This window comes from Bacillus sp. TH30 (assembly GCF_016650875.1).
Lineage (GTDB): Bacteria > Bacillota > Bacilli > Bacillales > Bacillaceae_G > Bacillus_A > Bacillus_A mycoides.
Genome location: NZ_JAEKEY010000002.1, coordinates 2,189,579 through 2,304,921 on the forward strand (window position 1 = coordinate 2,189,579; position 115,343 = coordinate 2,304,921).

The window sequence follows — 115,343 nt, forward strand, 5'->3', positions numbered from 1 at the left end:
TTTCAAAGTCATTTTTAATTAATGTACGTACTTGTTGTGCTTTTTTGTAATATGCATCATAGTAACCAGAGCTAAGAGCAAATGTACCAAGCATAATACGACGTTTTACTTCATCACCGAAACCTTCGCTACGTGTGTTTTTGTAAAGATCTAATAAGTTATTTACATTATCAGAACGAACACCGTAACGTACGCCATCAAAGCGTGAAAGGTTCGCAGATGCTTCAGAAGAAGATAATAAGTAATACGTTGCTAGAGCGTATTTAGAGTGCGGAAGAGATACTTCCTCCCAAGTTGCGCCCATACCTTCTAACACTTTTAAAGCAGCTAGTACTGACTCACGAGCTTCTTCGCCAACACCTTCGCCTAAGTATTCTTTCGGTACAGCAATACGTAAACCTTTAACATCACCTGTTAAACCAGCTAAGTAGTTTCCTACTTCAACGTTTGCAGAAGTTGCATCCATACGGTCAATACCTGAAATAGCTTGTAATAAGTATGCATTGTCTTCTACTGTACGTGTAATCGGTCCGATTTGGTCAAGTGAAGATGCGAATGCTACTAATCCGTAACGAGATACGCGTCCGTAAGTTGGTTTTAAACCTACAACGCCGCAATATGCAGCTGGCTGACGGATAGAACCACCCGTATCAGAACCTAGAGAGAATAATACTTCTCCTGCTGCTACTGCTGCTGCAGAACCACCACTAGATCCGCCTGGAACGTAATCTAAGTTCCATGGATTTTTTGTAGCGTAGAAGCCTGAGTTTTCATTTGAAGAACCCATTGCGAACTCGTCCATATTTAATTTACCAATTGTAACTGTGTCAGCAGCTTTTAGCTTTTGTACAACTGTCGCATCGTAAATTGGATCGAAGTTTGCTAATATTTTGCTCGCACAAGTTGTACGAAGACCGTTAGTTACAATGTTATCTTTTACACCAATTGGCATACCGAATAATAAACCATTATCCTCAGCACCAATCTTTGCATCTAATTCTTTCGCTTTCGCGCGCGCATTTTCTTCATCTAATGTAAGAAAAGCTTTTACGTTATCTTCAACATCCGAAATACGTTTGTAAGATTCTTCTACTAAATCCGTAACGGAAATTTCTTTGTTGTTTAACTTCTTATGTAACTCTGATACAGAATGATCAAATAATGACATCGAAATTCCCTCCTCTATTCTAATACTGCTGGAACACGGATTTGATTATCTTTGTGATCCGGTGCATTTTTTAATACTTCTTCTACTGGTAAACCTTTTTCTGGCACATCTTCACGCATAACATTTTTCATAGTTAATACATGAGTTGTTGGTTTTACATCAGTTGTATCTAATTCATTTAACTGTTCTGCAAATGTAACAATTGCATCTAGTTGTTTTTGAAATTTTTCTGCTTCTTGATCAGTAATTGCAAGACGTGCTAAATGTGCTACGTGCTTTACATTCTCAACGGAAATTCTTGACACGGCTAGGCCACCTCCATAATATATCGTTCAATCTACAATACTATTGATGATACCAAATTTTCAGTACTTCAAGCAAGTCAACACACGGCACTTACAGCATTTTTACATAAAAAAAGAAAGGCAGATGCCTTTCTTTACAATTTACTCTTTATCTAACGGTTTATTTTTTGGAAATCTTTCATTATCTTCCTCGTTATCACGAATTGTTTTTTGTAATACAAAACAAGACATCGTTAAAAATAATGTCCCAAGTAAATAGTACCCTTTTACACTAAGCGTTTCATCTAACGTATAAATCCCAATTAGCATCCCTGAAAGCGCACAAACAAATGAAGTCCATGCTAAAAACGTGAACGCTTGCGTATTTCGTCTTCTCATCGTTCTCCCCCTCGTTAGCTGTACACCTATTATAGATAAATATATTTATCACAATGGGTTTTTATGTAAAATCACTTTTCTATTTATTAATCTATCACAAAAAATTTCTATTTTGAAGGTATTTTTCTTTCTAATCTGAAAAAACAGTTAAAAACATTGACATTTATTTCAATTCCACATAAAATAAAAACAAATATTACGAACCTCGAAATATACGGGAGTGGAAATAATTGTTGCAATATGAACATTTTTTAGACTTACTGCTAGATAACGCCAAGAAACTTTTCTATCCTGAAGAATGGGTAAGCCTTGATTTAACACTTTCCAAGACAGAAGTATTTTGTTTACTTTGGATGGAGCGAAATACGGATATTACAATGACAAAAATTGCTGATCTTCTTGATATACCGATGAGTACAACAACGGGCGTTGTAAATCGCCTTGTAAAAAAGGGATATATTGAACGCTACCGGAATGAAAGCGATCGACGCATTGTATTAATTCGTTTAACAGAAAACGGCGTAATGCTCGTTCAAGAAGTAAAACAAAATGCGGCCCATTACTTTAGCCTAGTGACAGATGCATTGTCAGAAGAAGAAAAAGCATTCTTACTACAAATATTCCAAAAGATCATGAATCACATTGCTACGTCACAGCAAAAAACAGAAGAAAAGGTTTCTACACCTAAAATGAAAAACATTCCGATTGAATAAGACCCTAGTTGGGTTTTTATTCAATTAAATATTTCGACACTCGTAATATTCGACATTCGAAACAAAGGGGATATTAATGATGAGAATTATTCTGTATACAGGTAAAGGCGGCGTAGGAAAAACTAGCATTTCAGCAGCAACAGCAATCCAAAGTGCAAAACAAGGATTAAAAACATTAGTAATGAGTACAGATCCTGCTCATAGTTTAGGGGATTCATTTGGCATAAAACTATCTTCTGAGCCACTAGAAATTCGCGAAAACTTGTGGGCACAAGAAATTAACACTATTTATGAAATGGAAAAAGGCTGGGGGAAATTGCAGAAATATATTACACTACTCTTCACTTCCAAAGCAGCCGATGATATTACAACAGAAGAATTAACGATGTTCCCTGGTATGGAAGATTTAATTAGCTTACTTCGAGTACTCGATTATTATAAACACAACACTTACGACGTCATCATTATTGATTGCGCACCGACTGGAGAAACTTTAGCAATGCTTAGCTTTCCAGACATGCTCGGCTGGTGGATGGAAAAACTCTTTCCTATTAAAAGGAAGATTTTAAAAGTTGTTCGTCCTGTAGCTCAACCACTTCTTGGTGTCCCCCTTCCAACTGATGATATTATGGACGAATTAACGAATACGCTTGAACAGCTCGGAGAAATGAGAGATATTTTATCAAACCGAAAAGTAACGAGTATTCGCGTTGTTGTAAATCCTGAAAAAATGGTCATTAAAGAAGCTCAGCGTAGTTTTACTTATTTAAACTTATACGATTATAACGTAGATGCCATTATGATTAACCGCGTCATCCCTAACACTGTTACCGACCCTTACTTTCAGGCATGGAAAGATACACAAAAGAAATATAAGGCGTTAATTAAAGATAGTTTTCAGCCACTTCCTATTTACGAAGCTCCCATGTTTGAACAAGAAGTTGTTGGTTTACCTATGTTAGAGCGTGTAGGAAATGCTTTATTTAAATCAGACCCTTCTCCTACTGAAGTAAAATTTAATGGCCGCACACAATATGTAAAAAAAGATGGCGATGAGTATATTTTCGTTCTGTCCATTCCCTTCTCAAACAAAAGTGAACTTTCATTAAATCAAAAAGGTGATGAACTTATTATTCGAGCCGGCTCTATGAAGCGAAATATCACCTTACCAAAAACATTAACACACCTTTCTATTCAAGGAGCTAAGTTTGAAGATGATGTACTAAACATTCGGTTTGGAGGTGTAGTACATGCATGATGAATTACTAAGAAAGGTAATTCGTACAAAAATAAAAATCGGTATGCGTATATTAGAAGAGCTACCGAATCCGATTCAGCAATCAGCTAAGCACGCACTAAATATTTTGCAAGAGGAGCTCTCCTCTTATGCTGAAGAACAACCGCAACCTGAGAGTAATTTAAAAAGCATCATAATTGAATAACTCTACCCTTGTAGAAAGCCTTTTCTTATAGGCTTTCTATCCCTTTATTGGAGCTGATATAAGTTGATAAAAACATCTTCAACAAGACATTTCACCACTAATACAATTTGGCTAATCCCCCTTCTATTCTTTTTTCATAACCTTGAAGAAGCTTTCCAAATGCCACAATATATCGCTAATCGATTTTCGATCCATTTTATAACTAACAAACAATTTTTCATTGCAATTTCCATATTAACAACCTTCGTCTTACTCATAGTCATTCTATATCAATTAAGCATCATATCTTCTATTTATTTGATCATTTTTATACAGGGCTGTATCTTCTTTAACGCCGTTCAGCATATTATCTTGTATTTCATTTATCGTTCTTATAATCCAGGAGTAATCTCAGCATCTATCATTATCCTATTTTCTCTTTTCTTATTTTCATCAAAGAAACTATTAATCCCTAAAAAGAAATTAGCAAGTACACTCATTTTTAGTTTAATCTCTTACCCAATCATAATTTGGATTTCCTTATTATTAGCCAGCTGCTTTAATTAAAAAAAGACCAGGAAAACTCCTGGTCCATCACTCTACTTAACAAACATTGGATTCTATGTTATACAAAATTAGAAGGTACAGAATTAGGGTTTTGTTTGTTAAGTAGATTATATGTTGAACGAGCTAACAGCGGAGGGGTTCCTACTGTTAGTCGTTAAACTCAATAATTATTTTACGATTTTTTCAAGCTCATCAAGTGAAAGATCTACTGAAATTGAACCATCATTTGTTTCTTTCTTAATTGCATCTGTTACTTCTTTTGAATGGTATAACTCAATTACTTTTTTCAGTGTTGGATCATTTTTATCTTTCGTACGAGCTGCGAAAATATTAATATAGGCCTTTGCATTTTCATTATTTGGATCTTCTAAGAAAATTGGATCCTTCGCTGGGTCTAATCCAGCTTGACCAGCAACACCGTTATTAATAACTGAAGCCGCTACATCTTTTAACACACGAGGTGTTTGCTGTGCGATAACCGGTGTGATTTTTAACTTCTTTGGATTTTCAGCGATACCACTTGGATCCCCAAATAGACCAAAATCTTTCTTAAGCTTTAATAATCCAGCTGCATCAAGAAGTTTTAATGCACGTGCTTGGTTCGTTGGATCATTCGGAATAGCAATTTCCGAACCATCTGGGATTTCATTTGCTTTCTTATATTTTTCAGAGTATAAGCCCATCGGTGCAATTTGCGTTGTACCAACAGCTGTAATATCTAACTTATGCTCCTTTTTAAATTGCTCTAAGAAAGCAATGTGCTGGAATGAGTTTAGTTCAATATCTCCATCAGCTAACGCTTTGTTGGGTGTTGTGTAATCAGAGAACTCAACCAGTTTAATTTTAATCCCTTCTTTTTCAGCTTTTTTCTTTAAAATTTCCCAAACGTCTCCATCTGTTCCAGTTACACCGACGCGAACTACTTTCTCTTTCGCTCCTGCACCTGTGTCTCCACCTGAGCAGCCGCTTAATGCTGTAATTCCTACGATCGCTGATAATGCAAATGCTAAAATTTTCTTCATTTTCTTTTCCCCTCTTCCTTTTTATGATCTGCGTAAAAAGACTTTCGCAAAGTAGTTCCCTAAATTTTGAGCCACCTGTACAAGAATAATAAGTAAAACGACCGTTACAAACATAACTGACGTATCAAAGCGTTGATAACCATATGTCATTGCTAAGTCACCAAGACCGCCACCACCGACAAGTCCTGCGACTGCAGAAAATTCAATTAAACCGACCGTCATAAACGTGACACCTAGGATCAATGGTGCTAAAGCTTCTGGTACGAGGATTTCAAAAACAATTCTAAGTGGTGAAGCGCCCATTGCTTGTGCTGCTTCAATTACTCCTTTCGGAACAGAAACAAGATTGGTTTCAACCATTCTAGCAATACCAATTGATGCAACTAACGTCATTGGGAAGATTGCTGCAGCCGTTCCAATCGTCGTTCCAATAACACTTCTTGTTAGTGGGCTTAAAGCTACTAAAAAGATAATGAATGGAACCGGACGAATTGTATTAATTATGATATTAAGAATAGAAAAGACCCATTTATTTTCCAAAAAATTCCCTTTTCTCGTTACATACAACAGTAAACCTAGAGGTATACCGAGAATTGTAGCGAATATAAGGGTTACAATTACCATTAAGAGGGTATCCCCCGTCGCATCTAATATGCGAGGCCAAAATATACTCCAATCAACTCGCATGAGCTTCTACCTCCTTCAGCTGCACTTGCAGTCTTAGATGTTGTAATGCTTTTTGAATTTCTTTCTGTTCACCTTGTAGTTCTACAAGAAGATTTCCAAATAGCACATTTTGGAGTTCAATAATATTTCCATAAAGAACATTTACATCGACGTTATAGTTTTTCGCAATATATGATAGTACAGGCTGCCCTGTCTCTTCCCCAGTAAAAGTCAGGCGATAAATCTGACCTCCGTTTTGAATTTTCGCTAGAACACTTTCTGGTAAGTGATCATTAATAACAGAGCGTACAAAATTTTGAGTTGTCTTTGTTTTTGGTTGTGTGAAAACGTCAAACAGTTTTCCTTCTTCAATTACTTTTCCTTTTTCCATAACGGCTACACGGTGACAAATTTCTTTCACAACGTGCATTTCATGTGTAATAAGTAGAATCGTTAAATTATACTCTCTATTTACTTTCTTTAATAAATTTAAGATTTCTGTTGTTGTTTCCGGATCTAAAGCTGATGTTGCCTCATCACATATGAGAATATCGGGTGATGTCGCAAGTGCTCTTGCAATCCCAACACGCTGCTTTTGCCCACCTGATAACTGTTCTGGATAATAGTTCGCTTTATCTTCTAAACCAACAAATTTTAGTAGTTCATTCACTCTTTCTTTTATCTCATTCTTCGGCAATTTCGCTAACCTTAATGGATAAGCAATGTTCCCAAACACCGTTCTTGAATTAAATAGATTGAAACTTTGGAAAATCATCCCAATCCTTTGTCTTAGTGTCCGTAATTCTTTCGCCGATAATGATGTAATATCTTTATCATCTATTGAAATTGTTCCTGCAGTTGGTCTTTCTAACATATTTACTAAACGTAATAGCGTACTCTTTCCAGCACCACTAAATCCGATAATGCCAAAAATTTCGCCCTTTTCAACTGACAGCGTTACATCCTCAACCGCATGAACAGATTGCCCACCTGATTCATATACTTTACTTACATTGTTAAAAGAAATCATTTTCTTCCCTCCTATATGCTGTAAAACTTGAAGTAGAGCTTTCGAGGTAAAATAAAAAGTGCTCTCCTTCTTATCAGTAATAAAAGATAAGAAGGAGAGCACTTTTATATGTACTCATTCACATCTTCTCATCTTCCAAGCCTTTATAGGCTTGCTGGAGTTAGCACGGTATTAAAAAACCCGTTGCTGAGGTATCGTAGGGCCAGTCCCTCCACCTCTCTGGATAAGAGTGTATCGATTTAATTGTCGTTTAATTAAGTCTTATTATAGAACTCAGAATAATGAGAGTCAATACGTTTTTCGGAAAAATATTAATTATTTCTCTATTTAAATTTTTAAATAAGAAGTAACAATACAATAGTGATTTTTAAAGTTATGTAAAATCCTCCTCACTCATACTTTTAAAAAGGAGAATCTTCTCTATTCATTGAATAACATTATTTGAATATGAAATCGGAGGAAGATAGATATATGAAAACAGCTCTTTTGCTCGTCGACATTCAAAATGATTATTTTCCAAGCGGAATGATGGAATTACGTAATCCAGTAGAAGCAAGTGAATATGCTAGTCAGCTACTACAACATTTTAGAATAAGAAACGAACCTATTTTTCATATCCAACATGTAGCTATAAAAGATAGCGCTACTTTTTTCCTACCCAATACAGAAGGTGTCCATATTCACGAAAATGTCCGTCCACTTAGAGAGGAAACCGTTATCCTTAAACATTATCCAAATAGCTTCCGAGAAACTGATCTTCTAGAACAATTACAACGTTCAGGAATTGAGCACGTCGTAATATGCGGGATGATGACCCATATGTGTATTGATGCTACAGTAAGAGCTGCTTTTGATTTTGGCCTTCACTGTACCGTAATACACGATGCTTGTGCTACAAAAGATCTTTCATTTAAGAATGCTACTATATCAGCTGTTTATATTCATAATACAATTTTGGCGAGTTTAAATGGAGTATACGCAAATATAATGAGTACAGAAGAGTTTTTAGCGACCTAAAAAAAACACTCCTTTCAGTTAGCAAAGCCGAAAGGAGTGTTCTCTTGTCTAACCATAGATTTTCTTTCAAATTGTATTATACAGGAAATCCTCAAAATGAATACTAAAAAATATGACTAATAAGTCAATTTTTCTCGCTGTTTTGTTTCTATTTTCATGTTTATCCCGATATTAACAGGGTTTAACTAATTCAAAAGAACAAATAGTAATATTTAGAAACCTTTTCTTGATTGAAATTAACTAGCTTCTATTATAGAGAGTTTCTCAAAAGAAAAGATCTTCACAGTCTGTGAAGATCTTTTCTACTATTTCTTATAAAGTTTCAGAAGTAGTTTTTGCTTGCATGTGAAGTGCTAAGTAGTCAGGACCACCAGCTTTAGAGTCTGTACCAGACATGTTAAAGCCACCGAATGGTTGGTAACCTACGATTGCACCAGTACATCCACGGTTGAAGTATAAGTTACCAACGTGGAAGTCTTCACGTGCTTTTTCAATATGGTCACGGTTGTTAGTAACAACTGCTCCTGTTAAACCGTATTCTGTATTGTTTGCAATTGCAAGTGCATGATCAAAGTCTTTTGCTTTACAGAATGCTACTACTGGTCCGAAGATTTCTTCTTTCATTAAGCGAGCATCTTCTGCAACGTCAGCAACGATTGTTGGTTGGATGAACCAGCCTTTAGAATCGTCTCCTTCGCCACCTGATACGATTTTACCTTCTTCTTTACCAATTGCAACATAGCTCATTACTTTATCGAATGCAGCTTGGTCATTAACAGGTCCCATGTTAATATCTTTTGCATCTGGGTTACCTACTGTTAATTCTTTTGTTAATTCAACAGCACGATTTAATACATGATCGTATACATCTTCATGGATTACTGCACGAGAACATGCAGAACATTTTTGTCCTGAGAATCCGAATGCTGATGCAACGATAGATTTAGCTGCTAATTCAAGATCTGCCTCTTTATCAACAACGATTGTATCTTTACCGCCCATTTCAGCGATAACACGTTTTAACCAAATTTGTCCTGGGTTTACTTTTGCTGCACGTTCGTAAATACGAATACCTACATCGCGAGATCCAGTAAAGCTAACGAAACGTGTACGAGGGTGATCTACTAAGTAGTCACCAACTTCAGAGCCATTACCTGGAACGAAGTTTACTACGCCAGCTGGTAAACCAGCTTCTTCTAATACTTCCATAAATTTCGCTGCTACTACAGGAGTTGTACTAGCTGGTTTTAGTAATACTGTATTACCAGAAACTAAAGCAGCTGTTGTCATACCTGCCATAATTGCGAATGGGAAGTTCCAAGGAGAAATGATAACACCTACTCCTAATGGAATGTAAGAGAAACGATTATATTCAATTGGACGGCTTTCTACTGGAATACCGTCTTTTAATTTCAACATTTGACGAGCATAATATTCCATAAAGTCGATTGCTTCTGCTGTATCAGCATCTGCCTCATTCCATGGTTTACCTGCTTCTTTTACAAGAATAGCAGAGAACTCATGTTTTCTACGACGAACGATTGCTGCAGCACGGAATAAAATATCTGCACGCATTTCTGGTTTTGACTTTCTCCAAGTTTGGAATGTTGCATCCGCTACTTGCATTGCTTTTTCAGCTAATTCACGGCTTGCTTTTGAAACACGACCAACAAGTTCCTCTTTATTTGCAGGGTTTACAGAAACAATTTTGTCTTCTGTAGTGATTTTTTCTCCCCCGATAATTAATGGATAGTCTTGTCCAAGATAAGATTCTACTTTCTTTAAACCCTCTTCAAACGCTAATTTGTTAGCCTCTACTGAAAAATCTGTAAATGGCTCATGTTTGTATGCTACTACCATCTTTTTAGCCTCCCCTTAGAAAAACGTTTACATTTTACAACATTATTCTACACGATAATTTAGATTTATTCAAATATTCCTAGACTTATATTTTAAAAATTAATAAATTTTTAAAATATAATAAAAAAAAGAGATTCATGCATACGTATGAATCTACAAAATATGAGTATATTCCAAAACATTTTTCCCGATTAATAAAATAGTAACTAATAAAAATAAAGTCCTTACATATCCAACACCTTTTTGAACCGCAAACTTCGATCCAAAATAAGCACCTAAAATCATTGATAAGCCCATAATTATACCGTATTCAAAATGAATCACATCTAAAAATAAAAAAGTAATTAAAGATACGATATTACTAACGAAGTTCAAAAGTTTTCCAGATGCTGCCGCTTGAATAAAATCCAAACCAATTAATAAAAATGCAAAAATTAAAAAGGATCCTGTCCCTGGTCCAAAAAATCCATCATAAAATCCTATCATTAAAATAACAAAGAAAAATATTAATGTTTTCCCTTTGGTCATCTTTTTATAGGTAGATGCACTTCCCCAATCTTTTTTCGCAATAATATAAATGGCAATAAAAACCAACATTACGAGCACTAGTGGACGCAAAATATCAGGTGGAATAAACTTTACTACTAAAGCCCCTGCGACTGCTCCAATAATAGTTAACGGGATTAACTTTCCTACAATCCGAAAATCCACCTTGCCTGATCGAATAAAATAAATTGTGCTCGTAAGCGTCCCCATCGTTGCAGCTAATTTATTCGTTGCGATTGCCGAAGCTGGTGATAAACCAACAAACATAAGTGCAGGAAGCGAAATTAATCCTCCCCCTCCAACAACCGAATCAATAAAAGCAGCTAAAAATCCGAATGCAATTAATAAAATAATGACTTGAAAGCTTAGTTCTCCCATGACTTTGCCCCTTACCCCTTTATTTGTAACATTTAAAATTATAACAAAATTTTTCAAGAAAAAAAGCTGTTCCTTTATGGAACAGCTCTCATCTTTAATCTAAAATTTTCACAAATGGTTCATCTTGCTTCGCTTCACGTATAATAATTGCTTCTGGACGTTCTACAGATTTAATTGTTACTTGTACTTTCATATAATTCGGGAAGTATTCCATAACAAGTCCAGCTACATATTGTGTAAAACCAATTACTTCAGCTTTCCCATTGAATTGGACAGGAATATCGAGCTTCATTTCTTTTAATTCATCATCTCTATACATTCCAGTACCGATAACAGCTGTATAATCGCCTTGGAAATACTCACTTAACTTCGCTTTAAAGTTTGACACCCTTGCAAGGTCTTCACGTTTATTATCCGCTTTTGCTTGTTCAGACGGGAACAAATAATATTTCTCATTGATTGGTTTCCAATCCTCAACCGTTTCACTACCTTTTTCTACCTTAGCATAAGAAACAAAATTCCCTGGCACAAGTGAAGACTTTGGACTTTGACGATAAATCGCAAATGTAACCGGAATATTTTTTATTTCAGGCTTTTTTTGCTGCATTACTTTCAAGATTTCTTGGGCCATCCTTTTCCCTTCAGCTAACATTTTTACATCTGGAATTGCAGCCTCACGCGGATAACCATGCTCTTCCTCATAATATTGAACAGAATTCATCGCTAATCCAACTACAATGCCACCACGTTCAACATCGTTCTCACCTTTTCTTACATAATAATCATGCTCTAAAATATTTGAGATATACATTGGACTTTTTTTATTCTTTACTTCTAGCGATTCTGATCCTTCACTTAAGGCTGGATTCAACCCTACATTCGGAAATTTAACTGCATCTTTTTTCAACTTGTCCTCTAGCTCTTTTTGTTCAGCGTCTGTACGCTTTCTTTTTACAAGCATTTGAACACTTTGAGTATCTAAAACGTCTCCGCCTTTAAAGAAATAATCTTTCGTGCTAAATGATTCTTTGGCAATACGCATTAATCCTGTTTCAAATTCATCTACATCTAGACGACTATTTAAACCTTGCACAACTAAACCACGTGCAGATCCTGCATTAAATGGAACCGTTGTCTTATAATATTCATCCGAAATGGAGTATTTCGGGATAACTGCTTGTTCTTTCGCTTTCCCCGATTTCTCAACTGCTTTTTCATCTTTATTAGAACCAATGCTACACCCACTTACAAGTAGGCTAAGACTTAATACCGCTAACGCTATTTTTTTCATCGTAAGTTTGCACCTCTTACTTATTCAGCTCTTGTAAGAACCTCTCTTCATTCCAAACTTCAACATTGTGCTTCTCTGCTTGCGCTAATTTCGAACCAGCAGCTTCACCAGCAACAAGTAAATCCGTACTTTTACTAACACTTCCTGTTACTTTTCCACCTAATGCCTCAATTTTCTTCTTCGCTTCACTGCGGCCCATAACTTCTAATTTCCCTGTTAAGACGACAGTTTTTCCTGCGAAGTACGATTCAACATTTTGTAAATCAGCAATTTTTATACCTTTGTATGCCATGTTCACGCCATACTCTTTAAATTGTTGTAATAGCTCTAATACGTCTTCATTATCGAAATACGTTACAACGGATTGAGCCATTTTTTCACCAATCTCATTAATTGTTTTTAATTCTTCTTCCGTCGCTTTCACAAGCTCATCCATCGTTTCGAAATGCTCAGCAAATGTACGTGCCGCTTTCGCACCGACATGACGAATACCAAGACCGAATAATAATCGCTCTAATGAGTTTTCCTTAGAATTCTCAATTGCTTGGACTAAATTTGTTGCTGATTTTTCACCGAAACGTTCTAGTTCTAATAATTGCTCTTTCGTCAATGAATATAAATCAGCAAACGTACGAATATAATCCGCATCAAAGAGTTGTGTAATTACACGTTCTCCAAGTCCATCAATATTCATTGCATTTCTTGAAACGAAATGGATTAATCCTTCACGAATTTGAGCTGGGCAAGTCGGATTTATACATCGAAGTGCTACTTCTTCTTCTAAACGAACAAGTTCACTCTCACATGCTGGACAATGCGTTGGCATATGATATTCTTCTTCCTCACCAGTACGCTTATCAAAAATAACGTTCACAACTTCAGGAATGATATCTCCAGCCTTTTTCACAACAACGTAGTCACCAATTCGAATATCCTTTTCACGAATTAAATCTTCGTTATGTAAAGAAGCACGACGAACGATAGTACCAGCCACTCTAACTGGCTCGAGCTCTGCAGTTGGTGTTACAACTCCTGTGCGGCCGACACTTAATTCAATCCCTGCTAATCTCGTCACAACTTCTTCAGCTGGGAATTTATAAGCTATTGCCCATCTTGGACTCTTTGCTGTAGTTCCTAAGCTTTCTTGAATAGCAACATCGTCTACTTTTATAACGATTCCGTCAATCTCATAATCAAGATGCGGGCGTTTTTCTTGCCACTCTTCTACATAGGCTATTACGTCTTCAATTGTTTCACATGTACGACGATTTGGATTCGTCTTAAATCCAAGCTCACCTAAGAAATCCAGTGATTCACTGTGGGATGGAATTGTTTTTTCTTCTACATTAGCAAGACCATACACAAACATAGATAAGTTACGCTTCGCTGCAATTTTCGGATCAAGTTGGCGTATCGATCCTGCTGCCGCATTACGTGGATTCGCAAATACATCTTCACCATTTTGCTCTTTTTCTTCATTTAATTTAACGAATGAACGCTTCGGCATATAAGCCTCGCCTCGTGCTTCTAACGTTACTTCTTCATTTAAACGCAGCGGGATAGCTTTAATCGTTTTTAAGTTTTGGGTAATATCTTCACCCGTTATACCATCACCACGTGTTGCTCCTTGAATGAAGCGTCCTTTTTCATAATGAAGTGAAACAGCAAGTCCGTCAATTTTTAATTCGCATATATATCTTACATTCGCATCATCAATTCCCTGATGTACTCTTCGATCAAAATCACGCAAATCTCCTTCATTAAACGCGTTTCCTAAACTTAACATTGGTGATTTATGCGTTACCTTTTCAAATATATCAAGAACAGTCCCCCCAACGCGAATGGAGGGAGAGTCTTCACTCATAAACTCCGGGTTCTCTGCTTCTAATTTTATAAGCTCCTGCATATCACGGTCATATTCCGCATCAGAAACAGAAGGATTGTCTAATACGTGATATTGATAGTTAAATGTATTTAACAAATCACGCAGTTCTTCTATACGTTTTTTGGCTATCTCTTTTGACATATCCTCAGTCCTTTCCTATTGTTTCGTCACAGGTGCAAATTTTGCTAATAAACGTTTAATACCAATTGGGCTTGGGAACGCAATATCTAATTCTTTTGAATCTCCTTCACCCTTTACACTTACAACTGTACCGACTCCCCACTTCTGGTGAGCAGCTTTATCGCCTATTCCCCAGCCAATTTGCTCGCCACCTGTCGTCTTAACAGCCGGGCGCGCGAAAGCTGAACGAGAACGTGTTGTAGTTGCGCTTGTCGTTCTTCCTTTTGCACCAAACGAAGTTTCACGCTTCGGTGCTGTTTCGTTTAATGGTTCTACTAATTCTGCCGGAATTTCTGTAATAAATCGAGATGCTGCATTCATACTTGTTCTACCAAATAAAGTACGCATTTGAGCATTGGATAAGTATAGCTCTTCTTCTGCACGAGTAATACCTACATAGGCAAGACGACGCTCTTCTTGCATTTCATCCTCTTCCATAAGAGAGCGAGTATGCGGGAATATCCCTTCCTCTAAGCCAACAATAAAGACAACTGGGAACTCTAATCCTTTTGCTGAGTGCATCGTCATTAAAATAACTTCTTCACCAGCAGTTGGATCTTCATCTACACGATCAATATCCGCAACAAGAGCTAAGTCTGTTAAGAATGCAACAAGGCTCTTATCTTCGCTTTGGGATTCAAATGTTTGTGTAACAGATAAAAACTCGTCTAAGTTTTCTAAACGACCTTCTGCTTCTAAAGAACGCTCATTTTTCAACATATCGCGATAGCCTGTCTTCTCAATAACTTCTTCTACTAATTCTGTAACAGATAAATACTCTTGCATATTTACCCAGTTGTGTAATAAACTTGCGAATTCTTTTACTGCTTTTGTTATTTTTGCACTTACACCAACATGCTCAATCTCATCAAATACAGCAGTTAATGAGATTCCGTTTTGCACACCATAATTAATAATTTTATCGATAGAAGTCGCACCAATCCCGCGCTTTGGCATGTTTATAATACGTCCAAAACTAATCTCATCATCTGGATTCCCAATTAAACGTAAGTACGCCAAAATGTCTTTAATCTCTTTACGGTCGTAGAACTTAGTACCTCCGACAATTTTGTAAGGGATATTAGATTTTAGGAAAATCTCCTCAATCATACGAGACTGGGCATTTGTACGATATAACACTGCAAAATCAGTATATTTTCGGTTCCCCATTTGAATATCATCACGAATTTTTTTCGCAACAAAATACGCTTCGTCCTTTTCGGTTGCAGCACGATAATACGAGATTTTGCTTCCAATTTGATTTTCTGTCCATAATTTCTTCGGTTTACGGTTTGAATTTTTTTCAATTACAGCATTAGCTGCATTTAAAATATTTTGTGATGAACGATAGTTTTGTTCTAACAGAATAACTTGTGCATTCTCATAGTCTTTTTCGAATGACAAAATGTTAGAAATGTCAGCCCCGCGCCAGCGGTAAATAGACTGATCCGAATCACCAACAACACAAAGGTTTTTAAAACGTGATGCCAAATGTTTAACAAGAAGGTACTGAGCTTTGTTCGTATCTTGATACTCATCAACGTGAATATATTGGAATTTACGCTGATAAAACTCTAGTACTTCTGGAACACGTTCAAATAGCTGAATCGTCGTCATAATTAAATCATCAAAGTCTAATGAGTTATTTTTCAAAAGACGTTTTTGATATTCTGTATATACATCGCTCGTTAATTTTTCATATGGATCAGCGGTTGTAATTTTTTTTGCATATTTATCTGCAGATAACAGTTCATTTTTCGCATTGCTAATACCCGCTAAAATAGAGCGCGGCTCAAACTTCTTCGAGTCAATATTGCGCTCCTTCATAATTTTTTTTACTACAGTTAACTGATCACCTGAATCTAAGATTGTAAAGTTACGATTAATACCAATGCGGTCAATATCACGTCGTAAAATACGTACGCACATAGAGTGGAACGTAGAAATCCAAATATCTTCTGCTTCTGGTCCAACAAGTTTATCAATACGCTCACGCATTTCACGAGCAGCTTTATTTGTAAAGGTAATTGCTAGTACATTCCATGGCGCCACACCTTTTTCACCAAGTAAATATGCAATACGGTGTGTTAACACACGTGTTTTCCCACTACCTGCGCCTGCCATTAATAGAAGTGCTCCATTTGTTGTTTGTACTGCTTTTTGTTGCTGCGGATTTAAACCATTTAATAACTTATCTGTCGTACTCATATGTGCCTGCACCTACTCTCCTTTTACTGCTTTAACTGTTTTTAATGCCGATTTTATATCATCATAAATAATATTTCCAACAACTACTGTATCAGCATACTGCGCCATTTCTTTCGCTTGTTCTGCATTAGAAATACCACCGCCATAATATAGCTTAGCTTGTTTCAATTCTGCTTTTACATTTTTAACAAGCTCAATGTCTCCATACGTCCCGCTATATTCTAAATAGAATATCGGTAAATGTAATAGCTTGTCTGCTAAACGCGCATATGCAATAACATCATCTTCTGTTAAATCACATTTTGCATCTGTAAGCTGGGCTACTTTCGCTTCTGGGTTTAAAACACAATACCCTTCCATGTAAATTTCGTCCCAGTCCATAATATCCCCAAATTCTTTCAATGCCTCATGATGAACACCTGTTACCCATTCTACTTTTCGGCTATTTAAAACACTTGGGATGTAATAAAAATCAAATCCTGGTGTAATTGCCTCCACATCAGAAACCTCTAACACACAAGGCACTGCATATCTACGAATGCTAACTAGCATGTGTAATACGTTATCAATTGTCACTCCATCACTTCCGCCTACAATAACAGCATCCGTTCCAGATTCACAAATCATTTCTAAATGTTCGTCACTTAACTCCTTATTTGGATCAAGCTTAAATACATGTTTCCATTTGGAAATATCGTACATGAAAACACCCTTTCTTTTCTCTAGTTATATAATTTCTGTTCAAAATAACAGTTAATTTTTATCAAGATTTTTTACATTCCTTGCTATATCTTTACCAGACTTTTTGAACTTCCTTACTATATTTGTTCAAAAAGGAGGATATAGAGAGCCGAGCAGATCGAGGCGCATTCGCCAGGAGGAACAGAATGTAGTTTTTCCTACATGAGTACCGGACTGGCGTATGTAACGATGAAATGCGACAGCTATCTTTACCGGACTTTTTGAACTTCCCTACTATATTTGTTCAAAAAGGAGGATATAGAGAGCCGAGCAGGTCGAGGCGCATTCGCCAGGAGGAACGGAATGTAGTTTTCCCTACATGAGTACCGGACTGGCGTATGCAACGATGAAATGCGGCAGCTATCTTTACCGGACTTTTTGAACTTCCCTACTATATTTGTTCAAAAAGGAGGATATAGAGAGCCGAGCAGGTCGAGGCGCATTCGCCAGGAGGAACGGAATGTAGTTTTCCCTACATGAGTACCGGACTGGCGTATGCAACGATGAAATGCGGCAGCTATCTTTACCGGACTTTTTGAACTTCCTTTTACGCATTCTTTCATTATAACAAAAAAAGCTACCTACACACACGCCCAATCCAACATCTTTTTCAACGTCAAATGTTGGATTACATATCAAAAAACTTATACGGAATACTAACAAATGAAATAGTATTTTCTATTTCGAAGTTAATTAAAAAGGAGTGTTTTTCTAATGAAGCAAAACATCGGCACAATTAGTGCTCTAATTCGAATTACACTCGGACTCATCCTCTTCGGTTGTAGTACAGCTAAACTCGTACGTAAACCTTGGTGCACTTGGTCTAAAGTTTTGCTATGGATTGGCGCCATGAAAATTGCGGAGGGAATCGTTCGTTTCTGCCCTATTGTTGAAGCCTGTAAGTTTGGAAAATATATGAATATGAGCGCATTTAAAATGCCTAGCATGAATTTCACTGAAAAAGGACATAATAAAGAAGAAGTTAATTCAGCTTCCAGTCATGACAAGCCAAATTCAAAGTCAGATGGAAGTTATGACACTTCTGACAAAGAGATTGAGTCAGCGATTGAAGAATTAATCCTGGCAAAACCGCTTTGAATCATTTGTCACGATGCAAGATGCTCTCAAAGGGACTTAGCTGCTGCAGTGGGCAGCTAAGTCTTCTTTATTTTACCACGAAACAGAACGTACATTCTTGTTTTTACCCTTAAAACGTACATAAAAGATATCAAACAATAAAATTCAGAAAATTAGGTGTAACCCTCTTGCATGTAATGATATAAAAGTGATATCATTTTTATATCAAGGAGGCGATCATATGAAAGAAAAACAAGTATTTTATGTTAATGGATTTCTCGGCGTTATTGGAATTTTAGTTTTAGCCGCTATCGGTGTATTTTGCCTTGTACAAGAAATGTTTGTAATAGCTATTTTAGCTCTCATATTAGCATCTGTTTTAGCTACAGGTATCGGTATCGTTCAACCGAATCAAGCGAAAGTTATTACGTTCTTCGGTAGTTATTTAGGAACAATTCGTCAAAATGGTTTATTTTTAACAATTCCATTCGCGTTTCGTCAAACTGTATCTTTACGTGTTGAAAACTTTAACAGTAAGAAATTAAAAGTAAACGATGTTGAGGGCAATCCAATTGAAATTGCAGCCGTTATCGTATATAAAGTTGTTGATTCCGCAAAAGCAATGTTTGGTGTTGAGCATTACGATCGATTCGTAGAAATTCAAAGCGAAACAGCAATCCGCCACGTTGCTACAAAATATCCTTATGATAATTTCCAAGATGAAACTTGTATCACGTTACGAGGAAATACTGAAGAAATCTCTGAAGAATTAAAGCGTGAGTTAGAAGCACGCCTTGAAATCGCTGGCGTAGAAGTATTAGAAACTCGTTTAACGCATTTAGCTTACGCAACAGAAATTGCCCATGCAATGCTCCAGCGTCAACAAGCAAAAGCAGTATTAGCTGCTAGAAAAGAGATTGTTGAAGGTGCTGTGAAGATGGCGAAAGATTCAATCCATATGTTAGATGAAGAAGGCGTACTGGAACTCGATGACGAGCGTAAAGCAAATATGGTGAACAATTTATTAGTTGCCATCGTTTCAGATAAAGGTGCGCAACCAGTTATTAATACAGGAAGCCTATACTAAAGGTTGTAAGTGATTATGGCCAAAAAGAAAAGCTTTCCATTACGTATTGATCCTGAATTACACGCAGTCATCGAAAAATGGGCGAATGATGAGTTTCGTAGCGTCAATGCACACATCGAGTATTTACTTCGAGAAATGGCAAAGCAAAAAGGGAAATTAAAAAAAGATAAAGATGCATAAAAATCCCGCTGAGAAATCAGCGGGATTTTTTATACATTAGCTTTTCTTCATCTCATGCCCAATTGCACGATATCCTATATCACTTCGGTAAAATAAACCATCACTCTCAATTTTACCGATTTCTTTATAGACCTTATCTTTCGCTTCTTGTAAACTATTCGCCTTACAAGCAACAAATAATACACGGCCACCGTTTGTTACAAAGTCACCATGTTTCATCGCTGTACCCGCATGGAAAACTATTACATCTTGCAGTGCATCTAATCCGTTAATAATTTCACCTTTTTTATATGCTTCTGGATATCCTTTCGAAGCAAGTACGACACCAATAACTGCTTCCTTTGACCATTGTAACGTTAATTCACTTTCATCTAATACAGCGTTACATACATCAACTAAATCATTTTCTAAGCGTGGTAATACAACTTCCGTTTCAGGATCGCCAAAGCGTGCATTGAACTCAATTACCTTTGGACCATCATTCGTTAAAATAAGCCCCGCATATAAAATTCCTGTAAACGAACGATTTTCTTGGATCATCGCTTTAGCAGTTGGATGTAATACTGTTTGAATCGCTTCTTGAACCGCTGACTCCGGAATTTGTGGTACTGGGGAATATGCACCCATTCCGCCTGTATTAGGACCTTTATCACCATCAAAAGCTCGTTTATGATCTTGAGCAATTACCATTGGATACACAGTTGTTCCATTTACAAATGCCATTAATGAAAATTCTTGTCCATCTAAAAACTCTTCAATAACGACCTTCTTGCTTGCTGCGCCGAATTTCACATCTTGTAGCATTTCTTTCACAGCTTGTAATGCCTCTTCAAGCGTCATTGCTACGGTTACACCTTTACCAGCAGCTAACCCATCTGCCTTAATTACGATCGGTGCACCAACTTTCTGAATGTACTTTACTGCCTCTTCATAGTCTGTAAAAGTTTCATATGCCGCAGTTGGAATATCATACTTTTTCATCAATTCTTTTGTAAAAGCTTTACTACCTTCAATAACAGCAGCAGCTTTATTAGGTCCGAATACACGAAGTCCCTCTTCCTTAAAGCGATCAACGATTCCATTCATAAGTGGAATTTCTGGTCCAACGAAAGTTAAGCCTACATTGTTTTCTTTTGCGAATAAGACTAATGCATCAAAATCATTCTCATCAATATCAACTGGTGTTGCAACGTCTCGCATACCTTCATTACCTGGCGCTACATATATTTTTTCTACCTTTTCAGATTGTGCAAACTTCCAAGCTAAAGCATGCTCACGTCCACCACGGCCAATTACTAAAACATTCATATTTCATCCCCCAATAATTAAATAAGTACAAACTAGAAGCTATGCTCCTAGTTTGTTTTCATATCAATAAAAGTTTAAAAAGGAGGATCAAGAGAACCGAGCAGGTCAAGGCGCATTTGCCAGGAGGACACGGAGTGTAGCTTTCCTACATGAGTACCGCACTGGCTATGCAACGACGACATGCGACAGTTATCTTGACCGGACTTTTTAAACAACCGTATCAATAGAAAGTTAAAAAGGAGGATCAAGAGAACCGAGCAGGTCGAGGCGCATTTGCCAGGAGGACACGGAGTGTAGCTTTCCTACATGAGTACCGCACTGGCATTGCAACGACGACATGCGACAGTTATCTTGACCGGACTTTTTTAACATCCTCTATTAGTGTTTGAAATGACGTACGCCAGTGAACACCATAGTAATCCCATACGCATCTGCCATTTTAATAGAATCTTCATCACGAATCGATCCGCCTGGTTGGATGATTGCTGTAATTCCAGCTTTTGCTGCTTCTTCTACTGTATCTGGCATTGGGAAGAAAGCATCAGATGCAAGTGCGCTACCTTGTGCTTTTTCGCCAGCTTGTGTAATTGCGATTTTTGCAGAACCTACACGGTTCATCTGTCCCGCGCCTACACCAACTGTCATGTTATCATTCGCTAAAACAATTGCATTTGATTTCACATGTTTTACAACTTTCCAAGCTAGTTTTAAATCTTTCCATTCTTGCTCTGATGGTTCACGTTTCGTTGGAATTGAAATTGCGTCCTCATCTAATGATAACGTATCTTCTTCTTGAACAAGAAGACCACCTTGTACAGAAGTTAGTTTTTTGCTTGCACTTGTCGCTTTTTCAATATTTACAGTTAGTAAGCGTAAGTTCTTCTTACTTTGCAACACTTCTAAAGCTTCTTGCGAGAACGAAGGAGCGATAACAATTTCTAAGAAAATTTCGTGTAACTTTTCTGCTGTAGCTTTATCAATTTCACGATTTGCTGCAATAATACCGCCGAAGATTGATACTGGATCCGCTTCATAAGCACGAGTATATGCTTCGTGAATATCAGTTCCTACTCCAACACCACATGGATTCATATGTTTTACCGCTACTACTGCTGGTTCTGTAAATTCTTTCACGATGCTAAGTGCTGCATCCGCATCGTTGATATTGTTATAAGATAATTCTTTACCGTGTAATTGTTCTGCGTATGCAACAGAAGAAGTTGCTGCGAATGGCGCTTTATAGAATGTCGCTTTTTGATGTGGATTTTCGCCATAGCGTAAATCTTGTTTTTTCTCAAATGTCACTGTTAATGTTTCTGGGCTTTCTTCGCCCATTTGCTTTGTTAAGTAGTTAGAAATTAACGCATCATATGCCGCTGTATGACGGAATACTTTCGCTGCTAATTTACGTTTCGTTTCCTCTGTTACTTCACCGTTCTCTTTCAGTTCTGCTAATACAACATCATAATCTACTGGATCTACAATTACCGATACAAATTTATGATTTTTCGCAGCAGAGCGAATCATTGTTGGGCCACCGATATCAATATTTTCAATTGCATCAGCAAATGTTACATCAGGCTTAGCGATTGTTTCTTTAAATGGGTATAAGTTAACAACAACAAAATCAATTGGCTCCATACCTAATTCATTCATTTGCGCTACATGCATTTCATTATCACGAACTGCTAATAGACCACCATGAATATTTGGATGTAATGTTTTTACACGACCATCCATAATTTCTGGGAAACCAGTTACTTCAGAAATACCAATTACTTGCAAGCCGTTTTCTTCTAATAATTTTTTCGTACCACCTGTTGAAATAACTTCAATCCCTTGTTCAAGTAAACCTTTAACAAATTCTACTACTCCTGTTTTATCTGAAACACTTACTAATGCACGCTTTTTCATTTATCCTTCACCCCTGGTTGTATGTTAGTTAACAGTTGGTTTTTTCACAGACTGAACAATTTGATTCACTGTATTTACGTATAATTTATGTTCAACTTGTTGAATTTTCTTTTGTAAGCTTTCTCTCGTATCCCCTTCAGAAACAACTACTGCTTCTTGCGCAATAATTGGACCTGTATCCATACCTGCATCTACATAGTGAATCGTTACTCCGGTTACTTTCACACCCGCTTCTAACGCTTGACCAACAGCATCTTTCCCTGGAAAACTCGGTAGTATTGATGGATGAATATTAATAATTTTCCCGCCATACGCTTCTAGTAAAGTCGTTCCAATTAAACGCATATATCCAGCTAAAATAACATAATCAATTTCATACTCTTCTAGCTTTTTTAATATCTCTTTTTCAAATGCTTCTTTTGACTCATATGCTTTCGCTGAAAAGGAAAAACACGGAATATGGTGATAGTGTGCCCGTCCAATAGCGCGTGCCTCTGGTTTATCACATACTAATAAACTAATATCTGCATCCAATATTTTGTCTTCTACCGCATTAATGAGAGATTGAAAGTTAGAGCCGCTCCCAGAAGCAAAAACTGCTAATCTACTCATACTTCTGTTCCCTCAATAAAGGTAACACCAGACCCTTGTACAGTGTGTCCAATAATATGAGCTTTCTCGCCTTGTTCCTCAAGAAGACGAACAATATCTTTTGCCTCTTCTTCCTTTACTGCTACTACCATACCAATACCCATGTTAAAAATATTGAACATTTCTTTCTCTTCTAGTTTTCCAACTTCTTGAAGTAAACTAAAAATCGGTTGAACTTGCCAAGATCCTAATTCAATTTCCGCACCGATTCCTTCTGGCAACATACGTGGAATATTTTCAATGAATCCACCACCTGTAATATGTGCCATACCGTATACTTCATGTTTCTTCAATAGTTCTAAAATAGGTTTGACATAAATTTTCGTTGGTTTTAATAATTCTTCACCAAGAGGTAGTTCTAAGCGTCCGTAAATACGATCTAAAGATAGTTCTCCATCTTCTAGTAGCACTTTTCTTACTAAAGAATAACCGTTACTATGAATACCGCTAGATGCTAAGCCAATTAATACGTGACCAGCTTCAATTTTTTCACCTGTTACAATTTTCTTTTTATCAACAATTCCAACTGTAAAACCAGCTAAATCGTATTCTTCCGTAGAATACATTCCTGGCATTTCAGCTGTTTCTCCACCAATTAATGCACAACCAGCTTGGCGACAGCCCTCTGATATACCTTTGACGATGTTTTCAATTTTACTAGGTTCAGCTTTACCACAAGCAATATAATCAAGGAAGAAAAGCGGCTCTGCTCCTTGGACAACAATATCATTTACACACATTGCTACTGCATCAATACCAATTGTGTCATGTTTATCTGCCATAAAAGCGAGCATCAATTTCGTTCCCACGCCATCTGTTCCAGATACTAATACAGGTTCTTCTAATGCAAATTTTGATAGATCAAACATACCTCCAAAACCGCCTAAACCGCCTAGCACTTCTTTTCTCATTGTTGTTTGTACGTGTTTTTTCATGCGAGATACCGCTTCATATCCAGCTTCAATATCTACTCCTGCTTGCTTATATGCATTCGCCATCGTTATTTACACCTCGTCTTTTAATTTCTCCCCATCCAGGGCGGCCGTTTTAAGAAAGAAGCTAGCTTCTACATCAAAAGAAGTAGAAGCTTTTTTCTTCTTATTTCATACTTTCTAAAAGCTCTTGCTCATAATCATAAAGAGCTGTTGGATAGTCTCCATTGAAGTAAGCCATACATAGACCACCGTATTTCCCTTCATATGGGCGTCCAATTGCATCTACTAATCCATCTTCACTTAAAAATGTTAGTGAATCTGCTCCGATGATTTGACGGATTTCTTCTATTGAATTATTTGCTGCGATTAATTCTTTTCTCGTTTGAATATCAATGCCATAGAAGCATGGATACTTAAGAGGTGGTGAAGCAATTCTTACATGGACTTCTGTCGCTCCAGCCTCGCGAAGCATACGAACAATTCGTTTACTTGTCGTTCCTCTTACGATAGAATCGTCAATCATAACAACTCGTTTTCCTTCAACTACGCCTCTTACTGCTGAAAGCTTCATCTTAACTCCTTGCTCACGCAGTTCTTGAGAAGGTTGAATAAACGTACGTCCAACGTAACGATTTTTAATTAACCCTAACTCATACGGAATTCCTGTCGCCTCCGCATAACCAATTGCTGCTGAAATACTAGAGTCTGGTACACCAGTAACAACATCAGCTTCAATAGGAGCTTCCGCCGCTAAACGTTTCCCCATGTTTTTACGTGCTGCATGAACATTAATACCAGCTATATTAGAATCTGGACGTGCAAAGTAAATGTATTCCATACTGCAAATCGCGTGGTCTACTTCATTTGTAAAACGATCTACGTGAATTCCTTCATCATTGATAATAAGCAATTCACCAGGTTCTACATCACGAATGTATGTTGCACCAACTACATCGAAAGCACATGTTTCCGATGCTACAACGTAAGCATCCCCCATCTTTCCAATTGAAAGAGGACGGAATCCATTTGGATCTAGCGCAACGATCATTTCATTTCCAGTTAGTAAAAGATATGCAAACGCACCTTTCACTTTATTTAGAGCCTCTTTTACACTATCAATTAAAGAATCTTTTGTACTACGCTTAATGAGGTGTAAAAGTACTTCTGTATCTGAACTTGTTTGAAAAATACTTCCCTCTGCCTCTAATTCACGACGAAGCATTTTTGCATTAATTAAATTTCCGTTATGAGCTAACGCCATACTATGATCGGAAAAACGGAATAATAATGGTTGAACGTTAGCAACTTCACTTCCACCAGCTGTTGCATATCGTACGTGTCCAATTGCTGATTTCCCGTTTAATCCCTCTAGCTCACCTCTTGAAAACACTTCTGATATTAAACCTAACCCCTTGTGACCGATGATTTTTTCCCCATTATTTACAACAATGCCTGCGCCCTCTTGCCCACGGTGCTGCAAACTGTGCAATCCGTAGTACGAAACTTGTGCTGCATTTTCATGCCCCCAAATTCCAAAAACGCCACATTCTTCATTTAACCCCTTTATTTCAGCAAGCATGGGATTGCCCCTTTCCAAGCCTTTCTCATTTCATCTACATTTGCTGTAAGTAATACTTCATTTTCTTCATTATGAATTGTTACTTCATTTGTATTTGTCACTTCTCCAACTTGAATTGCTTCAACCACTTTCTCAAATGCTTCTTTATTTTCACGTTTTACGGTTATAACGAAGCGCGATTGTGATTCTGCAAATAATACTGCTGTTGCTTCTCCGTCTAATTTCACAGTAGCACCTAAACCGTTAGCACCAATTGCACTTTCAGTAATTGCAACTGCTAAACCACCTTCTGCAACATCATGTGCAGATTGAACAAGGCCAGCTTGAATTGCTGCTAGTACTTGCTTTTGGCGTTTTAATTCTACATCTAGATCGATGCTTGGTGATTGACCGAAAATTTTTCCGTAGATCATTTTCTGTAATTCACTTCCACCAAACTCAGCTTTCGTCTCTCCAATTACATAAACTAAATCGCCAGCTTGTTTAAATTCTTGTGTTGTTACGTGTTTTAAATCGTGTACAAGTCCAACCATCCCAACAGTTGGTGTTGGATATACAGCTTCACCACTACGCTCGTTATACATTGATACATTCCCGCCGATAACTGGCGTTTGTAACTTGCGGCAAGCTTCACTCATACCGTCTACTGATTTCTCAATTTGCCAGAAGATCTCTGGTTTTTCTGGGTTACCGAAGTTTAAGCAATCTGTAATTGCAAGTGGCTCCCCGCCAGAACATACGATATTACGTGCTGCCTCTGCTACTGCAATTTTACCGCCCACTTCTGGATCTAAATAAATGTAGCGAGAGTTACAATCTGTCGTCATTGCTAATCCTTTTTCTGTGCCGCGTACACGTATAACCGCTGCATCTGAACCTGGTGTAACGATTGTGCTAGTGCGCACTTGATAATCATATTGATCATATACCCACTCTTTACTTGCAATCGTTGGTTGTTGTAATAGAGCTAATAACGTTTCTTTATAATCTTCTACTTTTGGTGTTTCCATTTTCATCTGTTGGAACTCAGCAAAGTATGCTGCTTCTTTTGACGGTTTATGATAAATTGGTGCTTCTTCTGCAAGAGCATCCGCTGGTACTTCAGCTACCATTTCATCTTTATGGAATAATCGAAGCATTTTATCTTCAGTTACTTTCCCCATCGTAACTGCTGCAAGACCATACTTCTCAAATAAATCTACTATTTCTTGCTCTCTACCTTTTTTCACAACGATTAACATACGCTCTTGTGATTCAGATAACATCATTTCATATGGAGTCATTCCAGTTTCACGCTGCGGTACATCATCTAAGTACATTTCAATACCCATACCTGCTTTACTTGCCATTTCTGCAGAAGATGATGTTAAACCAGCAGCTCCCATATCTTGAATTCCAACAAGTGCATCAGACTGAATAAGTTCTAAACATGCTTCAATAAGAAGTTTCTCCATAAATGGATCCCCTACTTGAACTGCCGGACGCTTCGCTTCTGAGCTTTCAGATAACTCTTCAGATGCGAATGTTGCACCGTGAATACCATCACGACCAGTTGATGCTCCTACGTACATTACTGTATTACCAGCACCATGTGCTTGCCCTTTTTTAATATCTTCATGATTAATTAGGCCTACACACATTGCATTTACAAGTGGATTTCCTTCATAACATGGATCAAACTGTACTTCGCCGCCAACAGTAGGAATACCAATGCAGTTACCGTATCCTGCGATTCCCGCTACTACTTCTTCAAATAAATATTTCACGCGTGGTGATTGTAATTCACCGAAACGAAGTGAGTTTAATAGAGCTACCGGACGTGCTCCCATAGAGAATACATCGCGAATAATACCACCGACACCTGTCGCTGCCCCTTGATATGGCTCAATTGCAGAAGGATGGTTATGACTTTCCATTTTAAATACAACCGCTTGATTATCACCGATATCTACAATTCCAGCGCCTTCTCCAGGTCCTTGTAAGACACGCTCACCTGTCGTTGGAAACTTACGAAGAACTGGCTTTGAATTTTTATAACTACAATGTTCAGACCACATAACAGAGAATAGTCCCGTTTCTGTATAATTCGGCAAACGGCCTAAAATCTTTTCAACCATGGTAAACTCTTCGTCTGTTAGCCCCATTTCCGCATATATACGCTCTTCTTTAATTTGTGTTGGATTTGGCTCAAGCATTAACGACATATGTTTCCCTCCACTGTTTTAAGATAGATTGAAAGACTTTTAACCCTTCAGCACCGCCAAGTAATTCATCTACAGCACGCTCTGGGTGTGGCATCATACCAAGAACATTTCCTTTTTCATTTACAATACCTGCAATATCTGAAACGCTTCCATTCGGATTTTCTACGTAACGGAATGCGATTTGATTATTCTCTTCTAATTGTTTAAGAGTTGCTTCATCACAATAGTAATTTCCTTCGCCATGTGCAATTGGAATATTAATTACTTCATCTTTTTCATATTGTGATGTAAACATCGTTTCATTATTTTCAACACGTAACTGAACCGTACGGCACATAAATTTCAAGTTTTCGTTTCTCATTAATGCTCCTGGTAGTAATCCTGATTCAACAAGAATCTGGAATCCATTACACACTCCTAAAATTGGCTTTCCTTGCTCAGCAGCTTTTTGCACTGCTTTCATTGCGTTAGCAAAGCGAGAAATAGCACCACAACGTAAATAGTCACCGTAAGAGAATCCACCTGGTAGTAAAATTGCATCATATTCATCTAAATTCTCTCTATCGTGCCAAACGTAATCTACTTCTTCACCAAGCTCATCTTTAATTGCATGGAACATATCGACATCACAGTTCGAACCTGGGAATACTATGACTGCAAATTTCACTGTGCGACAACCTCCTCAACTTCATAACGGAAGTCTTCCATTACAACGTTTGCTAATAATTTTTCACACATTTCTTTTACCTTGCTATCCAGATCAGATACTGATTTATCAATTGTTAATTCCATATATTTTCCGATTCGAACGTCTTGTACTTCTGTAAATGAAAGACTATGAAGCGCTCCCTTTACCGCAGTTCCTTGTGGATCTAATACACTTTCTCTTAACGTTACATATACCTTAACTTTATACATGTGAAGCTCCCCCTAAACGTTTTAAAATTTCTTCATATGCTTCTGTTAAATTCCCAAGATCACGACGGAATACATCTTTATCAAATTTTTCATTGCTCGTTTCATCCCATAAACGGCAAGTATCTGGTGAAATTTCATCTGCTAATATGATTTCCCCTTCTTCTGTTACGCCAAACTCTAATTTAAAATCTACTAATCTTACACGACAGCTTGCGAAATGCTCAATCAACACTTGATTGATTTGTAGAGCTGCATCTCGTAATACGCTTACTTGCTCTGGTGTTGCAACATTTAACAAACGAATATGATCTTCCGTTACAAGTGGATCTCCTAAATCATCATCTTTGTAGTAAAATTCTACGATTGGTGTTGTAAGAGCAGTTCCTTCTTCCATTCCTAGTCTTTTTGAAAGACTACCTGCAATTACGTTTCTTGTGACAACTTCTAATGGAATAATACTCACCTTTTTGACAAGTTGTTCTGTATCAGATAACTTCTCCACAAAGTGTGTTTTAATTCCGACTTCTTGTAACTTTCTGAACAATAAAGTTGTAATCTCATTGTTCAAACGACCTTTTCCTGTAATTGTCGCTTTTTTCTCCCCATTGAAAGCAGTCGCACTATCTTTGTACTCTACCCAAACCATATCTGCTGCTTCTGTACGATAAATTCTTTTTGCCTTACCTTCATACAGCAATTCTAGCTTTTGCATTTCGCAAGCCCCCTGTAGTTTGAAAAATGTGAATAATATTTTTATAAAGAATGGCACAGAATGACTCTATTCTGTGCCATATGAAATTTTACGCTTCGTTTAATCCAAGGCGTTCAAAGATTGTATCAACGTGTTGCATATGATGTTCATAATTGAAACATTCGTTAATTTCTTCTTGCGTTAACTTACTTGTAATACGCTCGTCAGATTCTACAAGCTCTTTAAATTGTACTTGTGTTTCCCAAGCTTCCATTGCTTTAGGCTGTACGATATCATAAGCTTCTTCACGTACCAGACCTTTGTCAATTAGTGTAAGCATTACGCGCTGAGAGTAAATTAAGCCGTATGTTCTTGTCATATTGCGTTTCATATTCTCTGGGAATACAGTTAAGTTTTTAACGATATTACCAAAGCGATTTAACATGTAATTTAACGCGATTGTAGCATCTGGTAAAATTACGCGTTCTGCAGAAGAGTGAGAGATATCACGCTCATGCCATAACGGAACATTCTCGTAAGCTGTCATCATATAACCGCGGATAACACGAGCTAAACCAGTCATATTTTCAGATCCAATTGGATTACGTTTATGTGGCATTGCAGAAGAACCTTTTTGACCTTTTGCGAAAGCCTCTTCAACTTCACGTGTTTCACTCTTTTGTAAACCACGAATCTCAACTGCCATCTTTTCAACAGATGTTGCGATTAGTGCAAGTGTTGACATGTAATGTGCATGACGATCACGTTGCAATGTTTGTGTTGAAATTGGTGCTGCTTCTAATCCTAAGTTTTCACAAACATACTTTTCTACGAATGGATCAATATTTGCATATGTACCAACCGCACCAGATAATTTACCAACGCGAACTGTATCAGCAGCTTGTTTGAAACGCTCTACGTTACGTTTCATTTCTTCATACCAAAGACCAAGTTTTAAACCAAATGTTGTTGGCTCTGCATGTACACCGTGTGTTCTTCCCATCATGATCGTGTATTTATGCTCTTTCGCTTTATTAGCTAAAATACTAACAAAGTTTTCTAAGTCTTTTAACAAGATTTCATTTGCTTGTTTTAAGATATAAGATAACGCTGTATCTACTACGTCTGTAGATGTTAAACCGTAATGAACCCATTTACGTTCCTCGCCTAATGTTGGTGTTTCTGATACAGCACGAGTGAAAGCAACTACGTCATGACGTGTTTCTTTTTCAATTTCATAAATACGATCAATATCAAATGATGCATGTTCACGAATTTTTTTCACATCTTCTTTTGGAATATCGCCAAGCTCAGCCCATGCTTCACACGCTAAAATCTCAACTTCTAACCACGCTTTAAATTTGTTCTCTTCCGTCCAAATCGCACCCATTTCAGGGCGTGTATAACGATTAATCATCTTTTTCCCTCCAACAGTTGTTCTTGATGGTCCCAAATATGCAAACTCTTCGCTTTTTCTAGAGCGACTTCAATATTATCATTTAAAATATTAACATGCCCCATTTTTCGCTGTGCTTTTGCTTCTTCTTTTCCATACAAGTGTAAATAGCACCCGGTTAGTCTATTCACTTGTCCTAGGACCCCTTCTATATGTTCGCCTAAAATGTTTACCATGACAACTGGTTTTAACAAATTTGTTTCTCCAAGAGGTAAATTACAGATTGCTCGAATATGTTGACCAAATTGACTCGTTTCACATGCATCCTGTGTATAGTGTCCTGAATTGTGAGGTCTTGGTGCTAATTCATTAATGTAAATCTCACCGTCAGCTGTAGCAAACATCTCTACCGCTAGTGTTCCCACAAGTTCTAGTCCATCCGCAAGTACCTTTGCGTAAGCAATTGCTTTTTGAGAAAGTTCTTCTGTAATGCGGGCTGGAACGATAGATTCATGCAAAATGTTATTTACATGAATATTTTCCGCTACCGGAAATACTTTCGTTTCACCACTTACACTACGAATTACAATAACTGATACTTCTTTTTCAAAGGGCACCCATTTTTCTAGAATGCACTCTGCTTTATTAGTAAGTTCTTTTGCTCTCACAACATCAGCTTCACTCTTTAAAACCACTTGCCCTTTACCATCGTATCCACCTGTCGTTGTTTTTAAGACAGAAGGGAAAGATAACTCCTTAATTGCTTCTGTAAGTTGATCTTGATTTTGAACCAATCTATACGATGCTACTGGTAACCCAGCTTTTTCAATTGCATTCTTTTCTGTAAAACGATTTTGCGTTTTATTTAACAACTGACTACCTTGTGGTAAGTAAGCATGTTTTTCAAGCCATTGTAAACATCTATAATCAATATTCTCAAATTCATATGTGACAACGTCGCTTATCTCTGCTAAATGCTGAATTGCTTTTAAATCGTCATATGGTGCAACGACTTCAACATCAGCAACTTGTGCACATGGTGAATGCTTTGTAGGATCTAAAACAGCAATTTTATAACCCATTTCCTTAGCTGCCAACGCCATCATTCTTCCAAGCTGGCCGCCTCCAATAATGCCGATTGTTTTTCCAGGTAAGATGATTCTCGTCATACTAGCTCACTACCTTCACGCACAGTTTTCTCAATAGCTTCTCGTCTCAACTCTAATGCATCATGTATGTCATCATGAAATGATCCAAGTATTTGTGCAGCAAGCAATCCAGCATTTGTTGAACCAGCCTTACCAATTGCAACAGTTGCAACTGGAACCCCTCCTGGCATTTGGACAATGGATAATAATGAATCTAGGCCGTTTAACGCTTTTGATTGAACTGGGACACCGATTACAGGAAGATTTGTCTTCGCTGCAACCATTCCTGGTAAATGCGCTGCTCCACCGGCTCCAGCAATAATAACTTTTAATCCACGTTCACGAGCTGTTTCTGCATATTCAAACATATAATCCGGAGTCCGATGAGCGGATACAACTTTTTTCTCATACGGTATATTTAATTCATCTAAAATGTCACAAGCATATTTCATTGTTTCCCAGTCTGACGTGCTTCCCATTATGACTCCAACTAGTGATTTCATATTAGAATCCCCCCGATTCAAATAAAAAAAGCCTGAAATAGAACAGTTTCTCTTTTACTATGAGAGAAAGTGCTCTACTCAGGCATACGTATCCCTTGTGAATAGAAAAATACCGAGTGACTTTCCCTCATAGTCTAACGAATAACGGTCGTTAGGTAGAGACTTGCAGGCCATATCCCCGCGATTATATGAGGTCTTATATATTATTGTTTCTATGGCTATATTAACAATATTTCATAAACAATGTCAATAAATAATCGAATGTTTTTTTATTAGTCATCGATAACGTTCGTGTTTTAGTTATATTCAAAAGAAGAATTGCAACTATATGCAAGAAGGAAAGGGAATTAGAATATATATTTCTAGAGATCTATTTTACGTATAACTATTTATATAATACTTCAGTATGTTTTAATCAATATGTATACTCTCTTGTGTTCTATACATCGATAGAACCTATATTATAACGATTTAATTTCAAAGGAGGAATAACCGTGAAAAAAAATAACTGTGCTATTATCCTATTTTTTCTCTATCGCAGTAATTGCTGTAATTATTGAATGCTTATTTCTATCATCCCATTTTTTCTACTCTCATTATTATGATAGAAATAATCTTTTCTATTCTTAGGGATTATTTTAGGAGCATTCGAAAAATCCGGAGCACAAAAAATCATTACCATTATTTTAAACTGCCTCTATTTCATTCTTTTTTCGTCTTTAGGATTATTAAATTTATGGATTTTAACCTTCGGTAAATAAAAATAAACACAAAAAAACCTAAGTCGAAACGACTTAGGTTTTTGCTTGGCGACGTCCTACTCTCACAGGGACAAGGTCCCAACTACCATCGGCGCTAGAGAGCTTAACTTCCGTGTTCGGTATGGGAACGGGTGTGACCTCTCTGCCATCATCACCAAACTGATGAAGGTATATTCCTTCAAAACTAGATAACATTGCTTCATATTATATGGTTAAGTCCTCGATCTATTAGTATTCGTCAGCTCCACATGTCACCATGCTTCCACCTCGAACCTATCAACCTGATCATCTTTCAGGGATCTTACTAGCTTACGCTATGGGAAATCTCATCTTGAGGGGGGCTTCATGCTTAGATGCTTTCAGCACTTATCCCTTCCGCACATAGCTACCCAGCTATGCCCTTGGCAGAACAACTGGTACACCAGCGGTGCGTCCATCCCGGTCCTCTCGTACTAAGGACAGCTCCTCTCAAATTTCCTGCGCCCACGACGGATAGGGACCGAACTGTCTCACGACGTTCTGAACCCAGCTCGCGTACCGCTTTAATGGGCGAACAGCCCAACCCTTGGGACCGACTACAGCCCCAGGATGCGATGAGCCGACATCGAGGTGCCAAACCTCCCCGTCGATGTGGACTCTTGGGGGAGATAAGCCTGTTATCCCCGGGGTAGCTTTTATCCGTTGAGCGATGGCCCTTCCATGCGGAACCACCGGATCACTAAGCCCGACTTTCGTCCCTGCTCGACTTGTAGGTCTCGCAGTCAAGCTCCCTTATGCCTTTGCACTCTACGAATGATTTCCAACCATTCTGAGGGAACCTTTGGGCGCCTCCGTTACACTTTAGGAGGCGACCGCCCCAGTCAAACTGCCCACCTGACACTGTCTCCCGGGTCGATGAGACCCGTAGGTTAGAATTTCAATACAGTCAGGGCGGTATCCCACCAGCGCCTCCACCGAAGCTAGCGCTCCGGTTTCAATGGCTCCCGCCTATCCTGTACAAACTGTACCAAAATTCAATATCAGGCTACAGTAAAGCTCCACGGGGTCTTTCCGTCCTGTCGCGGGTAACCTGCATCTTCACAGGTACTATAATTTCACCGAGTCTCTGGTTGAGACAGTGCCCAAATCGTTACACCTTTCGTGCGGGTCGGAACTTACCCGACAAGGAATTTCGCTACCTTAGGACCGTTATAGTTACGGCCGCCGTTTACTGGGGCTTCAGTTCAGAGCTTCGCTTACGCTAACCCCTCTCCTTAACCTTCCAGCACCGGGCAGGTGTCAGCCCCTATACTTCGCCTTACGGCTTCGCAGAGACCTGTGTTTTTGCTAAACAGTCGCTTGGGCCTATTCACTGCGGCTTTCCGTTAAGAAAGCACCCCTTCTCCCGAAGTTACGGGGTCATTTTGCCGAGTTCCTTAACCAGAGTTCTCTCGCACACCTTAGGATTCTCTCCTCGCCTACCTGTGTCGGTTTGCGGTACAGGCACCTTTTATCTCGCTAGAAGCTTTTCTTGGCAGCGGGGAATCAAAGACTTCGCTCCATAAGGAGCTTCCCCATCACAGCTCAGCCTTTACGATAAGCGGATTTGCCTACTTATCAGCCTAACTGCTTGGACGTGCACAACCAATCGCACGCTTCTTCTATCCTTCTGCGTCCCTCCATTGCTCAAACGATAAAGAGGTGGTACAGGAATATCAACCTGTTGTCCATCGCCTACGCCTGTCGGCCTCGGCTTAGGTCCTGACTAACCCTGAGCGGACGAGCCTTCCTCAGGAAACCTTAGGCATTCGGTGGACGGGATTCTCACCCGTCTTTCGCTACTCATACCGGCATTCTCACTTCTAAGCGCTCCACCAGTCCTTCCGGTCTGACTTCACTGCACTTAGAACGCTCCCCTACCACTGATACCATTGGTATCAATTCGCAGCTTCGGTGGTGTATTTAGCCCCGGTACATTTTCGGCGCAGAGTCACTCGACTAGTGAGCTATTACGCACTCTTTAAATGGTGGCTGCTTCTGAGCCAACATCCTAGTTGTCTAAGCAACTCCACATCCTTTTCCACTTAATACACACTTTGGGACCTTAGCTGGCGATCTGGGCTGTTTCCCTCTTGACTACGGATCTTATCACTCGCAGTCTGACTCCTAAGGATAAGTCATTGGCATTCGGAGTTTGACTGAATTCGGTAATCCGATGAGGACCCCTAGTTCAATCAGTGCTCTACCTCCAAGACTCTTACACTTAAGGCTAGCCCTAAAGCTATTTCGGGGAGAACCAGCTATCTCCAGGTTCGATTGGAATTTCTCCGCTACCCACACCTCATCCCCGCACTTTTCAACGTGCGTGGGTTCGGGCCTCCATTCAGTGTTACCTGAACTTCACCCTGGACATGGGTAGATCACCTGGTTTCGGGTCTACGACCACGTACTAAACGCCCTATTCAGACTCGCTTTCGCTGCGGCTCCGCCTCTTCAGCTTAACCTCGCACGGGATCGTAACTCGCCGGTTCATTCTACAAAAGGCACGCCATCACCCATTAACGGGCTCTGACTATTTGTAGGCACACGGTTTCAGGATCTCTTTCACTCCCCTTCCGGGGTGCTTTTCACCTTTCCCTCACGGTACTGGTTCACTATCGATCACTAGGGAGTATTTAGCCTTGGGAGATGGTCCTCCCAGATTCCGACGGAATTTCACGTGTTCCGCCGTACTCAGGATACATTCAAGAGAGAACGAAGTTTCGACTACGGGGTTATTACCCTCTGTGACGGACCTTTCCAGGTCGCTTCGTCTACCTCGTTCCTTTGTAACTCCGTATAGAATGTCCTACAACCCCAAGAGGCAAGCCTCTTGGTTTGGGCTAGATTCCGTTTCGCTCGCCGCTACTCAGGAAATCGCATTTGCTTTCTCTTCCTCCAGGTACTTAGATGTTTCAGTTCCCTGGGTCTGTCTTCCATACCCTATGTATTCAGGTAAGGATACCATACCATTACGTATAGTGGGTTTCCCCATTCGGAAATCTTCGGATCAAAGCTTACTTACAGCTCCCCGAAGCATATCGGCGTTAGTCCCGTCCTTCATCGACTCCTAGTGTCAAGGCATCCACCGTGCGCCCTTTCTAACTTAACCAAACTAAAATTAAAAAAATATGAGCTACACTGTTATCTAGTTTTCAAAGAACATACATTTAAACTTGAGAGATAGTTCTCTCAAAACTGAACGAAACAAAACAAGTCAACGTTTATTGATGAACTGCGTTCATCAATTCTCCATAGAAAGGAGGTGATCCAGCCGCACCTTCCGATACGGCTACCTTGTTACGACTTCACCCCAATCATCTGTCCCACCTTAGGCGGCTGGCTCCATAAAGGTTACCCCACCGACTTCGGGTGTTACAAACTCTCGTGGTGTGACGGGCGGTGTGTACAAGGCCCGGGAACGTATTCACCGCGGCATGCTGATCCGCGATTACTAGCGATTCCAGCTTCATGTAGGCGAGTTGCAGCCTACAATCCGAACTGAGAACGGTTTTATGAGATTAGCTCCACCTCGCGGTCTTGCAGCTCTTTGTACCGTCCATTGTAGCACGTGTGTAGCCCAGGTCATAAGGGGCATGATGATTTGACGTCATCCCCACCTTCCTCCGGTTTGTCACCGGCAGTCACCTTAGAGTGCCCAACTTAATGATGGCAACTAAGATCAAGGGTTGCGCTCGTTGCGGGACTTAACCCAACATCTCACGACACGAGCTGACGACAACCATGCACCACCTGTCACTCTGCTCCCGAAGGAGAAGCTCTATCTCTAGAGTTTTCAGAGGATGTCAAGACCTGGTAAGGTTCTTCGCGTTGCTTCGAATTAAACCACATGCTCCACCGCTTGTGCGGGCCCCCGTCAATTCCTTTGAGTTTCAGCCTTGCGGCCGTACTCCCCAGGCGGAGTGCTTAATGCGTTAACTTCAGCACTAAAGGGCGGAAACCCTCTAACACTTAGCACTCATCGTTTACGGCGTGGACTACCAGGGTATCTAATCCTGTTTGCTCCCCACGCTTTCGCGCCTCAGTGTCAGTTACAGACCAGAAAGTCGCCTTCGCCACTGGTGTTCCTCCATATCTCTACGCATTTCACCGCTACACATGGAATTCCACTTTCCTCTTCTGCACTCAAGTCTCCCAGTTTCCAATGACCCTCCACGGTTGAGCCGTGGGCTTTCACATCAGACTTAAGAAACCACCTGCGCGCGCTTTACGCCCAATAATTCCGGATAACGCTTGCCACCTACGTATTACCGCGGCTGCTGGCACGTAGTTAGCCGTGGCTTTCTGGTTAGGTACCGTCAAGGTGCCAGCTTATTCAACTAGCACTTGTTCTTCCCTAACAACAGAGTTTTACGACCCGAAAGCCTTCATCACTCACGCGGCGTTGCTCCGTCAGACTTTCGTCCATTGCGGAAGATTCCCTACTGCTGCCTCCCGTAGGAGTCTGGGCCGTGTCTCAGTCCCAGTGTGGCCGATCACCCTCTCAGGTCGGCTACGCATCGTCGCCTTGGTGAGCCGTTACCTCACCAACTAGCTAATGCGACGCGGGTCCATCCATAAGTGACAGCCGAAGCCGCCTTTCAATTTCGAACTATGCAGTTCAAAATATTATCCGGTATTAGCCCCGGTTTCCCGGAGTTATCCCAGTCTTATGGGTAGGTTACCCACGTGTTACTCACCCGTCCGCCGCTAACTTCATAAGAGCAAGCTCTTAATCCATTCGCTCGACTTGCATGTATTAGGCACGCCGCCAGCGTTCATCCTGAGCCAGGATCAAACTCTCCAATAAAGTTAGTTTGTCTAGCATCTAAAAATAAAAATTGACGTTCACGTTGTTTGTTTCGTTCAGTTTTCAAAGAACTTGTTTGCCGCTCATTTGCGACTCCCTTATGTTAACATTTTCATATTTCAATGTCAACCAAGTTTTTTTATTTCTTTTGTCGCTTTCTGCGTTGTTGCTATCTGCGACTTGTCTTATATTACACCCCTATATAATAATAGTCAACATTTCTTTTTCATTTTCTACAAAAAAAACTCCACACACTCATACCTCATCTTTATTTTACATATGTATATATAATCAAGATACATGAAAGGAGTGCATCAATTGTTGGATCCTTCCTTATTACACATCATTAGTACTAATGCAAGAAGCCCACACTATCATAGAAACTTTCCTCTCATTCTATTTTGGAGTCAAAAAAGTGGTTGTACTTCCCTTGCTAAGTGGTTTTTTTACCAGATTGATTTATTACAAACAGCTTTAAACTATCACCCCTTCATCCATAATTTCGAATATGAAATATACAAAAGTACACCGGCCTATAATATACGGCTGAGTGTAGCACTACGAGATAAACAAAAGGAAACTTTCAAACTGGTTCGCAATCCGTTTAGAAGAGCAGTCAGTTCTTTCGTGTCCTTAATTGCACCTCCTTATGTAGAAAATGAAGAATGGAAACCCATTCGAAAGTTTTTATATCAAAATGAAAATTCTCCTAAAGGAATCTCATTCAAACAATTTTTATACTACCTATTTACTAAAGGTGCTCATGCAAATGATATTAACGCTCACTTTACACAACAATATATAGCAGGTGAAGAAGAGTATGTAACCAATTATATATACTTAGAAAATTTCGATCAGGAAATGAAAGAATTAGAAAAACGTTTCGAATTAAAACCTGCACCGATAAATGAGTTTTCAACATCATGGCATAATCAAACCCCTGCCATGATTTATAAAGGGAATTTCAGCGATGCCGATATTACTGATCCTTTATTCCCTCGTCACCCGACTTTTGAAAGCTTTTATGATGATGAATGTATACAGCTCGTCAAAACAATATTTCAAAAAGATTTCGATACATATAGATATAACAAAGAATATCCCTACTAATTTAAGTCCATTATCTTCGCTAAATATAAAAAGATACCTTATACATATATATGAGGTATCTTTTTAACATTTAAACTATATAAAACATACAATTTAACAGTCCCTACTATCCATTTTATTACCCTTTAATAGATTACGTAACTTTTGCTTATCCGCCCATCCTACTCCAATTAAAACTAGACTCCCTCCCATTATTATCTTCCATGTCAGAGATTCATTTAATAGGATAATTGAAGTAATGATACTTATTAACGGCAATCCATTTAAGTACAGTCCACTTATTGATGCTGAGACCGTCTCTAGCGCTTTATTCCAGAACCAATACGCTAAAATTGTTGCCCCAATAACAAGGTATACTACACTAAATCCAATCTTCCATGTTTCGATTTTTGGGAAACCGTAGTAAAAAATTTCTATCATTGCAAATGGCAACACAATAGCTGCACCTATCATTAGTGTTACTGTAGTGAAAACTTTATTAGATAAACGTCGTTCTTGTTTTGGCCGTTTTAACAAAACTGTGTAGAACGCAAATAAAAAGGTACTTAATAAAATAAGTATATCTCCTATTAAAGACACCTCTTGATTAGTATCGCTAGATGGAATTGTAATAAAGAGCACTCCTATAGCGCCCAACATAATTCCGATCCAATAATCCATCTGAATTTTCTCTTTCAGAAAGAACGCTGAAAAAAGAATTGTAACTAATGGCAATGCAGCATCAATAATACTAACATGTAATCCACTTGTTAAAGAAATACCATAGGATGTGAACATAAAGTACCCAGCTACACCAGTAAAAGACAGTAAACTCATTCTTTTCCACGGAATATGTTTATGTATAACTGCTTTTTGTAGTTCGTTAAATGAGAAAAGCATACAAATCCCACCCGCAAAGAAAAGACGAATAAATAACAAAGTAAACGGTTGAATGGATTCTAATGCCCATTTCGTTGGTGCAATGGCTGTTCCCCATAATATAACAGCCACTAATAACATGCATATTTCTTTCATAATCCCCCACACCCATCAAAAAATATATGTTAACTACCTTAATTATAGATTTTTTCTTAGGTAAAATCCTTTAAAACCACAAAAAGGTTATGCGAAAAATAGCCATCCAGCTCTTTTTTACATAACCTTTTCATATTAAATCAAAACATTATTGTTCATTCGACAACTAAATTAACATAAAAAGGCAATCCTTACCTTCAATTTATATTTAAACGTATTACTTTATCATTCGAATTTTATTTTATACCGTTTCTATTTCATTCTTTTTTTCATCTTCAGGGTTATTAAATTTATGGATTTTAACCTTCGGTAAATAAAAATAAACACAAAAAAACCTAAGTCGAAACGACTTAGGTTTTTGCTTGGCGACGTCCTACTCTCACAGGGACAAGGTCCCAACTACCATCGGCGCTAGAGAGCTTAACTTCCGTGTTCGGTATGGGAACGGGTGTGACCTCTCTGCCATCATCACCAAACTGATGAAGGTATATTCCTTCAAAACTAGATAACATTAGCTTCATATTATATGGTTAAGTCCTCGATCTATTAGTATTCGTCAGCTCCACATGTCACCATGCTTCCACCTCGAACCTATCAACCTGATCATCTTTCAGGGATCTTACTAGCTTACGCTATGGGAAATCTCATCTTGAGGGGGGCTTCATGCTTAGATGCTTTCAGCACTTATCCCTTCCGCACATAGCTACCCAGCTATGCCCTTGGCAGAACAACTGGTACACCAGCGGTGCGTCCATCCCGGTCCTCTCGTACTAAGGACAGCTCCTCTCAAATTTCCTGCGCCCACGACGGATAGGGACCGAACTGTCTCACGACGTTCTGAACCCAGCTCGCGTACCGCTTTAATGGGCGAACAGCCCAACCCTTGGGACCGACTACAGCCCCAGGATGCGATGAGCCGACATCGAGGTGCCAAACCTCCCCGTCGATGTGGACTCTTGGGGGAGATAAGCCTGTTATCCCCGGGGTAGCTTTTATCCGTTGAGCGATGGCCCTTCCATGCGGAACCACCGGATCACTAAGCCCGACTTTCGTCCCTGCTCGACTTGTAGGTCTCGCAGTCAAGCTCCCTTATGCCTTTGCACTCTACGAATGATTTCCAACCATTCTGAGGGAACCTTTGGGCGCCTCCGTTACACTTTAGGAGGCGACCGCCCCAGTCAAACTGCCCACCTGACACTGTCTCCCGGGTCGATGAGACCCGTAGGTTAGAATTTCAATACAGTCAGGGCGGTATCCCACCAGCGCCTCCACCGAAGCTAGCGCTCCGGTTTCAATGGCTCCCGCCTATCCTGTACAAACTGTACCAAAATTCAATATCAGGCTACAGTAAAGCTCCACGGGGTCTTTCCGTCCTGTCGCGGGTAACCTGCATCTTCACAGGTACTATAATTTCACCGAGTCTCTGGTTGAGACAGTGCCCAAATCGTTACACCTTTCGTGCGGGTCGGAACTTACCCGACAAGGAATTTCGCTACCTTAGGACCGTTATAGTTACGGCCGCCGTTTACTGGGGCTTCAGTTCAGAGCTTCGCTTACGCTAACCCCTCTCCTTAACCTTCCAGCACCGGGCAGGTGTCAGCCCCTATACTTCGCCTTACGGCTTCGCAGAGACCTGTGTTTTTGCTAAACAGTCGCTTGGGCCTATTCACTGCGGCTTTCCGTTAAGAAAGCACCCCTTCTCCCGAAGTTACGGGGTCATTTTGCCGAGTTCCTTAACCAGAGTTCTCTCGCACACCTTAGGATTCTCTCCTCGCCTACCTGTGTCGGTTTGCGGTACAGGCACCTTTTATCTCGCTAGAAGCTTTTCTTGGCAGCGGGGAATCAAAGACTTCGCTCCATAAGGAGCTTCCCCATCACAGCTCAGCCTTCACGATAAGCGGATTTGCCTACTTATCAGCCTAACTGCTTGGACGTGCACAACCAATCGCACGCTTCTTCTATCCTTCTGCGTCCCTCCATTGCTCAAACGATAAAGAGGTGGTACAGGAATATCAACCTGTTGTCCATCGCCTACGCCTGTCGGCCTCGGCTTAGGTCCTGACTAACCCTGAGCGGACGAGCCTTCCTCAGGAAACCTTAGGCATTCGGTGGACGGGATTCTCACCCGTCTTTCGCTACTCATACCGGCATTCTCACTTCTAAGCGCTCCACCAGTCCTTCCGGTCTGACTTCACTGCACTTAGAACGCTCCCCTACCACTGATACCATTGGTATCAATTCGCAGCTTCGGTGGTGTATTTAGCCCCGGTACATTTTCGGCGCAGAGTCACTCGACTAGTGAGCTATTACGCACTCTTTAAATGGTGGCTGCTTCTGAGCCAACATCCTAGTTGTCTAAGCAACTCCACATCCTTTTCCACTTAATACACACTTTGGGACCTTAGCTGGCGATCTGGGCTGTTTCCCTCTTGACTACGGATCTTATCACTCGCAGTCTGACTCCTAAGGATAAGTCATTGGCATTCGGAGTTTGACTGAATTCGGTAATCCGATGAGGACCCCTAGTTCAATCAGTGCTCTACCTCCAAGACTCTTACACTTAAGGCTAGCCCTAAAGCTATTTCGGGGAGAACCAGCTATCTCCAGGTTCGATTGGAATTTCTCCGCTACCCACACCTCATCCCCGCACTTTTCAACGTGCGTGGGTTCGGGCCTCCATTCAGTGTTACCTGAACTTCACCCTGGACATGGGTAGATCACCTGGTTTCGGGTCTACGACCACGTACTAAACGCCCTATTCAGACTCGCTTTCGCTGCGGCTCCGCCTCTTCAGCTTAACCTCGCACGGGATCGTAACTCGCCGGTTCATTCTACAAAAGGCACGCCATCACCCATTAACGGGCTCTGACTATTTGTAGGCACACGGTTTCAGGATCTCTTTCACTCCCCTTCCGGGGTGCTTTTCACCTTTCCCTCACGGTACTGGTTCACTATCGATCACTAGGGAGTATTTAGCCTTGGGAGATGGTCCTCCCAGATTCCGACGGAATTTCACGTGTTCCGCCGTACTCAGGATACATTCAAGAGAGAACGAAGTTTCGACTACGGGGTTATTACCCTCTGTGACGGACCTTTCCAGGTCGCTTCGTCTACCTCGTTCCTTTGTAACTCCGTATAGAATGTCCTACAACCCCAAGAGGCAAGCCTCTTGGTTTGGGCTAGATTCCGTTTCGCTCGCCGCTACTCAGGAAATCGCATTTGCTTTCTCTTCCTCCAGGTACTTAGATGTTTCAGTTCCCTGGGTCTGTCTTCCATACCCTATGTATTCAGGTAAGGATACCATACCATTACGTATAGTGGGTTTCCCCATTCGGAAATCTTCGGATCAAAGCTTACTTACAGCTCCCCGAAGCATATCGGCGTTAGTCCCGTCCTTCATCGACTCCTAGTGTCAAGGCATCCACCGTGCGCCCTTTCTAACTTAACCAAACTAAAATTAAAAAAATATGAGCTACACTGTTATCTAGTTTTCAAAGAACATACATTTAAACTTGAGAGATAGTTCTCTCAAAACTGAACGAAACAAAACAAGTCAACGTTTATTGATGAACTGCGTTCATCAATTCTCCATAGAAAGGAGGTGATCCAGCCGCACCTTCCGATACGGCTACCTTGTTACGACTTCACCCCAATCATCTGTCCCACCTTAGGCGGCTGGCTCCATAAAGGTTACCCCACCGACTTCGGGTGTTACAAACTCTCGTGGTGTGACGGGCGGTGTGTACAAGGCCCGGGAACGTATTCACCGCGGCATGCTGATCCGCGATTACTAGCGATTCCAGCTTCATGTAGGCGAGTTGCAGCCTACAATCCGAACTGAGAACGGTTTTATGAGATTAGCTCCACCTCGCGGTCTTGCAGCTCTTTGTACCGTCCATTGTAGCACGTGTGTAGCCCAGGTCATAAGGGGCATGATGATTTGACGTCATCCCCACCTTCCTCCGGTTTGTCACCGGCAGTCACCTTAGAGTGCCCAACTTAATGATGGCAACTAAGATCAAGGGTTGCGCTCGTTGCGGGACTTAACCCAACATCTCACGACACGAGCTGACGACAACCATGCACCACCTGTCACTCTGCTCCCGAAGGAGAAGCTCTATCTCTAGAGTTTTCAGAGGATGTCAAGACCTGGTAAGGTTCTTCGCGTTGCTTCGAATTAAACCACATGCTCCACCGCTTGTGCGGGCCCCCGTCAATTCCTTTGAGTTTCAGCCTTGCGGCCGTACTCCCCAGGCGGAGTGCTTAATGCGTTAACTTCAGCACTAAAGGGCGGAAACCCTCTAACACTTAGCACTCATCGTTTACGGCGTGGACTACCAGGGTATCTAATCCTGTTTGCTCCCCACGCTTTCGCGCCTCAGTGTCAGTTACAGACCAGAAAGTCGCCTTCGCCACTGGTGTTCCTCCATATCTCTACGCATTTCACCGCTACACATGGAATTCCACTTTCCTCTTCTGCACTCAAGTCTCCCAGTTTCCAATGACCCTCCACGGTTGAGCCGTGGGCTTTCACATCAGACTTAAGAAACCACCTGCGCGCGCTTTACGCCCAATAATTCCGGATAACGCTTGCCACCTACGTATTACCGCGGCTGCTGGCACGTAGTTAGCCGTGGCTTTCTGGTTAGGTACCGTCAAGGTGCCAGCTTATTCAACTAGCACTTGTTCTTCCCTAACAACAGAGTTTTACGACCCGAAAGCCTTCATCACTCACGCGGCGTTGCTCCGTCAGACTTTCGTCCATTGCGGAAGATTCCCTACTGCTGCCTCCCGTAGGAGTCTGGGCCGTGTCTCAGTCCCAGTGTGGCCGATCACCCTCTCAGGTCGGCTACGCATCGTCGCCTTGGTGAGCCGTTACCTCACCAACTAGCTAATGCGACGCGGGTCCATCCATAAGTGACAGCCGAAGCCGCCTTTCAATTTCGAACTATGCAGTTCAAAATATTATCCGGTATTAGCCCCGGTTTCCCGGAGTTATCCCAGTCTTATGGGTAGGTTACCCACGTGTTACTCACCCGTCCGCCGCTAACTTCATAAGAGCAAGCTCTTAATCCATTCGCTCGACTTGCATGTATTAGGCACGCCGCCAGCGTTCATCCTGAGCCAGGATCAAACTCTCCAATAAAGTTAGTTTGTCTAGCATCTAAAAATAAAAATTGACGTTCACGTTGTTTGTTTCGTTCAGTTTTCAAAGAACTTGTCTGCCGCTCATTTGCGACTCCCTTATGTTAACATTTTCATATTTCAATGTCAACTAAGTTTTTCATTTTGTTTTGTCGCTTTCTGCGTTGTTGCTATCGGCGACTTGTCCTATATTACACCTCTATATACTAATCGTCAATACCTTTTTATAAAGAAATTTAATTTAGTACCTTTGCACTCTTTTAACTCTAGATAAGGACCTACAAAGATCTCATTAAAATAGAAACCATCGTCTACTTTTCTTTACCAATCTATCCTTCTAAATACTATTCAATCTAGGCACTTCTCTATTTCAAAGGACTCGCTTCCCCCATCTTACCGAACTCATACAATTGATTCTTTTCAGCTAAACTAGCAACCTTATTTTAACAATTAATAGTATATAATTAGAAAGTTGCTTTATTTTTTATTACCGCTCCCTATCCCCCTTTGTTTATCAAGTTGTAATATCAATAACATTCTATTAGAAACAGGTGACGATATGAAAGATATACGTATTCTTATAGCAGATGACGATAAAGAAATTCGAGACTTATTAAAAAGATATTTAGAACGAGAATTATATATGGTAGATACTGCAATTAATGGAGAAGAAGCGTTGTGCTTATTTAACCAAAATAACTACAACCTCGCTATATTAGATCTTATGATGCCGAAAGTAGATGGTATCGAAGTGTGTAGAAAACTTAGAGATACAACCAACATTCCTATATTAATGCTAACTGCTAAAGATCACGAAGTTGATAAAATTTTGGGCTTAAGCATAGGTGCTGATGATTATATTACGAAACCTTTCAGTATTCACGAAGTGGTTGCAAGAGTAAAAGCTCTTATGCGACGTTTTTTAGTTCTTGGAAGTAACACTAATGTACAAGAGAAAACAACTTTAACATTTAAAGGACTAACTATCGATTTTAAAAAATACACAGTCCATACGAACGGAAAAGAAATCAACTTAACTGGAAAAGAACTTGAACTATTAAAATTCTTCGCTTCAAACCCAGAGCAAGTATTTACGAAAACACAACTCTTTCGGAATGTATGGGACGATAATTATATAGAAGATGATAATACAGTTATGGTGCATATTAGAAAGCTTAGAAAGAAAATAGAAATTGATTCTTCCAATCCAAAATTCATTCAGACTGTATGGGGAATCGGTTATAAGTTTGTAGGTGAAAAGGTTGAAAAATGATAAGATCCTCTTTCTTATTTCATTACAACTTATTATTTGCGGACTTTTAAATATAGATATGGGATACCATGTAAAAATATCTTTATTTATTGCTCTTATCATAATCACAATATATCTTTTCTTTTCAAGAGTTCACTTTATTCAAAGCAACGAATCGATGGTTACTAAATTAAGCCGTGCACTTAAAGGGAATTTACAAACGAGGCTATTCACAAATAACGACCGTTCACTAAATAGTATCGTGTTTTCAATAAACGACTTAATAACTGCATTAGAAAAGGGTCAGATCGAAGCAAGGAAATCCCAAGAAGCTAGAAAACAACTTTTATCTAATATCTCACATGATATCCGGACACCACTTACTTCTATTATTGGATATATTGATGCTTTAAAAGATGATGTCGCTGCTTCTGAAGTAGAAAAGCAAGAATATCTTGAAATACTTTATAAGAAATCGAATGACTTAAAACATCTGGTCGATGAAATCTTTAATATGGCCAAGCTAGATGCTGATGAGTTTCCATTAAAAGAAGAAGAACTCGATTTTTCTGAGGTTACTAGAGAAGTATTAATCGAATTTTTACCCGAGCTATCAAAACATAACATTGAACTACAAGTTCTCATACCAGAATCTACTTCCCCTATTATTGCAGATCACCTTAGCCTTATACGAATTATAGGTAATCTAATAAAAAACGCTATCCATCACGGAAAAGCTGGGAAAATAGTAGGAGTCGAACTACTAGAAACCAATACAGAATATGAGATTCTTATTTGGGACAAGGGACCCGGTATTCCAAAACATGATTTACAAAACGTATTTAAGCGGATGTACCGCAGCGAACAATCAAGAAATCCTTCTTACGGTGGTAGTGGCCTCGGACTTTCTATTTCTAAAGCCCTCGTTGAAAAAAAATGGTGGGCGTATATGGGTTGACAGTATTCCTTGGGAACGAACTACTTTTGGTTTTTCCGTCCCAAAACACACTACTTTTAAGAAATAGTTAAGAAATGATTAATATGCAGTTAAACCTTCCTTTTTATTATGTAATTAAGAACTTATAGAAAGTAGGTGCCTCCTATAAATACAATTATAAAAACGACAAACCTTACTAAAGTTTATGGGAACCAAAAGTCAGTAGATAATCTAAATATAAATGTACAGCAAGGAGAGATTTATGGATTCATAGGGCGTAACGGTGCTGGTAAAACAACTACAATCCGTATGCTGCTTAGTCTTATAAAACCTACAAGTGGAAATATAGAAATATTCGGTGAGGATTTACTTCGGAATCCAAAAGACATTTTAAGAAGAATTGGTTCTATCGTTGAAGTCCCAGGATTTTATGAAAACTTAACTGCAAGAGAGAACTTATTAATTAATGCAAAGATAATTGGAGTTCACAAAAGGAATGCAATTGAAGAAGCATTAGAAATTGTAGGCTTGCAGCACGAAACAAAAAAATTAGTAGGAAAATACTCTTTAGGAATGAAGCAACGCTTAGGAATTGCACGTGCTCTTCTCCATTATCCTGAACTACTCATACTAGATGAACCAACTAACGGACTAGATCCAATCGGTATTAAAGAAATGCGAAAACTCATTAAATCTTTAGCTCAAGACAGAAATATAACGATACTCATTTCTAGTCATATATTAGCTGAGGTGGAACAACTAGTCGATCGTATGGGAATTATTCATGAAGGAAGGTTATTAGAAGAAGTTTCTCTTGATACACTGCGTAGAGCCAATCGTAAGTACATAGAATTCCAGGTAAATAATGATAATAAAGCTGCGATGCTATTAGAAAAGCATTTTCAAATTTTTGATTATGAGGTACATGATGAAGGAAATATTCGCGTTTATTCTCACTTTGGACAGCAAGGACACATTAATAGAACGTTAGTTCGTAATGATGTTGAAGTATTAAAAATTGTGATGAGCGAAGATAGACTAGAAGATTATTTCACCCAACTAGTTGGGGGTGGCGCAATTGGTTAATCTTCTTTATACAGAACTATTAAAATTGAAACGCTCCAATATGTTTTTGATTAGTATTATCGGAGCAGGTGTCGCGCCATTTTTAGTGGTTGTAGCTTCTTATATACACATGAAGACAAAGCAGCCTACTCCAACTATTTTATTTGGTCAACTGTTCACTGAAGTTAACCTATACACTACTTTAATTATAGGATTCCCCTTATATGGAGTTGTAATCGCTTATCTATTTACCCGTGAATACACGGAAGATACATTAAAAAACTTGCTAACTATCCCAGTATCACGTATTAACTTTATTATAAGTAAGTTTATCCTTCTATTCCTTTGGATCATGATGCTAACTTTAGTTGCTTGGGCGCTCACTTTATTATTAGGGCTAGTAGGTAGCTTCCCTGGGTTTAGTATCACCTTACTTTTAGGCTCTCTCGTAAAATTTTTAATATGTGGTGGACTTCTCTTTCTTTTGTCTTCACCTATTGTACTACTAACTCTTGTAATGAAGACCTATGTACCGCCTATTATATTAACAATCATTATTACAATGACTAACCTTATGATCGTAAATTCAAAACATAAAGACCTATTCCCATGGACCGCTACTCTAGATATAGCAAATAACGAATTACAACCAACTTATCCACCAGAGTATTCTTATATCATCATTGCAGTAACAGCTATTTTCGGATTTATTACAACACTATTCTATTTTAAAAGAGTAGATATTCATTAATCTATAGGAGTGAAACTATGAGCGATCTTATCATTGCCTTCATACTTGGCATTGTAGAAGGGTTAGCTGAATTTTTACCCATCTCTTCTACTGGCCATCTTATATTAGTCGGACATTTATTAGGTTTTGAAGGAGAAAGGGCAAAAACGTTTGAAATTGTCATACAGTTAGGGGCAATTTTAGCTATCGCGATTTTATATCACAAACGCCTTGTTTCTTTATGTAATATTAAACCCCTTCTACGGAAAGAGAAAAAATTCAATGCATTACATGTTTTTCTCGGTGTATTCCCAGCAGTAGTTGTTGGCTTATTATTACATGATGTTATTAAAGCATACTTATTCCAGCCGTATACTGTCGTAATCGGACTTGTAGCAGGAGCATTTCTTATGATTTTTGCAGAAGCAAAAAAAGCAGAGTTAACCGCTTTTTCACTAGATGATTTAACATACCGTCAAGCATTAACAATTGGATTATTTCAATGCTTAGCAGTATATCCTGGCTTCTCAAGGGCTGGCTCTACTATTTCTGGAGGTCTATTAGCGAAAGTAAATTATAAGGCTGCATCTGAGTTCTCTTTTCTCATTGCTCTTCCTGTAATGGCCGGAGCTACAGGGTTAGACTTATTAAAAAGTTGGAAGTATTTAAGTGCGGATGATATTCCTATGTTTGCTATAGGATTCATTACCTCTTTTATAGTAGCAATGCTAGCGGTAGTAACCTTCCTGAAGCTTTTAGAAAAGATAGGTTTAAAACCTTTTGCATATTATCGTATTTTGTTAGCCATTGTATTTACACTTTTCGTATTGCTATAGCTTCATATAAGTCACATATTATTAAACCGATATTCAAGGAATATTGGTTTTTATCTATTTCACCTCTAGTATTACTCACTTCAATATGGCATAGTGGATAATAGATCAATATTAATAATCAGAATATTCTTTACATCTAAACAACACTTCATTAAAATATATAACGTTAAAAGCTATATTTGAAATCCGAACCTAGTAATAGCATTTCTTCTTTATACACATATACTGAAGTAAAAATAAGCACCTCAATTGATTGAGTCTACCCATTACACCACGATAGAACTAACGTTCTCACCTCTTTGCTATACATCACTTCTTCCTTGTTTCTATATTTATGGAAGAGAAGTACGTGTAGGTGATCGGGCATTGATCCTAACTTTATTGCAGCCCAAATCACAAATAGACTACATAACAACTATATCCATTACCATACGAAACAATTCGAAAATTAAACATCCCATCTATTAATATGGGCGTCTACGGGGAAAATGGTCATAAATGGACAGAACGAGTTTATAAACCATATTCCTTCAGCGTATTACTTGTATTAATCCGTAATACAACAACCCAGATTTTATATGACTACAAAACTATTACAAATAAGCAAGTTGCTCAAGGCTTATAAAAAAAATGAATTTTAACTAAAGTGAGGTAAATATACAAATGAATCCATTAGCACAATCATATTGGGATACTTATTGGGGAAACAATGAAAAACCAGAATCTGTTACAGCTTGGCAATTTGGTGATTCTCCTGATTATCTCGCTCAATTAGTCATTGATGGTGTGAAAACCGCAACATGCTCCGGCCATATTTTTTATGAATTAGAAAATGAACCACTACCAACAACTAACGATTATAGTATTGTACTCAATAGTCAGGATGAACCTGTAGCTATTATTAAGACAATAGAAGTAACTATAATGCCAATGAATGAAGTGACTGAAGAATTTGCTGTAGCTGAGGGTGAAGGCGATCTTACTTATAATTACTGGAGAGACACCCATATACAGTTCTTTACAAAGGAACTAAGCGAACTTGGTCTTAGTTTTTCTGAAGATATGCTGCTCGTTTGCGAACGTTTTAAGCTTATCGATGTAAAAAACAAAGTGAAGCTATGATAAATAACGATTTTACCGGAAGTCCATACTAGATAAATACATTTATTTTTAAACAAATAAGCTTGTTATCAATGGATTTCTTGAACCATAGATAACAAGCTTATTTCATTAAACACAAAAAAGACGAGTCATTCTGACTCGTCTTAAAGTTGCTTGGCGACGTCCTACTCTCACAGGGACAAGGTCCCAACTACCATCGGCGCTAGAGAGCTTAACTTCCGTGTTCGGTATGGGAACGGGTGTGACCTCTCTGCCATCATCACCAAACTGATGAAGGTATATTCCTTCAAAACTAGATAACATTGCTTCATATTATATGGTTAAGTCCTCGATCTATTAGTATTCGTCAGCTCCACATGTCACCATGCTTCCACCTCGAACCTATCAACCTGATCATCTTTCAGGGATCTTACTAGCTTACGCTATGGGAAATCTCATCTTGAGGGGGGCTTCATGCTTAGATGCTTTCAGCACTTATCCCTTCCGCACATAGCTACCCAGCTATGCCCTTGGCAGAACAACTGGTACACCAGCGGTGCGTCCATCCCGGTCCTCTCGTACTAAGGACAGCTCCTCTCAAATTTCCTGCGCCCACGACGGATAGGGACCGAACTGTCTCACGACGTTCTGAACCCAGCTCGCGTACCGCTTTAATGGGCGAACAGCCCAACCCTTGGGACCGACTACAGCCCCAGGATGCGATGAGCCGACATCGAGGTGCCAAACCTCCCCGTCGATGTGGACTCTTGGGGGAGATAAGCCTGTTATCCCCGGGGTAGCTTTTATCCGTTGAGCGATGGCCCTTCCATGCGGAACCACCGGATCACTAAGCCCGACTTTCGTCCCTGCTCGACTTGTAGGTCTCGCAGTCAAGCTCCCTTATGCCTTTGCACTCTACGAATGATTTCCAACCATTCTGAGGGAACCTTTGGGCGCCTCCGTTACACTTTAGGAGGCGACCGCCCCAGTCAAACTGCCCACCTGACACTGTCTCCCGGGTCGATGAGACCCGTAGGTTAGAATTTCAATACAGTCAGGGCGGTATCCCACCAGCGCCTCCACCGAAGCTAGCGCTCCGGTTTCAATGGCTCCCGCCTATCCTGTACAAACTGTACCAAAATTCAATATCAGGCTACAGTAAAGCTCCACGGGGTCTTTCCGTCCTGTCGCGGGTAACCTGCATCTTCACAGGTACTATAATTTCACCGAGTCTCTGGTTGAGACAGTGCCCAAATCGTTACACCTTTCGTGCGGGTCGGAACTTACCCGACAAGGAATTTCGCTACCTTAGGACCGTTATAGTTACGGCCGCCGTTTACTGGGGCTTCAGTTCAGAGCTTCGCTTACGCTAACCCCTCTCCTTAACCTTCCAGCACCGGGCAGGTGTCAGCCCCTATACTTCGCCTTACGGCTTCGCAGAGACCTGTGTTTTTGCTAAACAGTCGCTTGGGCCTATTCACTGCGGCTTTCCGTTAAGAAAGCACCCCTTCTCCCGAAGTTACGGGGTCATTTTGCCGAGTTCCTTAACCAGAGTTCTCTCGCACACCTTAGGATTCTCTCCTCGCCTACCTGTGTCGGTTTGCGGTACAGGCACCTTTTATCTCGCTAGAAGCTTTTCTTGGCAGCGGGGAATCAAAGACTTCGCTCCATAAGGAGCTTCCCCATCACAGCTCAGCCTTCACGATAAGCGGATTTGCCTACTTATCAGCCTAACTGCTTGGACGTGCACAACCAATCGCACGCTTCTTCTATCCTTCTGCGTCCCTCCATTGCTCAAACGATAAAGAGGTGGTACAGGAATATCAACCTGTTGTCCATCGCCTACGCCTGTCGGCCTCGGCTTAGGTCCTGACTAACCCTGAGCGGACGAGCCTTCCTCAGGAAACCTTAGGCATTCGGTGGACGGGATTCTCACCCGTCTTTCGCTACTCATACCGGCATTCTCACTTCTAAGCGCTCCACCAGTCCTTCCGGTCTGACTTCACTGCACTTAGAACGCTCCCCTACCACTGATACCATTGGTATCAATTCGCAGCTTCGGTGGTGTATTTAGCCCCGGTACATTTTCGGCGCAGAGTCACTCGACTAGTGAGCTATTACGCACTCTTTAAATGGTGGCTGCTTCTGAGCCAACATCCTAGTTGTCTAAGCAACTCCACATCCTTTTCCACTTAATACACACTTTGGGACCTTAGCTGGCGATCTGGGCTGTTTCCCTCTTGACTACGGATCTTATCACTCGCAGTCTGACTCCTAAGGATAAGTCATTGGCATTCGGAGTTTGACTGAATTCGGTAATCCGATGAGGACCCCTAGTTCAATCAGTGCTCTACCTCCAAGACTCTTACACTTAAGGCTAGCCCTAAAGCTATTTCGGGGAGAACCAGCTATCTCCAGGTTCGATTGGAATTTCTCCGCTACCCACACCTCATCCCCGCACTTTTCAACGTGCGTGGGTTCGGGCCTCCATTCAGTGTTACCTGAACTTCACCCTGGACATGGGTAGATCACCTGGTTTCGGGTCTACGACCACGTACTAAACGCCCTATTCAGACTCGCTTTCGCTGCGGCTCCGCCTCTTCAGCTTAACCTCGCACGGGATCGTAACTCGCCGGTTCATTCTACAAAAGGCACGCCATCACCCATTAACGGGCTCTGACTATTTGTAGGCACACGGTTTCAGGATCTCTTTCACTCCCCTTCCGGGGTGCTTTTCACCTTTCCCTCACGGTACTGGTTCACTATCGATCACTAGGGAGTATTTAGCCTTGGGAGATGGTCCTCCCAGATTCCGACGGAATTTCACGTGTTCCGCCGTACTCAGGATACATTCAAGAGAGAACGAAGTTTCGACTACGGGGTTATTACCCTCTGTGACGGACCTTTCCAGGTCGCTTCGTCTACCTCGTTCCTTTGTAACTCCGTATAGAATGTCCTACAACCCCAAGAGGCAAGCCTCTTGGTTTGGGCTAGATTCCGTTTCGCTCGCCGCTACTCAGGAAATCGCATTTGCTTTCTCTTCCTCCAGGTACTTAGATGTTTCAGTTCCCTGGGTCTGTCTTCCATACCCTATGTATTCAGGTAAGGATACCATACCATTACGTATAGTGGGTTTCCCCATTCGGAAATCTTCGGATCAAAGCTTACTTACAGCTCCCCGAAGCATATCGGCGTTAGTCCCGTCCTTCATCGACTCCTAGTGTCAAGGCATCCACCGTGCGCCCTTTCTAACTTAACCAAACTAAAATTAAAAAAATATGAGCTACACTGTTATCTAGTTTTCAAAGAACATACATTTAAACTTGAGAGATAGTTCTCTCAAAACTGAACGAAACAAAACAAGTCAACGTTTATTGATGAACTGCGTTCATCAATTCTCCATAGAAAGGAGGTGATCCAGCCGCACCTTCCGATACGGCTACCTTGTTACGACTTCACCCCAATCATCTGTCCCACCTTAGGCGGCTGGCTCCATAAAGGTTACCCCACCGACTTCGGGTGTTACAAACTCTCGTGGTGTGACGGGCGGTGTGTACAAGGCCCGGGAACGTATTCACCGCGGCATGCTGATCCGCGATTACTAGCGATTCCAGCTTCATGTAGGCGAGTTGCAGCCTACAATCCGAACTGAGAACGGTTTTATGAGATTAGCTCCACCTCGCGGTCTTGCAGCTCTTTGTACCGTCCATTGTAGCACGTGTGTAGCCCAGGTCATAAGGGGCATGATGATTTGACGTCATCCCCACCTTCCTCCGGTTTGTCACCGGCAGTCACCTTAGAGTGCCCAACTTAATGATGGCAACTAAGATCAAGGGTTGCGCTCGTTGCGGGACTTAACCCAACATCTCACGACACGAGCTGACGACAACCATGCACCACCTGTCACTCTGCTCCCGAAGGAGAAGCTCTATCTCTAGAGTTTTCAGAGGATGTCAAGACCTGGTAAGGTTCTTCGCGTTGCTTCGAATTAAACCACATGCTCCACCGCTTGTGCGGGCCCCCGTCAATTCCTTTGAGTTTCAGCCTTGCGGCCGTACTCCCCAGGCGGAGTGCTTAATGCGTTAACTTCAGCACTAAAGGGCGGAAACCCTCTAACACTTAGCACTCATCGTTTACGGCGTGGACTACCAGGGTATCTAATCCTGTTTGCTCCCCACGCTTTCGCGCCTCAGTGTCAGTTACAGACCAGAAAGTCGCCTTCGCCACTGGTGTTCCTCCATATCTCTACGCATTTCACCGCTACACATGGAATTCCACTTTCCTCTTCTGCACTCAAGTCTCCCAGTTTCCAATGACCCTCCACGGTTGAGCCGTGGGCTTTCACATCAGACTTAAGAAACCACCTGCGCGCGCTTTACGCCCAATAATTCCGGATAACGCTTGCCACCTACGTATTACCGCGGCTGCTGGCACGTAGTTAGCCGTGGCTTTCTGGTTAGGTACCGTCAAGGTGCCAGCTTATTCAACTAGCACTTGTTCTTCCCTAACAACAGAGTTTTACGACCCGAAAGCCTTCATCACTCACGCGGCGTTGCTCCGTCAGACTTTCGTCCATTGCGGAAGATTCCCTACTGCTGCCTCCCGTAGGAGTCTGGGCCGTGTCTCAGTCCCAGTGTGGCCGATCACCCTCTCAGGTCGGCTACGCATCGTCGCCTTGGTGAGCCGTTACCTCACCAACTAGCTAATGCGACGCGGGTCCATCCATAAGTGACAGCCGAAGCCGCCTTTCAATTTCGAACTATGCAGTTCAAAATATTATCCGGTATTAGCCCCGGTTTCCCGGAGTTATCCCAGTCTTATGGGTAGGTTACCCACGTGTTACTCACCCGTCCGCCGCTAACTTCATAAGAGCAAGCTCTTAATCCATTCGCTCGACTTGCATGTATTAGGCACGCCGCCAGCGTTCATCCTGAGCCAGGATCAAACTCTCCAATAAAGTTAGTTTGTCTAGCATCTAAAAATAAAAATTGACGTTCACGTTGTTTGTTTCGTTCAGTTTTCAAAGAACTTGTCTGTCGCTCATTTGCGACTTCCTTATGTTAACATCTTCGTTAGTTAATGTCAACTAAGTTTTTCATTTTGTTTGCCGCGTTCTGCGTTATTGCATCGGCGACTTGTTCTATACTACACCTCTATAGGCTAATCGTCAACACCTTTTTATAAAGATATTTAATTTAATATGTTCACACCACTTTATCCCGTTATTTGCGGACAGTAAGACTCCCACCTCAAAGTTCGGCTGAAGCAAAGAAGTTAGTAGTGAGCCTGACGATCCATAAATTCCCGATTAGTAAAGGTTACATAAGAATCCACGAAGACTTTACTAAATAGCAATCATTGTCTACCTCTATCTACTAATCTCCCCTAACAAACCTCTTTATTTCAAGCGGATTATCCCCCGTACATTACTGGGTTCCACAAGAAATTCTTTTCTAGCAACTTCATTTACTCTCCTTCTCTTAATTACAATATCTCTTTCTAACAGTGCATACACTCTTCTTCACTCTCCTGAACCATTCATAATAGAATGAACCGACTATAGACTAGATTCAATTAATATTAAAAATTATGATGAGTAAAGGACCATTCGTAGATTATTTCATAAAACCAGTTGGAAATAGAATAATTGGTTCGTTTACAGATTTCACGATACTTTCATAGAAAAACACTCATTATTTTGATACACGTCAACTATAGACAAGAACAAGACACTAAAACATATGAACATGCAGCTGTCATAGCACCGTGGCTCACGAACCTATACGGTCTATAGTGAGAGTAGTAGTGATCGCACACTACAATCTCGCACGCCAGCGATACCAAAAATGTACTTCGCCTTTGGTAGCAAGAATCACACTAATGTTAATCAGGTTGCCCCTTTAGCAATGGGAGCGTCAATAAATCCAATATTAATAATTGAAATATACTTTACTGAAGAACCACCTCACTAAGGTATGTAAAGTTACAAGCTATACTGGAAATCCGAACATAGTATGGCAGCTCTTCTTTAAACACATATGTCCAATAGAAAATAAGCGCCTCAATTGATTGAGTATGCCCATTACACCATTCGAGAACAAACGTTCTAACCTCTTGTTATACACGACTACTTCCTTGCATTTAAGTAATCACACTATAATTTTTCACTTACACTTATCTTCTATATAGAAGCTCCAAAATTATAAAATTTAAAGAGTTGTTTCCTATATCTATATACAGAAAACAGTAAGCTTTTCCGTTAGAAGAGCAAATAGCATTGCTAACAAAGCATATAGTTTCATTATTTCCAACCAAATTACAAATAGAGTATATAACTACCTGCATTTATTCCCGATGAACCCATTCTTCCTCCAACTTATTTATATCAACGTGATAATAAAGACAAATATGCTGTTCAAATAGCAACCAGTGGCCAACTATACTTTAGTTATCTTATTTATAAGGCTACACAAAAAAAGATTCTTATCCAACTACTAGAGGAAACAAGTAGAACTTATAAAAAAGCTGAACACTATGTACAAGAGCAGTTCAAATATTACTACTCATAACTGATCTTCCCGCCCGAAAATTTTCTTGGGAATTTCGTGTAACAAACTATCCAAACTATAAAAAAGATTATAGAGTCTAAACATTAATCCACACATCTTTATCCAAAATATTATATGCGAAAGTAATACATAAGACTTTCAAGAACTATATTTTGAAATTATCGCCGCTCTTCAAAAGCCAGATTCAGAAAAAAGAACACGCGCTATTATCTTTTTAACTCCACCACTTTCACCATATAACTATTTAAAACAAATAAAGCGAAACTTTAATCAGTGGGGGTTTTGTTGATCCCCCACTGATTATTAGCCTTCACCAATCGGGCATTTACGGGCAGCAGGGCTCCCACCTAACTTCTTTGCTCCAGCTGAATTTTGAGGTGGGAGTTTTACTGCCCAGCGAATAGCGGGATAAATGAAACAAATAGCCTGTTACAATGAACTTTTTTCTTCAAACTTTTTCATGTACCACTATTCGGGTTCACTTCAATTTAACATGTGGTAGCTTCTTTGCTATTCACGAATTAAAGCCATTATCATACGAAACAATTCAGAGATTAAACATCCCATCATTAAAGATGTCTAAGAAAAAGATCCTCATAAATGGAGTGAACTTGTTTAAAAGCCATATTTATTCAGTTTATTATCTTCATTGATCCGTGGATTTCAAATAACTACAAAGCTATTACAAATAAACAATATGCTACTTGCTCATGAACGTTTTGAGCTTATCGATGTAAAAAACAAAGTGAAGCCTATATAAATACACTTACCTTTAAACAAATAAGCTTGTTATCAATAGGTTTCTTGAACCATAGATAACAAGCTTATTTCATTAAACACAAAAAAAAACGAGTCATTCTGACTCGTCTTAAAGTTGCTTGGCGACGTCCTACTCTCACAGGGACAAGGTCCCAACTACCATCGGCGCTAGAGAGCTTAACTTCCGTGTTCGGTATGGGAACGGGTGTGACCTCTCTGCCATCATCACCAAACTGATGAAGGTATATTCCTTCAAAACTAGATAACATTGCTTCATATTATATGGTTAAGTCCTCGATCTATTAGTATTCGTCAGCTCCACATGTCACCATGCTTCCACCTCGAACCTATCAACCTGATCATCTTTCAGGGATCTTACTAGCTTACGCTATGGGAAATCTCATCTTGAGGGGGGCTTCATGCTTAGATGCTTTCAGCACTTATCCCTTCCGCACATAGCTACCCAGCTATGCCCTTGGCAGAACAACTGGTACACCAGCGGTGCGTCCATCCCGGTCCTCTCGTACTAAGGACAGCTCCTCTCAAATTTCCTGCGCCCACGACGGATAGGGACCGAACTGTCTCACGACGTTCTGAACCCAGCTCGCGTACCGCTTTAATGGGCGAACAGCCCAACCCTTGGGACCGACTACAGCCCCAGGATGCGATGAGCCGACATCGAGGTGCCAAACCTCCCCGTCGATGTGGACTCTTGGGGGAGATAAGCCTGTTATCCCCGGGGTAGCTTTTATCCGTTGAGCGATGGCCCTTCCATGCGGAACCACCGGATCACTAAGCCCGACTTTCGTCCCTGCTCGACTTGTAGGTCTCGCAGTCAAGCTCCCTTATGCCTTTGCACTCTACGAATGATTTCCAACCATTCTGAGGGAACCTTTGGGCGCCTCCGTTACACTTTAGGAGGCGACCGCCCCAGTCAAACTGCCCACCTGACACTGTCTCCCGGGTCGATGAGACCCGTAGGTTAGAATTTCAATACAGTCAGGGCGGTATCCCACCAGCGCCTCCACCGAAGCTAGCGCTCCGGTTTCAATGGCTCCCGCCTATCCTGTACAAACTGTACCAAAATTCAATATCAGGCTACAGTAAAGCTCCACGGGGTCTTTCCGTCCTGTCGCGGGTAACCTGCATCTTCACAGGTACTATAATTTCACCGAGTCTCTGGTTGAGACAGTGCCCAAATCGTTACACCTTTCGTGCGGGTCGGAACTTACCCGACAAGGAATTTCGCTACCTTAGGACCGTTATAGTTACGGCCGCCGTTTACTGGGGCTTCAGTTCAGAGCTTCGCTTACGCTAACCCCTCTCCTTAACCTTCCAGCACCGGGCAGGTGTCAGCCCCTATACTTCGCCTTACGGCTTCGCAGAGACCTGTGTTTTTGCTAAACAGTCGCTTGGGCCTATTCACTGCGGCTTTCCGTTAAGAAAGCACCCCTTCTCCCGAAGTTACGGGGTCATTTTGCCGAGTTCCTTAACCAGAGTTCTCTCGCACACCTTAGGATTCTCTCCTCGCCTACCTGTGTCGGTTTGCGGTACAGGCACCTTTTATCTCGCTAGAAGCTTTTCTTGGCAGCGGGGAATCAAAGACTTCGCTCCATAAGGAGCTTCCCCATCACAGCTCAGCCTTCACGATAAGCGGATTTGCCTACTTATCAGCCTAACTGCTTGGACGTGCACAACCAATCGCACGCTTCTTCTATCCTTCTGCGTCCCTCCATTGCTCAAACGATAAAGAGGTGGTACAGGAATATCAACCTGTTGTCCATCGCCTACGCCTGTCGGCCTCGGCTTAGGTCCTGACTAACCCTGAGCGGACGAGCCTTCCTCAGGAAACCTTAGGCATTCGGTGGACGGGATTCTCACCCGTCTTTCGCTACTCATACCGGCATTCTCACTTCTAAGCGCTCCACCAGTCCTTCCGGTCTGACTTCACTGCACTTAGAACGCTCCCCTACCACTGATACCATTGGTATCAATTCGCAGCTTCGGTGGTGTATTTAGCCCCGGTACATTTTCGGCGCAGAGTCACTCGACTAGTGAGCTATTACGCACTCTTTAAATGGTGGCTGCTTCTGAGCCAACATCCTAGTTGTCTAAGCAACTCCACATCCTTTTCCACTTAATACACACTTTGGGACCTTAGCTGGCGATCTGGGCTGTTTCCCTCTTGACTACGGATCTTATCACTCGCAGTCTGACTCCTAAGGATAAGTCATTGGCATTCGGAGTTTGACTGAATTCGGTAATCCGATGAGGACCCCTAGTTCAATCAGTGCTCTACCTCCAAGACTCTTACACTTAAGGCTAGCCCTAAAGCTATTTCGGGGAGAACCAGCTATCTCCAGGTTCGATTGGAATTTCTCCGCTACCCACACCTCATCCCCGCACTTTTCAACGTGCGTGGGTTCGGGCCTCCATTCAGTGTTACCTGAACTTCACCCTGGACATGGGTAGATCACCTGGTTTCGGGTCTACGACCACGTACTAAACGCCCTATTCAGACTCGCTTTCGCTGCGGCTCCGCCTCTTCAGCTTAACCTCGCACGGGATCGTAACTCGCCGGTTCATTCTACAAAAGGCACGCCATCACCCATTAACGGGCTCTGACTATTTGTAGGCACACGGTTTCAGGATCTCTTTCACTCCCCTTCCGGGGTGCTTTTCACCTTTCCCTCACGGTACTGGTTCACTATCGATCACTAGGGAGTATTTAGCCTTGGGAGATGGTCCTCCCAGATTCCGACGGAATTTCACGTGTTCCGCCGTACTCAGGATACATTCAAGAGAGAACGAAGTTTCGACTACGGGGTTATTACCCTCTGTGACGGACCTTTCCAGGTCGCTTCGTCTACCTCGTTCCTTTGTAACTCCGTATAGAATGTCCTACAACCCCAAGAGGCAAGCCTCTTGGTTTGGGCTAGATTCCGTTTCGCTCGCCGCTACTCAGGAAATCGCATTTGCTTTCTCTTCCTCCAGGTACTTAGATGTTTCAGTTCCCTGGGTCTGTCTTCCATACCCTATGTATTCAGGTAAGGATACCATACCATTACGTATAGTGGGTTTCCCCATTCGGAAATCTTCGGATCAAAGCTTACTTACAGCTCCCCGAAGCATATCGGCGTTAGTCCCGTCCTTCATCGACTCCTAGTGTCAAGGCATCCACCGTGCGCCCTTTCTAACTTAACCAAACTAAAATTAAAAAAATATGAGCTACACTGTTATCTAGTTTTCAAAGAACATACATTTAAACTTGAGAGATAGTTCTCTCAAAACTGAACGAAACAAAACAAGTCAACGTTTATTGATGAACTGCGTTCATCAATTCTCCATAGAAAGGAGGTGATCCAGCCGCACCTTCCGATACGGCTACCTTGTTACGACTTCACCCCAATCATCTGTCCCACCTTAGGCGGCTGGCTCCATAAAGGTTACCCCACCGACTTCGGGTGTTACAAACTCTCGTGGTGTGACGGGCGGTGTGTACAAGGCCCGGGAACGTATTCACCGCGGCATGCTGATCCGCGATTACTAGCGATTCCAGCTTCATGTAGGCGAGTTGCAGCCTACAATCCGAACTGAGAACGGTTTTATGAGATTAGCTCCACCTCGCGGTCTTGCAGCTCTTTGTACCGTCCATTGTAGCACGTGTGTAGCCCAGGTCATAAGGGGCATGATGATTTGACGTCATCCCCACCTTCCTCCGGTTTGTCACCGGCAGTCACCTTAGAGTGCCCAACTTAATGATGGCAACTAAGATCAAGGGTTGCGCTCGTTGCGGGACTTAACCCAACATCTCACGACACGAGCTGACGACAACCATGCACCACCTGTCACTCTGCTCCCGAAGGAGAAGCTCTATCTCTAGAGTTTTCAGAGGATGTCAAGACCTGGTAAGGTTCTTCGCGTTGCTTCGAATTAAACCACATGCTCCACCGCTTGTGCGGGCCCCCGTCAATTCCTTTGAGTTTCAGCCTTGCGGCCGTACTCCCCAGGCGGAGTGCTTAATGCGTTAACTTCAGCACTAAAGGGCGGAAACCCTCTAACACTTAGCACTCATCGTTTACGGCGTGGACTACCAGGGTATCTAATCCTGTTTGCTCCCCACGCTTTCGCGCCTCAGTGTCAGTTACAGACCAGAAAGTCGCCTTCGCCACTGGTGTTCCTCCATATCTCTACGCATTTCACCGCTACACATGGAATTCCACTTTCCTCTTCTGCACTCAAGTCTCCCAGTTTCCAATGACCCTCCACGGTTGAGCCGTGGGCTTTCACATCAGACTTAAGAAACCACCTGCGCGCGCTTTACGCCCAATAATTCCGGATAACGCTTGCCACCTACGTATTACCGCGGCTGCTGGCACGTAGTTAGCCGTGGCTTTCTGGTTAGGTACCGTCAAGGTGCCAGCTTATTCAACTAGCACTTGTTCTTCCCTAACAACAGAGTTTTACGACCCGAAAGCCTTCATCACTCACGCGGCGTTGCTCCGTCAGACTTTCGTCCATTGCGGAAGATTCCCTACTGCTGCCTCCCGTAGGAGTCTGGGCCGTGTCTCAGTCCCAGTGTGGCCGATCACCCTCTCAGGTCGGCTACGCATCGTCGCCTTGGTGAGCCGTTACCTCACCAACTAGCTAATGCGACGCGGGTCCATCCATAAGTGACAGCCGAAGCCGCCTTTCAATTTCGAACTATGCAGTTCAAAATATTATCCGGTATTAGCCCCGGTTTCCCGGAGTTATCCCAGTCTTATGGGTAGGTTACCCACGTGTTACTCACCCGTCCGCCGCTAACTTCATAAGAGCAAGCTCTTAATCCATTCGCTCGACTTGCATGTATTAGGCACGCCGCCAGCGTTCATCCTGAGCCAGGATCAAACTCTCCAATAAAGTTAGTTTGTCTAGCATCTAAAAATAAAAATTGACGTTTACGTTGTTTGTTTCGTTCAGTTTTCAAAGAACTTGTTTGTCGCTCATTTGCGACTCCCTTATGTTAACATTTTCATATTTCAATGTCAACCAAGTTTTTTTATTTCTTTTGTCGCTTTCTGCGTTGTTGCTATCGGCGACTTGTTCTATATTACACCTATGTATGTTAATCGTCAATAGTTTTAAATAAGTTTTTTATAAAAATATGAATTAACTATACCAACAAGCCGTTAGCACAATAATCATCTGTTGTACTATTTATTGAAAGATCTTGAAGTTCAGACTTAGGGTTCTCTTCTTCCCACACCTGCTGAAGTGCACCAACAAAGGTTTCAAGTGGTTGTGCACCTGAAATAGCATACTTTTGATTAACAATAAAATAAGGTACCCCTGTAATTTTATATTGTTGGGCAATTGATTCATCAATCCTAACCTCATTGGCATAAGCATTTTTATTATGAATAACATTTAAAGCCTCTTCCCTATCTAGACCGGAAGCTTCAGCAATATTAGCTAGTGTTTCCACATCACTTAAGTTTCTCGATTCAGTGAAATATGCAAAAAGTAGATTTTCTGTAATCTCCTTTTCCTTCCCCTGATCCTTTGCGAATTTCGCCAAACGATGCGCATCAAAAGTATTTGTTGGCTTCATCTCTTCAAAATTGAAACTCAAACCCATACTAGCTGCATGATTGCCTAGTTGTATATTATTACGATCAGCTTCTTCAACACTAATTCCATACTTCGATGCAAGCACTTCATTAATGCTCGTTCCAGAGTAGATCGGAGCATTTTGATCTAATTCAAAACTTTTAAACTCAACTTCAACATCTTTCTTATGTGGAAATTGCTCTAAAGCCATTTCTAATCTACGCTTCCCAATATAGCAAAACGGGCATACAAAATCAGACCAAACTTCAATTTTCATATGAACACCTCATTAACATTTATTTTTCAATCATTGTAGCACTGACGTTACGGAATTCAAAAATTTATGCCTCAAGAAGTTACGACTACTAATCAAAGAAGATTTCATACCCATATATACACTTCAATTGTAAATGAGCCCCTTGTTCAACATGCCTATATCTCACTACATATTTAGCCATAATATAGCTGTTCTCATAATAATTGAAAGCACCTGTATCATTTTCATAGATTATGTACTACTTCCCTATACTTAATAACAAAAAACATTCCTCAAAACGCTACTATTATAAGAATAAAAAATTAAACAAGCCCGTCTATATAAAATGCAATTATATAGACGGGCTTGTTTAATAGATTGAGCAAACTGCAAACTCAAAGGAAGCAATTACACAAATCTATATTATTGAAATTATGAACGGATTTATTTTCAAAAGTATATTAATGAAGAAGATTTAGATGTCCAATCATGAAAAAGAAGTATTTACCGGCAGAAACACCTCTAATGTTTATTAGTTAAGGGATACTGCATACAGGATTTTAAGGGGAAATAGCTATATAATTCATAAACCATTAAATCATTTAGAGTATAGAAACTTCAATTATGCGCCAAATTTTTTAGAAATTAATTATAAAAGAAGAGAGGTTTCCCTCTTATATTGAAAATATGACCAATAATGATCCTATTACGAAATACATATAGTTTAATGAGCGCTTAATAAAAATAGCGAAAATACTTCGCCTTTATCATGATTTCATAAATATTTTTCCATCTGGTATGATTTAGCAATATTTCCACCCTTGTTTCTAACGAAACAAATATACAAAAAAACACAAGTCAAAAGACTTGTGTTTTAGCTTGCTTGGCGACGTCCTACTCTCACAGGGACAAGGTCCCAACTACCATCGGCGCTAGAGAGCTTAACTTCCGTGTTCGGTATGGGAACGGGTGTGACCTCTCTGCCATCATCACCAAACTGATGAAGGTATATTCCTTCAAAACTAGATAACATTGCTTCATATTATATGGTTAAGTCCTCGATCTATTAGTATTCGTCAGCTCCACATGTCACCATGCTTCCACCTCGAACCTATCAACCTGATCATCTTTCAGGGATCTTACTAGCTTACGCTATGGGAAATCTCATCTTGAGGGGGGCTTCATGCTTAGATGCTTTCAGCACTTATCCCTTCCGCACATAGCTACCCAGCTATGCCCTTGGCAGAACAACTGGTACACCAGCGGTGCGTCCATCCCGGTCCTCTCGTACTAAGGACAGCTCCTCTCAAATTTCCTGCGCCCACGACGGATAGGGACCGAACTGTCTCACGACGTTCTGAACCCAGCTCGCGTACCGCTTTAATGGGCGAACAGCCCAACCCTTGGGACCGACTACAGCCCCAGGATGCGATGAGCCGACATCGAGGTGCCAAACCTCCCCGTCGATGTGGACTCTTGGGGGAGATAAGCCTGTTATCCCCGGGGTAGCTTTTATCCGTTGAGCGATGGCCCTTCCATGCGGAACCACCGGATCACTAAGCCCGACTTTCGTCCCTGCTCGACTTGTAGGTCTCGCAGTCAAGCTCCCTTATGCCTTTGCACTCTACGAATGATTTCCAACCATTCTGAGGGAACCTTTGGGCGCCTCCGTTACACTTTAGGAGGCGACCGCCCCAGTCAAACTGCCCACCTGACACTGTCTCCCGGGTCGATGAGACCCGTAGGTTAGAATTTCAATACAGTCAGGGCGGTATCCCACCAGCGCCTCCACCGAAGCTAGCGCTCCGGTTTCAATGGCTCCCGCCTATCCTGTACAAACTGTACCAAAATTCAATATCAGGCTACAGTAAAGCTCCACGGGGTCTTTCCGTCCTGTCGCGGGTAACCTGCATCTTCACAGGTACTATAATTTCACCGAGTCTCTGGTTGAGACAGTGCCCAAATCGTTACACCTTTCGTGCGGGTCGGAACTTACCCGACAAGGAATTTCGCTACCTTAGGACCGTTATAGTTACGGCCGCCGTTTACTGGGGCTTCAGTTCAGAGCTTCGCTTACGCTAACCCCTCTCCTTAACCTTCCAGCACCGGGCAGGTGTCAGCCCCTATACTTCGCCTTACGGCTTCGCAGAGACCTGTGTTTTTGCTAAACAGTCGCTTGGGCCTATTCACTGCGGCTTTCCGTTAAGAAAGCACCCCTTCTCCCGAAGTTACGGGGTCATTTTGCCGAGTTCCTTAACCAGAGTTCTCTCGCACACCTTAGGATTCTCTCCTCGCCTACCTGTGTCGGTTTGCGGTACAGGCACCTTTTATCTCGCTAGAAGCTTTTCTTGGCAGCGGGGAATCAAAGACTTCGCTCCATAAGGAGCTTCCCCATCACAGCTCAGCCTTCACGATAAGCGGATTTGCCTACTTATCAGCCTAACTGCTTGGACGTGCACAACCAATCGCACGCTTCTTCTATCCTTCTGCGTCCCTCCATTGCTCAAACGATAAAGAGGTGGTACAGGAATATCAACCTGTTGTCCATCGCCTACGCCTGTCGGCCTCGGCTTAGGTCCTGACTAACCCTGAGCGGACGAGCCTTCCTCAGGAAACCTTAGGCATTCGGTGGACGGGATTCTCACCCGTCTTTCGCTACTCATACCGGCATTCTCACTTCTAAGCGCTCCACCAGTCCTTCCGGTCTGACTTCACTGCACTTAGAACGCTCCCCTACCACTGATACCATTGGTATCAATTCGCAGCTTCGGTGGTGTATTTAGCCCCGGTACATTTTCGGCGCAGAGTCACTCGACTAGTGAGCTATTACGCACTCTTTAAATGGTGGCTGCTTCTGAGCCAACATCCTAGTTGTCTAAGCAACTCCACATCCTTTTCCACTTAATACACACTTTGGGACCTTAGCTGGCGATCTGGGCTGTTTCCCTCTTGACTACGGATCTTATCACTCGCAGTCTGACTCCTAAGGATAAGTCATTGGCATTCGGAGTTTGACTGAATTCGGTAATCCGATGAGGACCCCTAGTTCAATCAGTGCTCTACCTCCAAGACTCTTACACTTAAGGCTAGCCCTAAAGCTATTTCGGGGAGAACCAGCTATCTCCAGGTTCGATTGGAATTTCTCCGCTACCCACACCTCATCCCCGCACTTTTCAACGTGCGTGGGTTCGGGCCTCCATTCAGTGTTACCTGAACTTCACCCTGGACATGGGTAGATCACCTGGTTTCGGGTCTACGACCACGTACTAAACGCCCTATTCAGACTCGCTTTCGCTGCGGCTCCGCCTCTTCAGCTTAACCTCGCACGGGATCGTAACTCGCCGGTTCATTCTACAAAAGGCACGCCATCACCCATTAACGGGCTCTGACTATTTGTAGGCACACGGTTTCAGGATCTCTTTCACTCCCCTTCCGGGGTGCTTTTCACCTTTCCCTCACGGTACTGGTTCACTATCGATCACTAGGGAGTATTTAGCCTTGGGAGATGGTCCTCCCAGATTCCGACGGAATTTCACGTGTTCCGCCGTACTCAGGATACATTCAAGAGAGAACGAAGTTTCGACTACGGGGTTATTACCCTCTGTGACGGACCTTTCCAGGTCGCTTCGTCTACCTCGTTCCTTTGTAACTCCGTATAGAATGTCCTACAACCCCAAGAGGCAAGCCTCTTGGTTTGGGCTAGATTCCGTTTCGCTCGCCGCTACTCAGGAAATCGCATTTGCTTTCTCTTCCTCCAGGTACTTAGATGTTTCAGTTCCCTGGGTCTGTCTTCCATACCCTATGTATTCAGGTAAGGATACCATACCATTACGTATAGTGGGTTTCCCCATTCGGAAATCTTCGGATCAAAGCTTACTTACAGCTCCCCGAAGCATATCGGCGTTAGTCCCGTCCTTCATCGACTCCTAGTGTCAAGGCATCCACCGTGCGCCCTTTCTAACTTAACCAAACTAAAATTAAAAAAATATGAGCTACACTGTTATCTAGTTTTCAAAGAACATACATTTAAACTTGAGAGATAGTTCTCTCAAAACTGAACGAAACAAAACAAGTCAACGTTTATTGATGAACTGCGTTCATCAATTCTCCATAGAAAGGAGGTGATCCAGCCGCACCTTCCGATACGGCTACCTTGTTACGACTTCACCCCAATCATCTGTCCCACCTTAGGCGGCTGGCTCCATAAAGGTTACCCCACCGACTTCGGGTGTTACAAACTCTCGTGGTGTGACGGGCGGTGTGTACAAGGCCCGGGAACGTATTCACCGCGGCATGCTGATCCGCGATTACTAGCGATTCCAGCTTCATGTAGGCGAGTTGCAGCCTACAATCCGAACTGAGAACGGTTTTATGAGATTAGCTCCACCTCGCGGTCTTGCAGCTCTTTGTACCGTCCATTGTAGCACGTGTGTAGCCCAGGTCATAAGGGGCATGATGATTTGACGTCATCCCCACCTTCCTCCGGTTTGTCACCGGCAGTCACCTTAGAGTGCCCAACTGAATGATGGCAACTAAGATCAAGGGTTGCGCTCGTTGCGGGACTTAACCCAACATCTCACGACACGAGCTGACGACAACCATGCACCACCTGTCACTCTGCTCCCGAAGGAGAAGCTCTATCTCTAGAGTTTTCAGAGGATGTCAAGACCTGGTAAGGTTCTTCGCGTTGCTTCGAATTAAACCACATGCTCCACCGCTTGTGCGGGCCCCCGTCAATTCCTTTGAGTTTCAGCCTTGCGGCCGTACTCCCCAGGCGGAGTGCTTAATGCGTTAACTTCAGCACTAAAGGGCGGAAACCCTCTAACACTTAGCACTCATCGTTTACGGCGTGGACTACCAGGGTATCTAATCCTGTTTGCTCCCCACGCTTTCGCGCCTCAGTGTCAGTTACAGACCAGAAAGTCGCCTTCGCCACTGGTGTTCCTCCATATCTCTACGCATTTCACCGCTACACATGGAATTCCACTTTCCTCTTCTGCACTCAAGTCTCCCAGTTTCCAATGACCCTCCACGGTTGAGCCGTGGGCTTTCACATCAGACTTAAGAAACCACCTGCGCGCGCTTTACGCCCAATAATTCCGGATAACGCTTGCCACCTACGTATTACCGCGGCTGCTGGCACGTAGTTAGCCGTGGCTTTCTGGTTAGGTACCGTCAAGGTGCCAGCTTATTCAACTAGCACTTGTTCTTCCCTAACAACAGAGTTTTACGACCCGAAAGCCTTCATCACTCACGCGGCGTTGCTCCGTCAGACTTTCGTCCATTGCGGAAGATTCCCTACTGCTGCCTCCCGTAGGAGTCTGGGCCGTGTCTCAGTCCCAGTGTGGCCGATCACCCTCTCAGGTCGGCTACGCATCGTCGCCTTGGTGAGCCGTTACCTCACCAACTAGCTAATGCGACGCGGGTCCATCCATAAGTGACAGCCGAAGCCGCCTTTCAATTTCGAACTATGCAGTTCAAAATATTATCCGGTATTAGCCCCGGTTTCCCGGAGTTATCCCAGTCTTATGGGTAGGTTACCCACGTGTTACTCACCCGTCCGCCGCTAACTTCATAAGAGCAAGCTCTTAATCCATTCGCTCGACTTGCATGTATTAGGCACGCCGCCAGCGTTCATCCTGAGCCAGGATCAAACTCTCCAATAAAGTTAGTTTGTCTAGCATCTAAAAATAAAAATTGACGTTCACGTTGTTTGTTTCGTTCAGTTTTCAAAGAACTTGTCTGTCGCTCATTTGCGACTCCCTTATGTTAACATTTTCATATTTCAATGTCAACTAAGTTTTTCATTTTGTTTTGTCGCTTTCTGCGTTGTTGCTATCGGCGACTTGTTTTATATTACACCTCTAAACTCTAATCGTCAATATGTTTTTCTAAAAAAATATAAAAAGGCTTATTCCTTTTAAAATAAGCCTTTTTATCCTATACCATTCTATTCATTTATTATTTTTCTATAATTGGTAATGAAACGATGAACTGAACGATCCCGTCCTCATACTCAGCTCGAATACTACCACCTTGTAACTCAACAATACTTTTCGCAATAGCTAATCCGAGCCCCGAACCTTCTGTTACTCTACTTCTAGATTGATCTTTCTTATAAAACCGTTCAAACAAGTTCCCTAACTCTTCTCTCGTAAACTCTTCACTATGATTCGCAATAACAATTTGTATATTCCTTCGCTGCCTTTGAAGAGAAACTTTTATCTCTCCGTCATCTTTACTATACTTAATTGCATTCATTAGTAAGTTGTCGAATACACGGACCATCTTTTCCGAATCAATCATCGCATATGCACGTTCCTCAGGAAACTTCTTAACAAACATAAGGCCATGCTCTTCCGCTTGTGGTACTAACTCTTCTATTAATTGATCAAGTAACTCATTTACACACACTTCCTGTTTTTCTAATACAACTTGTTCATTCGTTAACTTCGTATACTCAAATAAATCTTCTATTAAATTCTTTAACTGCTCCGACTTTGCAAAAGCAATTCTAGTATATTCATCATATTGCTCTTTATTTTCATATTTAGAGTCTCTAAGTAATCGTAAGTATCCCATAATAGAAGTAAGTGGTGTCCGTAAATCATGAGATACATTTGTAATAAGCTCGTTTTTCTGTTTTTCTAATGTACGCTCTTTTTCTATATTGTTCATAAGCTCTTCCGCCATATTATTAATATTCTCAGTTAAAGACGCAATCTCATCTTCACCTTTCTTCTCAATACGGTACGCTAAGTTTCCTTTTTCTATTTCCTTTACACCTTGTGCCATCGCTTCAATTTGCTTCATCTTTCTCTTTGTTATATAGAAGAAAGAGAAAATGAATACGAGTACACCAATTAAAAATGGAAATGGTCCTTCTTGCGTATCATATCTCACTTCACCTCCCGGAATCCCACTAACAAACATGTATAAATTCTTATTTTCTATTGTAATAGGTGCAAAAGCTATAAATTCTTTTCTCGTATTTTCAAATGCATCTCGACCATTTGAATAGTTAATCGCAAATGATGCTGCATTACGAATCGTATTATGCAAATCGATTTGCTCTTCTTGCGCCTGCTTTGTTTTATATACAACTTTACCGCTCTCATCAGTAACCAATATTTTTAAAGCTCTATTTCCTCGCTCTAAATTTTGATTCTCCATTTCGATCATATCGGATATAGCTTCTAATTTATTTTCATGAACCGAGCTATTTGCTGCTCTTTGAGCTTGGTGATTAATTTGTTCCATACCAGCTCGATAATCGATAGTCGCTTGACGATTCGCATTCTCAAAAAATGGCGCAGCTCCCTTTGCAAAAAAAAGCCCTAATAACGCACAAGCAGTAAACGCAGTAATAAGCTGAATTCGGATACTCCGTTTCACACTCTTCACTATCTTTCCAATTAATTCTCGAATTTTCCTAACATAAGTAAATGGATTAAATATCTTTTTCAATCTTATACCCCACTCCCCATACTGTTTTTATATATATTGGCTTCCTTGGATTCTCCTCAATCTTTTCACGCACTTTCCGAATATGAACCATTACCGTGTTATCCGACTGGAAAGATCTTTCGTTCCAAACCTTTTCATAAATTTGTTCCGCACTAAAGACCATCCCCGGATTACGGACTAGTAATTCTAAAATTGAAAATTCCCTCGGGGTCAGTTTCACTTCTTCTCCATCCACAATGACTGTATGAGTGGAGATGTTTATTTTCATCTCTCCAATTTCTAACTCGTCCTCATTTTGAATAGCAAAGCCATTCATTTTCATATAACGACGTAGCTGCGATTTAATTCTTGCGATTAACTCTAACGGATTAAACGGTTTCGTTACATAATCATCTGCACCTGTTGTTAATCCTAAAATTTTATCCATATCTTGCGTTTTTGCCGAAAGCATAATAATCGGCATTTCCTTCGCTTCCCTTACTTTCATACACATATGAATACCATCTACTTTCGGCATCATAATATCTAATACAACTAAGTGCACTTCATTTTCTTCTAATATACGTAACCCTTCTTCTCCGTCCCCTGCTTGCAGTACTTTATATCCTTCGTTCTTTAAATAAATTGTAATAAGATTCCTAATTTCTTTTTCATCATCTACGACAAGTATCGTTTCCCCGGCCATAATATCTCCCCCATCAGTTTTTTAATCCCTAACTTCTATTATAAGAAAACTTCTGAAGAAAAACGCTCGGAAATCCTTAAGATTTTCTGAAGACGCAAAAAAGGTCTAGACTCCCCTCAAGTCTAGACCTTTCAAAAAACCCCTTTTATTTACGAACGTAGATGAAATATAGTACGAATAAAACTCCCATAACATACATAATTGGATGAATCTCTTTACGACGACCACTCACAACCATTGTAATTGGATAGAAGATAAACCCGATTGCAATTCCTGTTGCGATACTATACGTAAGTGGCATTGAAATGATAGTAAAGAACGCTGGCACTGCAATCTCGAATTTCTTCCAATCAATTTCTCCTAGAGATGAAACCATCAAGATTCCTACAATAATTAATGCTGGCGCTGTTACAGCTGGTGTCACAACACTTAATAGTGGTGAGAAGAATAGTGCCAGTAAGAAGAACCCTGCTGTTACAACCGCTGTAAATCCAGAACGTCCTCCTGCTGCTACCCCCGCAGACGATTCAATGTAAGACGTTGTTGTTGATGTACCTAAAATCGCACCAATTACAGTTGCAATCGCATCTGCAAATAACGCTTTACCTGCACGTGGTAATTTATTGTTCTTCATTAATCCCGCTTGATTCGCAACCGCTACAAGCGTACCTGCTGTATCAAAGAAATCGATAAAGAAGAACGTTATAATAACAATCGCCATTTCAACAGTGAAAATGTCTCCAAAGTGAGTTAATGCTACCCCGAACGTTGGTTCTAGACTCGGTATTGCTCCCACTACAGCTTTTGGTGTATCAATTAATCCAGTCGCTATTCCTAAGATCGCCGTAAGGATCATACCGTAGAAAACTGCACCATTTATTTTTTTAATCATGAAAATGATTGTAGTAACAACTCCGAAGATTGCTAGTAACGTTGTGCCCTTTGTTAAGTCCCCCAACCCAACAAGAACAGCATCATTCTTTACGATAATCCCAGCGTTTTGGAATCCAAGGAAGGCAATGAATAATCCAATACCCGCCGCTACTGCAAACTTTAACTCTACTGGAATTGCATTAATGATTTTTTCACGAATACCTGAAGCAGTAAGAATAATAAAGATAATACCTGACATTAATGTTCCAGCAATCGCCGTTTGCCACGGAATCCCCATCGTTAACACCGCTGTATAAGCAAAGAACGCGTTTATTCCCATACCTGGCGCTAAAGCAATCGGATACTTCGCAAATATCCCCATAATTAACGAACCAATCGCCGCTGCTAATGCTGTAGCAACGAATACTGCACCTGGATCCATTCCTGTACCTGCCGGTAATCCTTTAACATTTCCAAGCGACAGCGTAGCAGGATTGACAAATAGTACGTAAGCCATAGATAGAAATGTCGTTAAACCTGCTATGAACTCTGTTTTATAATTTGTGCCGAGTTCATCAAACTGAAAATAGCGTTTCATCTTACGTTTCCCCCGTTATATGATTACTCGCCGTATTTCACCCTAGCCCTCTTTTATCTATAAAAATAAAAAAGGCTTCCATTGCATATACATGGAAGCGTTCTATGAATAAAGACAAGTTTCCCCTCATCTTTATCAAAACGCCTCGTAGTCAAGCCATTTACGGTAGCTAGGTAGAAACTTTCGGGCCATATCCCCGATATTATACGACGGCATAATATTCACTTTTTGTTTGAATTACATACTCATATTAACTCACAATAGGGTGTGTGTCAATTTAAAAACGAACATTTTTATATCTTTTTATATTTTCGTTCGTATAATCACTTAAAAACAAAAAGATCCATCTATGCATAAAATGATAGATGGATCTTTCATTATAATACTATTCCCACTCAATAGTTGCTGGTGGCTTACTTGTTATATCATACACGATACGGTTAACGTGTTTTACTTCGTTTACGATACGTACAGAGATTTTCTCTAATACGTCCCAAGGGATACGTGCCCAGTCAGCTGTCATACCGTCGATAGATGTTACTGCACGGATACCTACTGTGTAATCGTAAGTACGCTCGTCACCCATAACACCTACACTACGCATACCAGGAAGCGCAGTGAAGTATTGCCAAACTTCACGGTCTAATCCTGCTTTTATAATTTCTTCACGTAAAATCGCATCAGATTCACGAACAATTTCTAATTTCTCTTCTGTAATTTCACCTAATACACGAATACCAAGTCCTGGACCTGGGAACGGTTGACGCCATACGATTTCATCAGGAATTCCTAGTTCAGATCCTAATACACGTACTTCATCTTTAAATAAAGTGTTTAAAGGCTCAATTAATTTGAACTGCATGTCTTCTGGAAGTCCACCAACGTTATGGTGAGATTTAATTGTTTGTGCAGTTGCTGTACCACTTTCAACGATGTCCGTGTAAAGTGTACCTTGCGCTAGGAAGTCCATTCCTTGTAATTTAGAAGCTTCATCATCAAATACGTAAATGAATTCATTACCGATGATTTTACGTTTTTGCTCTGGATCTTCTACACCTTTTAACTTGTTCATGAAGCGCTCTTGTGCATCCACTTTAATAACGTTCATATGGAAGCCTTCGCTAAATGTTTTCATAACACCTTCTGCTTCATCTTTACGAAGTAAACCGTGGTCCACGAAAATACATGTTAATTGGTCACCAATCGCTTTATGAATTAATACTGCTACAACAGAAGAGTCTACACCGCCACTAAGTGCGCATAATACTTTTTTGTCTCCAACAGTTTCACGGATCTTCTCTAATTCTACTTCGATAAAGTTCTCCATGTTCCATCCTTCAGAACAACCACATACGCCGAATACGAAGTTTTTAATTAAATCGTTACCGTGCTCAGAGTGACGTACTTCTGGGTGGAATTGTACACCGTATAAGTTTTCCGCTTCATTGCTCATACCCGCAATCGGACAAGACTCACTTGTTGCATCTACTACGAACCCTTCAGGTAAACCAGTTACTAAGTCACCATGGCTCATCCATACAACTTGCTCTTCTGGAAGGTTCGCATATAATTTTGATTCGTTCTCTACTTTAAGAACAGCTTTTCCGTACTCACGGTGGTTTGCACGTTCTACTTTCCCACCGAAGTGTTGCGTCATAAGCTGCATACCGTAACAAATACCGAAAATCGGTAATCCTAGTTCAAAGATTTTTTCATCACAATGTAATGCACCTTCACCGTATACACTATTTGGTCCACCAGAGAAGATAATCCCTTTTGGATTCATTGCTTTAATTTCTTCTGCAGTAATTGTATGTGGATGAAGTTCACTGTATACACCGAACTCACGAATTCGACGTGCTATTAACTGATTGTACTGACTCCCAAAATCTAAAACGATAATTGTATCATGCTGCTTCTTCAAAATAATCACCCCAACGTTAGTTCTCGTATATAAATATTTTCACCAATTTGGCGAAAAGCATTACTAATATAATAAAAAAAGCCAGTCCTCCGCCTCTAGTCTCATGACAAAGAAAAGGCAGGGGTCTGGCTTTATAAAGAAAGATAGTCTTCCGCTCTTTATAAATATAAGACGCACTGCCTTCATAGTCAGGTTGTTTACGGTAACCCGGTAGAGACTCTCAAACCATATCATCGAGGATATATGAAGGATTGTTTTATATTATCTTCCTAGATTCTAACAATGAAGTATCGGTATGGTCAAGAGAGAAAGCGACAAAATTCTACAGAAATTATTTTCCTGCGCTCAAAAACATAAAAAAACATCCACTTCTATATAGAAGTGGATGTTTTTCGGGAGAACAGAATTACATCATTCCGCCCATACCACCCATGCCCATGCCGCCCATGTCAGGCATTCCAGCAGCACCAGCTGGTTCTGGCTTGTCAGCAACTACAGCTTCAGTTGTTAAGAACATAGCTGCAACAGATGCTGCGTTTTGAAGTGCAGAACGAGTTACTTTAGCTGGATCTACGATACCAGACTCAAGCATGTTAACCCATTCGCCAGTAGCTGCGTTGAAACCAACGCCTACTTTTTCGCCTTTTAGACGCTCTACAACTACAGATCCTTCTAGACCAGCGTTGATTGCGATTTGACGAACTGGTTCTTCTAGTGCACGAAGTACGATGTTGATACCTGTTGCTTCGTCGCCTTCAGCTACGATAGAAGCTACTTTTGTGTATACGTTCATAAGTGAAGTACCACCACCTGCAACAATACCTTCTTCTACTGCTGCACGAGTTGAGTTAAGTGCATCTTCAATGCGAAGTTTGCGCTCTTTTAACTCAGTTTCAGTTGCTGCACCTACTTTAATTACTGCTACACCGCCCGCAAGTTTAGCAAGACGCTCTTGTAATTTTTCACGATCGAATTCAGAAGTAGTTTCTTCTAATTGCGCGCGGATTTGACCGATGCGAGCTTCGATTTGTTGTGAATTTCCAATACCTTCAACTACAGTTGTGTTTTCTTTCGTTACAACAATTTTACCAGCACGTCCTAAAGATTCAACTGTAGCAGATTTTAAGTCACGTCCTAATTCTTCAGTGATTACTTCGCCACCAGTTAAGATTGCGATATCTTCTAGCATTGCTTTACGACGGTCACCAAATCCAGGAGCTTTAACAGCAACTACATTGAATGTACCACGAAGTTTGTTCACTACTAATGTAGCTAACGCTTCGCCTTCTACATCTTCAGCAATGATAAGAAGTGGTTTACCTTGTTGTACCACTTGCTCTAATACTGGTAAGATTTCTTGGATGTTAGAAATCTTTTTGTCAGTAATTAAAATGTATGGGTTATCAAGAACTGCTTCCATTTTGTCAGAATCAGTAATCATGTAAGGAGATGCATATCCACGATCAAATTGCATACCTTCTACTACGTCTAATTCTGTTGTGAATCCTTTAGATTCTTCTAAAGTAATAACGCCGTCGTTACCAACGCGCTCCATTGCTTCAGCGATTAATTGACCTACTTCTTCGTCAGCCGAAGAAATAGCAGCTACTTGTGCGATAGAAGATTTACCTTCGATTGGTTTAGAAATCGCTTTTAATTCTTCAATTGCAGCAGTAACAGCTTTTTCGATACCTTTACGAAGACCCATTGGGTTTGCACCAGCTGTTACGTTTTTAAGACCTTCACGAATCATAGCTTGCGCTAATACAGTTGCAGTTGTCGTTCCGTCACCAGCTACATCGTTTGTTTTGCTAGCAACTTCTGCTACTAATTTCGCACCCATGTTTTCGAATGCATCTTCTAATTCGATTTCTTTTGCGATTGTTACACCGTCATTTGTAATAAGTGGTGAACCGAATTTTTTCTCAAGTACAACGTTACGACCTTTTGGTCCAAGCGTTACTTTTACTGCGTTTGCAAGAGTGTCGACACCGCGAAGCATCGAACGACGTGCTTCTTCACTAAATTTAATATCTTTTGCCATAATAATTGACCCCCTTGGATTTTTAAAATGTATATAATTAACCGATAATTGCTAAAATGTCACTTTCACGTAAAATCAAGTAGTCTGTACCTTCGTATTTCACTTCAGTACCTGCATATTTTGAGAAGATGATAAGATCACCTGCTGCTACCTCTAAAGCAACACGCTCACCATTTTCAAGCACTCGGCCTGTACCTACTGCAATAACTTTACCCTCTTGTGGTTTTTCTTTTGCAGTTTCTGGTAATACAATACCACTTGCTGTTTTTTCTTCTGCTTGAACAAGTTCAATTACAACGCGATCACCTAATGGCTTTAGCATGAACAATAACCTCCTCATTTTGTTATGTAAATTTTATTTATTAGCACTCAAGTCACACGAGTGCTAACACACTTCTAATAATAAATAATCTCAATTTCTTTTGCAAGTAAAAAAATCATAATTTTTTCGCAAATTACTTTATGCACTTTCCTAGATATCATTACTTCTTCTACTGCCTTTACTATATGAATCGTTGTTCCCACTTCTTGTATGTTACAATATGAAAGACACCCTAAGTTGTTTTCGCTAAACGTACAACTTTTTCCTGTCTCCTATTTTATTTTCAAATACTTATTTACAAAAAAAATATAATTCAAATGAAAGTTTATATCGTAGGTAGCATATTTACATGTTATCCTACCTTATCTCATACACTAGCGTTAGAAAGGATGGTTAAACCATTTGAAAAAACAATATTGGTGGATTATCGTTACATACATTTTAATGCAGTTATCAGGCATTGCCGGGTTACCGCTTCTCCTGAAAACTGGACTATACGATAATAGGGGATTTACTAGAGAGGAAAAACTTCAACTCATAACTGGTCATTGGGCTATCATTAGCTTTTTCATTGCATTATGCGTTGTACTTTGGTTACTCAGAACAGACATTCGTGACAGGCATTTAGATAAAATGCGCTCTACTGTTCCAGCTACAATTGGGTGGATTTTTATTGGTTTCTTCTTAGCGCTGTTCTCACAAAGCATTGCCGGTATGATCGAAATGCGTTTATTAGGGATTACACCGGGATCTGAAAATACAGCAAGACTTATGGACATCGCAAGAACGACACCTTGGTTCCTTATTGTCATATCTATAATAGGACCCATTTTGGAAGAAATCGTATTTAGAAAAATTTTATTCGGTACACTTTATAAGAAGTTTAACTTCTTTATTGCCGCTATCATTAGTTCACTTGTATTCGCGGCGATTCATTTTGATTTTACTCACTTATTGGTATACACTTCTATGGGGCTCGTATTCGCCTTTTTATACGTAAAAACGAAACGAATTATAGTTCCTATTGCAGCTCATGTTGCAATGAATACATTAGTTGCAGTTGCTCAAGTTGTAGTAAGCAATGAGCAAATTCAAGAAATGATTAAAGAAGCTGAAAAAATGCAAGGCTTTATCGGAGGATTTTTAGTATGAGAAACTCACCATTGTTCATGGCTGCATTGTACTTTCTTCTTGGATGCATCTTTACACGCTTCGCCATTACGAACGTAACAGATACAATCTGGAATATGTGGACAATACTATTTGCAGTTATGGCAACAATTGATTTTAATTTGGCACTTCGCCTTATCTTAGTTAAATTCACAAAGAAAAAACAATAATAAAACGCAGAGGTCATCTCCTCTGCGTTTTATTGTGGATAATTCTTCAAAAAGTAAACAAGCGTTTGTAACTCTACAGCTAAATCAATGTGATGAATTCTTATATTCTCTGACACATTTAAGCGTGCTGGTGTGAAATTTAAAATACCATGCACGTTCGTTTCTGCCAATCTATCTGCCACAGATTGCGCTACTGTAGCGGGTACCGTTAATATTGCCACTTGTATATCAGTTGATAAACGTTCTTCTAATTCATCCAAATGATATACAGGAATTCCTCCGATTTCTGTTCCAACTTTCTCTTCACTAACATCAAACGCCATTTCAATTTTTGTATTATTGTTTTTCGTGAAATTATAATGTAAGAAAGCGGTCCCTAAATTACCTACTCCAATAAGTGCCACGCGTGTTATATCATCTTGATCGAGTGTTTCACGGAAAAATGATAATAAATAATTTACGTTATATCCATATCCTTTTTTCCCTAACGCTCCAAAATATGAAAAATCTCTTCGAATAGTTGCGGAATCAACCTTTACCGCTTCACTCAATTCGGCTGATGAAACACGTTGCTTACCAGAAAGAGATAAGTTTTGGATAAATCGATAGTATAGAGGCAATCGTTTGGCAGTGGCCTGTGGAATTTTTTGCTGATCCATATAACCTCTCCTCTCTTCCTATCTTTATTCTTATACTTGAATCAAATACAGAAGTTTAGTACTCATGAATTTCCTTGTATAATAAAGAGAAGAAGTATTCTCTCTTTATTTTAAACTATACACTATTTTTAGTATGATTGAGAAATATAAACATGGCAAAGTTAAGAAATTATTTGAGGTGAAAACATTGATATTATTACAAGTGAATGGGCTTTCGAAATTATACGGTGCAGAAACGATTCTTGCAAACATAAAATTGGAAGTACAAACAAAAGATCGTATCGCATTAGTCGGAAGAAATGGAGCTGGAAAATCTACATTATTAAAAATAATGGCTGGCGAGTTATCTCATGATGGTGGTGAAATTATAAAACCGAAAGATGTCTCAATGGGGTATTTAGCTCAAAATACCGGATTAGAAACGTCTTTAACAATTTGGGATGAAATGTTAACCGTCTTTACACACTTGCAGCAGATGGAGACAAAACTTCGAAGGCTAGAGCAAGAGATGGGAAAAGAAGAAAACTTTTCAAATGCGGCTATATATGAGAAATTATTAGCTGATTATGACCAATTACAATTAGATTATAAAGATCAAGGCGGCTATCAGTACGAAGCGGATATACGCTCAATTTTAAGCGGTCTTGGCTTCCCAGTTGAAACGCATCAGACGAAAATTTCCACATTAAGTGGTGGACAAAAGACTCGATTAGCTCTTGGGAAATTATTATTAACTAGACCAGACTTACTTATTTTAGACGAACCTACAAACCATTTGGACATTGAGACACTAACATGGCTTGAACAATATTTACAAGGCTATCCTGGCGCGATTTTAATCGTTTCCCATGACCGTTATTTCTTAGATAAACTTGTTACACAAGTATACGAAATTTCTAATAAGGAAAGCCGACGATTTGTTGGTAACTACAGTAAATATTTAGACTCAAAATCAGCTCTATACGAGCAAGAAATGAAGCGTTATGAAAAACAACAAGATGAAATTTCTAAACTGGAAGACTTTGTACAAAAAAATATAGCTCGTGCATCTACGACAAAACGCGCTCAAAGTCGCCGTAAACAATTAGACAGAATGGAAGTATTAACTAGACCATTAGGCGATTCTAAATCAGCTTCCTTCCACTTCGATATTGAAAAACAAAGTGGAAATGATGTTTTACAAGTGAAAGATGCAACTATTGGCTATTATCAGGAACCGATTATTGAACATGTAAATATGCGCTTAACTCGCGGTGACAGTGTTGCCTTAGTTGGGCCAAACGGAATTGGAAAATCTACATTATTAAAATCCATTGTGAATAAGTTACAGCTATTACATGGAAACGTTGCTTTCGGGTCAAACGTATCTGTTGGTTATTATGATCAAGAACAAGCCAACTTAACATCTTCGAAGCGAGTTTTAAATGAATTATGGGATGAATATCCATTGCAGCCCGAAAAAGAAATTCGCACTATACTAGGCAACTTTTTATTCACAGGGGATGATGTACTCAAACCAGTATCTTCTCTTAGTGGTGGACAAAAGGCTCGACTAGCTCTTGCAAAACTTATGATGCAAAAATCCAATTTATTAATTCTCGATGAGCCAACAAACCATCTTGATTTAAATAGTAAAGAGATTTTGGAGAATGCTTTAATTGATTACCCAGGTACTCTTCTATTCGTCTCTCATGACCGCTACTTTATTAATCGCGTAACGACAACCGTTGTTGAGTTATCAACAGAAGGTGCACAAGAATATTTAGGTGATTACGATTATTACGTTGAAAAGAAAAATGAAATGATTGAACGTGCGGAACTAGAGCAAGAAGATGAAGTACCTGTTCAAAAAGTGGTGGCACAAGAAAAATTAAATTATCTCGAAGAAAAAGAACGTAAACAGTTAGAGCGTCAACGTACTCGAAAAATTGAAGAACTGGAACAAAATATCGTAGGCTTAGAAGAAGAAATTGCTACGTTAGAAGACCAACTTTGCTTACCAGAAATATATGCAGATTATGAAAAGGCTAGTGAAATTACAACTAAAAAACAAACACTGCAAGAACAGCTTGAAGCTTGTATGGCAGAATGGGAAGAACTGCATATATAAGAGAATTTAAAAGAGGAGGATGTCTCATAAGTCGGTTTTTTTGACGAGATGACCTCCTTTTTATTTTCTGTTTTGGAATCAATACCATAATAAATGAAATTATACAAACCATTCGACAAGGATTGACAATAGTATCACCTTATATAATAAGAGGAGGATGTTTCAAAATGTTTTTTGGACATCTCTTTGTTTTTTATTTCCCAAAAAAGAATTTCTTCAAAGGTCAGACTTCCTCTATGTTATCCACAAGGTTATACACATATCCACCTTTATAATATAAACTTTCAAATAACTTTTCCACATTATCCACAACTAGATAAAAAGTTATACACATTTTATGTACACAAAAAAACCCAAATTATCAACAGATAATTCGGGTTTTATCCACAAGCTGTGGTTAATTTTGTGTATAACTATGCTTCAATATCTAATCCTGGATTTGCATTTAAAGCTAATGTAGCGCGTTTTCCTTGTTCGTATGCAATTGTACCTGCAGCCGCAATCATCGCTGCATTATCTGTGCATAAAGATAGAGGAGGAATAATTAGCTCTATATTTTCTTTTTGTGCAAATTCTGCTGCTAAACGTGCACGAAGCCCTTTATTAGCAGCTACTCCACCAGCAAGAAGCACTTGTTTTACATTATAAGCATCTGCTGCACGAGACGCTTTCGTTACAAGTACATCTATTACACTTTCTTGGAAACTTGCTGCTAAATCTTCTGGTGCAATTTCTATACCGCGCTGTTTTGCGTTATGCACAGTGTTGATAACTGCTGATTTCAATCCACTAAAGCTGAAATCATACGAATCAGGTTCTAGCCACGCACGAGGCAAATCAATTGTTGGTTTTCCTTCATGCGCAAGGCGATCAATATGAGGACCACCTGGATAAGGCATTGATAATGTACGAGCTACTTTATCGTAAGCTTCTCCTGCCGCATCATCTCGCGTTTCACCAATCACTTCAAATGAACCATGTTCTTTCATATAAACAAGCTCCGTATGTCCACCGGATACAACAAGCGATAGTAACGGGAATTGTACTTCTTTTACTAAACGATTCGCATAAATATGACCAGCAATATGATGAACACCAACTAGAGGGATATCATGAGCAAAAGCCACAGCTTTCGCTGCATTTACACCTATTAAAAGTGCTCCGACTAAACCTGGTCCTTCTGTTACAGCAATTGCATCAATATCCTCAAAAGTGATATTCGCTTCTTTTAAAGCTTCTTCTAACACAACTGTGATTTCTTCTACATGATGACGGGATGCAATCTCTGGTACAACTCCGCCAAAACGCTTATGACTTTCAATTTGCGATGCAACGACATTCGCAATGATTTCCGTTCCATTTTTAACAACTGCTACAGCTGTTTCATCACAGCTTGTTTCAATACCAAGTATAATCGTATTTTTTTCCATTATATATTCACCCACATTACAAGACCATCTTCCTGATTGTCTGCATAGTATCGTTTACGAATCCCACCATTTTGAAATCCGTATTTTCTGTATAACTGCTTTGCTACTTCATTTGACATGCGTACTTCAAGTGTCATTGTTTTTACTCCTAAACCTTTCGCTTCGGAAATGACTTCTTTTAATAAGGCATCCCCTAGCTTTTGACCTCTGTATTCCGGCAGGATAGCTATATTTGTTACATGTGATTCATCAATAATTATCCACAATCCACAATATCCAATTACGAGACCATCTTTTTCTAGCACGACATAATGTGCATGTTCATTCACCTCTAATTCACGGTGAAAGGCATCTGCAGTCCAAGGGGTTGAAAAAGATGCTTCTTCAATAGCTACAATTTGAGCAATATCATCGAGTGCCATCTTTCTAAATATCATATCCATCTTCTGTAGGCCCCTATTGTTTTTGACTTTCTAACCATTTTGTTTCAGCTTCAGCTAAACGAAGATAGCTAGGAACAAACGTATGCACGTCTTGTTCTTCTTTTTGTAATCCTAAAAATGCTAATTCACTTGGTCTTGGGTTATTCTTAGTGAACGGAGCAAATACAGCTTGATCACCTAAATATTCTACAATTGTTTCTTTATGCAATTTAACATCGTTACCAATAAATAAAACAGGCTGTTCTTTATCTTTTAACATTTGCAACCAGTCAACAATAAGAATAATTCGGTCTTCTTCTATTGAAGTTATACGCTCTCCTTCATATGTATATAACCCCGTGTAAATTTGACCACGTCGGCCATCAAATAAAGGACAAATTAGTCCATTAAAATTAGTACCATTTGCAGCCACCACTTCCAAACTTGATACACCTATAATTGGTATTTGAAGTGACCAAGCTAATGTTTTTGCCGCTGTCACACCTATACGAACACCTGTATATGATCCTGGTCCAGCTGCTACAACAATTTTAGTCAATTCTTCCGGTTTTACACCGCATTCTTTTAACAGTTTCTCTACAGCTGGCATAAGACGTACAGAATGGTTTTTTGTTAAATTTGTAATGATTTCCCCAATCACGTTCCCTTCCTCAATAAGGGATACACCCATTACGTAATTTGAAGTATCAATTGCTAGTACTTTCATCTTGTAATAGCTCCTCACATAATCTAATATAGCGATCTCCAATTGGCTCGAGTACAATTTTTCTTGTATCATCTCCAGCATGGAATAAACTAATTTGCAACTTCTCATTCGGTAAATATGCTTCTATTAAATGAGCCCATTCTACTACTGTAATCCCTTCACCATAGAAATACTCATCAAATCCTAAATCTTCTTCACTTTCCGCTAAACGATACACATCCATATGATATAGCGGTAATCTTCCTTTATATTCTTTAATAATATTGAAGGTAGGACTATTTACGACTCTTTTCACTCCAAGACCTTTTGCTAGTCCTTTTGTAAAAGTCGTCTTGCCAGCTCCAAGATCACCTTCTAAAATAATTACATCTTTTTCCTTTACAAGTCTCCCTAATTTTTCTGATAATCGCTGGGTTTCTTCGGAAGATTTTGTTGTTATTTCATATTTACTCACAGACTTCACCTACTTTACTCACAATGTTCTCTGCTCTTTATTATACAGGTTTTAAATATATAAAAAAGTCCTTAGGAGTTTTCCTAAGGATAGTTTGACTGTCTTTATTAGTTTTTTGTTAAAACAAATAAAAAAATACGAAACAACTTGTTTCGTTCTTTTCTTTATATAAAATGGCGGTCCCGACCGGGGTCGAACCGGCGATCTCCTGCGTGACAGGCAGGCATGTTAACCACTACACCACGGGACCATTTGGTTGCGGGGACAGGATTTGAACCTGCGACCTTCGGGTTATGAGCCCGACGAGCTACCGTACTGCTCCACCCCGCGATGATATAAATAGCCTGGCAACGTCCTACTCTCACAGGGACAAGGTCCCAACTACCATCGGCGCTAGAGAGCTTAACTTCCGTGTTCGGTATGGGAACGGGTGTGACCTCTCTGCCATCATTACCAGACTATATTCATTTAAGACAAGAATCATCATAACTCATTCGACATTTAAAGTCAATAAGTTTTTTATATTCTCTCAAAACTAGATAACATTAGCTTCATATTATATGGTTAAGTCCTCGATCTATTAGTATTCGTCAGCTCCACATGTCACCATGCTTCCACCTCGAACCTATCAACCTGATCATCTTTCAGGGATCTTACTAGCTTACGCTATGGGAAATCTCATCTTGAGGGGGGCTTCATGCTTAGATGCTTTCAGCACTTATCCCTTCCGCACATAGCTACCCAGCTATGCCCTTGGCAGAACAACTGGTACACCAGCGGTGCGTCCATCCCGGTCCTCTCGTACTAAGGACAGCTCCTCTCAAATTTCCTGCGCCCACGACGGATAGGGACCGAACTGTCTCACGACGTTCTGAACCCAGCTCGCGTACCGCTTTAATGGGCGAACAGCCCAACCCTTGGGACCGACTACAGCCCCAGGATGCGATGAGCCGACATCGAGGTGCCAAACCTCCCCGTCGATGTGGACTCTTGGGGGAGATAAGCCTGTTATCCCCGGGGTAGCTTTTATCCGTTGAGCGATGGCCCTTCCATGCGGAACCACCGGATCACTAAGCCCGACTTTCGTCCCTGCTCGACTTGTAGGTCTCGCAGTCAAGCTCCCTTATGCCTTTGCACTCTACGAATGATTTCCAACCATTCTGAGGGAACCTTTGGGCGCCTCCGTTACACTTTAGGAGGCGACCGCCCCAGTCAAACTGCCCACCTGACACTGTCTCCCGGGTCGATAAGACCCGTAGGTTAGAATTTCAATACAGTCAGGGCGGTATCCCACCAGCGCCTCCACCGAAGCTAGCGCTCCGGTTTCAATGGCTCCCGCCTATCCTGTACAAACTGTACCAAAATTCAATATCAGGCTACAGTAAAGCTCCACGGGGTCTTTCCGTCCTGTCGCGGGTAACCTGCATCTTCACAGGTACTATAATTTCACCGAGTCTCTGGTTGAGACAGTGCCCAAATCGTTACACCTTTCGTGCGGGTCGGAACTTACCCGACAAGGAATTTCGCTACCTTAGGACCGTTATAGTTACGGCCGCCGTTTACTGGGGCTTCAGTTCAGAGCTTCGCTTACGCTAACCCCTCTCCTTAACCTTCCAGCACCGGGCAGGTGTCAGCCCCTATACTTCGCCTTACGGCTTCGCAGAGACCTGTGTTTTTGCTAAACAGTCGCTTGGGCCTATTCACTGCGGCTTTCCGTTAAGAAAGCACCCCTTCTCCCGAAGTTACGGGGTCATTTTGCCGAGTTCCTTAACCAGAGTTCTCTCGCACACCTTAGGATTCTCTCCTCGCCTACCTGTGTCGGTTTGCGGTACAGGCACCTTTTATCTCGCTAGAAGCTTTTCTTGGCAGCGGGGAATCAAAGACTTCGCTCCATAAGGAGCTTCCCCATCACAGCTCAGCCTTCACGATAAGCGGATTTGCCTACTTATCAGCCTAACTGCTTGGACGTGCACAACCAATCGCACGCTTCTTCTATCCTTCTGCGTCCCTCCATTGCTCAAACGATAAAGAGGTGGTACAGGAATATCAACCTGTTGTCCATCGCCTACGCCTGTCGGCCTCGGCTTAGGTCCTGACTAACCCTGAGCGGACGAGCCTTCCTCAGGAAACCTTAGGCATTCGGTGGACGGGATTCTCACCCGTCTTTCGCTACTCATACCGGCATTCTCACTTCTAAGCGCTCCACCAGTCCTTCCGGTCTGACTTCACTGCACTTAGAACGCTCCCCTACCACTGATACCATTGGTATCAATTCGCAGCTTCGGTGGTGTATTTAGCCCCGGTACATTTTCGGCGCAGAGTCACTCGACTAGTGAGCTATTACGCACTCTTTAAATGGTGGCTGCTTCTGAGCCAACATCCTAGTTGTCTAAGCAACTCCACATCCTTTTCCACTTAATACACACTTTGGGACCTTAGCTGGCGATCTGGGCTGTTTCCCTCTTGACTACGGATCTTATCACTCGCAGTCTGACTCCTAAGGATAAGTCATTGGCATTCGGAGTTTGACTGAATTCGGTAATCCGATGAGGACCCCTAGTTCAATCAGTGCTCTACCTCCAAGACTCTTACACTTAAGGCTAGCCCTAAAGCTATTTCGGGGAGAACCAGCTATCTCCAGGTTCGATTGGAATTTCTCCGCTACCCACACCTCATCCCCGCACTTTTCAACGTGCGTGGGTTCGGGCCTCCATTCAGTGTTACCTGAACTTCACCCTGGACATGGGTAGATCACCTGGTTTCGGGTCTACGACCACGTACTAAACGCCCTATTCAGACTCGCTTTCGCTGCGGCTCCGCCTCTTCAGCTTAACCTCGCACGGGATCGTAACTCGCCGGTTCATTCTACAAAAGGCACGCCATCACCCATTAACGGGCTCTGACTATTTGTAGGCACACGGTTTCAGGATCTCTTTCACTCCCCTTCCGGGGTGCTTTTCACCTTTCCCTCACGGTACTGGTTCACTATCGATCACTAGGGAGTATTTAGCCTTGGGAGATGGTCCTCCCAGATTCCGACGGAATTTCACGTGTTCCGCCGTACTCAGGATACATTCAAGAGAGAACGAAGTTTCGACTACGGGGTTATTACCCTCTGTGACGGACCTTTCCAGGTCGCTTCGTCTACCTCGTTCCTTTGTAACTCCGTATAGAATGTCCTACAACCCCAAGAGGCAAGCCTCTTGGTTTGGGCTAGATTCCGTTTCGCTCGCCGCTACTCAGGAAATCGCATTTGCTTTCTCTTCCTCCAGGTACTTAGATGTTTCAGTTCCCTGGGTCTGTCTTCCATACCCTATGTATTCAGGTAAGGATACCATACCATTACGTATAGTGGGTTTCCCCATTCGGAAATCTTCGGATCAAAGCTTACTTACAGCTCCCCGAAGCATATCGGCGTTAGTCCCGTCCTTCATCGACTCCTAGTGTCAAGGCATCCACCGTGCGCCCTTTCTAACTTAACCAAACTAAAATTAAAAAAATATGAGCTACACTGTTATCTAGTTTTCAAAGAACATACATTTAAACTTGAGAGATAGTTCTCTCAAAACTGAACGAAACAAAACAAGTCAACGTTTATTGATGAACTGCGTTCATCAATTCTCCATAGAAAGGAGGTGATCCAGCCGCACCTTCCGATACGGCTACCTTGTTACGACTTCACCCCAATCATCTGTCCCACCTTAGGCGGCTGGCTCCATAAAGGTTACCCCACCGACTTCGGGTGTTACAAACTCTCGTGGTGTGACGGGCGGTGTGTACAAGGCCCGGGAACGTATTCACCGCGGCATGCTGATCCGCGATTACTAGCGATTCCAGCTTCATGTAGGCGAGTTGCAGCCTACAATCCGAACTGAGAACGGTTTTATGAGATTAGCTCCACCTCGCGGTCTTGCAGCTCTTTGTACCGTCCATTGTAGCACGTGTGTAGCCCAGGTCATAAGGGGCATGATGATTTGACGTCATCCCCACCTTCCTCCGGTTTGTCACCGGCAGTCACCTTAGAGTGCCCAACTTAATGATGGCAACTAAGATCAAGGGTTGCGCTCGTTGCGGGACTTAACCCAACATCTCACGACACGAGCTGACGACAACCATGCACCACCTGTCACTCTGCTCCCGAAGGAGAAGCTCTATCTCTAGAGTTTTCAGAGGATGTCAAGACCTGGTAAGGTTCTTCGCGTTGCTTCGAATTAAACCACATGCTCCACCGCTTGTGCGGGCCCCCGTCAATTCCTTTGAGTTTCAGCCTTGCGGCCGTACTCCCCAGGCGGAGTGCTTAATGCGTTAACTTCAGCACTAAAGGGCGGAAACCCTCTAACACTTAGCACTCATCGTTTACGGCGTGGACTACCAGGGTATCTAATCCTGTTTGCTCCCCACGCTTTCGCGCCTCAGTGTCAGTTACAGACCAGAAAGTCGCCTTCGCCACTGGTGTTCCTCCATATCTCTACGCATTTCACCGCTACACATGGAATTCCACTTTCCTCTTCTGCACTCAAGTCTCCCAGTTTCCAATGACCCTCCACGGTTGAGCCGTGGGCTTTCACATCAGACTTAAGAAACCACCTGCGCGCGCTTTACGCCCAATAATTCCGGATAACGCTTGCCACCTACGTATTACCGCGGCTGCTGGCACGTAGTTAGCCGTGGCTTTCTGGTTAGGTACCGTCAAGGTGCCAGCTTATTCAACTAGCACTTGTTCTTCCCTAACAACAGAGTTTTACGACCCGAAAGCCTTCATCACTCACGCGGCGTTGCTCCGTCAGACTTTCGTCCATTGCGGAAGATTCCCTACTGCTGCCTCCCGTAGGAGTCTGGGCCGTGTCTCAGTCCCAGTGTGGCCGATCACCCTCTCAGGTCGGCTACGCATCGTCGCCTTGGTGAGCCGTTACCTCACCAACTAGCTAATGCGACGCGGGTCCATCCATAAGTGACAGCCGAAGCCGCCTTTCAATTTCGAACTATGCAGTTCAAAATATTATCCGGTATTAGCCCCGGTTTCCCGGAGTTATCCCAGTCTTATGGGTAGGTTACCCACGTGTTACTCACCCGTCCGCCGCTAACTTCATAAGAGCAAGCTCTTAATCCATTCGCTCGACTTGCATGTATTAGGCACGCCGCCAGCGTTCATCCTGAGCCAGGATCAAACTCTCCAATAAAGTTAGTTTGTCTAGCATCTAAAAATAAAAATTGACGTTCACGTTGTTTGTTTCGTTCAGTTTTCAAAGAACTAAAAGCGGGTGAAGAGAATCGAACTCTCGACCAGAGCTTGGAAGGCTCTTGTTTTACCACTAAACTACACCCGCGTGGTCGGGAAGACAGGATTTGAACCTGCGACCCCCTGGTCCCAAACCAGGTGCTCTACCAAGCTGAGCCACTTCCCGTTATGGCGCGCCCGAGAGGAGTCGAACCCCTAACCTCTTGATCCGTAGTCAAACGCTCTATCCAATTGAGCTACGGGCGCTTATTCATGATGTTTTTTCGTCGTTGTATTTTGGCGACTCAATTATCTTACCATACTACATTTTCAAATGCAAGTACTTTTTAAAAGATTTTTTGATGCGGCCGAGAGGACTTGAACCTCCACGGGGTTTCCCCCACTAGGCCCTCAACCTAGCGCGTCTGCCGTTCCGCCACGACCGCGCGGAAAAAACAAAAGTGAGCCATGAAGGATTCGAACCTTCGACCCTCTGATTAAAAGTCAGATGCTCTACCAACTGAGCTAATGGCTCGTAAATGGCTGGGCTAGCTGGATTCGAACCAGCGCATGACGGAGTCAAAGTCCGTTGCCTTACCGCTTGGCTATAGCCCATCGAAATAGTTATCTTCTTTTCAAAGACAAATGTTATTTTACCATAATGTCCAATAAAAAACAACTGCTATATAGCAGAAGTTAAAATGGCGGTCCCGACCGGGGTCGAACCGGCGATCTCCTGCGTGACAGGCAGGCATGTTAACCACTACACCACGGGACCATTTGGTTGCGGGGACAGGATTTGAACCTGCGACCTTCGGGTTATGAGCCCGACGAGCTACCGTACTGCTCCACCCCGCGATAATATTATTTATATAATTTATATGGTGGAGGATGACGGGATCGAACCGCCGACCCCCTGCTTGTAAGGCAGGTGCTCTCCCAGCTGAGCTAATCCTCCGAAGTGGTGACCCGTACGGGATTCGAACCCGTGTTACCGCCGTGAAAGGGCGGTGTCTTAACCACTTGACCAACGGGCCAATATGTATGGCAGAGAAGAAGGGATTCGAACCCTCGCACCGCGTTAGCGATCTACTCCCTTAGCAGGGGAGCCCCTTGAGCCACTTGGGTACTTCTCTGTATGGCTCCGCAGGTAGGACTCGAACCTACGACCGATCGGTTAACAGCCGATAGCTCTACCACTGAGCTACTGCGGAATAATGAAGACAATTTGTATCTTATAAAAATTCTCATCGTAAGTCAAGAAGTTTTTTCACAACATCTTGCGCAAACGTGACATGTTTATAATATACTGGATTGCGTTTTCACTGTCAAGATGTTTTCACTACCAGTTTTAGTTGTCCTTTACACTTTCCACATACATATCTTTGTGTATTTATTTGACGTCTTCTTACATATTGAAAAGAACACCCCATACATTCATACATAGAAACTCTCGTTTCCTCCTCACTAATCATTCGTTTACAAAAACGTGGTGCACCTACTTTCTTTAATAACTCCCGAAAATCTCTATCTCGATGCTTATACCCTTTTCCTGTGATATGTAAGTGATAATGACAAAGTTCATGTTTAACAATCCCGACTAACTCTTCTTTTCCATATACTTCGTAATATCGATAATTCAATTCTATATTATGATTCTTCAATAGATAGCGCCCACCAGTTGTACGTAACCTACTATTAAACATCGCTTTATGTAAAAACGGCATTCCAAAGCATTGTAACGATACCTCTTCCACTAACCGCTGAATTTCTTGCTCATCCATTCTCATTCCTCCTAAACTAAAAAATATTTCCACACTTTTCTCCCTTCTTATACATATAGTAAATAGTACATATACCCATCCTCATTCAAGAAGCGTGATTTCTAAAAATGCAGCATTGCTAGAAATCCACTCACCAACCTCTCATCAAAGTTACTTTAACTAAAAGGAGCTACTTTTTTTGAGAGCAGGATTAAACAAGGAGGGATTCCTATGCCCACGTGGCTAAAGAAACAAATGCAACGTGCATATTTCGAGAAAAACCGGTATCAAATCAAGTTACTAAATGAATGCTGGTTTTATTATAGTAAAATACATCAAAGCTCATAATCAATTAAACTTTCCAGTTCATAAAAAAAAGAGCAGTTTCATCTGCTCTCTTTTCTTACTATTCAATCGGTAACATTGATAATGCAACACGACCTTTTTTCGTATCAATATCATCTACCCATACCTTTACAATTTGTCCCACGGATACAATATCTAATGGATGCTTTACAAATTGTTTGCTTAGTTTAGAAATATGTACTAAACCATCTTGCTTCACACCAATATCAACAAAGGCACCGAAATCAACAACATTGCGGATCGTTCCCTCTAATTCCATACCACGCTTTAAATCTTCTAATTTTAAAATCCCCTTTTTCAAAAGTGGCTTTGGCAACTCATCCCTCATATCTCGCTCCGGGCTAATTAAAGCATCCATAATATCAACTAATGTCGGCTCACCAATCTCCGTCTCTTGAGATAATTTAGAAATATCTACTCCTTCGAAACTCTTTTGCAAGTTCGGTTTCCCCACATCATTCTTTGATAACCTTAAGCTCTTCAATAGCAATTCAACATTTTTATATTGTTCTGGATGAATCCCTGTGCGATCTAACGGATTCGCTCCTTCTAATATACGTAAAAACCCGATACATTGTTCATATGTTTTTGCACCTAAACGTGGGATTTTCTTTAATTCAGTACGCTTCGTGAATTTCCCATCTTCCTCACGCTTAGCTACAATGTTTTTCGCAACTGTTTTTGATAATCCCGAAACATATTGCAACAATGCAACTGAAGCTGTATTTACATTAACACCAACTCGGTTAACTGCTGTCTCTACTACAAATGTTAATGATTCATTTAATCTCTTTTGAGATACATCATGTTGATATTGTCCCACCCCAACAGATTTAGGGTCAATTTTCACAAGCTCTGCAAGTGGATCTTGTAGACGTCTCCCAATTGAAACAGCACTTCTTTCTTCAACCTGTAAATTCGGAAACTCCTCGCGAGCTACATCAGATGCTGAGTACACACTAGCACCCGCTTCATTTACAATAATGTAAAATACATCTCGTTCTACATTTTGTAATACATCTACTATAAATTCTTCCGTTTCCCTCGAAGCTGTACCATTTCCAATCGCTATCATTTCAACTTCATATTTATCTATAATTGAAATGATTTTCGTTTTTGCATCCTCATATTTACGAGCAGGCGGATGCGGATAAATAACATCTATGTGAAGAACTTTTCCTGTATCATCTACTACAGCTAATTTACAACCAGTTCTATATGCTGGATCTACCGCTAACACAACTTTCCCTTTCATCGGAGGTTGTAATAATAAATTACGTAAATTCTCAGAGAAAATATGAATCGCTTGTTCTTCGGCCGTTTCCATTAATTCTTTACGAATTTCTCTTTCTATTGAAGGTTGAATTAATCGCTTATATCCATCTTCCATCGCTAATTGTACATAATGCGCACTTTTAGAAGCTTCATCAAGAATCATTTTTTTATGTAAAAACTGAAGAATTTCTTCAATTGGCGTGATAACAGAAACTCTTAATACGTCTTCCTTTTCACCACGATTCATAGCTAGTACACGATGCGGCACTACTTTTTGCAACGGTTCTTCATAGCCATAATACATTTCATATATATTCTTTTCATCTTTTTCTTTATCTTTTACAGATGAAGACATAATCCCTTTTCGGAAAGTAGTATTGCGAATCCAACTACGATATGCCGCATTATCCGAAACAAGTTCCGCAATAATATCTTGCGCACCTTGCAACGCATCTTCTGCAGACGCCACTTCCTTTTCTGCATTAACAAATTCCATAGCCTTCTCTGCTGGATTTTCTTTTTTATATAATAATAGCCACTCAGCTAACGGTTCTAATCCCTTTTCTTTAGCAATTGTAGCTTTCGTTCTTCTTTTTTCTTTATATGGACGATATAAGTCTTCTACTTCTTGAAGTTTTGTTGCAGCAACAATATGACGACGCAACTCTTCGGTTAGTTTACCCTTTTCACCAATAAGACGAAGAACCTCTTCTTTCCTATCTTCTAGTTGCATCATATATTGCCATCTTTCTAAGATTGCACGAATTTGCACCTCATCAAGAGACCCTGTCCATTCTTTTCGGTAACGAGCGATAAATGGAACTGTGTTACCTTCTTCTGTTAATTGAATAACATGACGAACTTGCTTTTCTGTAAAGCCTAATTCTTTCACTAACATTTTCATTAACCCTTGTCGATTATCTACCATTTCCATATCCAACCGTAACCTCCTCTATAATAAAAAAAAGTTGCCCTGTAAAGAGAGCAACTTAAACTGCCGATTTAAAAATCTATTAGTCCTAAACTAATTTGTAACGCTTCATCTACACGACTCATCATCACTTCATCCAAATGAGTGATTTTGTCCGTTAAGCGTTGCTTATCGATTGTTCGAATCTGCTCAAGTAAAATAACAGAATCCCTCTCAAAACCGTACTTTTTCGCATCAATTTCCACATGAGTGGGTAATTTCGCTTTTTGAATCTGCGCAGTAATAGCCGCTACAATCACAGTCGGACTAAAACGATTTCCGATGTCATTTTGAATGACAAGAACCGGACGAACGCCTCCTTGCTCAGAACCAACAACTGGGGAAAGGTCTGCAAAATACACGTCGCCGCGTTTTACAATCAAAATATTACCCCCCGCTAACTAAGCGTTCTACTGTATGAGCTGCTTCATACTCTGCTAAGAAAGCTTCAGATGCAATACCAAGATTAATTTTTCCCATTTCAATGTACCCACGTCGCATCGATTCATGTTGGTAGCGTTTCTTCGTCTTATGTTGACGCAATAACAGTTGTGTTGCCTGGCAAATTAGTTCATGGCGATTCTTATTCTCTTGTTTTCCAATTCCGTCCAATTCCGTTACCATTTGCTTTGGCAACCGAACCACGATTTCAGTAGTTACACTTGATTCGGACACAAAAATACACCTCCACCGTCAACTACACACCCAAATATATATATGACACCTATTGTAATAATACCATTGTATGGAGCCTGTTGCAAAGACTTCCTTATTCCTTGCTTATGTTTTCCAATTCATAAATAAAACATTCATCTTCTTTTACTTTTTATCTCTTTCAAACAAGAAATAAAGCAATCCTTCAGTAATATTTCATTGCAACTTATATTAATAACAAGTATAAAAAGAAGCTCCCCAGCGAAAAAGAGCCTATTCTTTATTAGTGAAACTCCTCCAAATGACGAGGTGCTGAGTAATAATACCTTCTTCTATATATCGTTCAAATAATTGATTACTTCTACAACTTTACCGTGTCGTATAAATATTCTCGGTACACGGAAGCTTATCGTTGCAATAATTTCATAATTAATAGTCCCGGAATATTCAGCAACCTCGGTAGCACTAATATACTCATCACCTTGTCTCCCAATGAGTGTAACTTTCGTACCAAGTGGCACTTCACAAGGAAGATGTATCATGAATTGATCCATTGTCACTCGCCCTACAATCGGTACTCTTTCACCGTTTACAAGTACCTTAAACCCTTGCAATCTTCTAAGCCAGCCATCTGCATACCCAATCGCAACTGTCGCAATCCATTCTTCGGTTCTCGTTCGGTATGTGACATTATAACTAATCCCATCCCCTTTAATCACTTGCTTAATATGAGCAACTTTCGTATGAAGTGACAACGCCGGTTCCAATTTAAACGGTAAAAAAGGACGTATTTCTACAGATGGGGATAGTCCATACATCGCAATACCAATTCGCACTGCATTAAATGTAATCCCTTGAAATCTTAACGTTGCAGCACTATTGGCTGTATGGACAAATTTAGGGTTCACTCCAAATTCTTTCAACCAACTTAACTGCTGCAAGAACGTATTATATTGCTTATCAAAGTAAGAAGTCTCAACCTCATCGGATGTTGCAAAATGTGTATATACTCCTTCTAACTCTAAAAATGGCGCGCCTTCTAAACTCTTTAAGAACCCCTTTAATTCTTTGCGTTCGCGTATTCCAATTCTCCCCATACCACTATCAAAATTAATATGGAATTTCATTATTGATGAACCATCCCAGAGCTTTATCGCGTCTTCTACCCATTCTTTTTGAAAAACAGTTAATGCTACATCATTTTCAGCAGCAACATTTACATCACGAGGAGGGGAAGGACCTAATACTAAAATCGGTGCAGTAATACCAGCCCTCCGAAGCACTAAAGCTTCATCTAAAAAAGCAACTGCTAATCTTGTTGCCCCTGCTTCTAATGCGGTTTTAGCCACTGGTACATAATCGTGCCCATATGCATTTGCTTTAACTACAGCAAAAATTTCTACATCACTTGGAATGAACTCTTTAATATGCGTAACATTGTTATAGATCGCATCTAAATCCACTTCCACCCAAGTGTCACGGTAAAACGGTGCTTCTTCCATAAATACACTTCCTTATACACGATATGCGAAGCTTATTCTTTTATATGCTTCTTTTATGAAATCCACCTTCAAACTAAGAAAAGACGTGGTGCACATATATCACCACGTCTAAGAAGTTTACTTCACCTGCTTCGCTGTAACCGAACGAGCAACCATCAACAACTCATTCGGCTCTAAACCTTTAGACACGAGCATATATTCTACTCCGTTATGTGACCACGTTACAGAGTCTTTCGTCAATGCACCAATCGTGAAACCAAGATCAACCGGCTCTCCACTTACACTTACCGCCGATGAGGCCTCTGCAACTTTTGACTTTTCTTGTATTAAAGTAAAGGATTTCTTACTTCCAGTGTATGTGAGTATTGCACGCTTGCCACTGTCTGTCTTCAACTCTTCTTCCTCTTTCAAAGTCATACCTTGCGGTGTATCACGTGGATACAAAATAGCAAACGGTTTGTCTTCTTTCGCTGCCGTCTGAACATCTACTTGTGCTCTAGACATATTTTGTTTCGTATCAAATGCACCTTTATCAAACTTTGCATCAAACTTTACTTTAGTGAAATCTACTTTTACAAGGACATTTTGATCATTATCCATCAGTTTCACAGAAACTGGTGTTAAATCACTTTTATTCAGCTTAATTTCTTGTTTCGGCAACATATTTTGATGTTGATAATTTGTTTTTGTTTTAAACACATAATACTTATCTGTTTTCTCGAAAGAGAGATTTTTCTTATCTTGCAAAATATCTCTTACAAGTGATTCATATAAATAAGCCTGGCTACTATTTTGCGGCCAATCACTTTGAAAACGGAAACTCTTATTAAGTGCCGGTGTTAATACAAATACACCTTCATCATTCCTTAAAATAATTTGACTCTGATCCTTTTTCGCATTCTGCAAATTCACACGATAATACGAAGGTTCTTTATGCCAAATTTCTACATTGTACTCTTGAGGTTCATTTCCTGTTTTAATAGATAATTTCGCTTCAGCTTGATAACTCTTCATACTTTTAACTTTCGTTTCTAAATCTCTCACAACATCTTCCTGTTTCTTTTCCATACAACCCGCCAACACAAAAACGGTCAATAAACCGACAAGAACTAAAAACAGACGCCTTTTCATCACTTCAGCCCCTTTGCCCCTATAAATGAATGGAAGATATGCCTTCCTTATCGCTACCTCAAATATATGAGACAAAGATATAAAATATGCAGACTAGCGTGACGAGCTTTCCAAAACAACTTGAGCAACGGCAAATTCTTTACTATGACTAATTGATAAATGAACAATATGCTCTGTATTTGTAATGATAATCGGCTTACCTCTATCATCATTCCTTACTTCAATATCTAAAAAACTCACTTCTTTCCCGATACCGGTCCCTACCGCTTTAGAATACGCCTCTTTTGCTGCAAATCTTCCAGCTACAAATTCTGTAAGACGACTTCCTTTCAGCCCCTCGGCAACACCACGTTCTCTTTCAGTTAAAATACGTTCCATAAATTTAAGCTTTCCATCTAGCATTTTTTCAATTCGATTTAACTCAATAATATCGATTCCAATCCCTACAATCATTTCAAAATCCCCTTCTTCTATTTAGCTTTCTTCATTCATATTGTAAGAATAACAGAGAATCTTTCTGATGCAAAAGGAGTGATACTAACAACATGCTAATACCATCCACTCGCATTTCCTTACAACCGATTATCATTTCTTTACTTCTTATACAATTAGTCATGATTATATTGAGCGACTTTTCCCTCTTTCACCTGGCAGCCTACAATGAATATATCGCTAAAGGAGAATGGTGGCGTGTCATAACTTCCTTACTTGTACACGTAGACTTACAACATTTCCTTTCTAATAGTATTTGTTTATTCGTATTTGGTTCTTCTATCGAAAAACAACTAGGACACTTTTCTTTCATCATTATTTTTTTCCTTTCTGGCATTCTCGGGAATATTTCTTCTTATATTATTATGCCTCTTGAATATATTCACGCCGGAGCATCTGGTGGTATTTTCGGATTACTAGGCGCCCAATTATTTTTATTGTATAGTCGATATCGTTCTTCAAAACCAAGAGACATCGCTATTTTTTCAATAATGATACTTATATTACTACTATTTACTTTCTTTAATCCCTCTGCCAATCCTATAAGCCATTTAACAGGACTGATCATCGGCGGCATGTGCACCCCTTTTTTAACAAAAAAAAACGATGGCGCAGAGCTTATTTAATATAGAAGCTCGCACCATCGATAATTTCCACATCTGTTTGTTTACTTAACTCTCTCATTAGTTGAAATAAAGACTCGTCCTTTTTCTTCGCCTCAATCATACAATCAATTCGCGGAACACTCCCCTTTATCTTTTTCAAAAAAGATAAGAAAGTATCTACATCAATAAAATCTGCATGTGCTCTCGGGTTTTTTCCATCTCTAGGACTGGAGATGTGCATTTTAACCGGTAACAAAGACGATTCCCACGTATGTACAACACGCGCCCAATCTTCATGCCAATCTTCCTGGTCATTATTCATCATATGATGGTGCAAATCAAACACGACTGGAATGTCTAATTTCTCACCTAAATACAATGTTTCTTCTAAAGAAAAGGTCGTGTCATCATTTTCTAATATAATCATCTCTTGAATACCTCTTGGAACAGTTGACCAATTTTCTATAAAGCGTTCTAATGCAAGCTCCTTATCTTTATAACCTCCTCCCACATGTAATACACATCGTTGCTTATGTTCAATTCCCATACCCTTTAACAATTTTTTGTGCATCTGCAATGTCTTTACAGATTGTTTAAGAATACTCTCCTCAGGTGAATTTAGTACAACAAAGTGATCTGGATGGAAGTCAATTCGCATATTCATACGAATTGCATATTCACCTAATTCTTTCAGATTTTCTTTTAACGGACGAATATAGTTCCAATCTAACAACTCCTCATGATTCGCTAAAGGAATAAGCTTGGAACTAAGTCGAAAGAAAGATATATCATGCCCTTTATTATGTTTTAATAACCGTAAGCAATTTTCCAAATTCGAATTAGCGATTCTTTCAAGTTTACGAATCGCAGCCTCTCGATCATCAATCCGCTGAAACTGTGCATACGTCATCGTTTGAGATGGAGAAGCATTCTTCAAATGTACACTCATCGCAACATACCCAAGTCTTACAAGCATATAGCACCTCATTTCTATACGAGTTACTATGTAGTATGCACAATTACAGAAATAAAAAAAGAGAATGCCAGCAAAGGGCATTCTCTTTTTTATTAAGCTTGTGGACGGCTATGATGTTTTCTTTCGCCGCGTCCATTTGAAGATCCAGGGCGACCTTCACCTTTACGCCCACGGTTGCCATCACGGCTACCAGCATCACGGCTACCGCCATCACGATTACGATCACGGTTACGACCATCGCCACTTCCGCTTCCACGTCCATCACGATTGCGATCACGGTTACGACCATCGCCACCGCCGCGTCCATCACGACTACGATTACGGTTACCATCACGGTATCCACTTCCGTTACCACCGCGTTTTTTAGAACCGCCACCGCCACCTCTTGAAACAACTGGTGGTTCTGATGTTAAAGCGATCGGAGTTGTATCCGGCTCTTTTGTCATCATTTTTAAAGCAGCAGCTACTACTGTTACAGAATCATTCTCTTCTAACATTTCTTCTGCAATACGCTTGTAGTATGATAAGTTATCATTTTCAATTGTGCTTTGAAGTTTTTCAGCGATTAAACGTTGTTGACCTTCTAACGCCTCGTCAAGTGTCGGTGCGTCCATACGATCAACTTTACGTTTTGTTGTACGCTCGATATTTTTTAATTGTCCTGATTCACGTGGTGTTACAAATAACATTGCAATACCTTTTTTACCGGCACGGCCAGTACGACCGATACGGTGAACGTATGATTCTGGATCTTGTGGGATATCGAAGTTGTATACGTGTGTTACGCCTGAAATATCAAGACCACGTGCAGCAACGTCTGTTGCAACAAGAACTTCAATAGTACCTTCTTTAAATTTACGTAATACAGACATACGCTTCGCTTGTGTTAAGTCACCGTGAATACCTTCTGCTGCATAACCACGTAAGTTTAATGCTTCTGATAATTCATCAACACGACGCTTTGTACGACCGAATATGATTGCAAGCTCTGGAGATTGAATATCTAGTAAGCGTGTTAACACGTCAAACTTTTTCTTTTCTTGCACTTCTAAATAGAACTGCTGAATGTTTGGCATTGTTACTTCTTTTGCTTTTACTTTAATGTGTTGAGGCTCAGTCATGAAACGCTCAGCAATACGACGGATTGGATCTGGCATTGTCGCTGAGAATAATAATGTTTGATGTGTTTCTGGCACATCTGTTAAAATCGCTTCAATATCTTCAATGAAGCCCATGTTTAACATTTCATCCGCTTCGTCAAGAACAACAGTCTCTACGTTTTGTAAGCGAAGTGTTTTACGGTTGATATGATCTAAAATACGACCCGGCGTACCTACAATAATGTGTGGGTGTTTTTTTAGAGCACGAATTTGGCGGTTAATATCTTGACCACCATAAATTGGTAGAATACGAACACGTTTATGTTTACCAATTTTGTATAGCTCTTCTCCAACTTGAATTGCTAATTCACGCGTTGGCGCGATAACAATACCTTGAACTGCTTCTTTATTTGTATCCACTTTATCTAATAGTGGTAATCCGAATGCTGCTGTTTTCCCTGTACCTGTTTGCGCTTGCCCAATAATATCCTTACCTTGCAATGCATGTGGAATTGTTTCAGCTTGAATCGGCGTAGCCTCTTCAAAGCCCATACTTTCAACAGATTGTAGTAAAGACTCACTTAATCCTAGTTCTCGAAATGTTGTCAATGTTACTTCTCCTTTTCTATCCTATACTTATCATTTAAAAAAAGGCGTTTTCCGAACTTGCGGAAAAGCCATTTTCCTGAATACTTACGTATATAACCGGGCGTATATTCTTCACGAAAATACTTCTAAACGTTATTACACTTTATCAATTATAAGTTTTGTAGGTGTAAAAAGCAAACCCCAACTGTTACCTTATTTCATATTCAGAGCTTTTTTCTTTACTTTTATTTTTTTATCGTTTACTGTAAGCGCTTATTATAAGTTTCCACTATTTTCGTGGCTATCATCCCTATTTATATACACCAATTATTTCAACATCGTAATTACTTCTTCTAATTTCATGCCGCGAGATGCTTTTACTAATACAACATCTTTCGTACCGACTACTGCTTGCAACTCTTTTATTAACTCTTCTTTACTATCATACGCTTTTACACGGTCTTTAGGGAAATTAATTTTTGCACCTTCAGCAATTTGAGCCCCTAATTTACCATATGTGAATACATATGAAATTTTTGCTGGATCAATTAATTTACCTACTTCATAATGAAATTGCACTTCTTGATTTCCAAGTTCTAACATATCACCAAGCACAACAATTTTTTTAGCAAATCCATCTAAACCATTCATTAGGTGGAACGCAGCTTCCATAGCTGTTGGACTAGCATTATAAGCATCATTGATAATTGTTAAACCACTATCTGTTTTTACAATTTCCATACGCATACCTGTCATTTGAAGTGTTACTAAACCTTGTTTCATTTCTTCCCACGTTACACCAAAATGTTTTGCAATTGCCATTGAAGCAAGCGTATTATATACATTATGCTTTCCTAGTACTGGCAAATAGAATGACAAAGTTTCATCCCTGTTCATTTTAAAGTGTGTCCCAGTCGCCTGCAATGTTACAGTAGTTGGATAGTAATCATTTGCTCTCGCATCACCAAATGTAACTGTTTCAGCTGCTAAATTCATTTCTGGAACACGATTCGTTAATAGCGGCTCATCTCCATTATATACGAACACGCCACCCTTTTGTAAACCTGTAACAATTTCTAACTTCGCTTCAGCAATCGCCTCACGAGAGCCTAAATCCATTAAGTGCGCCTCACCAATGTTCGTAATAATAGCTGCATTAGGACGAGCTAACTTAGATAGAAATTCAATTTCTCCTCGGCTTGACATGCCCATTTCTAATACAGCTACTTCTGTATTTTCCTCTAAATTTAAAATAGTAAGAGGTAAACCGATGTGGTTGTTGAAATTACCTTCTGTTTTTTGAACTTTAAATTTAGTCGCAAGAATACTTGTTACAATATCTTTCGTAGATGTTTTACCATTACTACCCGTTACACCAACAACTTTTACATCCAATTGATCACGATAGTTTTTCGCTAACATTTGCAATGCTGCTAGTGTATCTTCTACAAAAATAACCGGAAGATTTTCAGGTGGGTTTTCTACATCTTTCATCCATAATGTAGCAATCGCCCCATTTTCAACAGCTTTGTCTACAAAAGCATGTCCATCGAAACGTTCACCTTGAATTGGAACATATAAATTTCCATTTTCAATTTTCCTCGTATCAATAGACACTCCTTGTATAGTAATTCCCTCATACTGCTCTGCTAATCCAGTACCATTTATCATCTGCTCTACTTGTTTTAACGTTCGATTTATCATGAAAACACTCCTTACATAGAGGAAGCACTATTCCTTCGAATAGTGCTTCCTCCTTTTTTGTTAGATTGTATATTTAATTTTTTGTTTTTCTTCGTGACGCTCAATCGCTAAGCGAATTAGCTCTTCAATTAATTCCGGATACGGTAACCCTGTATGTTGCCATAATAGAGGGAACATACTAAACGGCGTGAATCCTGGCATTGTGTTTACTTCGTTAATATATACTTCTCCATCTTTCGTTAAGAAGAAATCAGCTCGTGTTAAGCCCGAACCATCTAATGATTGGAATGCGATAATTGCATCTCGCTTAATTACATTAGACTCTTCTTCTGTCATTTCAGCTGGAATAATTAACGCTGTATCACCATCGATGTATTTCGATTTGTAATCATAAAAATCTTTTTTCGGTACAATTTCACCTACAACTGAACATTTCGGCTCATCATTACCTAATACACCAACTTCTACTTCACGACCTACAATATTTTCTTCTACAATAATTTTACGGTCAAATTGGAATGCCTCTTCGAATGCATTCTCAAGCTCTTCACGATCATTACACTTATTAATACCAACACTTGAACCAAGGTTTGCTGGTTTTACGAAGCAAGGATATCCTAATACTTCTTCTACTTTTTCATACGCTGTTTCACGATCTTTTTCCCATGCGCTACGAATGAAGGATGCATATTTCGCTTGTTTCAATCCAGCTTCTGCAAAGATATTTTTCATAACAACTTTATCCATACCAGCAGATGATGCTAATACACCGTTACCTACATATGGAATGTTTAGTAATTCTAATAACCCTTGTACTGTTCCATCTTCGCCATTCGGTCCATGTAATAATGGGAAAATAACATCAATTGCATCTTCTTGTTTAGAAGTTGCCGTTGGGATAATTTCTGTACTTAATGATACAGGAGAAATTGTATTCTCTTCCCCACTCATTTGTAATGCCTCAACATTTGTTACTTCGCCTTCAATACGCTCTCCACGCATCCATTGGCCTTGTTCTGTAATATAAATTGGATGAATCTCGAATTTATCTTGATTTAATGCTTTAATAGCAGCAAGAGCCGTTTGTAACGAAACTTGATGCTCAGCTGATTTTCCACCGTATAATAAACCTAATTTAATTTTTGTCACTGAAATCACCCTAACCAATTGTTTTCATTTTTCTATTTTAGCACTTTTTATAAAAATAGGTAGTTCCTATTTGAAATAAAATGTAACTTCCACAAATAATTAAAAGACACCACTTATTGGTTTTCTACACTTTTTCTCTTTAATTTCTACACACCTAAACAAAATTAAACTTTAGAGCAAAATTGCTATCTAATCTAGTTATGTACCTAAAATATGTAGAAATCCACTTTGTGTGTATGTCATCTATATTACCCTACCATTTGTGGAGAATGAAAAAACACTGATTAAAGTTTCATTTTATTAAGAAGACTGTTTTGTAGGCGTATCTTTTTGCCTCTGCTCAACAAGACGATCTAAAGAAACATATACAAAGCCTGCAACTACACACCCTACACTTAAAATTGTAAATAAGTAGTGACCAAGCAAACGATCCAATAGAAAACCACCAAGAAGTGGACCGAATGCACTTCCTGTAATCCACTGCAAACTCGCCGCCCCCATATAGGTTCCTCTCAAATGCTCAGGGGCCAAATTCGCTACAAACGTCATCTGTACAGGCGACATAATCATCTCGCCTAACGTATATATGGCATAAACAAACATTAACGTCATTAAAATAATTGTAGCATTTGTATCATATTCTCCAAACCACTTCGGTAACCATCCTATAAAAAACAAACCAATTCCGAACAAACACGCACCGTATAACATCGTCTTTCCAACAGGTTTATCTGTCGCCCATTTTGAAATTTGAAATTGAAATAAAACAACTAATAGACCATTTAATGCCATTAAATATGGGTATGGATTGTTGACTCCAAAAATATCCTTCATTTCGTTATCAAAGTGAAGCGGTAACATGCCTTCTGTTTGAGAAAACCCCATAGAAATAATGATCCCCGCTAACAAATAAATCATTAACGCCTTATCTCTCATTAAAATTTTCCAAACTGCTCCGGATTCCTGCTCTTTACTTTTTTCCGTCATATCCGTAATTTTTGGCATTGTTTCTTTAATAAGTACTAACACTAGTAGCGCATAAAACAACATAGCGGATGAAGCAATAATAAACACGAGGTTCTTTGATAAAACAACTACTGATGCTCCCATTATCGGTCCAATTGCAGCACCAATATTGTGTCCCATTCGCAATAAACCATATGCTTCTGTTCTTTTTTCTGGCGCCGTCACATCTGCAACCATCGCTGATGCCGCTGGGTGAAATAGCGAATTACTTAACCCTAAAAAAATAGATAAAATGGCATATGGAATAAACCCTTCTATAAATAAAAAACCGAGCATTAGTAATGCATTACTCGCCATTGAAAATATCATAATTGGCTTTCTTCCATATATATCAGCTATTCTTCCGCCTATAAGCGAACCAAAACTTGCAGCTATTGGAGAAAGCGCCATAATGATTCCAACTTGTAATAAAGAATCTACCTTATCTTTTAAATATAGTGCAAAAAAAGGCATTAACATCATCATCGCAATTCCGTTCAATGTCTCACCGATAAATCGAATCCATACGTTACGATCCATCTCTCTTAACTCACGCCATGTATTTTTCATAAATTCCCCCCTTAGTTCCCCAACAATTATATTATATATAATTAGAAAAATGTAAATTTTCAAACACAAAATCCAGCCATAACAATCCCTGTCGAAATAAGTAGAAATTCTTCTGAATATGCACGATCTTTATCACTCTTTCTATATATCTTTCTATAACTTTTTTTGGTATTATTATACATGTCGATTCCATAAAAGAGGCATGCTCCCGTAGTGAGCATGCCTCTTTTTACTTATTTCACAGTATATGAACCCTCTTCAATCCAGCTATACATATATTTTTCATCTTCCGTCTCATGTGCTTGTTTTACAATACGAAGCGGACGGAATGTATCTATCATAACGGCCAGTTCAAGTGTCTCTTTCTTCCCTATACTCGCTTCTGTTTTCCCTGGATGTGGCCCATGCGGGATCCCGCTTGGATGAAGCGTAATAGAACCTTCTTCTACACCTTTTCGGCTCATAAAGTTACCTTCTACATAGTACAGTACTTCATCACTATTCACATTACTATGATAATATGGTGCCGGAATAGATTCTGGATGATAATCGTATAAACGCGGTACGAAAGAGCAAATGACGAAATTATGCCCTTCGAATGTTTGATGTACTGGTGGTGGCTGATGAATACGACCTGTAATTGGTTCAAAATCCTCCACATTAAAGACCCACGGATATAAATAACCATCCCACCCAACAACATCTAACGGATGGTGCCCTAACACATGCTTGTGCATATAACCTCTCGACTTTGTCATTACGACAAACTCACCTTTTTCATCATATGTCTCCAATTTCTCCGGTCCACGCATATCTCTTTCACAAAACGGACTATGTTCTAACAATTGCCCATATTCATTGCGATAGCGACTTGGTGTTGTAATTTGGCTATTTGCCTCTACAACAAGAAACTTAGTCTCGCCCTCATCTGGAATAACACGATAAATCGTTCCAATTGGAATTGTTACATAATCACCTTTTCTATAGTGAATCGTTCCAAACATCGTTTCAATTTTTCCTGTTCCATAATGAACAAATAACATTTCATCGCCATCACCATTACGGTAAAAATAATCCATTTTTTCTGTTGGACTCACTACTCCAATTAATAAATCCTCATTCCCAAGCATAAAGTTTCTTCCGCTTACTGCATCACCAGTTTTTTTATTTTCTTTCGTACGGAAGTGGCGATGAGCAAGAAGGGCATCCTCTTCATACTGTAACTGACAAGAATGCGATAATGCCGCGTGCCCTACTTCTGTTGGCATATAATGATGATACAAAATAGACTGGGTACCAGAGAAACCTTTTGTCCCCATTACCTGCTCACGATAAAGCGATCCATCTTTTTTACGAAATTGTACATGTCGTTTATGAGGTAGCTCCCCCATGTGACGATAAAACATGCCCATCACCTGCTTTCATGTCTTTTTTGACCGTATTACGTAACGTACCTAAACCAGTAATCGACAGCTCTACAACATCTCCATCTTGTAGCCACTCTTCTGTACCAAGTTCTAAAATACATCCTGTTCCTACTGTCCCAGAACCAATCACATCTCCTGGATATAACGTAACGTCTTCCGAAGCACGTTCAATCATTTCAGCAAATGTATAGTAAATATCTTGGAAGTTTCCCTTTGATAATATCTTCCCATTTACATGAGCAGTCATCTCTAAATCATAACGATCACCGTTACGATAAACGTCTAATTCCTCTTTCGTAACGAGATACGCTCCTAATGAAGTTGCAAAATCTTTTCCTTTCGCTGGACCGAGTCCCACTTTCATTTCTGTTGCTTGTAAGTCCCTTGCACTCCAGTCGTTCATAATGCAGTAACCAAAAATATATTCCTCTGCTTGTTCACGAGAAATGTTTCGTCCTTCTTTCCCAATTACGCAAGCAATCTCTAACTCATAATCAAGCTTTTTAGACTTCTTCGGACCAATAACAAAATCATCTGGTCCAATAACAGCACGGTGGTTCGTAAAATAAAAAACCGGGATATCATACCATTCAGGTACAACATTTAGCCCTCTTCGTCCGCGAGCTGTTTTTACATGCTGCTCAAATGCATAAAAATCTCGAATGCTACTCGGATTAGGAATTGCCGCTGCTAATTGAACTTCCTCTAAGGAATATATACCCTTTTCAGGATTCTTAATATTACGCAATACTTCTACATACTCATCTGCTTTCTCTAAAAAGGCGAACATAGAAGAAGGTAATTGTCCATTACTCGCAAGATTCATATCGATTACTTTGTCACCTTCAAGCCATCCAGCTCGCATTTCTTTCGATGGGAGACGAAATGTAACAAATTTCATCGTGATTCCTCCCTATGAAAATGAAATTTCCACCAACAAAGGAACTCTTGCTGGTGGATACAAATTTTATAAATTTCCGCGACGCTCTTGTTCTCTTTCAATTGATTCGAATAACGCTTTAAAGTTCCCTTCGCCAAATCCACGAGAACCTTTACGTTGGATGATTTCAATAAATAGAGTTGGACGATCTACAATTGGTTTCGTAAAGATTTGTAATAAATAACCTTCTTCGTCACGGTCTACTAGAATCTTCAATTCTTTTAATCTATCAATTTCTTCATCAATTTTCCCCACTCGTGCAGTTAACTCATCGTAATACGTATCTGGCGTATCTAAAAACTCCACGCCATTCGCACGAAGCACTTCAATTGTTTTTACAATGTCACTTGTTAATAAAGCAAGATGCTGTACACCCGCTCCGTTATAGAACTCTAGATATTCTTGAATTTGTGACTTTCTTTTTCCGTCTGCTGGTTCATTAATTGGAAACTTAATACGGCTTCCATTCGTCATAACTTTTGACATTAATGCCGAATACTCTGTGCTAATATCGTCATCATCAAAGTGAATCATTTGTTTAAATCCCATGACGTTCTCATAATAACTAACCCATTCTTCCATTTTCTCAACGTTACCAACGACATGGTCTACAGCAATTAAACCGGATTCTTCAAATGGAATATTGAACTCTACCTTTTGAAATCCTGGCATGAATGTTCCTTTATAATTTTTACGCTCTACAAGCGTATGAATTGTATCACCATACGTACCAATAACCGCTTTCTTCAAGGTACCTTCCTCATCTGTTAACTCTTCAGGAGGAGCAATCGCAACAGCGCCACGTTTTACAGCTTCAGAGTATGCTTTATCAACATCATCAACAAGTAAAGCCACATCCTTCACTCCATCACCATGAGTCTTTACAAAATCTGCAATACGGCTATCGCTACTTAAAGCTCCAGACACAACAAAACGCATATTTTTTTGCACAAGAACATAAGATACCTTTTCACGGTTTCCTGTTTCTAATCCAGAATAAGCTACAATTTTGAATCCAAACGCTCTCGCAAGATAATAACTTGATTGCTTTGCATTCCCTACGTAAAGTTCCAAATGATCTACATCACGTACCGGAAAAAAGTCCTCCATTTGTGCAGCTAGCGTATCCATAGATTTTTGTTTCATAATATCTTCATCCCCCTGTAAATAGATTAAATGGTCCATACTTAAAACCAACCGAAAACGCTTCCAACATCAATTAATAGAAATTAGTTAGCAAGCTAACAATTTCCGACCTTTAAAATTTTCTATCTTTTCTGTCAAATTCCTCTTTTTTTCTTACATATAAAATTCGACTTTTTTCTCTTTAAAGTAAGGGGAAAATATTAATACTTGAAGGTATATATGAGAGGAAAACAAAAAAGACTCCAACATATTAACTACTTACTAATACGTTAGAGTCTTTATTTTTTTTGAATGATTGTATTTATATTTTTCATACTAATATATTTGCAAGGAATAGAATAAATGATGTTAATATTACCGCTCCGCCTAATGATCCTAATAAATCTGTTTTTGTTACTTGTAACACTTGTTCACTGTTCATATTCCTCATTCTCCTTTCATTTTGTACAATTTAAAACTTTTATTATACTAATACGCTTGATAGAAATACGATTAATGCTGTTAATACTACTGCTCCGCTTGCTGATCCTAAGAAATCACCTTTTGTTACTTGTAATACTTGCTCTTTCATATCTTTCATTCTCCCTTCATTTATCTTTTGTTACAAAACTTCTATTATACTAATACGCTTGATAGAAATACGATTAATGCTGTTAATACTACCGCTCCACTTGCTGATCCTACGAAGTCACCTTTTGTTACTTGTAATACTTGCTCTTTCATATCTTTCATTCTCCCTTCATTTATCTTTTGTTACAAAACTTCTATTATACTAATACGCTTGATAGAAATACGATTAATGCTGTTAATACTACCGCTCCACTTGCTGATCCTACGAAGTCACCTTTTGTCACTTTTAATACTTGCTCGTTGTTCATAATTTTCATTCTCCCTTCTCTTATTTTTGTTACAAAACTTCTATTATACTAATACGCTTGAAAGAAATACGATTAATGCTGTTAATACTACTGCTCCGCTTGCTGATCCTAAGAAGTCACCTTTTGTTACGTTTAATACTTGCTCGTTGTTCATATCATTCATTCTCCTTTTTTATAAGTTATCTATATGTAATTACTAAGAAATGATTAGTTCATAGTTTTCATGTTAACGTTACATTGAAATTAATTACGTAACGTTTGTAACACTAATGTAACATAACTATTATTACGTTGCAATATAATTACGTAAATTTTATTACACTTTTTTTACGTTTTTTTAAATAAACACTCAAAAACCTTGTTTTAATGCGTTTTCTACTACAATCACATTTGTAACACTAGTGTAACATTAAGGTCATAAAGCGAAATATAATATTATTCATCTCTATTTTGTTAAAAACCAAAGTGAAACTTTAATCAACGAGAGTTCCATTCCCTACTAATTATTCCCCTCACCAATCGCACTTTTACTAGAAATTAATGCGGGATAAAATACTATCTTTCCAAGATAAGTTTATATGTTTCCTCTATATAACTATGTATAATGGAAACAAAGAGGTGGTCATTTTGAAATTAATCGCACTAGATATGGATGGTACACTACTATCATCTAATCTTGAAATCTCCAAAGAGAACTTACAAGCTATCCAAACCGCAAAAGAGGCTGGTCATATTGTAATGATTTGTTCTGGCCGCGCGAAAGAGGATGCTTTGAAATTATTGGAAGAATATAAACTATCTCTTCCAGTTGGAGCAAGCAATGGGGCAATTGTTTATGTGGACGGAAAAGTAATTAACTCGCGTTGTTTACAAAATGATAAAGTATACAAGCTTGCAAAATTACTAGAATCTGAAGGTTTCCCATATAAGTTGTACACAAATAAAGGGGTTTATTCTCCTTATACATGGCAAGGTCAAGTCATGCAGGCATTCGAAGAAAATAAACATACACTAGATGTTACACTTGAGGAACTTGAAAGAATTACAGAAAAACAAAAGAAATCTAACTTAATTACTGATTTCCAAAAAATAGAAGATGTCGTAAATAATCCAGAATTAGAAATATCTAAATTCTTCATTTTAACATTTAATGCTGCTCATCGTTCACAGCTATTACAAACTTTACAAGAAGATACGGACATTTCAGTTACGGCATCAGCTCCTACTAATGTAGAAATTATGGATAAGCATGGCCATAAAGGCAATGGTTTGCAAGAAATGGCAGCTTATTTCAATATACCAATTGAAGATACTGTTGCTATCGGTGATAATTTTAATGATGTACCAATGTTAGAAGTTGCTGGTTTATCTGTTGCAATGGGGAACGCTGAAGAAGATGTAAAAAAACTATGTGACGTTGTAACATTAACAAACAATGAACATGGTGTTGCTCATGCAATCGAGCAATTCGTATTAAAACAAACTTCATCTAGTAAATAAAGTGAAACTTTAATCAGACGTGGGGTTCCCCTCTGATTATTAGTTGAACCAATCGGGCTTTTACGGGCAGTTAATGCGGGGTAAAAAAAGGACTCTTTCAATTTGAAAGAGTCCTTTTTTTATACATGATGACAAGCAACAAAGTGCTCTTCACCAACATTACGAAATTCTGGTACTGTTTTTTTACAAACATCTGTCGCAAACGGACAACGTGTATGAAAGCGACAACCTGAAGGTGGATTCGCTGGACTTGGAATATCACCCTCTAGTATAATTCGCTCTCGCTTCACTGTTGGATCTGGTATTGGTACAGCCGATAACAAAGCTTTTGTATACGGATGAAGTGGATTCGCAAATAACTCATCACGTGGCGCTGTTTCCACAATAGTTCCTAAATACATAATTCCAATTTTCGTACATAAGTGCTCCACAACACTTAAATCATGTGAAATGAATAAATAGGACAATCCCTTTTTCTCCTGTAATTCACTAAACAAATTAATGATTTGCGCTTGAATAGATACATCTAATGCCGCAACAGGCTCATCAGCCACAATAAATTCTGGATCTAATACCATTGCCCTTGCAATAACGATACGTTGACGTTGCCCACCGGAAAACTCATGAGGGTACCGGTCAATATGATACGGCGCTAAACCACATAACTCCAATACTTCTATCACCTTTTCACGGACATTTTCTTTCGTCGCTAGCCCGTGAGCCAACATTGGCTCACCAAGCGCTTCTCCAATTCTCATTCTTGGATTTAATGAGCTAAATGGATCTTGGAACACAAGCTGCATATTAGGACGATGCTTTCTCAATTCCTCCTTGGATAAGGAATGAACATCGTGCCCTTTAAATTTCACTTCCCCCTCCGTTTTTTGGACGAGACGTAAAATTGTTTTTCCTATCGTTGTTTTTCCACTTCCTGATTCTCCAACAAGGCCGAATACTTCACCTTTATTAATAGTAAAACTTACTCCATCAACTGCTTTTACATGTCCAATCGTTCTACTAAATATGCCGCCTTTAATTGGAAAATACGTTTTTAAGTTTTTCACTTCTAATAATGGTTCACTCATTACTCCGCACGCTCCTCATATAACCAGCAAGCTACTTTATGATTCTCATCATTTATATTTAGATTTGGTGCTTCTTCTTTACATATTTCCATACAATGCTCACAACGACCGCTAAAATAGCAAAATTCACCTAAGCCAACTAAATTCGGAACTTGCCCTGGGATAGAATATAGTTTATCTATTCGTTTTCCCATTACCGGTTTTGATTTCAACAAACCTTTCGTATACGGATGTTTCGGATTTTGGAATATCTCTAGTACCGGAGCTTCTTCAATAACTTTTCCGCCATACATAACAACAACGTAATCCGCCATTTCCGCTACAACACCTAGATCATGTGTAATTAATAAAATCGATGTTTTAAATTCCTCTTTTACTTGTCTTAGTAAATCTAATATTTGAGCTTGAATCGTAACATCAAGAGCAGTTGTCGGTTCATCTGCAATTAATAACTTAGGGTTACAGCTTAGTGCAACAGCAATCATAATACGTTGTAACATGCCACCGCTTAGCTCGTGTGGATACGAATGGACAATTTCATCCGCGCGAGCTATACCAACTTTACGAATTAATTCGATTGCCTTCTTATACGCTTCATTTTTACTAAGTAATTCATGCTCTCTTAACGTTTCTACAATTTGTTCTCCTACAGTGAAGACCGGATTTAGCGATGTCATCGGTTCTTGGAAAATCATCGCAATGTCATTGCCTCGTAAACTACGAAGCTCTTTCTCTTTCATACCTAAAAGACTTCTTCCTTCATATAAAATATCTCCACCTACTACACTGCCTGATTCAGCAATAAGTCCCATAATAGATAGCGCAGTTACACTCTTCCCGCAGCCCGATTCGCCTACTACACAAACTGTTTCACCTTCTCGAACTGAAAAGCTAACATGATTGACAGCCTTTACTGTACCTTCTTCCGTCTGAAAGTGTGTTTGTAAATCCTTTAGCTCTACTACTGCTTTACTCATGCTTCCTCACCTACCGCTTCATCTTTGGATCTAATGCATCACGAAGTGCATCGCCAAGTAAATTAATTGATACAACTGTTATAAAGATTGTAAAACCGGGCGGAATCCATAACCACGGACGCTTTTGGAAATCGATTAATGAGTTTGCTGCACTAATCATATTTCCCCACGATGGTGTAGGCGGGACGACCCCGAGACCTAAGTAGCTTAGTGCGGACTCACTTAAAATAGATCCAGCCACACCCAAAGTTGCCACCACAATAAGTAACGGAAAGACATTAGGAATTAAATGATGAATAATTTTCCGAGAATCCTTTAACCCTAATACATCCGCCGCTTGCATAA

80 protein-coding genes, 14 tRNA genes, 18 rRNA genes, 3 pseudogenes and 4 riboswitches (2 of these 119 running past the window's edge) are annotated in these 115,343 nt (G+C 40.3%); of the genes and pseudogenes, 23 read left to right on the top strand and 92 right to left on the bottom strand.

Features of this window, described 5'->3' with window-relative positions; all coding sequences use genetic code 11:
- The 3 genes from gatA to JFU20_RS13355 form a co-directional block, all read right to left on the bottom strand.
- A protein-coding gene (gene gatA, locus JFU20_RS13345; RefSeq protein WP_002010048.1) for an Asp-tRNA(Asn)/Glu-tRNA(Gln) amidotransferase subunit GatA crosses the window boundary here: on the bottom strand, positions 1-1,168 show its 5' portion. The gene continues 290 nt to the left of window position 1, outside the view; only the first 1,168 of its 1,458 coding nucleotides appear in the window; it begins with the start codon at positions 1,166-1,168; the stop codon falls past the left edge of the window.
- Between the two features lie 14 nt (positions 1,169-1,182).
- Positions 1,183-1,473, bottom strand: a complete 291-nt coding sequence (gene gatC / locus JFU20_RS13350; RefSeq protein ID WP_000086999.1) for an Asp-tRNA(Asn)/Glu-tRNA(Gln) amidotransferase subunit GatC — start codon at positions 1,471-1,473, stop codon at positions 1,183-1,185.
- Positions 1,474-1,614: 141 nt separating this feature from the next.
- Positions 1,615-1,851, bottom strand: a complete 237-nt coding sequence (locus JFU20_RS13355) for a YiaA/YiaB family inner membrane protein (RefSeq protein ID WP_001254396.1) — start codon at positions 1,849-1,851, stop codon at positions 1,615-1,617.
- Positions 1,852-2,081: 230 nt separating this feature from the next.
- Between JFU20_RS13355 and JFU20_RS13360 the strand changes: the two genes are divergently transcribed.
- The 4 genes from JFU20_RS13360 (at position 2,082) to JFU20_RS13375 (ending at position 4,552) form a co-directional block, all read left to right on the top strand.
- Positions 2,082-2,564, top strand: a complete 483-nt coding sequence (locus tag JFU20_RS13360; protein ID WP_000942491.1) for a MarR family winged helix-turn-helix transcriptional regulator — start codon at positions 2,082-2,084, stop codon at positions 2,562-2,564.
- Positions 2,565-2,640: 76 nt separating this feature from the next.
- Positions 2,641-3,822, top strand: a complete 1,182-nt coding sequence (locus JFU20_RS13365; protein WP_002010045.1) for an ArsA family ATPase — start codon at positions 2,641-2,643, stop codon at positions 3,820-3,822.
- Positions 3,815-4,006, top strand: coding sequence for a DUF3926 domain-containing protein (locus JFU20_RS13370; RefSeq protein WP_002091335.1), 192 nt, complete (start codon positions 3,815-3,817; stop codon positions 4,004-4,006). The genes JFU20_RS13365 and JFU20_RS13370 overlap by 8 nt, the downstream gene beginning before the upstream one ends.
- A gap of 63 nt (positions 4,007-4,069) precedes the next feature.
- Complete coding sequence (locus JFU20_RS13375; protein WP_002091337.1) at positions 4,070-4,552, top strand: HXXEE domain-containing protein; 483 nt, start codon at positions 4,070-4,072, stop codon at positions 4,550-4,552.
- A 167-nt stretch (positions 4,553-4,719) separates the two neighbouring features.
- On the opposite strand, the gene JFU20_RS13380 is transcribed toward JFU20_RS13375, so the two are convergent.
- Genes JFU20_RS13380 through JFU20_RS13390 form a run of 3 tightly spaced genes read right to left on the bottom strand, consistent with a single transcriptional unit; the run spans position 4,720 to position 7,270 of the window.
- Positions 4,720-5,574 carry a MetQ/NlpA family ABC transporter substrate-binding protein gene (locus tag JFU20_RS13380; protein WP_002010039.1) on the bottom strand — a complete coding sequence of 285 codons (855 nt, stop codon included), beginning with the start codon at positions 5,572-5,574 and terminating at the stop codon, positions 4,720-4,722.
- A gap of 21 nt (positions 5,575-5,595) precedes the next feature.
- Positions 5,596-6,261, bottom strand: a complete 666-nt coding sequence (locus tag JFU20_RS13385; RefSeq protein WP_002091343.1) for a methionine ABC transporter permease — start codon at positions 6,259-6,261, stop codon at positions 5,596-5,598.
- Positions 6,251-7,270 carry a methionine ABC transporter ATP-binding protein gene (locus tag JFU20_RS13390; protein ID WP_002010037.1) on the bottom strand — a complete coding sequence of 340 codons (1,020 nt, stop codon included), beginning with the start codon at positions 7,268-7,270 and terminating at the stop codon, positions 6,251-6,253. Before JFU20_RS13390 ends, JFU20_RS13385 begins: the two co-directional genes overlap by 11 nt.
- 125 nt (positions 7,271-7,395) lie before the next feature.
- A riboswitch (SAM riboswitch) is annotated at positions 7,396-7,500 on the bottom strand.
- Positions 7,501-7,741: 241 nt separating this feature from the next.
- Here JFU20_RS13390 and JFU20_RS13395 point away from each other — a divergent pair.
- On the top strand, positions 7,742-8,287 hold the full coding sequence (locus JFU20_RS13395; RefSeq protein WP_033715574.1) for a cysteine hydrolase family protein: 546 nt from the start codon (positions 7,742-7,744) through the stop codon (positions 8,285-8,287).
- 312 nt (positions 8,288-8,599) lie between these two features.
- Here the strand turns inward: JFU20_RS13395 and pruA are convergent, their stop codons facing one another.
- The 6 genes from pruA to pcrB form a co-directional block, all read right to left on the bottom strand.
- Positions 8,600-10,147, bottom strand: a complete 1,548-nt coding sequence (gene pruA, locus JFU20_RS13400; RefSeq protein ID WP_002010035.1) for an L-glutamate gamma-semialdehyde dehydrogenase — start codon at positions 10,145-10,147, stop codon at positions 8,600-8,602.
- A 153-nt stretch (positions 10,148-10,300) separates the two neighbouring features.
- Positions 10,301-11,071: a TSUP family transporter gene (locus JFU20_RS13405; protein ID WP_201038692.1), complete on the bottom strand. Its 771-nt coding sequence runs from the start codon at positions 11,069-11,071 to the stop codon at positions 10,301-10,303.
- A gap of 94 nt (positions 11,072-11,165) precedes the next feature.
- Positions 11,166-12,362 carry a CamS family sex pheromone protein gene (locus tag JFU20_RS13410; RefSeq protein WP_002010033.1) on the bottom strand — a complete coding sequence of 399 codons (1,197 nt, stop codon included), beginning with the start codon at positions 12,360-12,362 and terminating at the stop codon, positions 11,166-11,168.
- 16 nt (positions 12,363-12,378) lie between these two features.
- Complete coding sequence (gene ligA, locus JFU20_RS13415; protein WP_201038693.1) at positions 12,379-14,388, bottom strand: NAD-dependent DNA ligase LigA; 2,010 nt, start codon at positions 14,386-14,388, stop codon at positions 12,379-12,381.
- Positions 14,389-14,403: 15 nt separating this feature from the next.
- Positions 14,404-16,635, bottom strand: a complete 2,232-nt coding sequence (gene pcrA / locus JFU20_RS13420; RefSeq protein ID WP_201038694.1) for a DNA helicase PcrA — start codon at positions 16,633-16,635, stop codon at positions 14,404-14,406.
- A 12-nt stretch (positions 16,636-16,647) separates the two neighbouring features.
- Positions 16,648-17,337: a heptaprenylglyceryl phosphate synthase gene (gene pcrB / locus JFU20_RS13425; RefSeq protein ID WP_002124878.1), complete on the bottom strand. Its 690-nt coding sequence runs from the start codon at positions 17,335-17,337 to the stop codon at positions 16,648-16,650.
- 753 nt (positions 17,338-18,090) lie between these two features.
- Between pcrB and JFU20_RS13430 the strand changes: the two genes are divergently transcribed.
- The 3 genes from JFU20_RS13430 (at position 18,091) to JFU20_RS13440 (ending at position 19,720) form a co-directional block, all read left to right on the top strand.
- The gene (locus JFU20_RS13430; protein ID WP_033715573.1) at positions 18,091-18,474 is read left to right on the top strand and encodes a YgaP family membrane protein; all 384 of its coding nucleotides are present in this window, start codon (positions 18,091-18,093) and stop codon (positions 18,472-18,474) included.
- 220 nt (positions 18,475-18,694) lie between these two features.
- Positions 18,695-19,540 carry an SPFH domain-containing protein gene (locus tag JFU20_RS13435; RefSeq protein WP_002063557.1) on the top strand — a complete coding sequence of 282 codons (846 nt, stop codon included), beginning with the start codon at positions 18,695-18,697 and terminating at the stop codon, positions 19,538-19,540.
- A 15-nt stretch (positions 19,541-19,555) separates the two neighbouring features.
- Positions 19,556-19,720, top strand: coding sequence for a type II toxin-antitoxin system antitoxin (locus tag JFU20_RS13440; RefSeq protein ID WP_001085171.1), 165 nt, complete (start codon positions 19,556-19,558; stop codon positions 19,718-19,720).
- Between the two features lie 36 nt (positions 19,721-19,756).
- Here the strand turns inward: JFU20_RS13440 and purD are convergent, their stop codons facing one another.
- The 12 genes from purD to purE all read right to left on the bottom strand — a co-directional run bounded on the left by purD (position 19,757) and on the right by purE (position 32,967).
- Entirely contained in the window at positions 19,757-21,028 is a 1,272-nt protein-coding gene (gene purD, locus JFU20_RS13445; RefSeq protein ID WP_002010024.1) for a phosphoribosylamine--glycine ligase, read from the bottom strand.
- 378 nt (positions 21,029-21,406) lie between these two features.
- Entirely contained in the window at positions 21,407-22,942 is a 1,536-nt protein-coding gene (gene purH, locus JFU20_RS13450; protein ID WP_088038243.1) for a bifunctional phosphoribosylaminoimidazolecarboxamide formyltransferase/IMP cyclohydrolase, read from the bottom strand.
- A gap of 24 nt (positions 22,943-22,966) precedes the next feature.
- Complete coding sequence (gene purN / locus JFU20_RS13455; RefSeq protein ID WP_012260224.1) at positions 22,967-23,554, bottom strand: phosphoribosylglycinamide formyltransferase; 588 nt, start codon at positions 23,552-23,554, stop codon at positions 22,967-22,969.
- Entirely contained in the window at positions 23,551-24,591 is a 1,041-nt protein-coding gene (gene purM, locus JFU20_RS13460) for a phosphoribosylformylglycinamidine cyclo-ligase (RefSeq protein ID WP_002010019.1), read from the bottom strand. The genes purN and purM overlap by 4 nt, the downstream gene beginning before the upstream one ends.
- Before the next feature lie 100 nt (positions 24,592-24,691).
- Positions 24,692-26,107, bottom strand: a complete 1,416-nt coding sequence (purF, locus tag JFU20_RS13465; RefSeq protein WP_002124870.1) for an amidophosphoribosyltransferase — start codon at positions 26,105-26,107, stop codon at positions 24,692-24,694.
- Positions 26,092-28,311 carry a phosphoribosylformylglycinamidine synthase II gene (gene purL / locus JFU20_RS13470; RefSeq protein WP_201038695.1) on the bottom strand — a complete coding sequence of 740 codons (2,220 nt, stop codon included), beginning with the start codon at positions 28,309-28,311 and terminating at the stop codon, positions 26,092-26,094. Before purL ends, purF begins: the two co-directional genes overlap by 16 nt.
- The gene (gene purQ / locus JFU20_RS13475; protein WP_000666771.1) at positions 28,295-28,978 is read right to left on the bottom strand and encodes a phosphoribosylformylglycinamidine synthase subunit PurQ; all 684 of its coding nucleotides are present in this window, start codon (positions 28,976-28,978) and stop codon (positions 28,295-28,297) included. Before purQ ends, purL begins: the two co-directional genes overlap by 17 nt.
- Positions 28,975-29,229 (bottom strand): phosphoribosylformylglycinamidine synthase subunit PurS, encoded by a 255-nt coding sequence (gene purS / locus JFU20_RS13480; protein WP_000278823.1) that lies wholly within the window; start codon positions 29,227-29,229, stop codon positions 28,975-28,977. The genes purQ and purS overlap by 4 nt, the downstream gene beginning before the upstream one ends.
- The gene (purC, locus tag JFU20_RS13485) at positions 29,222-29,941 is read right to left on the bottom strand and encodes a phosphoribosylaminoimidazolesuccinocarboxamide synthase (protein ID WP_002010014.1); all 720 of its coding nucleotides are present in this window, start codon (positions 29,939-29,941) and stop codon (positions 29,222-29,224) included. Before purC ends, purS begins: the two co-directional genes overlap by 8 nt.
- Positions 29,942-30,029: 88 nt before the next feature.
- Positions 30,030-31,337, bottom strand: coding sequence for an adenylosuccinate lyase (purB, locus tag JFU20_RS13490; RefSeq protein WP_002139387.1), 1,308 nt, complete (start codon positions 31,335-31,337; stop codon positions 30,030-30,032).
- A complete protein-coding gene (gene purK / locus JFU20_RS13495) occupies positions 31,334-32,485 on the bottom strand; it encodes a 5-(carboxyamino)imidazole ribonucleotide synthase (protein WP_201038696.1) in 1,152 nt (383 codons plus the stop codon). Before purK ends, purB begins: the two co-directional genes overlap by 4 nt.
- Positions 32,482-32,967: a 5-(carboxyamino)imidazole ribonucleotide mutase gene (gene purE / locus JFU20_RS13500; RefSeq protein WP_002010008.1), complete on the bottom strand. Its 486-nt coding sequence runs from the start codon at positions 32,965-32,967 to the stop codon at positions 32,482-32,484. The genes purK and purE overlap by 4 nt, the downstream gene beginning before the upstream one ends.
- A gap of 110 nt (positions 32,968-33,077) precedes the next feature.
- Positions 33,078-33,179, bottom strand: a riboswitch (purine riboswitch).
- Positions 33,180-33,477: 298 nt separating this feature from the next.
- On the opposite strand from purE, the pseudogene JFU20_RS30185 reads away from it, so the two are divergent.
- A pseudogene (locus JFU20_RS30185) lies at positions 33,478-33,728 on the top strand (hypothetical protein).
- A gap of 43 nt (positions 33,729-33,771) precedes the next feature.
- Here JFU20_RS30185 and rrf (JFU20_RS13505) read toward each other — a convergent pair.
- From rrf (JFU20_RS13505) to JFU20_RS13515, 3 genes are all read right to left on the bottom strand, one after another.
- Positions 33,772-33,887, bottom strand: a 5S ribosomal RNA gene (gene rrf, locus JFU20_RS13505).
- Positions 33,888-33,936: 49 nt separating this feature from the next.
- A 23S ribosomal RNA gene (locus tag JFU20_RS13510) occupies positions 33,937-36,858 on the bottom strand.
- 146 nt (positions 36,859-37,004) lie between these two features.
- A 16S ribosomal RNA gene (locus tag JFU20_RS13515) occupies positions 37,005-38,556 on the bottom strand.
- Together the 16S, 23S and 5S rRNA genes form the textbook arrangement of a ribosomal RNA operon.
- Before the next feature lie 318 nt (positions 38,557-38,874).
- Here JFU20_RS13515 and JFU20_RS13520 point away from each other — a divergent pair.
- Positions 38,875-39,666, top strand: coding sequence for a sulfotransferase family 2 domain-containing protein (locus JFU20_RS13520; protein ID WP_002167059.1), 792 nt, complete (start codon positions 38,875-38,877; stop codon positions 39,664-39,666).
- Between the two features lie 93 nt (positions 39,667-39,759).
- Here JFU20_RS13520 and JFU20_RS13525 read toward each other — a convergent pair whose 3' ends face one another.
- The 4 genes from JFU20_RS13525 to JFU20_RS13540 form a co-directional block, all read right to left on the bottom strand.
- A complete protein-coding gene (locus JFU20_RS13525) occupies positions 39,760-40,680 on the bottom strand; it encodes a DMT family transporter (RefSeq protein WP_016093471.1) in 921 nt (306 codons plus the stop codon).
- Positions 40,681-41,040: 360 nt separating this feature from the next.
- Positions 41,041-41,156: ribosomal RNA gene (gene rrf / locus JFU20_RS13530) — 5S ribosomal RNA — on the bottom strand.
- A gap of 50 nt (positions 41,157-41,206) precedes the next feature.
- Positions 41,207-44,128, bottom strand: a 23S ribosomal RNA gene (locus JFU20_RS13535).
- Positions 44,129-44,274: 146 nt separating this feature from the next.
- Positions 44,275-45,826, bottom strand: a 16S ribosomal RNA gene (locus JFU20_RS13540).
- Between the two features lie 558 nt (positions 45,827-46,384).
- Here JFU20_RS13540 and JFU20_RS13545 point away from each other — a divergent pair.
- The 7 genes and pseudogenes from JFU20_RS13545 (at position 46,385) to JFU20_RS13570 (ending at position 51,767) form a co-directional block, all read left to right on the top strand.
- Positions 46,385-47,098, top strand: coding sequence for a response regulator transcription factor (locus tag JFU20_RS13545; protein ID WP_201038697.1), 714 nt, complete (start codon positions 46,385-46,387; stop codon positions 47,096-47,098).
- Positions 47,088-48,102, top strand: a pseudogene (locus tag JFU20_RS13550) (sensor histidine kinase). Before JFU20_RS13545 ends, JFU20_RS13550 begins: the two are co-directional and overlap by 11 nt.
- 68 nt (positions 48,103-48,170) lie before the next feature.
- Positions 48,171-49,100 (top strand): ABC transporter ATP-binding protein, encoded by a 930-nt coding sequence (locus JFU20_RS13555; protein ID WP_002010000.1) that lies wholly within the window; start codon positions 48,171-48,173, stop codon positions 49,098-49,100.
- Positions 49,093-49,830 carry an ABC transporter permease gene (locus JFU20_RS13560; protein ID WP_016121370.1) on the top strand — a complete coding sequence of 246 codons (738 nt, stop codon included), beginning with the start codon at positions 49,093-49,095 and terminating at the stop codon, positions 49,828-49,830. The genes JFU20_RS13555 and JFU20_RS13560 overlap by 8 nt, the downstream gene beginning before the upstream one ends.
- A gap of 17 nt (positions 49,831-49,847) precedes the next feature.
- Complete coding sequence (gene bacA, locus JFU20_RS13565; RefSeq protein WP_002010003.1) at positions 49,848-50,645, top strand: undecaprenyl-diphosphate phosphatase; 798 nt, start codon at positions 49,848-49,850, stop codon at positions 50,643-50,645.
- Between the two features lie 424 nt (positions 50,646-51,069).
- Positions 51,070-51,270, top strand: a pseudogene (locus JFU20_RS29845) (peptidase M20); the annotation flags it as partial.
- A 38-nt stretch (positions 51,271-51,308) separates the two neighbouring features.
- Positions 51,309-51,767 (top strand): ASCH domain-containing protein, encoded by a 459-nt coding sequence (locus JFU20_RS13570; protein WP_002010006.1) that lies wholly within the window; start codon positions 51,309-51,311, stop codon positions 51,765-51,767.
- 151 nt (positions 51,768-51,918) lie between these two features.
- On the opposite strand, the gene rrf (JFU20_RS13575) is transcribed toward JFU20_RS13570, so the two are convergent.
- From rrf (JFU20_RS13575) to groES, 16 genes are all read right to left on the bottom strand, one after another.
- Positions 51,919-52,034: ribosomal RNA gene (rrf, locus tag JFU20_RS13575) — 5S ribosomal RNA — on the bottom strand.
- A gap of 49 nt (positions 52,035-52,083) precedes the next feature.
- Positions 52,084-55,005 (bottom strand): 23S ribosomal RNA (locus JFU20_RS13580).
- A gap of 146 nt (positions 55,006-55,151) precedes the next feature.
- Positions 55,152-56,703, bottom strand: a 16S ribosomal RNA gene (locus JFU20_RS13585).
- 2,488 nt (positions 56,704-59,191) lie between these two features.
- Positions 59,192-59,307 (bottom strand): 5S ribosomal RNA (gene rrf, locus JFU20_RS13590).
- Between the two features lie 49 nt (positions 59,308-59,356).
- Positions 59,357-62,278 (bottom strand): 23S ribosomal RNA (locus tag JFU20_RS13595).
- A gap of 146 nt (positions 62,279-62,424) precedes the next feature.
- Positions 62,425-63,976, bottom strand: a 16S ribosomal RNA gene (locus tag JFU20_RS13600).
- A gap of 253 nt (positions 63,977-64,229) precedes the next feature.
- Positions 64,230-64,943, bottom strand: a complete 714-nt coding sequence (locus JFU20_RS13605) for a DsbA family oxidoreductase (RefSeq protein ID WP_201038698.1) — start codon at positions 64,941-64,943, stop codon at positions 64,230-64,232.
- A gap of 860 nt (positions 64,944-65,803) precedes the next feature.
- Positions 65,804-65,919 (bottom strand): 5S ribosomal RNA (gene rrf / locus JFU20_RS13610).
- A 49-nt stretch (positions 65,920-65,968) separates the two neighbouring features.
- A 23S ribosomal RNA gene (locus tag JFU20_RS13615) occupies positions 65,969-68,890 on the bottom strand.
- A 146-nt stretch (positions 68,891-69,036) separates the two neighbouring features.
- A 16S ribosomal RNA gene (locus JFU20_RS13620) occupies positions 69,037-70,588 on the bottom strand.
- Positions 70,589-70,883: 295 nt separating this feature from the next.
- The gene (locus tag JFU20_RS13625; protein ID WP_201038699.1) at positions 70,884-72,389 is read right to left on the bottom strand and encodes a sensor histidine kinase; all 1,506 of its coding nucleotides are present in this window, start codon (positions 72,387-72,389) and stop codon (positions 70,884-70,886) included.
- The gene (locus JFU20_RS13630) at positions 72,373-73,074 is read right to left on the bottom strand and encodes a response regulator transcription factor (protein WP_002009978.1); all 702 of its coding nucleotides are present in this window, start codon (positions 73,072-73,074) and stop codon (positions 72,373-72,375) included. Before JFU20_RS13630 ends, JFU20_RS13625 begins: the two co-directional genes overlap by 17 nt.
- 145 nt (positions 73,075-73,219) lie before the next feature.
- Positions 73,220-74,545, bottom strand: coding sequence for an NCS2 family permease (locus tag JFU20_RS13635; protein ID WP_002009979.1), 1,326 nt, complete (start codon positions 74,543-74,545; stop codon positions 73,220-73,222).
- A 128-nt stretch (positions 74,546-74,673) separates the two neighbouring features.
- A riboswitch (purine riboswitch) is annotated at positions 74,674-74,775 on the bottom strand.
- Between the two features lie 155 nt (positions 74,776-74,930).
- Positions 74,931-76,469 carry a glutamine-hydrolyzing GMP synthase gene (gene guaA / locus JFU20_RS13640; RefSeq protein WP_122974556.1) on the bottom strand — a complete coding sequence of 513 codons (1,539 nt, stop codon included), beginning with the start codon at positions 76,467-76,469 and terminating at the stop codon, positions 74,931-74,933.
- Between the two features lie 165 nt (positions 76,470-76,634).
- A riboswitch (purine riboswitch) is annotated at positions 76,635-76,736 on the bottom strand.
- A 139-nt stretch (positions 76,737-76,875) separates the two neighbouring features.
- Positions 76,876-78,513: a chaperonin GroEL gene (groL, locus tag JFU20_RS13645; protein ID WP_002009984.1), complete on the bottom strand. Its 1,638-nt coding sequence runs from the start codon at positions 78,511-78,513 to the stop codon at positions 76,876-76,878.
- A gap of 37 nt (positions 78,514-78,550) precedes the next feature.
- Positions 78,551-78,835: a co-chaperone GroES gene (gene groES / locus JFU20_RS13650; RefSeq protein WP_002009985.1), complete on the bottom strand. Its 285-nt coding sequence runs from the start codon at positions 78,833-78,835 to the stop codon at positions 78,551-78,553.
- A gap of 402 nt (positions 78,836-79,237) precedes the next feature.
- On the opposite strand from groES, the gene JFU20_RS13655 reads away from it, so the two are divergent.
- Together JFU20_RS13655 and JFU20_RS13660 are read left to right on the top strand one after the other, a co-directional pair.
- A complete protein-coding gene (locus tag JFU20_RS13655; RefSeq protein ID WP_002009988.1) occupies positions 79,238-79,987 on the top strand; it encodes a CPBP family intramembrane glutamic endopeptidase in 750 nt (249 codons plus the stop codon).
- Positions 79,984-80,175 carry a YdiK family protein gene (locus JFU20_RS13660; protein WP_001246201.1) on the top strand — a complete coding sequence of 64 codons (192 nt, stop codon included), beginning with the start codon at positions 79,984-79,986 and terminating at the stop codon, positions 80,173-80,175. Before JFU20_RS13655 ends, JFU20_RS13660 begins: the two co-directional genes overlap by 4 nt.
- Before the next feature lie 29 nt (positions 80,176-80,204).
- Here JFU20_RS13660 and JFU20_RS13665 read toward each other — a convergent pair whose 3' ends face one another.
- Positions 80,205-80,834 carry a redox-sensing transcriptional repressor Rex gene (locus tag JFU20_RS13665; RefSeq protein ID WP_000372704.1) on the bottom strand — a complete coding sequence of 210 codons (630 nt, stop codon included), beginning with the start codon at positions 80,832-80,834 and terminating at the stop codon, positions 80,205-80,207.
- A 187-nt stretch (positions 80,835-81,021) separates the two neighbouring features.
- Here JFU20_RS13665 and JFU20_RS13670 point away from each other — a divergent pair, with 187 nt between their 5' ends.
- Entirely contained in the window at positions 81,022-82,944 is a 1,923-nt protein-coding gene (locus JFU20_RS13670) for an ABC-F family ATP-binding cassette domain-containing protein (protein WP_221885604.1), read from the top strand.
- 413 nt (positions 82,945-83,357) lie between these two features.
- Here JFU20_RS13670 and tsaD read toward each other — a convergent pair whose 3' ends face one another.
- The 22 genes from tsaD to JFU20_RS13780 all read right to left on the bottom strand — a co-directional run bounded on the left by tsaD (position 83,358) and on the right by JFU20_RS13780 (position 92,979).
- The gene (gene tsaD / locus JFU20_RS13675) at positions 83,358-84,374 is read right to left on the bottom strand and encodes a tRNA (adenosine(37)-N6)-threonylcarbamoyltransferase complex transferase subunit TsaD (protein ID WP_002009991.1); all 1,017 of its coding nucleotides are present in this window, start codon (positions 84,372-84,374) and stop codon (positions 83,358-83,360) included.
- Positions 84,374-84,817: a ribosomal protein S18-alanine N-acetyltransferase gene (gene rimI, locus JFU20_RS13680; protein WP_002063534.1), complete on the bottom strand. Its 444-nt coding sequence runs from the start codon at positions 84,815-84,817 to the stop codon at positions 84,374-84,376. The genes tsaD and rimI overlap by 1 nt, the downstream gene beginning before the upstream one ends.
- A gap of 13 nt (positions 84,818-84,830) precedes the next feature.
- Entirely contained in the window at positions 84,831-85,523 is a 693-nt protein-coding gene (gene tsaB / locus JFU20_RS13685) for a tRNA (adenosine(37)-N6)-threonylcarbamoyltransferase complex dimerization subunit type 1 TsaB (RefSeq protein WP_201038700.1), read from the bottom strand.
- Complete coding sequence (gene tsaE, locus JFU20_RS13690) at positions 85,504-85,977, bottom strand: tRNA (adenosine(37)-N6)-threonylcarbamoyltransferase complex ATPase subunit type 1 TsaE (RefSeq protein ID WP_002009995.1); 474 nt, start codon at positions 85,975-85,977, stop codon at positions 85,504-85,506. The genes tsaB and tsaE overlap by 20 nt, the downstream gene beginning before the upstream one ends.
- Positions 85,978-86,151: 174 nt before the next feature.
- Positions 86,152-86,227, bottom strand: a tRNA-Asp gene (locus tag JFU20_RS13695).
- Between the two features lie 3 nt (positions 86,228-86,230).
- Positions 86,231-86,307, bottom strand: a tRNA-Met gene (locus tag JFU20_RS13700).
- Positions 86,308-86,319: 12 nt separating this feature from the next.
- Positions 86,320-86,435: ribosomal RNA gene (gene rrf, locus JFU20_RS13705) — 5S ribosomal RNA — on the bottom strand.
- Positions 86,436-86,537: 102 nt separating this feature from the next.
- Positions 86,538-89,459, bottom strand: a 23S ribosomal RNA gene (locus JFU20_RS13710).
- A gap of 146 nt (positions 89,460-89,605) precedes the next feature.
- Positions 89,606-91,157: ribosomal RNA gene (locus JFU20_RS13715) — 16S ribosomal RNA — on the bottom strand.
- A 76-nt stretch (positions 91,158-91,233) separates the two neighbouring features.
- Positions 91,234-91,304, bottom strand: a tRNA-Gly gene (locus JFU20_RS13720).
- A 1-nt stretch (position 91,305) separates the two neighbouring features.
- Positions 91,306-91,382: transfer RNA gene (locus JFU20_RS13725), tRNA-Pro, on the bottom strand.
- 3 nt (positions 91,383-91,385) lie between these two features.
- Positions 91,386-91,462: transfer RNA gene (locus JFU20_RS13730), tRNA-Arg, on the bottom strand.
- A gap of 96 nt (positions 91,463-91,558) precedes the next feature.
- A tRNA-Leu gene (locus JFU20_RS13735) sits at positions 91,559-91,641 on the bottom strand.
- Positions 91,642-91,657: 16 nt separating this feature from the next.
- A tRNA-Lys gene (locus JFU20_RS13740) sits at positions 91,658-91,730 on the bottom strand.
- Between the two features lie 5 nt (positions 91,731-91,735).
- Positions 91,736-91,810: transfer RNA gene (locus tag JFU20_RS13745), tRNA-Gln, on the bottom strand.
- Positions 91,811-91,897: 87 nt separating this feature from the next.
- Positions 91,898-91,973 (bottom strand) — tRNA-Asp (locus JFU20_RS13750).
- 3 nt (positions 91,974-91,976) lie between these two features.
- Positions 91,977-92,053, bottom strand: a tRNA-Met gene (locus JFU20_RS13755).
- A 24-nt stretch (positions 92,054-92,077) separates the two neighbouring features.
- Positions 92,078-92,153 (bottom strand) — tRNA-Val (locus tag JFU20_RS13760).
- 4 nt (positions 92,154-92,157) lie between these two features.
- Positions 92,158-92,232 (bottom strand) — tRNA-Glu (locus tag JFU20_RS13765).
- A gap of 8 nt (positions 92,233-92,240) precedes the next feature.
- A tRNA-Ser gene (locus tag JFU20_RS13770) sits at positions 92,241-92,331 on the bottom strand.
- A gap of 3 nt (positions 92,332-92,334) precedes the next feature.
- Positions 92,335-92,409, bottom strand: a tRNA-Asn gene (locus tag JFU20_RS13775).
- Positions 92,410-92,523: 114 nt separating this feature from the next.
- Positions 92,524-92,979, bottom strand: coding sequence for a SprT family protein (locus tag JFU20_RS13780; RefSeq protein ID WP_016095131.1), 456 nt, complete (start codon positions 92,977-92,979; stop codon positions 92,524-92,526).
- 210 nt (positions 92,980-93,189) lie between these two features.
- Here JFU20_RS13780 and cmpA point away from each other — a divergent pair, with 210 nt between their 5' ends.
- The gene (gene cmpA, locus JFU20_RS13785) at positions 93,190-93,306 is read left to right on the top strand and encodes a cortex morphogenetic protein CmpA (protein ID WP_001143642.1); all 117 of its coding nucleotides are present in this window, start codon (positions 93,190-93,192) and stop codon (positions 93,304-93,306) included.
- A 58-nt stretch (positions 93,307-93,364) separates the two neighbouring features.
- Here the strand turns inward: cmpA and JFU20_RS13790 are convergent, their stop codons facing one another.
- From JFU20_RS13790 to acpS, 6 genes are all read right to left on the bottom strand, one after another.
- On the bottom strand, positions 93,365-95,533 hold the full coding sequence (locus JFU20_RS13790; RefSeq protein WP_201039232.1) for a Tex family protein: 2,169 nt from the start codon (positions 95,531-95,533) through the stop codon (positions 93,365-93,367).
- A 68-nt stretch (positions 95,534-95,601) separates the two neighbouring features.
- Positions 95,602-95,952, bottom strand: a complete 351-nt coding sequence (gene ndoA / locus JFU20_RS13795; RefSeq protein WP_000635965.1) for a type II toxin-antitoxin system endoribonuclease NdoA — start codon at positions 95,950-95,952, stop codon at positions 95,602-95,604.
- A 4-nt stretch (positions 95,953-95,956) separates the two neighbouring features.
- The gene (locus JFU20_RS13800; protein WP_000004570.1) at positions 95,957-96,244 is read right to left on the bottom strand and encodes an antitoxin EndoAI; all 288 of its coding nucleotides are present in this window, start codon (positions 96,242-96,244) and stop codon (positions 95,957-95,959) included.
- A gap of 311 nt (positions 96,245-96,555) precedes the next feature.
- Positions 96,556-97,725, bottom strand: a complete 1,170-nt coding sequence (gene alr / locus JFU20_RS13805; protein WP_002009971.1) for an alanine racemase — start codon at positions 97,723-97,725, stop codon at positions 96,556-96,558.
- 117 nt (positions 97,726-97,842) lie between these two features.
- Positions 97,843-98,793: a LolA family protein gene (locus JFU20_RS13810; protein ID WP_002091373.1), complete on the bottom strand. Its 951-nt coding sequence runs from the start codon at positions 98,791-98,793 to the stop codon at positions 97,843-97,845.
- Between the two features lie 156 nt (positions 98,794-98,949).
- Positions 98,950-99,309 (bottom strand): holo-ACP synthase, encoded by a 360-nt coding sequence (gene acpS, locus JFU20_RS13815; RefSeq protein WP_002009969.1) that lies wholly within the window; start codon positions 99,307-99,309, stop codon positions 98,950-98,952.
- Positions 99,310-99,401: 92 nt separating this feature from the next.
- Here acpS and JFU20_RS13820 point away from each other — a divergent pair, with 92 nt between their 5' ends.
- Complete coding sequence (locus JFU20_RS13820) at positions 99,402-99,974, top strand: rhomboid family intramembrane serine protease (RefSeq protein ID WP_002167128.1); 573 nt, start codon at positions 99,402-99,404, stop codon at positions 99,972-99,974.
- Here JFU20_RS13820 and uvsE read toward each other — a convergent pair.
- From uvsE to JFU20_RS13885, 13 genes are all read right to left on the bottom strand, one after another.
- On the bottom strand, positions 99,967-100,929 hold the full coding sequence (gene uvsE, locus JFU20_RS13825) for a UV DNA damage repair endonuclease UvsE (RefSeq protein WP_002009966.1): 963 nt from the start codon (positions 100,927-100,929) through the stop codon (positions 99,967-99,969). The genes JFU20_RS13820 and uvsE overlap by 8 nt on opposite strands.
- A gap of 92 nt (positions 100,930-101,021) precedes the next feature.
- A complete protein-coding gene (cshA, locus tag JFU20_RS13830) occupies positions 101,022-102,638 on the bottom strand; it encodes a degradosome RNA helicase CshA (RefSeq protein WP_002063522.1) in 1,617 nt (538 codons plus the stop codon).
- Between the two features lie 306 nt (positions 102,639-102,944).
- Positions 102,945-104,321, bottom strand: coding sequence for a UDP-N-acetylmuramoyl-tripeptide--D-alanyl-D-alanine ligase (gene murF / locus JFU20_RS13835; RefSeq protein ID WP_002009963.1), 1,377 nt, complete (start codon positions 104,319-104,321; stop codon positions 102,945-102,947).
- Between the two features lie 60 nt (positions 104,322-104,381).
- On the bottom strand, positions 104,382-105,470 hold the full coding sequence (locus JFU20_RS13840; protein WP_002009961.1) for a D-alanine--D-alanine ligase: 1,089 nt from the start codon (positions 105,468-105,470) through the stop codon (positions 104,382-104,384).
- 300 nt (positions 105,471-105,770) lie between these two features.
- Positions 105,771-107,045, bottom strand: coding sequence for an MDR family MFS transporter (locus tag JFU20_RS13845; RefSeq protein WP_002009960.1), 1,275 nt, complete (start codon positions 107,043-107,045; stop codon positions 105,771-105,773).
- Between the two features lie 233 nt (positions 107,046-107,278).
- Positions 107,279-108,451 (bottom strand): homogentisate 1,2-dioxygenase, encoded by a 1,173-nt coding sequence (locus tag JFU20_RS13850; protein WP_002140161.1) that lies wholly within the window; start codon positions 108,449-108,451, stop codon positions 107,279-107,281.
- Positions 108,417-109,373 carry a fumarylacetoacetate hydrolase family protein gene (locus JFU20_RS13855; protein ID WP_002009956.1) on the bottom strand — a complete coding sequence of 319 codons (957 nt, stop codon included), beginning with the start codon at positions 109,371-109,373 and terminating at the stop codon, positions 108,417-108,419. Before JFU20_RS13855 ends, JFU20_RS13850 begins: the two co-directional genes overlap by 35 nt.
- A 66-nt stretch (positions 109,374-109,439) precedes the next feature.
- Complete coding sequence (gene hppD / locus JFU20_RS13860) at positions 109,440-110,558, bottom strand: 4-hydroxyphenylpyruvate dioxygenase (protein WP_033715568.1); 1,119 nt, start codon at positions 110,556-110,558, stop codon at positions 109,440-109,442.
- 310 nt (positions 110,559-110,868) lie between these two features.
- Positions 110,869-110,979 carry a DUF3948 family protein gene (locus JFU20_RS13865; RefSeq protein WP_001083697.1) on the bottom strand — a complete coding sequence of 37 codons (111 nt, stop codon included), beginning with the start codon at positions 110,977-110,979 and terminating at the stop codon, positions 110,869-110,871.
- 42 nt (positions 110,980-111,021) lie between these two features.
- Positions 111,022-111,138 carry a DUF3948 family protein gene (locus JFU20_RS13870; RefSeq protein ID WP_002029425.1) on the bottom strand — a complete coding sequence of 39 codons (117 nt, stop codon included), beginning with the start codon at positions 111,136-111,138 and terminating at the stop codon, positions 111,022-111,024.
- A 35-nt stretch (positions 111,139-111,173) separates the two neighbouring features.
- Positions 111,174-111,290 carry a DUF3948 family protein gene (locus JFU20_RS13875; RefSeq protein WP_000654250.1) on the bottom strand — a complete coding sequence of 39 codons (117 nt, stop codon included), beginning with the start codon at positions 111,288-111,290 and terminating at the stop codon, positions 111,174-111,176.
- 35 nt (positions 111,291-111,325) lie between these two features.
- Positions 111,326-111,436 (bottom strand): DUF3948 family protein, encoded by a 111-nt coding sequence (locus JFU20_RS13880; protein WP_002169299.1) that lies wholly within the window; start codon positions 111,434-111,436, stop codon positions 111,326-111,328.
- A gap of 43 nt (positions 111,437-111,479) precedes the next feature.
- On the bottom strand, positions 111,480-111,599 hold the full coding sequence (locus JFU20_RS13885) for a DUF3948 family protein (RefSeq protein ID WP_002009865.1): 120 nt from the start codon (positions 111,597-111,599) through the stop codon (positions 111,480-111,482).
- A 464-nt stretch (positions 111,600-112,063) separates the two neighbouring features.
- On the opposite strand from JFU20_RS13885, the gene JFU20_RS13890 reads away from it, so the two are divergent.
- Positions 112,064-112,936 carry a Cof-type HAD-IIB family hydrolase gene (locus JFU20_RS13890; protein ID WP_002151373.1) on the top strand — a complete coding sequence of 291 codons (873 nt, stop codon included), beginning with the start codon at positions 112,064-112,066 and terminating at the stop codon, positions 112,934-112,936.
- A 119-nt stretch (positions 112,937-113,055) separates the two neighbouring features.
- On the opposite strand, the gene JFU20_RS13895 is transcribed toward JFU20_RS13890, so the two are convergent.
- The 3 genes in view from JFU20_RS13895 to opp4C are tightly spaced (at most 10 nt apart) and all read right to left on the bottom strand, a layout consistent with a single transcriptional unit that may run on beyond the window.
- Complete coding sequence (locus tag JFU20_RS13895; RefSeq protein ID WP_002009869.1) at positions 113,056-114,021, bottom strand: ABC transporter ATP-binding protein; 966 nt, start codon at positions 114,019-114,021, stop codon at positions 113,056-113,058.
- Positions 114,021-114,998, bottom strand: a complete 978-nt coding sequence (locus tag JFU20_RS13900) for an ABC transporter ATP-binding protein (protein WP_002009871.1) — start codon at positions 114,996-114,998, stop codon at positions 114,021-114,023. Before JFU20_RS13900 ends, JFU20_RS13895 begins: the two co-directional genes overlap by 1 nt.
- 10 nt (positions 114,999-115,008) lie before the next feature.
- Positions 115,009-115,343, bottom strand: partial view of an oligopeptide ABC transporter permease gene (opp4C, locus tag JFU20_RS13905; protein WP_002009873.1) — the end only. The gene runs 589 nt beyond the window's last position; the window shows 335 of its 924 coding nt (coding positions 590-924); its start codon lies off the right edge, out of view; its stop codon occupies positions 115,009-115,011.

What these genes read in the sequence shown, in the direction of transcription:
- acpS (WP_002009969.1), bottom strand. Translation starts at nt 99,309, where the DNA reads ATGATTGTAGGGATTGGAATCGATATTATTGAGTTAAATCGAATTGAA.
- rimI (WP_002063534.1), bottom strand. Translation starts at nt 84,817, where the DNA reads ATGGATATGATATTTAGAAAGATGGCACTCGATGATATTGCTCAAATT.
- JFU20_RS13630 (WP_002009978.1), bottom strand. Translation starts at nt 73,074, where the DNA reads ATGGCCGGGGAAACGATACTTGTCGTAGATGATGAAAAAGAAATTAGG.
- JFU20_RS13405 (WP_201038692.1), bottom strand. Translation starts at nt 11,071, where the DNA reads ATGGGAGAACTAAGCTTTCAAGTCATTATTTTATTAATTGCATTCGGA.
- hppD (WP_033715568.1), bottom strand. Translation starts at nt 110,558, where the DNA reads ATGAAACAAAAATCTATGGATACGCTAGCTGCACAAATGGAGGACTTT.
- pcrB (WP_002124878.1), bottom strand. Translation starts at nt 17,337, where the DNA reads ATGTACGATATTTCCAAATGGAAACATGTATTTAAGCTTGATCCAAAT.
- pruA (WP_002010035.1), bottom strand. Translation starts at nt 10,147, where the DNA reads ATGGTAGTAGCATACAAACATGAGCCATTTACAGATTTTTCAGTAGAG.
- JFU20_RS13855 (WP_002009956.1), bottom strand. Translation starts at nt 109,373, where the DNA reads ATGAAATTTGTTACATTTCGTCTCCCATCGAAAGAAATGCGAGCTGGA.
- JFU20_RS13355 (WP_001254396.1), bottom strand. Translation starts at nt 1,851, where the DNA reads ATGAGAAGACGAAATACGCAAGCGTTCACGTTTTTAGCATGGACTTCA.
- murF (WP_002009963.1), bottom strand. Translation starts at nt 104,321, where the DNA reads ATGATAAATCGAACGTTAAAACAAGTAGAGCAGATGATAAATGGTACT.
- JFU20_RS13440 (WP_001085171.1), top strand. Translation starts at nt 19,556, where the DNA reads ATGGCCAAAAAGAAAAGCTTTCCATTACGTATTGATCCTGAATTACAC.
- JFU20_RS13365 (WP_002010045.1), top strand. Translation starts at nt 2,641, where the DNA reads ATGATGAGAATTATTCTGTATACAGGTAAAGGCGGCGTAGGAAAAACT.
- JFU20_RS13570 (WP_002010006.1), top strand. Translation starts at nt 51,309, where the DNA reads ATGAATCCATTAGCACAATCATATTGGGATACTTATTGGGGAAACAAT.
- JFU20_RS13665 (WP_000372704.1), bottom strand. Translation starts at nt 80,834, where the DNA reads ATGGATCAGCAAAAAATTCCACAGGCCACTGCCAAACGATTGCCTCTA.
- purN (WP_012260224.1), bottom strand. Translation starts at nt 23,554, where the DNA reads ATGAGTAGATTAGCAGTTTTTGCTTCTGGGAGCGGCTCTAACTTTCAA.
- JFU20_RS13885 (WP_002009865.1), bottom strand. Translation starts at nt 111,599, where the DNA reads ATGAATGATATGAACAACGAGCAAGTATTAAACGTAACAAAAGGTGAC.
- purD (WP_002010024.1), bottom strand. Translation starts at nt 21,028, where the DNA reads ATGAATGTTTTAGTAATTGGCCGTGGTGGACGTGAGCATGCTTTAGCT.
- purL (WP_201038695.1), bottom strand. Translation starts at nt 28,311, where the DNA reads ATGTCGTTAATGCTTGAGCCAAATCCAACACAAATTAAAGAAGAGCGT.
- JFU20_RS13780 (WP_016095131.1), bottom strand. Translation starts at nt 92,979, where the DNA reads ATGGATGAGCAAGAAATTCAGCGGTTAGTGGAAGAGGTATCGTTACAA.
- JFU20_RS13395 (WP_033715574.1), top strand. Translation starts at nt 7,742, where the DNA reads ATGAAAACAGCTCTTTTGCTCGTCGACATTCAAAATGATTATTTTCCA.
- tsaD (WP_002009991.1), bottom strand. Translation starts at nt 84,374, where the DNA reads ATGGAAAAAAATACGATTATACTTGGTATTGAAACAAGCTGTGATGAA.
- JFU20_RS13390 (WP_002010037.1), bottom strand. Translation starts at nt 7,270, where the DNA reads ATGATTTCTTTTAACAATGTAAGTAAAGTATATGAATCAGGTGGGCAA.
- JFU20_RS13370 (WP_002091335.1), top strand. Translation starts at nt 3,815, where the DNA reads ATGCATGATGAATTACTAAGAAAGGTAATTCGTACAAAAATAAAAATC.
- JFU20_RS13870 (WP_002029425.1), bottom strand. Translation starts at nt 111,138, where the DNA reads ATGAAAGATATGAAAGAGCAAGTATTACAAGTAACAAAAGGTGATTTC.
- cmpA (WP_001143642.1), top strand. Translation starts at nt 93,190, where the DNA reads ATGCCCACGTGGCTAAAGAAACAAATGCAACGTGCATATTTCGAGAAA.
- bacA (WP_002010003.1), top strand. Translation starts at nt 49,848, where the DNA reads ATGAGCGATCTTATCATTGCCTTCATACTTGGCATTGTAGAAGGGTTA.
- purF (WP_002124870.1), bottom strand. Translation starts at nt 26,107, where the DNA reads ATGCTTGCTGAAATAAAGGGGTTAAATGAAGAATGTGGCGTTTTTGGA.
- JFU20_RS13865 (WP_001083697.1), bottom strand. Translation starts at nt 110,979, where the DNA reads ATGAACAGTGAACAAGTGTTACAAGTAACAAAAACAGATTTATTAGGA.
- JFU20_RS13430 (WP_033715573.1), top strand. Translation starts at nt 18,091, where the DNA reads ATGAAGCAAAACATCGGCACAATTAGTGCTCTAATTCGAATTACACTC.
- JFU20_RS13810 (WP_002091373.1), bottom strand. Translation starts at nt 98,793, where the DNA reads ATGGAAAAGAAACAGGAAGATGTTGTGAGAGATTTAGAAACGAAAGTT.
- JFU20_RS13895 (WP_002009869.1), bottom strand. Translation starts at nt 114,021, where the DNA reads ATGAGTGAACCATTATTAGAAGTGAAAAACTTAAAAACGTATTTTCCA.
- JFU20_RS13435 (WP_002063557.1), top strand. Translation starts at nt 18,695, where the DNA reads ATGAAAGAAAAACAAGTATTTTATGTTAATGGATTTCTCGGCGTTATT.
- JFU20_RS13880 (WP_002169299.1), bottom strand. Translation starts at nt 111,436, where the DNA reads ATGAACAACGAGCAAGTATTAAAAGTGACAAAAGGTGACTTCGTAGGA.
- purK (WP_201038696.1), bottom strand. Translation starts at nt 32,485, where the DNA reads ATGACGAGAATCATCTTACCTGGAAAAACAATCGGCATTATTGGAGGC.
- purB (WP_002139387.1), bottom strand. Translation starts at nt 31,337, where the DNA reads ATGATTAATCGTTATACACGCCCTGAAATGGGTGCGATTTGGACGGAA.
- JFU20_RS13850 (WP_002140161.1), bottom strand. Translation starts at nt 108,451, where the DNA reads ATGTTTTATCGTCACATGGGGGAGCTACCTCATAAACGACATGTACAA.
- JFU20_RS13790 (WP_201039232.1), bottom strand. Translation starts at nt 95,533, where the DNA reads ATGGAAATGGTAGATAATCGACAAGGGTTAATGAAAATGTTAGTGAAA.
- JFU20_RS13820 (WP_002167128.1), top strand. Translation starts at nt 99,402, where the DNA reads ATGCTAATACCATCCACTCGCATTTCCTTACAACCGATTATCATTTCT.
- pcrA (WP_201038694.1), bottom strand. Translation starts at nt 16,635, where the DNA reads ATGAGTACGACAGATAAGTTATTAAATGGTTTAAATCCGCAGCAACAA.
- JFU20_RS13410 (WP_002010033.1), bottom strand. Translation starts at nt 12,362, where the DNA reads ATGAAAAAAATAGCGTTAGCGGTATTAAGTCTTAGCCTACTTGTAAGT.
- groL (WP_002009984.1), bottom strand. Translation starts at nt 78,513, where the DNA reads ATGGCAAAAGATATTAAATTTAGTGAAGAAGCACGTCGTTCGATGCTT.
- uvsE (WP_002009966.1), bottom strand. Translation starts at nt 100,929, where the DNA reads ATGCTTGTAAGACTTGGGTATGTTGCGATGAGTGTACATTTGAAGAAT.
- purC (WP_002010014.1), bottom strand. Translation starts at nt 29,941, where the DNA reads ATGCAAAAGCTAGAATTGCTGTATGAAGGTAAGGCAAAAAGAATTTAT.
- JFU20_RS13635 (WP_002009979.1), bottom strand. Translation starts at nt 74,545, where the DNA reads ATGAAACGCTATTTTCAGTTTGATGAACTCGGCACAAATTATAAAACA.
- JFU20_RS13380 (WP_002010039.1), bottom strand. Translation starts at nt 5,574, where the DNA reads ATGAAGAAAATTTTAGCATTTGCATTATCAGCGATCGTAGGAATTACA.
- alr (WP_002009971.1), bottom strand. Translation starts at nt 97,725, where the DNA reads ATGGAAGAAGCACCGTTTTACCGTGACACTTGGGTGGAAGTGGATTTA.
- JFU20_RS13845 (WP_002009960.1), bottom strand. Translation starts at nt 107,045, where the DNA reads ATGAAAAATACATGGCGTGAGTTAAGAGAGATGGATCGTAACGTATGG.
- JFU20_RS13660 (WP_001246201.1), top strand. Translation starts at nt 79,984, where the DNA reads ATGAGAAACTCACCATTGTTCATGGCTGCATTGTACTTTCTTCTTGGA.
- JFU20_RS13525 (WP_016093471.1), bottom strand. Translation starts at nt 40,680, where the DNA reads ATGAAAGAAATATGCATGTTATTAGTGGCTGTTATATTATGGGGAACA.
- ligA (WP_201038693.1), bottom strand. Translation starts at nt 14,388, where the DNA reads ATGTCAAAAGAGATAGCCAAAAAACGTATAGAAGAACTGCGTGATTTG.
- JFU20_RS13545 (WP_201038697.1), top strand. Translation starts at nt 46,385, where the DNA reads ATGAAAGATATACGTATTCTTATAGCAGATGACGATAAAGAAATTCGA.
- JFU20_RS13605 (WP_201038698.1), bottom strand. Translation starts at nt 64,943, where the DNA reads ATGAAAATTGAAGTTTGGTCTGATTTTGTATGCCCGTTTTGCTATATT.
- purS (WP_000278823.1), bottom strand. Translation starts at nt 29,229, where the DNA reads ATGTATAAAGTTAAGGTATATGTAACGTTAAGAGAAAGTGTATTAGAT.
- purM (WP_002010019.1), bottom strand. Translation starts at nt 24,591, where the DNA reads ATGGCGAATGCATATAAGCAAGCAGGAGTAGATATTGAAGCTGGATAT.
- JFU20_RS13385 (WP_002091343.1), bottom strand. Translation starts at nt 6,261, where the DNA reads ATGCGAGTTGATTGGAGTATATTTTGGCCTCGCATATTAGATGCGACG.
- tsaB (WP_201038700.1), bottom strand. Translation starts at nt 85,523, where the DNA reads ATGAAAGTACTAGCAATTGATACTTCAAATTACGTAATGGGTGTATCC.
- purE (WP_002010008.1), bottom strand. Translation starts at nt 32,967, where the DNA reads ATGAAATCACTAGTTGGAGTCATAATGGGAAGCACGTCAGACTGGGAA.
- purH (WP_088038243.1), bottom strand. Translation starts at nt 22,942, where the DNA reads ATGAAAAAGCGTGCATTAGTAAGTGTTTCAGATAAAACAGGAGTAGTA.
- groES (WP_002009985.1), bottom strand. Translation starts at nt 78,835, where the DNA reads ATGCTAAAGCCATTAGGTGATCGCGTTGTAATTGAACTTGTTCAAGCA.
- JFU20_RS13875 (WP_000654250.1), bottom strand. Translation starts at nt 111,290, where the DNA reads ATGAAAGATATGAAAGAGCAAGTATTACAAGTAACAAAAGGTGACTTC.
- JFU20_RS13900 (WP_002009871.1), bottom strand. Translation starts at nt 114,998, where the DNA reads ATGAGTAAAGCAGTAGTAGAGCTAAAGGATTTACAAACACACTTTCAG.